This window comes from Arthrobacter sp. TJ-263 (genome assembly GCF_058269155.1).
In genome coordinates, this window is sequence record NZ_JBZCNE010000002.1 from 554713 (window position 1) to 666570 (window position 111858).

The 111858-nt window shown below is 67.1% G+C and carries 108 protein-coding genes, 3 pseudogenes and 1 riboswitch (2 of these 112 cut by a window edge); of the genes and pseudogenes, 67 read left to right on the plus strand and 44 right to left on the minus strand.

Annotated features, from left to right (window positions below; all coding sequences use genetic code 11):
* Window positions 1-1073, plus strand: the 3' portion of a protein-coding gene (locus AC4D2F_RS13070; RefSeq protein WP_490910921.1) for an IlvD/Edd family dehydratase. The gene continues 694 nt to the left of window position 1, outside the view; the window shows 1073 of its 1767 coding nt (coding positions 695-1767); its start codon lies off the left edge, out of view; it ends in the stop codon at window positions 1071-1073.
* A gap of 10 nt (window positions 1074-1083) precedes the next feature.
* On the opposite strand, the gene AC4D2F_RS13075 is transcribed toward AC4D2F_RS13070, so the two are convergent.
* Entirely contained in the window at window positions 1084-3939 is a 2856-nt protein-coding gene (locus AC4D2F_RS13075; protein WP_490910922.1) for an FAD-binding and (Fe-S)-binding domain-containing protein, read from the minus strand.
* 58 nt (window positions 3940-3997) lie between these two features.
* Between AC4D2F_RS13075 and AC4D2F_RS13080 the strand changes: the two genes are divergently transcribed.
* On the plus strand, window positions 3998-4711 hold the full coding sequence (locus AC4D2F_RS13080) for a fumarylacetoacetate hydrolase family protein (RefSeq protein WP_490910923.1): 714 nt from the start codon (window positions 3998-4000) through the stop codon (window positions 4709-4711).
* Complete coding sequence (locus tag AC4D2F_RS13085) at window positions 4708-5400, plus strand: GntR family transcriptional regulator (RefSeq protein WP_490910924.1); 693 nt, start codon at window positions 4708-4710, stop codon at window positions 5398-5400. Before AC4D2F_RS13080 ends, AC4D2F_RS13085 begins: the two co-directional genes overlap by 4 nt.
* A 40-nt stretch (window positions 5401-5440) precedes the next feature.
* On the opposite strand, the gene AC4D2F_RS13090 is transcribed toward AC4D2F_RS13085, so the two are convergent.
* Both AC4D2F_RS13090 and lhgO read right to left on the minus strand, forming a co-directional pair.
* The gene (locus tag AC4D2F_RS13090) at window positions 5441-6517 is read right to left on the minus strand and encodes an Ldh family oxidoreductase (protein WP_490910925.1); all 1077 of its coding nucleotides are present in this window, start codon (window positions 6515-6517) and stop codon (window positions 5441-5443) included.
* Window positions 6514-7704, minus strand: coding sequence for an L-2-hydroxyglutarate oxidase (gene lhgO / locus AC4D2F_RS13095; protein ID WP_490910926.1), 1191 nt, complete (start codon window positions 7702-7704; stop codon window positions 6514-6516). The genes AC4D2F_RS13090 and lhgO overlap by 4 nt, the downstream gene beginning before the upstream one ends.
* 147 nt (window positions 7705-7851) lie before the next feature.
* Here lhgO and AC4D2F_RS13100 point away from each other — a divergent pair, with 147 nt between their 5' ends.
* The 4 genes from AC4D2F_RS13100 (at window position 7852) to AC4D2F_RS13115 (ending at window position 11503) form a co-directional block, all read left to right on the plus strand.
* Window positions 7852-8553 (plus strand): substrate-binding domain-containing protein, encoded by a 702-nt coding sequence (locus AC4D2F_RS13100; protein ID WP_490910927.1) that lies wholly within the window; start codon window positions 7852-7854, stop codon window positions 8551-8553.
* 541 nt (window positions 8554-9094) lie between these two features.
* Complete coding sequence (locus tag AC4D2F_RS13105; protein ID WP_490910928.1) at window positions 9095-9820, plus strand: hemerythrin domain-containing protein; 726 nt, start codon at window positions 9095-9097, stop codon at window positions 9818-9820.
* A gap of 184 nt (window positions 9821-10004) precedes the next feature.
* A complete protein-coding gene (locus AC4D2F_RS13110) occupies window positions 10005-10781 on the plus strand; it encodes a phosphoribosyltransferase (protein ID WP_490910929.1) in 777 nt (258 codons plus the stop codon).
* Entirely contained in the window at window positions 10757-11503 is a 747-nt protein-coding gene (locus AC4D2F_RS13115) for a glucose 1-dehydrogenase (protein ID WP_490910930.1), read from the plus strand. The genes AC4D2F_RS13110 and AC4D2F_RS13115 overlap by 25 nt, the downstream gene beginning before the upstream one ends.
* Before the next feature lie 35 nt (window positions 11504-11538).
* Here the strand turns inward: AC4D2F_RS13115 and AC4D2F_RS13120 are convergent, their stop codons facing one another.
* Window positions 11539-12138: a hypothetical protein gene (locus AC4D2F_RS13120; RefSeq protein WP_490910931.1), complete on the minus strand. Its 600-nt coding sequence runs from the start codon at window positions 12136-12138 to the stop codon at window positions 11539-11541.
* 784 nt (window positions 12139-12922) lie between these two features.
* Here AC4D2F_RS13120 and AC4D2F_RS13125 point away from each other — a divergent pair.
* The gene (locus AC4D2F_RS13125) at window positions 12923-14755 is read left to right on the plus strand and encodes an Rv1352/Rv1906c domain-containing protein (protein WP_490910932.1); all 1833 of its coding nucleotides are present in this window, start codon (window positions 12923-12925) and stop codon (window positions 14753-14755) included.
* Window positions 14756-14931: 176 nt separating this feature from the next.
* On the opposite strand, the gene dhaK is transcribed toward AC4D2F_RS13125, so the two are convergent.
* From dhaK to AC4D2F_RS13145, 4 genes are read right to left on the minus strand one after another with little or no spacing between them, the layout of a single operon-like run.
* Entirely contained in the window at window positions 14932-15927 is a 996-nt protein-coding gene (gene dhaK, locus AC4D2F_RS13130; protein WP_490910933.1) for a dihydroxyacetone kinase subunit DhaK, read from the minus strand.
* A gap of 46 nt (window positions 15928-15973) precedes the next feature.
* Entirely contained in the window at window positions 15974-16606 is a 633-nt protein-coding gene (gene dhaL / locus AC4D2F_RS13135; protein ID WP_490910934.1) for a dihydroxyacetone kinase subunit DhaL, read from the minus strand.
* The gene (locus AC4D2F_RS13140; protein ID WP_490910935.1) at window positions 16603-17418 is read right to left on the minus strand and encodes an HAD-IA family hydrolase; all 816 of its coding nucleotides are present in this window, start codon (window positions 17416-17418) and stop codon (window positions 16603-16605) included. Before AC4D2F_RS13140 ends, dhaL begins: the two co-directional genes overlap by 4 nt.
* A gap of 2 nt (window positions 17419-17420) precedes the next feature.
* A complete protein-coding gene (locus AC4D2F_RS13145) occupies window positions 17421-18284 on the minus strand; it encodes a class II fructose-bisphosphate aldolase (RefSeq protein WP_490910936.1) in 864 nt (287 codons plus the stop codon).
* A gap of 190 nt (window positions 18285-18474) precedes the next feature.
* On the opposite strand from AC4D2F_RS13145, the gene AC4D2F_RS13150 reads away from it, so the two are divergent.
* A complete protein-coding gene (locus tag AC4D2F_RS13150) occupies window positions 18475-18912 on the plus strand; it encodes a GlcG/HbpS family heme-binding protein (RefSeq protein WP_490910937.1) in 438 nt (145 codons plus the stop codon).
* A gap of 21 nt (window positions 18913-18933) precedes the next feature.
* On the opposite strand, the gene AC4D2F_RS13155 is transcribed toward AC4D2F_RS13150, so the two are convergent.
* A complete protein-coding gene (locus AC4D2F_RS13155) occupies window positions 18934-19434 on the minus strand; it encodes an SRPBCC family protein (RefSeq protein ID WP_490910938.1) in 501 nt (166 codons plus the stop codon).
* 116 nt (window positions 19435-19550) lie between these two features.
* Between AC4D2F_RS13155 and AC4D2F_RS13160 the strand changes: the two genes are divergently transcribed.
* The gene (locus AC4D2F_RS13160) at window positions 19551-20342 is read left to right on the plus strand and encodes an alpha/beta fold hydrolase (RefSeq protein ID WP_490910939.1); all 792 of its coding nucleotides are present in this window, start codon (window positions 19551-19553) and stop codon (window positions 20340-20342) included.
* Between the two features lie 48 nt (window positions 20343-20390).
* On the opposite strand, the gene AC4D2F_RS13165 is transcribed toward AC4D2F_RS13160, so the two are convergent.
* The 3 genes from AC4D2F_RS13165 to AC4D2F_RS13175 all read right to left on the minus strand — a co-directional run bounded on the left by AC4D2F_RS13165 (window position 20391) and on the right by AC4D2F_RS13175 (window position 23453).
* Complete coding sequence (locus AC4D2F_RS13165; protein WP_490910940.1) at window positions 20391-22223, minus strand: hybrid sensor histidine kinase/response regulator transcription factor; 1833 nt, start codon at window positions 22221-22223, stop codon at window positions 20391-20393.
* A 74-nt stretch (window positions 22224-22297) separates the two neighbouring features.
* On the minus strand, window positions 22298-22945 hold the full coding sequence (locus AC4D2F_RS13170; RefSeq protein ID WP_490910941.1) for a DUF8548 family protein: 648 nt from the start codon (window positions 22943-22945) through the stop codon (window positions 22298-22300).
* A 64-nt stretch (window positions 22946-23009) separates the two neighbouring features.
* The gene (locus AC4D2F_RS13175; protein ID WP_490910942.1) at window positions 23010-23453 is read right to left on the minus strand and encodes an endonuclease NucS domain-containing protein; all 444 of its coding nucleotides are present in this window, start codon (window positions 23451-23453) and stop codon (window positions 23010-23012) included.
* On the opposite strand from AC4D2F_RS13175, the pseudogene AC4D2F_RS13180 reads away from it, so the two are divergent.
* Window positions 23437-24036: pseudogene (locus tag AC4D2F_RS13180) on the plus strand (DDE-type integrase/transposase/recombinase); the annotation flags it as partial. The gene AC4D2F_RS13175 and the pseudogene AC4D2F_RS13180 sit on opposite strands and share 17 nt — an antisense overlap.
* A 282-nt stretch (window positions 24037-24318) precedes the next feature.
* Here AC4D2F_RS13180 and AC4D2F_RS13185 read toward each other — a convergent pair.
* A pseudogene (locus tag AC4D2F_RS13185) lies at window positions 24319-24519 on the minus strand (ParB/RepB/Spo0J family partition protein); the annotation flags it as partial.
* Window positions 24520-24658: 139 nt separating this feature from the next.
* Here AC4D2F_RS13185 and AC4D2F_RS13190 point away from each other — a divergent pair.
* Together AC4D2F_RS13190 and AC4D2F_RS13195 are read left to right on the plus strand one after the other, a co-directional pair.
* Window positions 24659-25735, plus strand: coding sequence for an adenine-specific methyltransferase EcoRI family protein (locus tag AC4D2F_RS13190; protein WP_490910943.1), 1077 nt, complete (start codon window positions 24659-24661; stop codon window positions 25733-25735).
* Window positions 25732-26814 (plus strand): HNH endonuclease family protein, encoded by a 1083-nt coding sequence (locus tag AC4D2F_RS13195; protein ID WP_490910944.1) that lies wholly within the window; start codon window positions 25732-25734, stop codon window positions 26812-26814. The genes AC4D2F_RS13190 and AC4D2F_RS13195 overlap by 4 nt, the downstream gene beginning before the upstream one ends.
* Before the next feature lie 447 nt (window positions 26815-27261).
* Here the strand turns inward: AC4D2F_RS13195 and AC4D2F_RS13200 are convergent, their stop codons facing one another.
* Window positions 27262-28290, minus strand: coding sequence for an adenine-specific methyltransferase EcoRI family protein (locus tag AC4D2F_RS13200; protein WP_490910945.1), 1029 nt, complete (start codon window positions 28288-28290; stop codon window positions 27262-27264).
* Between the two features lie 348 nt (window positions 28291-28638).
* Between AC4D2F_RS13200 and AC4D2F_RS13205 the strand changes: the two genes are divergently transcribed.
* The 6 genes from AC4D2F_RS13205 (at window position 28639) to AC4D2F_RS13230 (ending at window position 34373) form a co-directional block, all read left to right on the plus strand.
* Entirely contained in the window at window positions 28639-29001 is a 363-nt protein-coding gene (locus AC4D2F_RS13205; RefSeq protein WP_490910946.1) for a hypothetical protein, read from the plus strand.
* A gap of 33 nt (window positions 29002-29034) precedes the next feature.
* A complete protein-coding gene (locus tag AC4D2F_RS13210) occupies window positions 29035-29496 on the plus strand; it encodes a hypothetical protein (RefSeq protein WP_490910947.1) in 462 nt (153 codons plus the stop codon).
* A 575-nt stretch (window positions 29497-30071) separates the two neighbouring features.
* Window positions 30072-32846, plus strand: coding sequence for an AAA family ATPase (locus AC4D2F_RS13215; protein ID WP_490910948.1), 2775 nt, complete (start codon window positions 30072-30074; stop codon window positions 32844-32846).
* A 65-nt stretch (window positions 32847-32911) separates the two neighbouring features.
* Window positions 32912-33253 (plus strand): histone-like nucleoid-structuring protein Lsr2, encoded by a 342-nt coding sequence (locus AC4D2F_RS13220; protein ID WP_490910949.1) that lies wholly within the window; start codon window positions 32912-32914, stop codon window positions 33251-33253.
* A gap of 97 nt (window positions 33254-33350) precedes the next feature.
* Window positions 33351-33545, plus strand: a complete 195-nt coding sequence (locus AC4D2F_RS13225; protein ID WP_490910950.1) for a hypothetical protein — start codon at window positions 33351-33353, stop codon at window positions 33543-33545.
* Between the two features lie 174 nt (window positions 33546-33719).
* Window positions 33720-34373 (plus strand): hypothetical protein, encoded by a 654-nt coding sequence (locus AC4D2F_RS13230; protein ID WP_490910951.1) that lies wholly within the window; start codon window positions 33720-33722, stop codon window positions 34371-34373.
* 278 nt (window positions 34374-34651) lie between these two features.
* On the opposite strand, the gene AC4D2F_RS13235 is transcribed toward AC4D2F_RS13230, so the two are convergent.
* Both AC4D2F_RS13235 and AC4D2F_RS13240 read right to left on the minus strand, forming a co-directional pair.
* Window positions 34652-35257, minus strand: coding sequence for a glycosyltransferase (locus AC4D2F_RS13235; protein ID WP_490910952.1), 606 nt, complete (start codon window positions 35255-35257; stop codon window positions 34652-34654).
* A gap of 268 nt (window positions 35258-35525) precedes the next feature.
* A complete protein-coding gene (locus AC4D2F_RS13240; RefSeq protein WP_490910953.1) occupies window positions 35526-36056 on the minus strand; it encodes a D-arabinono-1,4-lactone oxidase in 531 nt (176 codons plus the stop codon).
* An 86-nt stretch (window positions 36057-36142) separates the two neighbouring features.
* On the opposite strand from AC4D2F_RS13240, the gene AC4D2F_RS13245 reads away from it, so the two are divergent.
* From AC4D2F_RS13245 to AC4D2F_RS13265, 5 genes are all read left to right on the plus strand, one after another.
* Window positions 36143-37228: a 2-keto-3-deoxygluconate permease gene (locus tag AC4D2F_RS13245; protein WP_490910954.1), complete on the plus strand. Its 1086-nt coding sequence runs from the start codon at window positions 36143-36145 to the stop codon at window positions 37226-37228.
* Complete coding sequence (locus tag AC4D2F_RS13250; protein ID WP_490910955.1) at window positions 37225-38538, plus strand: four-carbon acid sugar kinase family protein; 1314 nt, start codon at window positions 37225-37227, stop codon at window positions 38536-38538. Before AC4D2F_RS13245 ends, AC4D2F_RS13250 begins: the two co-directional genes overlap by 4 nt.
* Window positions 38535-39560, plus strand: a complete 1026-nt coding sequence (pdxA, locus tag AC4D2F_RS13255) for a 4-hydroxythreonine-4-phosphate dehydrogenase PdxA (RefSeq protein ID WP_490910956.1) — start codon at window positions 38535-38537, stop codon at window positions 39558-39560. Before AC4D2F_RS13250 ends, pdxA begins: the two co-directional genes overlap by 4 nt.
* A gap of 42 nt (window positions 39561-39602) precedes the next feature.
* Window positions 39603-40502 (plus strand): GntR family transcriptional regulator, encoded by a 900-nt coding sequence (locus tag AC4D2F_RS13260; RefSeq protein WP_490910957.1) that lies wholly within the window; start codon window positions 39603-39605, stop codon window positions 40500-40502.
* 69 nt (window positions 40503-40571) lie between these two features.
* Window positions 40572-41510 (plus strand): restriction endonuclease, encoded by a 939-nt coding sequence (locus AC4D2F_RS13265; RefSeq protein WP_490910958.1) that lies wholly within the window; start codon window positions 40572-40574, stop codon window positions 41508-41510.
* Between the two features lie 105 nt (window positions 41511-41615).
* Here AC4D2F_RS13265 and AC4D2F_RS13270 read toward each other — a convergent pair whose 3' ends face one another.
* Window positions 41616-42536 (minus strand): nuclease-related domain-containing protein, encoded by a 921-nt coding sequence (locus AC4D2F_RS13270; RefSeq protein WP_490910959.1) that lies wholly within the window; start codon window positions 42534-42536, stop codon window positions 41616-41618.
* 155 nt (window positions 42537-42691) lie between these two features.
* Window positions 42692-43090, minus strand: a complete 399-nt coding sequence (locus AC4D2F_RS13275) for a hypothetical protein (RefSeq protein ID WP_490910960.1) — start codon at window positions 43088-43090, stop codon at window positions 42692-42694.
* Window positions 43091-43316: 226 nt separating this feature from the next.
* On the opposite strand from AC4D2F_RS13275, the gene AC4D2F_RS13280 reads away from it, so the two are divergent.
* The 4 genes from AC4D2F_RS13280 to AC4D2F_RS13295 all read left to right on the plus strand — a co-directional run bounded on the left by AC4D2F_RS13280 (window position 43317) and on the right by AC4D2F_RS13295 (window position 48317).
* Window positions 43317-44987 (plus strand): alpha/beta fold hydrolase, encoded by a 1671-nt coding sequence (locus AC4D2F_RS13280; RefSeq protein WP_490910961.1) that lies wholly within the window; start codon window positions 43317-43319, stop codon window positions 44985-44987.
* A 10-nt stretch (window positions 44988-44997) separates the two neighbouring features.
* The gene (locus tag AC4D2F_RS13285; RefSeq protein WP_490910962.1) at window positions 44998-45339 is read left to right on the plus strand and encodes a hypothetical protein; all 342 of its coding nucleotides are present in this window, start codon (window positions 44998-45000) and stop codon (window positions 45337-45339) included.
* Between the two features lie 111 nt (window positions 45340-45450).
* Window positions 45451-47079, plus strand: a complete 1629-nt coding sequence (locus AC4D2F_RS13290; RefSeq protein ID WP_490910963.1) for a LuxR C-terminal-related transcriptional regulator — start codon at window positions 45451-45453, stop codon at window positions 47077-47079.
* A 146-nt stretch (window positions 47080-47225) separates the two neighbouring features.
* Entirely contained in the window at window positions 47226-48317 is a 1092-nt protein-coding gene (locus AC4D2F_RS13295) for a class I SAM-dependent methyltransferase (protein WP_490910964.1), read from the plus strand.
* Here AC4D2F_RS13295 and AC4D2F_RS13300 read toward each other — a convergent pair.
* From AC4D2F_RS13300 to AC4D2F_RS13325, 6 genes are all read right to left on the minus strand, one after another.
* Window positions 48298-48549, minus strand: a complete 252-nt coding sequence (locus AC4D2F_RS13300; RefSeq protein ID WP_490910965.1) for a hypothetical protein — start codon at window positions 48547-48549, stop codon at window positions 48298-48300. The two genes, AC4D2F_RS13295 and AC4D2F_RS13300, sit on opposite strands and share 20 nt — an antisense overlap.
* Window positions 48550-48659: 110 nt before the next feature.
* Window positions 48660-49697 (minus strand): transposase, encoded by a 1038-nt coding sequence (locus AC4D2F_RS13305; protein WP_490910966.1) that lies wholly within the window; start codon window positions 49695-49697, stop codon window positions 48660-48662.
* 370 nt (window positions 49698-50067) lie between these two features.
* On the minus strand, window positions 50068-50691 hold the full coding sequence (locus tag AC4D2F_RS13310; RefSeq protein ID WP_490910967.1) for a TetR/AcrR family transcriptional regulator C-terminal domain-containing protein: 624 nt from the start codon (window positions 50689-50691) through the stop codon (window positions 50068-50070).
* Between the two features lie 73 nt (window positions 50692-50764).
* Complete coding sequence (locus AC4D2F_RS13315; protein WP_490910968.1) at window positions 50765-51862, minus strand: alcohol dehydrogenase catalytic domain-containing protein; 1098 nt, start codon at window positions 51860-51862, stop codon at window positions 50765-50767.
* Entirely contained in the window at window positions 51859-53325 is a 1467-nt protein-coding gene (locus tag AC4D2F_RS13320) for a purine-cytosine permease family protein (protein ID WP_490910969.1), read from the minus strand. The genes AC4D2F_RS13315 and AC4D2F_RS13320 overlap by 4 nt, the downstream gene beginning before the upstream one ends.
* The gene (locus tag AC4D2F_RS13325) at window positions 53322-53495 is read right to left on the minus strand and encodes a hypothetical protein (RefSeq protein WP_181033701.1); all 174 of its coding nucleotides are present in this window, start codon (window positions 53493-53495) and stop codon (window positions 53322-53324) included. The genes AC4D2F_RS13320 and AC4D2F_RS13325 overlap by 4 nt, the downstream gene beginning before the upstream one ends.
* A gap of 135 nt (window positions 53496-53630) precedes the next feature.
* On the opposite strand from AC4D2F_RS13325, the gene AC4D2F_RS13330 reads away from it, so the two are divergent.
* The 4 genes from AC4D2F_RS13330 (at window position 53631) to AC4D2F_RS13345 (ending at window position 57601) form a co-directional block, all read left to right on the plus strand.
* A complete protein-coding gene (locus AC4D2F_RS13330) occupies window positions 53631-54428 on the plus strand; it encodes a nitrilase-related carbon-nitrogen hydrolase (RefSeq protein WP_490910970.1) in 798 nt (265 codons plus the stop codon).
* A 31-nt stretch (window positions 54429-54459) separates the two neighbouring features.
* Entirely contained in the window at window positions 54460-54783 is a 324-nt protein-coding gene (locus AC4D2F_RS13335) for an NIPSNAP family protein (RefSeq protein ID WP_490910971.1), read from the plus strand.
* A 99-nt stretch (window positions 54784-54882) separates the two neighbouring features.
* On the plus strand, window positions 54883-56664 hold the full coding sequence (locus tag AC4D2F_RS13340; RefSeq protein WP_490910972.1) for an AfsR/SARP family transcriptional regulator: 1782 nt from the start codon (window positions 54883-54885) through the stop codon (window positions 56662-56664).
* 100 nt (window positions 56665-56764) lie between these two features.
* Window positions 56765-57601 (plus strand): class I SAM-dependent methyltransferase, encoded by an 837-nt coding sequence (locus AC4D2F_RS13345; RefSeq protein WP_490910973.1) that lies wholly within the window; start codon window positions 56765-56767, stop codon window positions 57599-57601.
* 92 nt (window positions 57602-57693) lie between these two features.
* Here the strand turns inward: AC4D2F_RS13345 and AC4D2F_RS13350 are convergent, their stop codons facing one another.
* Both AC4D2F_RS13350 and AC4D2F_RS13355 read right to left on the minus strand, forming a co-directional pair.
* On the minus strand, window positions 57694-58560 hold the full coding sequence (locus AC4D2F_RS13350) for a Rieske (2Fe-2S) protein (protein WP_490910974.1): 867 nt from the start codon (window positions 58558-58560) through the stop codon (window positions 57694-57696).
* A gap of 109 nt (window positions 58561-58669) precedes the next feature.
* A pseudogene (locus tag AC4D2F_RS13355) lies at window positions 58670-59122 on the minus strand (DoxX family protein).
* A 454-nt stretch (window positions 59123-59576) separates the two neighbouring features.
* Here AC4D2F_RS13355 and AC4D2F_RS13360 point away from each other — a divergent pair.
* On the plus strand, window positions 59577-60350 hold the full coding sequence (locus tag AC4D2F_RS13360) for a pullulanase X25 domain-containing protein (RefSeq protein ID WP_104168638.1): 774 nt from the start codon (window positions 59577-59579) through the stop codon (window positions 60348-60350).
* A gap of 114 nt (window positions 60351-60464) precedes the next feature.
* Here AC4D2F_RS13360 and AC4D2F_RS13365 read toward each other — a convergent pair whose 3' ends face one another.
* On the minus strand, window positions 60465-61991 hold the full coding sequence (locus AC4D2F_RS13365; protein WP_490910975.1) for a PucR family transcriptional regulator: 1527 nt from the start codon (window positions 61989-61991) through the stop codon (window positions 60465-60467).
* A 93-nt stretch (window positions 61992-62084) separates the two neighbouring features.
* On the opposite strand from AC4D2F_RS13365, the gene pxpA reads away from it, so the two are divergent.
* Genes pxpA through AC4D2F_RS13390 form a run of 5 tightly spaced genes read left to right on the plus strand, consistent with a single transcriptional unit; the run spans window position 62085 to window position 66309 of the window.
* Entirely contained in the window at window positions 62085-62828 is a 744-nt protein-coding gene (gene pxpA / locus AC4D2F_RS13370; RefSeq protein ID WP_490910976.1) for a 5-oxoprolinase subunit PxpA, read from the plus strand.
* A gap of 31 nt (window positions 62829-62859) precedes the next feature.
* Window positions 62860-63099: an acetyl-CoA carboxylase gene (locus tag AC4D2F_RS13375; protein ID WP_104168640.1), complete on the plus strand. Its 240-nt coding sequence runs from the start codon at window positions 62860-62862 to the stop codon at window positions 63097-63099.
* A 3-nt stretch (window positions 63100-63102) separates the two neighbouring features.
* Window positions 63103-64458 (plus strand): acetyl-CoA carboxylase biotin carboxylase subunit, encoded by a 1356-nt coding sequence (locus AC4D2F_RS13380; RefSeq protein WP_104168641.1) that lies wholly within the window; start codon window positions 63103-63105, stop codon window positions 64456-64458.
* Window positions 64455-65357 carry a 5-oxoprolinase subunit B family protein gene (locus tag AC4D2F_RS13385; protein WP_490910977.1) on the plus strand — a complete coding sequence of 301 codons (903 nt, stop codon included), beginning with the start codon at window positions 64455-64457 and terminating at the stop codon, window positions 65355-65357. Before AC4D2F_RS13380 ends, AC4D2F_RS13385 begins: the two co-directional genes overlap by 4 nt.
* Window positions 65347-66309, plus strand: a complete 963-nt coding sequence (locus AC4D2F_RS13390; protein ID WP_490910978.1) for a 5-oxoprolinase subunit C family protein — start codon at window positions 65347-65349, stop codon at window positions 66307-66309. The genes AC4D2F_RS13385 and AC4D2F_RS13390 overlap by 11 nt, the downstream gene beginning before the upstream one ends.
* 15 nt (window positions 66310-66324) lie before the next feature.
* On the opposite strand, the gene AC4D2F_RS13395 is transcribed toward AC4D2F_RS13390, so the two are convergent.
* Window positions 66325-67389, minus strand: coding sequence for a LacI family DNA-binding transcriptional regulator (locus tag AC4D2F_RS13395; protein WP_490910979.1), 1065 nt, complete (start codon window positions 67387-67389; stop codon window positions 66325-66327).
* 221 nt (window positions 67390-67610) lie between these two features.
* On the opposite strand from AC4D2F_RS13395, the gene AC4D2F_RS13400 reads away from it, so the two are divergent.
* From AC4D2F_RS13400 to AC4D2F_RS13440, 9 genes are all read left to right on the plus strand, one after another.
* Window positions 67611-68633: an asparaginase gene (locus AC4D2F_RS13400; RefSeq protein WP_490910980.1), complete on the plus strand. Its 1023-nt coding sequence runs from the start codon at window positions 67611-67613 to the stop codon at window positions 68631-68633.
* Between the two features lie 43 nt (window positions 68634-68676).
* On the plus strand, window positions 68677-69564 hold the full coding sequence (locus AC4D2F_RS13405; protein WP_490910981.1) for a polysaccharide deacetylase family protein: 888 nt from the start codon (window positions 68677-68679) through the stop codon (window positions 69562-69564).
* Window positions 69564-70952, plus strand: coding sequence for an MFS transporter (locus tag AC4D2F_RS13410; RefSeq protein WP_490910982.1), 1389 nt, complete (start codon window positions 69564-69566; stop codon window positions 70950-70952). The genes AC4D2F_RS13405 and AC4D2F_RS13410 overlap by 1 nt, the downstream gene beginning before the upstream one ends.
* On the plus strand, window positions 70939-71703 hold the full coding sequence (locus AC4D2F_RS13415; protein WP_104168648.1) for an SDR family NAD(P)-dependent oxidoreductase: 765 nt from the start codon (window positions 70939-70941) through the stop codon (window positions 71701-71703). The genes AC4D2F_RS13410 and AC4D2F_RS13415 overlap by 14 nt, the downstream gene beginning before the upstream one ends.
* Window positions 71700-72422 (plus strand): SDR family NAD(P)-dependent oxidoreductase, encoded by a 723-nt coding sequence (locus tag AC4D2F_RS13420; protein WP_490910983.1) that lies wholly within the window; start codon window positions 71700-71702, stop codon window positions 72420-72422. Before AC4D2F_RS13415 ends, AC4D2F_RS13420 begins: the two co-directional genes overlap by 4 nt.
* A gap of 22 nt (window positions 72423-72444) precedes the next feature.
* Window positions 72445-72810 carry a hypothetical protein gene (locus AC4D2F_RS13425; protein ID WP_490910984.1) on the plus strand — a complete coding sequence of 122 codons (366 nt, stop codon included), beginning with the start codon at window positions 72445-72447 and terminating at the stop codon, window positions 72808-72810.
* 146 nt (window positions 72811-72956) lie between these two features.
* Entirely contained in the window at window positions 72957-73994 is a 1038-nt protein-coding gene (locus AC4D2F_RS13430; RefSeq protein ID WP_490910985.1) for a M10 family metallopeptidase domain-containing protein, read from the plus strand.
* A gap of 144 nt (window positions 73995-74138) precedes the next feature.
* The gene (locus AC4D2F_RS13435; protein ID WP_104168652.1) at window positions 74139-74684 is read left to right on the plus strand and encodes a heme-degrading domain-containing protein; all 546 of its coding nucleotides are present in this window, start codon (window positions 74139-74141) and stop codon (window positions 74682-74684) included.
* A 459-nt stretch (window positions 74685-75143) separates the two neighbouring features.
* Window positions 75144-76655: an HNH endonuclease signature motif containing protein gene (locus AC4D2F_RS13440; protein WP_490910986.1), complete on the plus strand. Its 1512-nt coding sequence runs from the start codon at window positions 75144-75146 to the stop codon at window positions 76653-76655.
* Between the two features lie 302 nt (window positions 76656-76957).
* Here AC4D2F_RS13440 and AC4D2F_RS13445 read toward each other — a convergent pair whose 3' ends face one another.
* Window positions 76958-77611, minus strand: a complete 654-nt coding sequence (locus tag AC4D2F_RS13445) for an SDR family oxidoreductase (RefSeq protein WP_490910987.1) — start codon at window positions 77609-77611, stop codon at window positions 76958-76960.
* A gap of 299 nt (window positions 77612-77910) precedes the next feature.
* Window positions 77911-79299 carry an LLM class flavin-dependent oxidoreductase gene (locus tag AC4D2F_RS13450; protein WP_490910988.1) on the minus strand — a complete coding sequence of 463 codons (1389 nt, stop codon included), beginning with the start codon at window positions 79297-79299 and terminating at the stop codon, window positions 77911-77913.
* 36 nt (window positions 79300-79335) lie between these two features.
* A riboswitch (SAM riboswitch) is annotated at window positions 79336-79449 on the minus strand.
* A 221-nt stretch (window positions 79450-79670) separates the two neighbouring features.
* On the opposite strand from AC4D2F_RS13450, the gene AC4D2F_RS13455 reads away from it, so the two are divergent.
* Together AC4D2F_RS13455 and AC4D2F_RS13460 are read left to right on the plus strand one after the other, a co-directional pair.
* Window positions 79671-80291 carry a helix-turn-helix domain-containing protein gene (locus AC4D2F_RS13455; protein ID WP_490910989.1) on the plus strand — a complete coding sequence of 207 codons (621 nt, stop codon included), beginning with the start codon at window positions 79671-79673 and terminating at the stop codon, window positions 80289-80291.
* On the plus strand, window positions 80288-80506 hold the full coding sequence (locus tag AC4D2F_RS13460) for a hypothetical protein (RefSeq protein ID WP_490910990.1): 219 nt from the start codon (window positions 80288-80290) through the stop codon (window positions 80504-80506). Before AC4D2F_RS13455 ends, AC4D2F_RS13460 begins: the two co-directional genes overlap by 4 nt.
* 366 nt (window positions 80507-80872) lie before the next feature.
* Here the strand turns inward: AC4D2F_RS13460 and AC4D2F_RS13465 are convergent, their stop codons facing one another.
* Window positions 80873-81631, minus strand: coding sequence for an SDR family NAD(P)-dependent oxidoreductase (locus tag AC4D2F_RS13465; protein WP_490910991.1), 759 nt, complete (start codon window positions 81629-81631; stop codon window positions 80873-80875).
* A gap of 124 nt (window positions 81632-81755) precedes the next feature.
* Between AC4D2F_RS13465 and AC4D2F_RS13470 the strand changes: the two genes are divergently transcribed.
* Window positions 81756-82049: a GNAT family N-acetyltransferase gene (locus AC4D2F_RS13470; protein WP_490910992.1), complete on the plus strand. Its 294-nt coding sequence runs from the start codon at window positions 81756-81758 to the stop codon at window positions 82047-82049.
* On the opposite strand, the gene AC4D2F_RS13475 is transcribed toward AC4D2F_RS13470, so the two are convergent.
* Window positions 82046-82624, minus strand: a complete 579-nt coding sequence (locus AC4D2F_RS13475) for a TetR/AcrR family transcriptional regulator (protein ID WP_490910993.1) — start codon at window positions 82622-82624, stop codon at window positions 82046-82048. The two genes, AC4D2F_RS13470 and AC4D2F_RS13475, sit on opposite strands and share 4 nt — an antisense overlap.
* Before the next feature lie 94 nt (window positions 82625-82718).
* Here AC4D2F_RS13475 and AC4D2F_RS13480 point away from each other — a divergent pair, with 94 nt between their 5' ends.
* A complete protein-coding gene (locus AC4D2F_RS13480) occupies window positions 82719-83552 on the plus strand; it encodes an alpha/beta fold hydrolase (RefSeq protein WP_490910994.1) in 834 nt (277 codons plus the stop codon).
* Window positions 83553-83630: 78 nt separating this feature from the next.
* Here the strand turns inward: AC4D2F_RS13480 and AC4D2F_RS13485 are convergent, their stop codons facing one another.
* Window positions 83631-84812: an NAD(P)/FAD-dependent oxidoreductase gene (locus AC4D2F_RS13485; RefSeq protein WP_490911104.1), complete on the minus strand. Its 1182-nt coding sequence runs from the start codon at window positions 84810-84812 to the stop codon at window positions 83631-83633.
* A gap of 205 nt (window positions 84813-85017) precedes the next feature.
* On the minus strand, window positions 85018-85752 hold the full coding sequence (locus AC4D2F_RS13490) for a glutamine amidotransferase (protein ID WP_490910995.1): 735 nt from the start codon (window positions 85750-85752) through the stop codon (window positions 85018-85020).
* A 77-nt stretch (window positions 85753-85829) separates the two neighbouring features.
* On the opposite strand from AC4D2F_RS13490, the gene AC4D2F_RS13495 reads away from it, so the two are divergent.
* On the plus strand, window positions 85830-86549 hold the full coding sequence (locus AC4D2F_RS13495; RefSeq protein WP_490910996.1) for a VIT1/CCC1 transporter family protein: 720 nt from the start codon (window positions 85830-85832) through the stop codon (window positions 86547-86549).
* Between the two features lie 221 nt (window positions 86550-86770).
* On the opposite strand, the gene AC4D2F_RS13500 is transcribed toward AC4D2F_RS13495, so the two are convergent.
* Complete coding sequence (locus AC4D2F_RS13500; RefSeq protein WP_490911105.1) at window positions 86771-88747, minus strand: MFS transporter; 1977 nt, start codon at window positions 88745-88747, stop codon at window positions 86771-86773.
* A gap of 89 nt (window positions 88748-88836) precedes the next feature.
* Window positions 88837-89385, minus strand: a complete 549-nt coding sequence (locus AC4D2F_RS13505) for a MarR family winged helix-turn-helix transcriptional regulator (protein WP_490910997.1) — start codon at window positions 89383-89385, stop codon at window positions 88837-88839.
* Between the two features lie 248 nt (window positions 89386-89633).
* Between AC4D2F_RS13505 and AC4D2F_RS13510 the strand changes: the two genes are divergently transcribed.
* The 4 genes from AC4D2F_RS13510 (at window position 89634) to AC4D2F_RS13525 (ending at window position 93575) form a co-directional block, all read left to right on the plus strand.
* Window positions 89634-92048 carry an FdhF/YdeP family oxidoreductase gene (locus tag AC4D2F_RS13510; RefSeq protein WP_490910998.1) on the plus strand — a complete coding sequence of 805 codons (2415 nt, stop codon included), beginning with the start codon at window positions 89634-89636 and terminating at the stop codon, window positions 92046-92048.
* 291 nt (window positions 92049-92339) lie between these two features.
* Entirely contained in the window at window positions 92340-92726 is a 387-nt protein-coding gene (locus tag AC4D2F_RS13515) for an SHOCT domain-containing protein (RefSeq protein WP_104168667.1), read from the plus strand.
* Between the two features lie 57 nt (window positions 92727-92783).
* Window positions 92784-93245: a DUF6325 family protein gene (locus tag AC4D2F_RS13520; protein ID WP_104168668.1), complete on the plus strand. Its 462-nt coding sequence runs from the start codon at window positions 92784-92786 to the stop codon at window positions 93243-93245.
* 12 nt (window positions 93246-93257) lie between these two features.
* Window positions 93258-93575, plus strand: coding sequence for an SHOCT domain-containing protein (locus AC4D2F_RS13525; protein WP_490910999.1), 318 nt, complete (start codon window positions 93258-93260; stop codon window positions 93573-93575).
* 154 nt (window positions 93576-93729) lie between these two features.
* Here AC4D2F_RS13525 and AC4D2F_RS13530 read toward each other — a convergent pair whose 3' ends face one another.
* Complete coding sequence (locus AC4D2F_RS13530) at window positions 93730-94191, minus strand: hypothetical protein (protein ID WP_490911000.1); 462 nt, start codon at window positions 94189-94191, stop codon at window positions 93730-93732.
* 266 nt (window positions 94192-94457) lie between these two features.
* On the opposite strand from AC4D2F_RS13530, the gene AC4D2F_RS13535 reads away from it, so the two are divergent.
* The gene (locus AC4D2F_RS13535; RefSeq protein ID WP_490911001.1) at window positions 94458-95753 is read left to right on the plus strand and encodes an MFS transporter; all 1296 of its coding nucleotides are present in this window, start codon (window positions 94458-94460) and stop codon (window positions 95751-95753) included.
* A gap of 4 nt (window positions 95754-95757) precedes the next feature.
* Here AC4D2F_RS13535 and AC4D2F_RS13540 read toward each other — a convergent pair whose 3' ends face one another.
* Window positions 95758-96072: a DUF6457 domain-containing protein gene (locus AC4D2F_RS13540; protein ID WP_490911002.1), complete on the minus strand. Its 315-nt coding sequence runs from the start codon at window positions 96070-96072 to the stop codon at window positions 95758-95760.
* A gap of 118 nt (window positions 96073-96190) precedes the next feature.
* Window positions 96191-97309 carry an AraC family transcriptional regulator gene (locus tag AC4D2F_RS13545; RefSeq protein WP_490911003.1) on the minus strand — a complete coding sequence of 373 codons (1119 nt, stop codon included), beginning with the start codon at window positions 97307-97309 and terminating at the stop codon, window positions 96191-96193.
* A 69-nt stretch (window positions 97310-97378) separates the two neighbouring features.
* On the opposite strand from AC4D2F_RS13545, the gene AC4D2F_RS13550 reads away from it, so the two are divergent.
* The 4 genes from AC4D2F_RS13550 (at window position 97379) to AC4D2F_RS13565 (ending at window position 101419) form a co-directional block, all read left to right on the plus strand.
* Window positions 97379-98899: a flavin-containing monooxygenase gene (locus AC4D2F_RS13550; RefSeq protein ID WP_490911004.1), complete on the plus strand. Its 1521-nt coding sequence runs from the start codon at window positions 97379-97381 to the stop codon at window positions 98897-98899.
* Complete coding sequence (locus tag AC4D2F_RS13555; protein WP_490911005.1) at window positions 98896-99747, plus strand: SDR family NAD(P)-dependent oxidoreductase; 852 nt, start codon at window positions 98896-98898, stop codon at window positions 99745-99747. Before AC4D2F_RS13550 ends, AC4D2F_RS13555 begins: the two co-directional genes overlap by 4 nt.
* A complete protein-coding gene (locus tag AC4D2F_RS13560) occupies window positions 99744-100679 on the plus strand; it encodes an alpha/beta fold hydrolase (RefSeq protein WP_490911006.1) in 936 nt (311 codons plus the stop codon). Before AC4D2F_RS13555 ends, AC4D2F_RS13560 begins: the two co-directional genes overlap by 4 nt.
* A gap of 176 nt (window positions 100680-100855) precedes the next feature.
* Window positions 100856-101419, plus strand: a complete 564-nt coding sequence (locus AC4D2F_RS13565) for a dihydrofolate reductase family protein (RefSeq protein WP_490911007.1) — start codon at window positions 100856-100858, stop codon at window positions 101417-101419.
* Window positions 101420-101455: 36 nt separating this feature from the next.
* On the opposite strand, the gene AC4D2F_RS13570 is transcribed toward AC4D2F_RS13565, so the two are convergent.
* Window positions 101456-102442 (minus strand): alpha/beta hydrolase, encoded by a 987-nt coding sequence (locus tag AC4D2F_RS13570; RefSeq protein WP_490911008.1) that lies wholly within the window; start codon window positions 102440-102442, stop codon window positions 101456-101458.
* Between the two features lie 183 nt (window positions 102443-102625).
* Here AC4D2F_RS13570 and AC4D2F_RS13575 point away from each other — a divergent pair, with 183 nt between their 5' ends.
* The gene (locus AC4D2F_RS13575) at window positions 102626-103249 is read left to right on the plus strand and encodes a GNAT family N-acetyltransferase (RefSeq protein WP_490911009.1); all 624 of its coding nucleotides are present in this window, start codon (window positions 102626-102628) and stop codon (window positions 103247-103249) included.
* Between the two features lie 85 nt (window positions 103250-103334).
* On the opposite strand, the gene AC4D2F_RS13580 is transcribed toward AC4D2F_RS13575, so the two are convergent.
* Window positions 103335-103655: a putative quinol monooxygenase gene (locus AC4D2F_RS13580; RefSeq protein ID WP_104168678.1), complete on the minus strand. Its 321-nt coding sequence runs from the start codon at window positions 103653-103655 to the stop codon at window positions 103335-103337.
* Window positions 103656-103865: 210 nt separating this feature from the next.
* On the opposite strand from AC4D2F_RS13580, the gene AC4D2F_RS13585 reads away from it, so the two are divergent.
* Both AC4D2F_RS13585 and AC4D2F_RS13590 read left to right on the plus strand, forming a co-directional pair.
* Window positions 103866-104369, plus strand: coding sequence for a YkvA family protein (locus tag AC4D2F_RS13585; RefSeq protein WP_490911010.1), 504 nt, complete (start codon window positions 103866-103868; stop codon window positions 104367-104369).
* Between the two features lie 44 nt (window positions 104370-104413).
* Window positions 104414-105442: an isopenicillin N synthase family dioxygenase gene (locus tag AC4D2F_RS13590; protein WP_490911011.1), complete on the plus strand. Its 1029-nt coding sequence runs from the start codon at window positions 104414-104416 to the stop codon at window positions 105440-105442.
* Between the two features lie 84 nt (window positions 105443-105526).
* On the opposite strand, the gene AC4D2F_RS13595 is transcribed toward AC4D2F_RS13590, so the two are convergent.
* From AC4D2F_RS13595 to AC4D2F_RS13605, 3 genes are read right to left on the minus strand one after another with little or no spacing between them, the layout of a single operon-like run.
* Window positions 105527-106393: a phytanoyl-CoA dioxygenase family protein gene (locus tag AC4D2F_RS13595; protein ID WP_490911012.1), complete on the minus strand. Its 867-nt coding sequence runs from the start codon at window positions 106391-106393 to the stop codon at window positions 105527-105529.
* Window positions 106386-108224, minus strand: a complete 1839-nt coding sequence (locus tag AC4D2F_RS13600) for a glycoside hydrolase family 2 protein (RefSeq protein WP_490911013.1) — start codon at window positions 108222-108224, stop codon at window positions 106386-106388. The genes AC4D2F_RS13595 and AC4D2F_RS13600 overlap by 8 nt, the downstream gene beginning before the upstream one ends.
* 39 nt (window positions 108225-108263) lie before the next feature.
* Window positions 108264-109295, minus strand: a complete 1032-nt coding sequence (locus tag AC4D2F_RS13605) for a LacI family DNA-binding transcriptional regulator (protein ID WP_490911014.1) — start codon at window positions 109293-109295, stop codon at window positions 108264-108266.
* Between the two features lie 184 nt (window positions 109296-109479).
* Between AC4D2F_RS13605 and AC4D2F_RS13610 the strand changes: the two genes are divergently transcribed.
* The 3 genes in view from AC4D2F_RS13610 to AC4D2F_RS13620 are tightly spaced (at most 5 nt apart) and all read left to right on the plus strand, a layout consistent with a single transcriptional unit that may run on beyond the window.
* Window positions 109480-110793, plus strand: a complete 1314-nt coding sequence (locus AC4D2F_RS13610) for an ABC transporter substrate-binding protein (RefSeq protein WP_104168684.1) — start codon at window positions 109480-109482, stop codon at window positions 110791-110793.
* A gap of 5 nt (window positions 110794-110798) precedes the next feature.
* Complete coding sequence (locus AC4D2F_RS13615) at window positions 110799-111770, plus strand: carbohydrate ABC transporter permease (protein ID WP_490911015.1); 972 nt, start codon at window positions 110799-110801, stop codon at window positions 111768-111770.
* Window positions 111767-111858 carry the start of a carbohydrate ABC transporter permease gene (locus tag AC4D2F_RS13620; protein ID WP_104168686.1) on the plus strand. It continues 799 nt past the right edge of the window, so only the first 92 of its 891 coding nucleotides appear in the window; its start codon is at window positions 111767-111769; the stop codon falls past the right edge of the window. Before AC4D2F_RS13615 ends, AC4D2F_RS13620 begins: the two co-directional genes overlap by 4 nt.

A 111858-nucleotide genomic window follows, 5' to 3' on the forward strand; every position in this document is an offset into this window, starting at 1 on the left:
TGACGGCCGACCGCGTGCGGATCGCCGAACGGACCGGGACGCAGGCGGTGGCACTCGCCGAACGGGGCACGGAGATGAGCACCGTCCTCACGCGGCAGGCCTTCGAGAACGGGCTCCGGGTCCTGCTGGCCATCGGCGGCTCGACCAACGCGATCATCCACCTGACCGCCGTCGCCGGCCGGCTCGGGATCCGTCTCGACCTCGAGGACCTCGACCGGATGAGCGCCGAGACACCCGTTCTGGTGGACCTGAAACCGACGGGCGCCTACTACATGGAGGACTTCCATCGAGCCGGCGGGGTGCCCGCTGTCCTGCGGGAGCTCGGGGACCTCATCCACCGCGACGCGCCGACGGTCACGGGCCGTACCCTGGGCGAGGACCTGGACGCCGCGGGGCCCGGCTTCCCCTCCGACATCGTGCGGCCGCTCACCGACCCGGTGTATCCGGAGGGCAGTCTCGCCGTCCTGCGCGGCAACCTCGCTCCGGGGGGCGCCATCATCAAGCAGGCAGCGGTGTCCGCCCATCTGCTGGAGCACACGGGCCGTGCAGTGGTCTTCGAGGACGCGGCAGACCTCGCGGCGCGGATCGACGACGACGCCCTCGACGTCACTGCCGAGGACGTCCTCGTCCTGCGGAACATCGGCCCTGTCGGAGCACCCGGCATGCCCGAGGCCGGCTACCTTCCCATTCCCCGGAAGCTCGCCGCGCAGGGGGTGAAGGACATGGTGCGCATCTCGGACGGCCGGATGTCGGGCACCGCTGCGGGCGCCGTCGTCCTGCATGTCACACCCGAGTCCGCGGTCGGCGGGCCGCTGCGGCTCGTGCGGACCGGCGACACCATCACCTTGAGTGTCAGCCGTCGCGCGATTCACCTCGACGTCTCCCCCGAGGAGCTGATGCGGCGCGAGGACGAGCTGGGCCCACCCTCTCCCCCGGCCGCCGCGCGCGGGTACCGGAAACTGTATGTGTCGGAGGTGACCCAGGCCGACGAAGGGTGCGACTTCCGGTTCCTGCAGAGCACGGAACTCCCGGATCGGGACGCTCCGCGGAGCCTGATCCAGGAGCCGGGCTGAGAGGGCTCGCCTAGGGCACCCCACCGGGCCGGTGCGCCGCCCGATCGAGCAGCTGCGCCAGGTGGATGCCGCGGCGGTCGCTCAGATCCTCGATCTGGGTGCGGCATGAGTACCCGTCCGCGAGCACCACGGCGTCCTCCGTGGTCGATCGGATCGCCGGGAGGAGCTGCTGTTCGGCGATCTGGACGGAGATCTCGTAGTGCCCCCGTTCCACGCCGAAGTTGCCGGCGAGCCCGCAGCATCCGCCCAGCTTCTGGACGGTCGCACCGGCCTGCTCCAGCAGGGCCGCGTCGGGACTCCAGCCCATGACGGCGTGGTGGTGGCAGTGCGGTTGCGCCACCACCACGGTCCCGTCCAGACGGGGTGGCTGGTAGCCGGGCACAGTGCCGAGGAATTCGGCGAGGGTGTGTGTGGACCGCGCCACGGCACCGGCGGCCTCGGTCCCCAGCAGTTCCACGGCATCCGACCTCAGCACGCCCGTGCAGGACGGTTCGAGGCCGACGATCGGGATGCCCTCGGCGACGGACCGGTTCAGCACCTCCACGGTCGAGCGCAGCGTCTTCCGTGCGGAATCGAGCTGCCCCGTGGAGATCCAGGTCAGCCCGCAGCACAGCGGCTTCTCGGGAAGGCGCACCTCGTACCCCGCTGCTTCGAGGACACGCACCGCGGCCTGTCCTACTTCAGGGGAGAAGTTGTCGGTGAACGAATCCGCCCACAGCAGGACGGGCTGGGCTGTGGGTGCCTCGGACGACCGGCGGCTCCTGAACCAGGCGTGGAAGGTCTGGGGGGCGAACGCCGGGATGTTCCGGCGTTCGTCCACTCCCGCCATCCGCAGGCCGACCTGGCGGATGCCGGGCAGTCGCGTGAGGAAGTTCAGCACCCGCGGCGCCCGCGCCGCGAGTCCGGCCCAGCGCGGCAACCAGCCCAGCGAGTAGTGCGACGCCGGACGGAGCCTGCCCTTGTAGCTCTGGTGGAGCACTTCGGCCTTGTACGCGGCCATGTCGGTCCCCGTGGGGCAGTCCGAGGAGCAGCCCTTGCAGGAGAGGCACAGGTCGAGTGCGTCATGTACCTCGGCCGCACGCCAGTCGGGTTTGCTTCCCCTGGTCGCGCCCCCGTTGATCATCTCCTGGAGCGCCCTGGCGCGGCCGCGGGTCGAGTCCTTCTCCTCGCGGGTGGCGATGTAGGACGGGCACATCACGGCGCTGTTGTCCGCGTGCGCCGCACGGCACAGGCCCACTCCCGTGCAGCGGTGCACCGCCTGGCTGAAGTCGCCCGCGTCCTGGTGGTAGCCGAACCCGAGACCGGTCCGCAGCGGTCCTGCCTCGGCCACGCGCACGTTCGCATCCAGTGGTTCGGGGTCCACGAGGATGCCGGGATTCAGGAGATTGTCCGGGTCGAGGATCCCCTTCACTTTCCCGAACAGGCCGATGGCCGCGGGTGAGTACATGTACGGGAGGAGTTCGCTGCGGGCCCGCCCGTCCCCGTGTTCGCCCGAGAGGGACCCTCCGTAGCGGGCGACCAGTGCCGCCGCGTCGGTCAGGAACGCGCGGAACGCTGCCGCGCCGTCGTCGCGCTGGAACGGGAAGTCGAGCCGGATGTGGACGCAGCCGTCCCCGAAGTGCCCGAAGGGGAACCCGGTGAGGGAGTGCGTCAGGAGGAGTTCGTCGAACTCGCGGAGATAGTCCCCGAGGCTTTCGGGCGGCACCGCGGAGTCCTCCCAGCCGGCATGCGCAGGGGCGCCTGCGGGCGACCGCCCGGCAAGCCCTCCCCCGTCCTCGCGGATGCGCCAGAGGGCCGCGGCCTGCCGCGCATCCGTGATGATCCTCGAGTGCCGGGCGGCATCGATCCCGGCGACGAGCCCGGCGCGGTGGGCCACCTCGAGGGGGTCATCGCCGGACACCTCGACGAACAGCCAGGCCGCACCGCCCGGCAGTTCAGGAACGGCCTGCGGGCCCTTGCGGGTCCGCACCACCTGGACGATCCGGGAATCCAGTCCTTCGCAGGCCGTGGGCGCGAACGGCAGCACCGCGGGAACGGCGTCGCCGGCGGCCCCGATGTCGGGGAAACCCAGCACCACCATGGTCTTGTGCGGCGCATCGGCCACGAGGCGCACGCCCGCCTCCAGGACGACGGCGAGGGTCCCCTCGCTGCCGACGAGTGCCCGTCGCAGGTCGAAGCCGCGCTCCGGCAGCAGGTGTTCCAGCGAATAGCCGGATACCTGGCGCCCGAACCGGCCCAGTTCGGTGCGGATCGTGCCCAGCTCCGCTCCCACCAGGGAGCGCAGCGCGTCGGTCTCCGGCGACGACGGCGTGCCGTCCGGACCCAGGTGAAGCCGCGTGCCGGACCCGGTGACGACGTCGAGGTGCGTCACGTTGTCCGCGGTGCGCCCGTAGGCAAGAGCGCGTGAACCGCACGCGTTGTTGCCGATCATCCCGCCCACCGTGCAGCGCGTGTGCGTGGAGGGATCGGGGCCGAACCGCAGGCCCTGGGCCAGAGCCACCTTCTGCAGCGTCGCGTGGACCGCCCCGGGCTCGACGACGGCGGTGCGCGCTTCCGCATCGAACGCGAGGACCCGGTTCAGGTGCCGGCTGAAGTCGACGACGACGCCGCGGCCGATCGCGTTGCCGGCCAGCGAGGTGCCGGCACCCCGGGAGGTGAACGGGACTCCGCGTTCCCGGCACACCTCGAGGGTGGTGAGGACCTCGTCCAGGTGCCGCGGAAACACGACGGCGGCCGGCTGCACCCGGTACAGCGACGCATCGCTCGAGTACACGGCCCGTGAGGTCGCATCATCCCGCGCATCCTTCACACCACGGGCCTGGAGCTCGGAGACGAGGGACCGGGGTGCCGAAAGCATCATTGCCATAAGTAACATGTTATTCACTTGTCGTGCTCCCCCGGCCACCAACCCTGCAAGGAATTCCATGACCTACGTCGTCCCGGTTCCAACGCTCCCGAGCCTCCCGGTCAGCGGTGGCGACACGCTCTTCCCCGTGCGGCGCGTGTTCTGCGTGGGACGCAATTACGGCGATCATGCGCGCGAGATGGGCGCCGATCCGAACCGGGAGCCCCCGTTCTTCTTCCTGAAGCCCGCCGATGCCGTCTTCACGCCGCAGCGGCCTGCGACGTCGGACGATGCCCGACCGGCAGTCCCCTACCCGCCACAGACGGCAGACCTCCACCACGAGGTCGAACTCGTCGTCGCGCTCGGTCAGGGCGGCACGGATCTCGACCCGGCGGACACCCTCGATCTCGTATGGGGCTATGGCGTCGGAGTGGACCTGACCCGACGCGATCTGCAGGCCGAGGCGAAGAACCTTCGACGTCCGTGGGATCTCGCGAAAGGATTCGACTTCTCCGGGCCGTGTTCACCGCTCCGACCGGTCAGCGAGGTGAAGCATCCCGCGCAGGGCCGGATCTGGCTCAGCGTGGACGGCTCGGTCAGGCAGGAGGGAGACCTGGGCGACCAGATCTGGACGGTGCCCGAGATCATCGCGCACCTCTCCCGGTCCGTCACCCTGCGTCCCGGCGATCTCATCTTCACCGGCACTCCGGCGGGTGTGGGGGCACTGACCCGCGGAAGCACGGTGACGGCCGGCATCGACGGCGTCGCCGAGCTCTCCTTCACCGTCGAGTGAGCCGGACACCGCCGCGTCCGACCGCCCGGCAGCCCCTCGCCGACCAGGTCCACAGCGCACTGCTCGCGCAGCTCCTCGACGGCCGGCGGGAGCCGGACGAGGTCCTCAACCTCGTGTACCTCGCCAGGGAGTTCGGGGTCAGTCAGACTCCGCTGCGGGAAGCACTCGCCAGGCTCGAACACACGGGTCTGGTGCTTCGCGAGGCCCACAAGGGGTACCGGGTGGCGCCGCTGTTCAGCATGGACGATCTCCGGAAGGTCATGGACGCCCGCCTGGTCCTCGAGCCGGCCCTTGCCTACGAGGCAGCCCTGCGGGTGACCCCGGAATTCCTCGAGCGCCTGGCCGAGACCATCGGCCACCTCGAGACCGGCGCGCACGTCCCCGACAGCCCTCCGGTCACGAGCTTCCTCCGGGCGGACGAGCAGTTCCACGCGGCGATCGCCCACCAGGCCGGCAATGCGTTCCTCGAGGACGCCTGGAGGTCCTTCGGTGGGCAGGCACAGCGCTTCCGGTTGTATGCCAGAACCAACTCGACGGCACCGGCCACCACCGCGGCCGAGCACCGTGCGATCCTCGACGCGTTCACCCGGCGCGATGCGGAGGGTGCGTCTTCCGCCATCCGGGCGCATATCGAGAACGCGAAGGTTCGCGCCCTGCAGGACCGCCGGGTGGTCGCCTCGGAGGATTGAGGACGGGAGCTGCACGGAACCCTGCTCCCGGGCCGGCTTCTCAGCCGAGCGGCGTGAGGATCATCTCGACTCCGGCCCTGCCGCAGATCGCGCGAAGATGCTCGAGGAGGCTCTCGGGGATCGGGATGCCGTTCTGGCCGCGGCTCGCGCGTGCTGCGGCTTCGGGGTCGCCGGGAAGGATGACATCGGGCTCGTCCCGCACCATGAGGCGCAGGAGGTCGTCGACGTAGCGCGCGGTCTCCCCACCCTCCGCAACACTCGCCGGATCGATCACCAGGACGAAGTGTCCGAGATTGTCGCTGTCCGCGTCATCCAGCGGAAGCGCGGCCCCTGAGAACGCCGCGCTGAGCACAGTGACCATCAGACTGAGACCGAAGCCCTTGTGTCCGCCGGTCTCGGAGCTGGAGCCCCCGAGCGGGCTGAGCGTTCCCTCCCCCGTGGTCAGCAGCGAGTACGCGAGGGCAGCATCGGTCACAGGGTTGCCCAGTGCATCATTGACCCAGCCGGCGGGCAGGTCCCGTCCACTCAGGGCGTAGGCCTTCACCTTGTTCATCGCCACGACGCTCGTGGACATGTCGACCACGAGCTCCCCGCCGCCCGCGCGGGGTGCGGCGAAGGCGATCGGATTGGTCCCGAGGATCGGCGTCGTGCCTCCCAGTGCTGCCACCACGGGTGTCCGCGTCGTCGTCATCATGAGGGCGACCAGGCCGCGCTGCGCGGCGCTCCGGACGTAGTAGCCGAGCGCTCCCAGGTGGTGCGAGTTACCCACCGCCACCGCACCGATCCCGCAGACAGTGGCTTTCCGAATGGCCAGCTCCAACGCGTGGAGACCCGCCGGGTGTCCCAGGCCGGCACCGGCGTCGACGACGGCGAAGGCCGGAGCGTCCCGCACCACGCGGGGGACGGCGTCGAGCCTGACGCGGTTCTCGGACCGGAGCTTCTCGTACAGCATCAGCATCGAGACGCCATGGGAGTCGATGCCTGAGAGATCGGTGTCCACCAACACCGTCGTCGTAGCGGCAGCTGATTCATCCGGCATCCCCCAGGCGCGAAGAATGGCGACGATCTGCTCGTGCACCTGTGCGGCGTCGAAGCGGCACGTCTCTTCCTGGCTCACCGGTTCCGCTCCTCCATCTCGTCGGCGATGCGCCGGCCGATCTCCAGTGCGGCGGTCGCGGCCGGCGATGGCGCGTTGAGCACGTGGATCTGGCGGGGCGCCCGGTCGAAGTAGAAGTCGTCGACCAGGTCGCCGTTCCTGCGCATCGCCTGCGCGCGGACTCCCGCGTGGGTCGGCACGAGGCTGTCGTCGCCGAGGTCCGGGACGAGCTCCCGGAGGCTGGCCAGGAACTTCTTCCGGGACAGGGAGCGGGAGACCTCGGACAGCCCGACCTTCCAGTATTTCGCGCCGAGCTTCCACAGCCCGGACCAGGCAGCACTCTCGAGGACGTCCCGCGGATTGATCGTGAGCCAGGTGTACCCTTCACGCGCCAGGGCGAAGACCGCATTGGGCCCTGCATGGACCCCGCCGCCGATCATCTTCGTCAGGTGGACGCCGAGGAAGGGGAGGCTCGGATCCGGTACCGGGTAGATCAGGCCGTGGACCAGATGGGACTGGTCCGGAGTGAGTTCGAAGTACTCGCCGCGGAACGGGATGATCCGCACCTCCGGGGTGAGGCCGGCCAGCCGCGCGATGCGGTCACTGTGCAGGCCGGCGCAGTTGATGAGCTCATCGGCGGAGATCTCCCCGCTGGAGGTCGAGACGGTCACGGACCGGTCGTCGGCGGAGATTCCGACGACCTCCGTTCCCAGCCGGATCTCACCCCCGGCCTCGATGATCAGCCGTCCGAGCACGTCGCAGATTCCCCGGTAATCGACGATTCCCGTCGAATCGACCCTGAGGGCTGCCACGCAGGCAACATGCGGTTCATGCTCGCGGGCCTCTTCGGGGGAGATCATCCGGCAGGGCACCCCGTTCGCGAGGCCACGGCGGTGGAGCTCCTCGAGCGCCGGAACCTGATCCTGCCGGGAAGCGACCACCAGCTTCCCGCAGATGTCCACTGCCACTCCATGGTCCTCCGCGAACCGCCGCATCGACTGCGCGCCTGCAGTCCCAAGGGTCGCCTTCAGGCTCCCCGGCGCGTAGTACAGCCCGGAGTGGATGACGCCCGAGTTGTTCCCGGTCTGGTGGTCTGCCAGCCGGGGTTCCTTGTCGACGACGGTCACCCGGTAACCGCGCAGCCCCAGCTCATAGGCGGTGGCCAATCCGACGATTCCAGCACCTACAACTACTACGGAGTTCTTCATTCTCGTGTACCTCGTCTGACATCGTTGTCGTAGATCACCGCGAACCTGCCACAACTCTATATGGTGTACATCAACAATATAGAGTTCGAAGCCGGGCGCGCCGGGTCAGGAGGCTTGCTTCGCAGGACCCGACGGAAGGACGTGCCCGTGTCGACTCCCCCGGACCTCCACCTGCTGAGCTCCCTCGTCGTCCGCAAGGCCCTGGACGGCGTCGTCCTTCCGGCCTTCCGGCCTTCCGGTCTCTCGGTCCGGACCGAGTATCTTCCGACCACCCTCCTCCTCGAGAAGCTCGACGCCGGCGCCACACCGGATGTGCTGATCGGGACCCGGAAAGCGCTACAGGACCTCGAGGCCTCGGGCGTTCTCGCCGGCGTGCGTGCGGTGCCCCTCGTGAGGTCCGCGATCGGCCTCGGCGTGGCCCCGGGTGCAGAGCCTCCTTCGATAACGACCGAAAGCGACCTCGTCGACGCGCTGCTCGGCGCCCGGTCCGTCGCGTTCTCTCGCGCCGGGCAGAGCGGCATCTTCTTCCAGGAGCTCCTCGTCCGACTCGGCATCGCGGAGCAGGTGCTCGCACGGGCGACTGCCCTCGAATCGGGATTCACGGGTACCGCCCTGATGGACGGGCGAGCCGATCTCGCCCTGCAGCAGGTCAGCGAACTGCTGTTCGTCGATGGCATCGAGACCGTGGTTCCCCTGCCGGAAGAATGTCAGCAGCACACCGACTTCTCCATTGCCCTGGGCCCCGGCGCACAGGGCCAGGCCGCAGCACAACGCCTCGTCGACCACCTGACGGGCGGCCCGGCACGGGACGCCTACATGGCGACCGGGCTGCAGAACATCAGCGCCTGATTCGACGGCTTTCAGGCGACCTCAGGCAACGCTCTATTCACCGTCTCCGGCTGCACCGCCGGCATCCACTGGTCCCGAGAAAGTGATCTCAGGTGTGGGTCCGGACGTGCCTGTATAGGTCTGCCCTGAGTCGCCGGCACGCAGAACGGCAGGGTCGTTGTAGACCGACCTTTCGCCGTCGTCGGCCGCAAAGCTTGTAGCTACGGCGCCTGGCGTCAGTGCTGCGGCTGCGATCGCACCAGGAATCCGTGAGGCGGGGTCCTCCGCGGAGGAGCCGGCCACCAACTCGATTCGGATCGGTACGCTCCTGCCGCCATCATCAACTGCCATGTCGTCCTCCGTCCTTTCGGCCGATGCTTGAACTCCGATGATCCTCTGCGGGGTGTAGCAGTCAAGGGAGGGATGACCACCATCATCGGGATTCCCCAGGACCTTCGGTGTCGGTGGGCCCTCCGGCCGTTGTGCGGAGTGATGGCGCTACCTATGATTTCCCTGCCGGGGGTGGATTCTGGTCTCGACCTACTGCATCGGGGGCCATCCCATGACCGACTTCTTCACCATGAAACCCGGCGAAGCCGCGCCGCCAGTGCCCGCAGGGCCCATCCTCTGCACCGGGTCGGCGGGCATGCGGCGCATCCACCGCTTCTTCCTGTGGGCGTACGGCGAGGCGCCCGGCCTCGTGCAGTCCGTCGGGCCGGGCGACATCGCCCGCGCCTCCTATGTGGGCGAAGTGCTGGGCAACTTCGACAACGTCCTCCATGTCCATCACGAAGGCGAGGATCTCCTCATGTACCCGCGCCTGGCGGACAGAGCACCCGTGTGCGCGCTGCATGTGGAGCAGATGCTGGAGCAGCATCGGCAGGTCACGCAGCGACTCGACAGCATCGAGCCTGTTCGCCGGAGCTGGATGGAGACGGCGGACGTAGACACAGGAAAGGACCTTGCTGACCGATACGAAGATCTATCGACAGTCCTCCAGGTGCACCTGCGCCGAGAGGTCACGGAGGTGATGCCCGTTGTGGACAGGGTGCTGACCGAGAAGGAGATAGGCGAGGTCGCGGAGCACGGTATCGACACGTTCGACAAGAAGTTCCTGGTCGGCTATCTCGGGATGGTGCTCGCAACGAATCCGCCCGGCGACAGGGAGGAACTCTTCAAGGAGATCCCCCTGCCGGTCCGCATCGCGTACCGGCTCTTCGGGCGCAGGCTGTACCGGAAGCAGTACGCCACCCTCTTTCCGGGACAAGCCATTCCCGACACCCTCTGAACCACATTGGCGAGGATGGCCATACCGGCGAGACGGGGGACGAAAGCCTCTGACCGCGCGGCCTGGACCGGGCTGAAGATCGACTCCTACGCAGGCGCGATGGTGCCGTCGTCACGCAGAGCGATGGCGCCGCTTTCCATCCAGGTCGCTGGATAGCACCGCCAAGCACCCCGAGGAGTGGAGCGTGCCGAGGAACCAGTCCAAGATCTTCCTGGACAGGACCGACGCCGGCCGGCAGTTGGGGCAGCGGCTCGCCGGGTTGCGGGGTCAGGACGTGGTGGTGCTCGGTCTGCCCCGGGGCGGTGTTCCGGTGGCCTTCGAGGTGGCGAAAGCCCTGGATGCGCCGCTGGACGTGATCGTGGTGCGGAAACTGGGCGTTCCGTTCCGGCCGGAAGTTGCCATGGGCGCCATCGGCGAGGGCGGCGCCCGGGTTCTCGAAGCACGCGTCCTCTCGCGGGCCCGTATCACGCAGGAGGACCTGCGAAGGGTCGAGAGGGAGGAACGTCAGCTCCTGGAAAGGCGCCTGACCCGGTACCGGCAGGGAAGGACCCGGGCAGATGTCCACGGGCGCGCCGTCGTCGTGGTGGACGACGGCATCGCCACCGGCTCCACTGCACGGGTGGCGTGCCGGGTCGCCCGGCAGCTCGGCGCCGCATGGGTGATCCTGGCGGTGCCCGTCGCGGCGGCCGGCACGGTGGCCTCGTTCACGGAATCGGACGAGATCGTGTGCCTGGTTTCAGCGCGGGACTTTCAGGCGGTGGGCTGCTACTACGACGACTTCTCGCCCACCGAGGACGACGAGGTGGTGAGGCTGCTCGATCTGGGCTCGCGGCCGAACCGACGGGCTTCCGAGCCGCCCGGAAAGCAGGGGCAGGCTCGTGGCCCCTGGAGCCTGGGACTCCACCGGCGGAACCGACAACACCGAAGGAGCATCACATGGAACGAGTCATCGACAAGGTAGCGCTGGTCACCGGGGGTGCACGCGGCATCGGCGCTGCTGTGGCATTGCGGCTGCATGGCGAAGGAGCGAAGGTCGTCATCGGTGACATCCTGGACGAGGCCGGACAGGAGACTGCGGAACGTATGGGCTCCGGCGCTCTCTACGTGCACCTCGATGTGACCGATCCGCAGGACTGGCAGACTGCGGTGGACGCCGCCGTCGGGACGTTCGGGGGCCTGAACATCCTGGTGAACAATGCCGGCATCGTGAACTTCGCCCCCCTCGAGGATTACACCCTCGAACAGTGGAACGCTGTCATCGCCGTGAATCTGACCGGCACGTTCAACGGGATCAAGGCCGCAATACCGGCACTCAAACAGTCAAGAGGCGGGTCGATCATCAACATCTCCTCGATCGCCGGTATGCGCGGCTATGAGCAGATCTCGGGATACTCGGCCTCGAAGTTCGGCGTGCGGGGACTCACCAAGAGCGCTGCCCTGGACCTGGGACCCCATCGCATCAGGGTCAACTCAGTCCATCCCGGAGTCATCTCAACCCCGATGACGGCCGACATCCAGGCGGACATGAGCCACGTGGCACTCGGCCGCGAAGGCCATCCGGGGGAAGTCGCGAACCTCGTCCTGTACCTGGCGTCCGACGAGTCGTCGTACGTCACGGGAGCCGACTTCGTCATCGACGGCGGTGATACGGCAGGCACGGTGACCCGTCGCGAGGAGACCTAGAACGCCTGCAGGGGACGATGGCACAACCGCCTGGATCAGCTCTCAGGCGTCAGCCGCGGCCCAACACCTGCGACCGCATGTGCCCCGGACGGCGCCGTGGTGGGATACCCGGCCGCGATCTGCCGCTTGACCTGCTCGAGCTCGTCCTTCAGCGAATCGACAGTGGCAAGGTACTTCCTGAACTCAGCCTTCCGGCGTCGAGCATTGTTGAAGCTGACAAATGCGGCGACGATGGCCACCGGGACCGACACCAGCAAAGCCCACCCGGACGTAGCGAGGAAGTCCAGCGTGACGGGGAGGGCCTGCTGGAATGCACGGAAGTCGTTCACCCCGCCCACTACTCCTTCCAGCGCGGTGTCCAAAGGTTCCAGGTAATCCCCCACCAGCGGCGTCTCGGAGAGCGATGGAGCGCTCAGCGACGCCATCCCCTCAGGGGACCACCGCGGATCACTGAAGTGGTTCAGGACGTAGATCCCGGCGGCCGCGTTGAGAGCGGCGAAGAGCAGGACGGCACCCAGCGCAATCCAATGAAGGCTGCGTCGCAGCAGGAAGCCGGCCACCAGCGCGACGACGACGGGTGCAACCCAGGTGAGGATGCGAAGTGCGTCAAGGCTCACGCCGCCCGGTAGATCCAAGGAATGCCCCCATAGAAATGAAATCGATGCTTGCTCCAGCCCTCAGGCTCGGAGACCCGCCGTCAGGCTATAGGTCTTCACCGACTGTAGCGAGCAGCGACACCGGGCGGGGTGGTTCGGAGTGAGCGGGCGCGTCTGCGGGCAATCTCCGCGGCCGAAGACCACCTCGAGGCCGAAGCCTCCCGGGGGAATCTATCAGCGCATCGTCGCCGCGTACTACGACCCCGATAGAAAGAAGCGGCAATTGTGATGAGCCGCTGTCTCTTAGGCACCGAGGCCAAAACTGCGTTCATCTACGGAGCCGAACCTCAATATAAACGCCTGACATTTGACTAGATTTGCTCAGCAAATCGCGAAGCTTTATGGAAAATGTCCAGGACGTACGGCTCAGGCGTCCGCGAACCATAGACTATCTGCGGCCGGATGTGCCGGCCGATTGTTGGGGAGAGGCGCTTACTTGTCGCTTACTATCATTTTCCCAGAGCATCCGCGCGCCCAATCGCGCAGCATACGCTCTGCCATTGTTCTGTGCGGCGTCACTGCCTTGTTAGCAGGGCTCTTTACCGGCCCGGCGGCCATAGCTAACCCCGTCGAACCTGCGCCGCCAACGGAGCAACCCGTTTCACCTCCCCTTCCGGGCCCAGTTGACCCGACCGAGCCTGCGCCACCAACGGACCAAGCCACTTCAACCCCCCTTCCGGGCCCAGTTGAGACGACCGAGCCTGCGCCGCCAACGGACCTACCCGATGTGGCAGTGCCAGAGCCGGTAAACGTTAGCCATCCGATGATCAACGCAGACCTTGGCGTACGAATCGAAGCCGGAGCCACCGTCTTCACGGACGGCGGACAATGGCAGGACGCCGAAAAGCTCGAGTTCACTTGGTCAGGGGCCGATGATCTTTCGCTCAAGACCGAAACCCTGATGGTCGGAAGCAAGTCAACTTTCACCATTCCCGCGTCATTGCGCGGCGGTGTCCTCGTGATCAGCGTGCGCGGCATCAACGCCGACGGTATAGCGAGCGAACCGGTCAAGAACTGGGGCGACGTCGACAACGGCAATTTCACGACCACCTGGGACGGGGCCGTCTTGGGGAAGCCGATCGTGGGTCAAAAGCTCTCCGTTGCCACCCCGGCTCTGAGCCCAGCTGGCACGGTTGCCTATAAGTGGTACCGCGGAGTCACCGAGATCAGAGGAGCCACTTCTTCCGGCTATACCCTTACGCCCGCCGACGCTGCGCAGAAGCTTTCCGTCCGACTTACCGTCACGGGTGAAGGAATGAACACGCTTTCTCGGACCTCGAAAACGGTCACCGTCGCCAACGGCACCTTCTCGTCAGCACCGGCCCCGACTATCACTGGTTCCGCCACCGTCGGGTCTAAGCTGACCGCCAATCCGGGCACTTGGTCCCCTGCCGACGCGACATTGAGCTATCAGTGGTACCGCGGCAGCAGTGCAATCTCTGGTGCCACCCTGCGCACCTACGCCGCGTCATCGGTCGATAACGGCAAGGATCTGAAGGTTCGGGTGCGCGGCTCCAGATCCGGTTACACCACCGCCGACCGTTGGTCAGCTCCACGCAAGGTTGCGGCGGGAACCATCACCGCAATCCGGTTGCCGTCTATTTCCGGTTCGGCCCGCTACGGGCAGACCCTCAAGGTGGCGCAAGAATGGACCGCCGGCTCCACCGTCGCCTACCAGTGGTACAGCAACGGCAAGCCCATCATGGGTGCCGTCAAGAACTCCCTCTACCTGGGGACCTCACAGATCGGCGCTAAGGTTTCTCTCCGCGTCACGGTCAGCAAGGCCGGCTACACGACCCGCCAAGCCACCACTCAGGCAGTCACCATCGGCAAAGCCTCCATGGTGACGAAGGCCAATCCGACGATCAGCGGTACGAAGAAGGCCGGATACAAGCTCACCGCCAGCAACGGAGTCTTCTCCCCCACGCCCTCCGCCTACGGTTACCAGTGGTACCGCAACGGGACCCCGATCCCTCAAGCGAATCGCAGTACCTACCAATTGATCACCGCCGACAGCGGCAAGTCGATCACCGTCAGGGTGACAGCCCTCAAGACCGGCTATCACAACCTGGCCGCAACCAGCGGAGCTGTAGCTATCTACGCACCTCCACGCACCGTCATCGGCAGGGACGGCACGTATCGTGTGGGGACCGAGATCAAGCCGGGACTATACAAAGCCACCGGCACCGGCAACTCGTGCTATTGGGAAACCACGAGCGGATTCTCCGGAAGTTTCAGTGAACTGAACAGCAACTACTTCGGGTCGGCCCGGACCTATGTCCAGATCCGCTCCGTTGACCGCGGGTTCAAGACCACTGGGTGCGGAACATGGACCACAGTTCCGGCAACTGGAACCAACGCAACCAAAATTACCGCCGATGGTACCTACCGGGTAGGTATCGATGTCCGCCCCGGCCTCTATCGGATCTCGGGTACGGGCAACTCCTGCTACTGGGAAACCACGAGCGGATTCAGCGGCGAATTCGACGAACTCATTGACAACTACTTCGGATCGGCACAGAGCTACGTGGAGATCCCGTCCTCGGCGAAAGGTTTCCAGGTGAGCCGATGCGGGACGCTGACCCGCATCTCCTAGCCGTATCTGACCTGAGCTAGGGCCGCAGGAATTCCTCCGGCCCTGTCTCGGTGCGGAAGCTGTCCTACTGTCCGTCTGAAGATGAGGGAGCTTCCGCTGGCGCACAAGACGGCGGGCCGCCCACCGAAAGGTGAGCGGCCCGCCGTCGTTTCCGGTCAAGCTAGTACGCCGTGGATCTAAAACACGCGGATCGGGATCTCCGCCGGGTCCATGAGCAGTCCCTCGATCTCGTCGTCGAGCCGGACCAGCGTGATGGACGCACCCGCCATGTCCAGGGACGTGCAGTACTCCCCCACATAGCTGCGGCCCACACTGATGCCCTGCTCCGCGAGGCGCTTGTGCGCCTGCCCGTACAGCAGGTACAGCTCACTGATCGGGGTGCCGCCGAGGCCGTTGATCATCAGCGCCACGCGGTCGCCCTCCTTGAACGGCAGGTCCTTCACGATCGGGACGAGCATCTCCTCGACGATCTCGTTGGCCGGCATCATCTTCCCCCGACGGCGGCCCGGCTCGCCATGGATGCCCACGCCGATCTCGATCTCGTCCTCGCCGAGCTCGAACAGCGGGCTGCCCTTCGCCGGCGGCGTGCACGCTGTGAGCGCGACGCCCATGGTCCGGGTCACCGAGTTCACCTTCTCACCGATCCGGACGATCTCGCCGAGGTCCGCACCCCGCTCGGACGCGGCGGCCACGGCCTTGATGACGAAGAAGTTCCCCGCCACCCCGCGGCGCCCGATCGTGTAGGTGGAGTCCTCCACGGAGACGTCGTCGTTGATGAACAGCGTCTTCACCTCGATACCGTCCGCGGAGGACATCTCCTCCGCCATCTCGAAGACCATCTTGTCGCCCGTGTAGTTGTTCACCAGCAGCAGCACGCCCTTGGGGGACGCCATGAGCTTGGTCGTCTCGTACACGTAGTCGAACGGCGGGGCCGCGAACACGTCGCCGGGGCATGCGGCGTCGAGCATGCCCTTGCCCACGATCATCACGTGGGCGGGCTCGTGCCCGGAGCCGGAACCCTGCACGATCGACACCTTGCTCTCGTCGGGGCCGTCGGCGCGCATGATCAGGTTGTACTCGGGCACGTACTTCAGGGTGTCCGGGTTGGCGAGCGCCAGGCCCTCGAGCATCTCGGGGACGAACTGCTGCGGATCATTGACGAACTTCTTCATGGGGACTCCACTTCGTTGTGAGGGTTGGACGGGTGGGAAGGAAGAGTCAGGGCCAGTCGGCCACGATGCGCTCGACGATGACGGCGACGGCCACTGCGCCGGCGTCGGGCGAGCCGATGCTGCGGGTGCCGCTGTAGCTGGCACGGCCGCGCTTGGCCTCCATGGTCGACGTCGCATCCGCGCACTCGCGGACCTTCGTGGCGAACGCCGCCCGGCACTCCTCCGGGGAGGCGCCCGCGGCGAGCTGGCGTTCCAGCTCGTCGGTGGCCGGGATGAGGGCGTCGAGCAGGGTCTTGTCGCCGAGGTCCGAGTTGCCGCGCTTCTTGATGCCATCGGTGGCACCGCGAAGCATGGCGACGACGGCGGCCCCGTCGATCGTGTCGGTGGTCTTCGCGGCGGCGGACGCCCTGAGGAACGCCGTCCCCCACAGCGGCCCGGAGGTCCCGCCGATCCTGCTGGAGATGGCGAGCGCGATCTGCTGCAGGAACGTGGCGGCGTCGTCGCGCTTGAGCGAATCCCAGTCGGCCAGGACCTTCTCGAAGCCGCGGGCCAGGGAGTAGCCGAGGTCGCCGTCGCCCACCACAGCGTCGAGGTCGCCGAACTCCTTCTCCTTCTCGACGGCGGTCTGCGCCAGGGAGCGGACGACGTACTCGACGTCGTCGATCTTGGTGGTGCTCATGATGTCTCCGTTCCGGTGGACGGTGCAGGGGAAGGCGCAGTCGACGAGGTGGCAAGCAGCGCCTGCAGGGTGGCGAGGGTGACGGCTCCGCGAACGCCGACGCCGTGCGGGTCCTCGAGGACCTCGACCGGCTCGCCGTCCGGGTCGCCGAGGGAGCTGACGACCAGCGCCGCGCCGGTGAAGTCCTCCTCGCGGGTGAACCCGCTGACGGTCACGACGGTGGCCAGGCCGGCGGCGACGGCGGCACGCAGTCCGTTGCCGCTGTCCTCGACGACGATCGCGTCGCCGGCCGGGACCCCGAGCTCCTTCAGCGCCAGCAGGTAGATATCCGGTGCCGGTTTCTTGGCGGGCACCACGTCGCCGGCGAACACCGCGAAATGCGCGGCGAGGTCCTCCCCGACGGCGTGCGTCAGGACGGCCCGGACCGCGGGTTCCGCGGAGGTGGAGGCGACGGCGAGCGTCCACCCGGCGTCGTGCGCCTCCTGCACGATGCGGGCGATGCCCGGCCGGGCGGGCATGACGCCGCTCTCCACCAGGCCCTTGTAGATCTCGGTCTTCCGCTTGTGCCAGGCAAGGATCGTGGCGTCGGTGGAGGCGTCGTCGTTCAGACTCAGATCGGCGATCAGCGCAGGGGTGAGGATGCTGCGCATGCGCTCCTTGCCGCCGCCGATCTTCACCCGCTCGGCGTACTCGTCGACGCTCCACTGCACGGGTACGCCGAACTCGGCGAACGTCTGGTTGAAGGCGGGCAGGTGGCCGTACTGCTCGGTGTCGGCGAGTACGCCGTCACAGTCGAAGATGAGGGCGGGCATGTTCAGCGGCCGCCCTTCCCGGCGCTGCCGAACTGCGTGCACAGGTCCGTGACGAGGGCGATGACGTCACCCCGCGTGTGCTTGAACAGCGACGGAGGATCCCACTTGTTCTTCTGCTCGGCCTCCTTCAGGAACGCCAGGCTGGACTGCATGTACGTCTCCTTGAGCGCCGTGGAGATGTTGACCTTCGCGCAGCCGCGGGCGATGAGGTCGGCGAACTGCTCGGCGCTCAGGCCGCTGCCGCCGTGCAGGGCAATGGGGACGCTGCGGGCCTCGACGAGCTGGGTGACGCGGTTGGCGTCGAGTACCGGGGCAGCCTTGTAGCTACCGTGGGCGTTGCCGATGGAGGGGGCGAAGACGTCGATCCCGGTGGCGTCGATGAATGCGAGGGCCACCTCGAGGGTCTGCTGGCGGGACACGTCGTCGGATCCGTGGTCGTCCTCGACGCCGGTGATCGCCTCGATCTCTCCCTCCACCTGCGCATTGTGGCGGCGGGCTTCGGCGACGACCTCGATGGTCTGGCGCTGGTTCTCCTCCACCGGGAGCTCGGACGCGTCGAAGAGGACGGAGTTCCAACCCACCCGCAGGCAGTCCGTGATGACCTCGCGGTCCGGGCAGTGGTCCAGGTGCAGGGTGACGGGCACCTCGATGCCCCGCGTCATGGACCGCCACATGTCGAAGAGCACACGGGAGCCGATGGTACGCACGGTCTTCACCGAGGTCTGCAGGATCACCGGGGAGTTGGCCTCCACCGCGCCGGCGAGTACGCCCTCCATGGTGAGGTCGTTGAAGATGTTGATGGCGGGCACGCCGTAGCGTGCCTGGAATGCCGGGTCGACGATGTCCTTCAGTGGTACTACAGCCACAATATGTTTCCTCCTGGTCAGGCTTCCTCCCACGCTAGGTGGGGGTTCGCGCCCTGGGTATGGGGGTTCTCCCGCCCCTGTCCTGGGGGGAATCACCACCCCGGGTAATTCCTACCTCGCCAGCAGCGGGTGCCGGTGGTTGAGTGGGCCGCGGCCGCCCGGCCTCCCACTTCGACGACGAAGGACACCCATGACACCCGGATCAGTACTCGAGACCATCACGTCGGAAGAAGCCCGCATCGTCATCGACGCCGCGGCAGCGAAGGCCACGGAGATCGGCCAGCCCATGGACATCGCCGTGGTCGACGCCGGCGGGAACCTGAAGGCACATATGCGCATGGACGGCGCGAACATCGGCAGCATCACCATCGCGATCAACAAGGCCTATACGGCCATCGCCTTCCAGTGCGAGACCGGAGATCTGCAGGGCGTCACCCGGCCCGACGGTCCCATCTACGGACTGAACGATGCCCACGGCGGACGGCTCGTAGTATTCCCCGGCGGCATCCCGCTGGTGCGCGACGGCAGCATCATCGGCGCGATCGGCGTCTCCACCGGCACGATCGAGCAGGACCAGGAAGTTGCCTCCGCCGGCGCCGCCGCCTACCTGGAGTTCGCGATCGCCTGACCGCGGTGCCGAGTCACGGTCTTATGACCGGTCACCCTCACGGGACGCGCTGGACTCGGCGATCCGCTTGATGGCGGCGAGCGTTGTTGGGATGCCGTCGAGCGCCAGCTGGGTGCGGTCGGCGATCTGCGCGGGCGCATCGTCGCCGAACTTCTCCTCGAACATGGCGATGCCGTCCGGCAGGAAATTCCAGGATTCGGTCAGAGTGGTCCCGGTGCCGGCCGGCGTCAGCGTGTAGGCCCAGCGAACCCGGTTGCCGCCGACCACCCAGGCGAACTCGTGGCCGCGCTCGGCAGCCACGACCTGCGATCGGGTTTCCCAGGTCCGGTGCGGGAGCTCGTTGTGCCCGGTGAACCAGGAACCCACCTGGCCTGCAGCGGCGTCGTCGTCCCACCAGCACCGCGTGCAGACCGGACTCCACTCGCCGGTGCGGGTGATGTCGGAGACGAGCTCATAGACCGTCTCGGCTGACGCCTGGATGGTGATGGACTCCCGATGATGGAGGATGCGTGTCTGGCTCATGAGCCCAGTCTCACAGAGCGATCAAAGCTTCTCCTGCCCGATCCCTCGCCACCGCGGGGATCGGCTGCAGGGCCCGCATAGACTGAGTTCTCGCGTCGGCTACGAAAGGTCTCCACATGTTGAACACCGAACGAACCGGCGTCGGAAGGCCCCTCGTCCTCGTGCATGGGCTCGGCTCGAGCATCCGCACCTGGGACCCCGTCCTCCCCCTGCTGAAGGACCAGCGCGAGGTCATCGCCATCGACCTCCCCGGATTCGGCAGCAGCACGCCGCTCGCGGGTGAAGTCACCATCGCGACCCTCACGGACGCCGTCGCGCAGTTCCTCGAGCAGGAAAACCTGCGCGACGCGGATCTCGTCGGGAGCTCGATGGGTGCGCGGATCGTGGTCGAGCTCGCGCGGCGGGGTCACGCCGGCAACGTCGTCGCCCTCGATCCCGGAGGATTCTGGAGCGACACCCAGGCGCGCATTTTCAACGGCACCATTACCGCGTCCATCGCGCTGGTGCGGCGCCTCCAGTCCGTCCTGCCGTCACTCGTTCAGCAGGCTGCAGGCCGGACGGCGTTGCTCGCCCAGTTCTCCGCTGCCCCCTGGAAGCTCGACCCGGACCTCGTCCTCACCGAGCTCCGCGGATTCGCTACCTCGCCCAGTCTTGACGAAGCGCGGAGGTCGCTCGCACACGGACCGCGCCAGGCAGGCGCGCCACAGGGGACGATCAAGGGCACGCTGGCGTTCGGCTGGGGCCGGGCGGACAGGGTCACCCCGCTCAGCGAGGCCGCCGTCGCCATGTCTCTCTATCCGGACGCCACCCTGCATGTCTTCGAGGACTGCGGGCACTTCCCGCACTGGGACCAGCCGCAGGAGACGGCCCGGTTCATCCTCGACGCCACCGCCGCTGAGTCTTCGTAACCATCCTCTGAGCCGCACACCTGGCAAGAGTGCCGGCGGCGCTGCTGCCTACCTGGAGTTCGCGATCGCCTGACCCTGGCGCTGCAGGCCGACCAGCATGGTGCGGTTGCGGGTCCCGGTCTTCCGGAGCATCGCGCTCACGTGCTTCTCGACGGTCTTGACCGAGATGGCGAGCCGCGTGGCGATCTGCTTGTCCGCCAGGCCTTCGGCCAGGAGGTCCCGGACCTCTAGTTCGCGGGCGGTCAGCTGGATCGCGTCGCCGGCGTCTGGCGTGAGGGTCTCCGTGAGTCGGGTGAACATCGCGCCGTCCAGCAGGGCGTCGCCGCGGGCGGCGGCGACGACGACGCGCGCCACCTCCGCCGGTGAGGAGGACAGGGAGAGGAATCCCCGCACGCCCGACGACGCCGCGGTCGCCAGCTGCTCGTCGGCGGGGCGGTCGACGACGGCCACCACCGGCCGCTCCACCGTGTCAGCCTCTTGCGCCCGGGCGTGGGCGTACTCGGCGAGCATGTGTTCGTCGAGTACAAGCATGTCCGGCTGCAGGAGGGACACCGATTCCGTGAGGTCCTCGAGCGTCCCCACCTCACCCAGCACCTGCACGGACGGTTCGGAGGTTTCGAGCAGCCGGACCAGACCGGCCCGGATTAGGGGCTGGGCGCAGGCGACGAGAACCTTCCAGCGTTCGCGGGAGGCATCGCCGTTCGAGGAGTAGGGCACCTCGGCGCGGACGCTTGTACCCCAGCCCGGTGTCGAGTCCACATGGAGCTCGCCGCGCAGGAAGTGGGCGCGGGCGTCCATGCCGTGCAGCCCGAGCCGGCTCCCTCTTAGACTCGTCGTCTCCGAGTCCTCAAAGCCGCGGCCGTTGTCCTCGATGACGGCCGCGATACCGGTGGTGTCGTAGAAGATGCCCACTCGGCACGTCCTCGCGTCCGCGTGCACCACGACGTTGGCGATCGCTTCCTGGATGATCATGAAGAGCTGGTGAGCCACCGCCGGCGCCAGGTCGTGGGGCTCGCCGGTCACGAGGAACGTCACGTCAATCGGGTAGCTTGCGTTGATCCGGTCGACTTCCTGGCGGACCGCTTCCTCTAACGTGCGGCCGGCCAGGCTGGAGGGACCGAAGCCCAGCACCGTGCGGCGCGTCTCGAAGAGCGCCTCGTGGGCGAGGACGCGGGCGGCGTCGATGTGCTGAATGGACGGTGATCCGCCGGGCGTCGCCTTATCGGCACGGTCGAGGTGGAGCAGCAGCGATCCGAGGGACCGGCCAATGGTCTCGTGGACCTCCTGCACTGCGCGTTCGCGTTCACCAGCGACGGCGGCCTCGCGTTCCTTAGCGGCGGCTGCCTGGTGGAGCCGGGAGTTCATGATGGCGATCGCGGCATGGTTGGCGAACAGCTCGACAAGGGACGCGTCGGCGGGGCTGAACACGCGGCCGGGACCGTCACTGAAGATTGCGAACGTGCCAATGATGGTGCCGGCCCAGGTGATGGGGACGCCGATGACGGCGCTCCCCCACCGCGGATCCTCCGGGTCGATGTGGCCCATCGGTACCGCCGCATAGCGGTCGAGGATCACGGTGCCGCGCGTCGTCACGATCTGCCCGGTGAGGCCTTCGGTCAGGGGGAAGGTCTGGCCCTCGCGGCAGCCGACGCCCTGGTCCACTTCCTTGCGGTAGTAGCCCTCAGCTTCGTGGACGATCGAGATGGAGCCGCTCTCACAGCCGAGGAGGGCGGCGGCATGCCCAAGGACGCGTTCGAGCAGCGGGACCAATTCGAACTGTCCGGCGAGGTCGCCGGCCAGTTCGGTGATGCGGTCGAGCTGCGACGGCGGGGTGTGGCTGCTTTGGTTCTGGGTGATGCTGGGCGTGGGAAGCTGCTGCATGTACGGCACCTGTCTCCTGCGACCGGGCGCGACGCTGCGCACGGGCCTTTAGAATAGCTGGCCACGCCCCAGCTTCAACTGGCTTCGGCTGCGTCCTTCACTGCGCGAGACCGTTCATGTGCCCACAATGCGTGGTCGAGCTCAGTCGGGTTCGTTTTAAGAGCCTCTGCAGCGGCGAGCACAATCTCCCGCGCTTCTTGGGGAGGTACTTGCCGCCCAATGGCTCTGCTGACCGCAGTAACGATCCAGGTGTCTGCCTTGACGCCGGGCGTGCCGAGAAGCATGCAGAAGTACTCCCAGGTCACTGCGCCAAGACCATGAACCTTGGTGTAAGCCTTTTTATGCTCTGAATTTGCCCCCTCCAGGTCATCCGCTTGCGCGACGCCGACATCGACCAGATTTCGCGCTGCTTCCTGGATGGCCGACGCCTTCGTGCGCCCACTGACCATCTGGTCATTGAGTAGACCCTGAAGCTCAGCCGCATCGAGAGCAACCAGACGTCGTAGGTCGTTAGCAGACGAGTCAGGTGAGACTGCGGACACGTACCTGTTTACGGAGCCTCGCACCCCGTTTGTCTCTGATCCGTACTTTGCTTGTATCGACAGAACCGCGTCGATGAGCGCGGCCTCGATAGCTCCGGCGCGTCCGCCGGGCCAAACAACCCACTCTTCTCGGGGGAGCTCTTTCTCAATCATTGCTTGCAGTAGCTCTACGTCAGTCATTGTCAGCCTCTTCCTTCTACTGGTCACGGCGGTACTCAAAATCTGCAGGATCGTCTGCCAAACACTACGACTCGAGGTGGAACTCAACCCGGTACTTCATAAACCCGATGTTTCTAGTCATCGTGAGCGCTCGTTTGATCCGAAGGTCGTCCGTTCGTGCGATGATCACGCCCTCGACCGTCTGTCCCGGTTCAAGCAACTCGTCCTGCACGTACCCCATGTAGCGCTGAATCTGACCCACGACGGCGCCGCTCGCTCGATCGCGCTTCAACTCAACTACAAGAAGGCGCGTTCGGTCCTTGCTAATCGCGAGGATGTCCATCGGCCCTGTATCGGAGGGGTACTGCTGGCCAACGGGAAGTCCAGCCTCTGTGTAGATGTCATATTCCTGGCCCAGTTGAATGTTACTCCAGTTATGCACAAGGAATGGTTGCTTTAAGCCGTCTTGGCCCCGGCCGGACGGCTTGAAGTGGCTCCGGCTGATGGCTATCAAGAAACGCGTGCTCACGAGGAAATCGGGACCTCCCGTGCATGATGATCTCGTGCTACGTCACTTCCACGCTGACCGGCCGAACCAGCTGTAGCTCACAGACATCACCGAGCACCGGACCGCCAGCAAGGTCTACCTCTGCGCGATCAAGGACGTGCATTTCAAGAGGATCGTCGGCTACTCGATGGATGACCGAATAACCTCGGCTCTGGCCGTATCCGCAGTAAGGAACGCGCTCCGCCTGCGCGGCTTGGTCAACACGATCCTGCATTCCGACAGAGGGTCGCAATTTCGGTCCAAAGTCTTCGTGCAGACGCTGAAGACCAACGGACTGACCGGGGCAATGGGACCGGTCGGCGCCCGCGGTGACAACACCGCGATGGAGTCGTTCTTCGCGCTGCTGCAAAAGTACGTTCTCGACCGGCAGAGGTGGCGCTCGAAGGAAGACCTGAGGCTCGCGATGGTGACCCGGATCGAGCGGACCTATCACCGCAAGCGCCGCCAACGAGTCCTCGGCAAGCTGACCCCGGTCGAGTTCGAGATACTAGGCCAAGCCACCACTAGAGCGGCCCGAGACCAGCAACACCGAACTGGAAACTAAACCTCCAGCAGTCCCGTCCCCTCTTTCGTTGGCAACGCATCTGCGTAGTCCTTTCTCCTGGTCATGTCGGTGTGCAGCGCGGCCATGCCGCGCGTACCTGGTGCGCGCACCGAAGCTGAGTGAGCCTGAGTGCGAGGACGGCGGTTCGTCGCCGGCGACCACAGCTCGAGGTTCCCGCAACGGCAGCGAGCCGACCGGCTCCCCTCTCCGGGCCGGAGCCTCTGGTGCAGAGCTGTCGCTCCCTGCACCACCGGTGCCCAGTGCTACTCGGCGGCGTACTCTTCCGCTGTCGAGGATGATCTGCTCGACCTCGCTCGGGGTGAATCCCCACGTGACCAACTGGGTCAGGCAGGTCAGGTGGCTTCGGTGGGGTGAGCGCCACGAGTCCTTGGCAATGGTCTTCTCGAACCCTGCGCAGACCAGCGCGATCATGGGCACCTCGGGGCGGGTGGTGGTCTTCGCGACGTGGTCGCGGAGCGGGGACTCAATGCGAAACAGGTACCTCGCCGAGCGCCTCGACCTAGGCTCAACGAGATTGAGCGCCACGCCCTTACTTGTCCGGTTGACATGAACGGTCTAACGATTCAGTTAGTCTGGTCCTCGATACTGGAATGGGAGAAAAATGGCTGTTGGAGCAGGGAACACTGGCCTCGGTGCGGCGAAAGTTGCTCGGAAAGATGAGTTCTACACGCAACTCGGGGACATCGAGCGCGAGTTGAAGCACTACAAAAAGCACTTCAAGGACAAGGTCGTCTACTGCAACTGCGACGATCCCCGAGTCAGCAACTTCTTCCACTACTTTTTATACAACTTCGAGAAATTAGGACTCAAGAAGTTGATCGCCACCTGCTACAAGAGCCAAGATGCCGACCTCTTCAGCCAGAGCGAAAGTGAAGAAGCTGTATGGCTGGAGTATGAGGGCGACCCGGACGGTAACGGCGTTCCCGACCCCGACAAAATCGGCATCAAGCCGCTCATGGGCGACGGTGACTTCCGCAGTGCAGAAAGCATCGACTTGCTCAAGCAAGCAGACATCGTAGTGACAAATCCGCCGTTCAGCCTATTCAAAGAGTACGTCGCCCAATTGATAGAATACGAGAAGAAGTTTCTAATTATTGGGAATATGAATGCCGTCACCTACAAGGAAATCTTTCCCCTTATAAAGGCAAATAAGCTTTGGTATGGGGCGAGCATCAAGAGCGGCGATCGCGAGTTCGGCGTGCCCAAGGACTACCCACTAACCGCAACAGGTAGTCGTATAGATGCCGATGGGAACAAGTTCGTCCGCGTGAAGGGAGTCCGTTGGTTTACGAACCTCGACTACCCAGAGCGCCACGAGGACTTGCTCATGTACCGGACCTACGATCCAGAGTTTTATCCGACCTACGTGAACTACGACGCCATTGACGTAGGCAAGGCGAGCGAGATACCCGTGGATTATTACGGACTCATGGGTGTCCCCATTACTTTTCTCGACAAGTTCAACCCCGATCAGTTCGAGATCATCGGAAACAGTGATGACATGGACATGTTGCGGGAGCTCGGAGCAAGGCAGCTAGGCCGTGAGTGGATTGACAATTACCGGCAACAGGGTGGGACGGGCCATTACAGCCCTGGCATGAGAATGTTCGGACTTACGCAGCCGAAGCACCGGGTTGTGTACAAAAGGATCATCGTAAAGCGCAAGGACCAAGCATGAAGATTCAACTGCTGGAGCTGACTGTCCGCGACCTTGTCGAGGGATATGAGGATAACGATGAAGGGGGCGTCGTTGGCTACCACGGCACGCTGGACATTCGGCCTGCTTACCAGCGCGAGTTCGTATACAAGGACAAGCAGCGGGATGCAGTCATCGACACGCTAACTAGGGAATTTCCGCTAAACGTCATGTACTGGGCGGTACGAGAGGATGATGGTTACGAGGTCATTGATGGCCAACAGCGCACTATCTCGATTTGCCAGTACGTTGAGGGCGATTTCGCCTTCAATAGCTTGTACTTTCACAATCTTCCGTTAGATAAGAAAAACCAGGTTCTGGACTACAAGCTAATGGTCTACCTGTGCAGTGGCACCGACAGCGAGAAACTCGAGTGGTTCAAGACCATCAACATAGCCGGAGAAGAGCTCACTCCCCAAGAGTTGCGGAACGCGGTTTATTCCGGCTCGTGGGTAACCGACGCAAAAAAGTACTTCTCGAAAAATAACTGCCCTGCCTACGGCAAGGGAAGCAAATACATGACCGGTACACCGAATCGGCAGGACTACCTCGAGACTGTGATCAAATGGATCAACAACGGGGACGTCGAGGAATACATGGCGAAAAAGCAACAGAAGCCTGACGCTACCGAGTTGTGGCTATACTTTCAATCGGTAATCAACTGGGTTGAGGCCACTTTCCCGAATCACCGCAAGGAGATGAAGAACGTTCAATGGGGGGAGCTTTACAACAAGTTCAAGGCTGTGGAATTAGACTCCGCCAAGCTGGAGTCACAAGTGGTAGAACTCATGTCGGATGAAGACGTATCAAGAAAGTCAGGGATCTACCCCTACGTGCTCGACGGGCAAGAGCGACACTTGAGCATCCGCCAATTCAAAGACACCCAAATACGCGAAGCTTACGAACGCCAAAAGGGAATTTGTCCGGTGTGCATGAAACATTTCGAACTTGCAGAGATGCACGCTGATCACATCACCCCCTGGCATCTAGGCGGCAAGACCATTGCTTCCAACTGCAAGATGCTATGTGCTGCCGACAACCGTCGAAAAGGTGGCGTCTAACGGTCTGCGCAGCTGTATCGAGAAGGGCGAACTGTCCTTACCTATAGTAGGAAACCCGCGAGCGATCTTAGGGGTTTTCCGTGGGTTTAGTAGCTATACCTGAGGCCGCTACCGAGCTCGGTTACAACGTATCGGCGCAGTACACCGGCCAGGTCAACTTGGATCGAGAAATCGCCCTCCGCGTACTGGCAGATAGAAATTGTGCGCTGCTGGCTGTAAATTACCGCGGAGGTGCCGTCATCTGGACTGCGTATTACATAACATTCAGCGGAAAATCATGACGCAGCTTCTCGATGACTGCGTCACGCTGCCTGTCCCTATAGACAAACTCGCGCTGGTAAGGTGGACGCACATCAAATTTGCCGCTGTAAGCACGGACTCCCAGCTCATCGTTGTCTTCGTAGTCCTCACCAAGATCGCGGACACAAATTGTTTTCAGTTCGATCTTTACAGCTGTTTGTTTCTCACTACAATTCGGTCGAACATGCGGCGGTACGTGCCGTCAGCCTTCGGGAGGTAAAAACGCGGCCCACCCTGCTGATAGGTTCCCTTCTTAGCGATCTCGGACATGGGTGTACTCAGGGTCTGACTACTTCCGAGAATCTCGAACTGGGAGGGGTTGTACCGGTTGAGGAATGTAATCGGCACCCCCATCGCACCTTCATAGTCCATCGGGATATTGTCTGTACGACCGACCTCAATGGCCTCGAAGTTAGCGTAAGTCGGGTACTCGTCAGGGTCATACGTCCGGTGGAGAAGCAGTTCCTCGTGCCGTTTTTTGGTGTCGAGGTTTGTGAACCAGCACGTATTTCCCATGCTGCGCCACTTATTGCCGTGCTCGTCCTCCCAGTAGCGAGTGGCGCGCGGCTCGTAGTGGTCAGGTACGCGGAACGCCATGTCTCCACTATTTACCCCGAGCCAGATTTTGTCATCCTGAATAAGTTGGAACACCTCTTTGTAGGTGATGTTGTTCTGACTGCCAATGATCAGGAACTTTTTGTCGTGCTCGACGAGTTGTTCCACATACTCCCTGAACAGGGAGAACGGCGGATTTGTGACAACGATGTCAGCCTGTTCGAGCAGCTTCAGACTCTCTGCGCTGCGAAAGTCACCGTCTCCCGATAGGAGGCGAGATTCAATCTCGTCCGGGTTCGGAACTCGGTTGCCGCTCGTATCACCCTCGTACTCGAGCCAGACGGCCTGCTCGGCATCCTGCCGACTGAAGAGATTGAGGTCCTGATTCTTGTAGCAGGTGGCGATCAGTTTTTTCAGTCCGAGCTTTTCGAAGTTGTGGCTGAAGTAGTGGAAAAAATTTGACACGCGCGGGTCGTCGCAGTTGCAGTAGACGATTTTGTCCTGAAAGTGCTTCCGATAGTGCCGAAGCTCCTTTTCGATGTCGGAGAGTTGCGTATAGAACTCGTCCTCCCTTGCGGCCTTCGCGGCCTGGAAGCTGCGGTTGGCTGCCTGTGTTGTCATGCTCCCCTACTGACTTGGAACGTACCTTTGGAAGTACGGCACTTGGTACAGATACATCCTATCGGCGCCGTACGAGAACGGTTGACAGGCGAGGCGGCACGAATCACCAACACCGCCCAGGCTGGACCAACGACCGGATCAACGTTGGGGGTGGGCTCAAATCAAGCTGCGGAAGTCGTCTCCAGCCAAGCACCCGTAATCACCTGATTGTGACGGTCTGGTTCAAGAACACGAACACGACCTGATTTAGGATCACCCTGCGACTAGCCGCACCGCAGACACCCAGTCAGAGGGCCAGTTACTTCAGTCGGCCGAGACTGGGTAGAGCCTTCACCTATAGTCTTAGAGGTGACTACATTCGATTCAGTTGAGCTCAGCACCTTGGCTGAACATATCCCCGTTGCAGCGGCGGACGAAGGCTTGCTGTTTGTAGCCGATGCCACGTTCAACAGGGAAGCTGATGTGGAACTGAGCGCTGCTTCGGTAACTCTCGATATGGCCCTAGCAATCGCCGCCGCTGCCCGCGCGCCGTTCGTGTCGCTTAGCGAAACTAGGTTTGATGGAGATTTGCTTCGCGCCCTGATGCTTCAGGAGGAGGGCGGTGAGTTGCCCCGCAAGGTCGACCGGATCATCACTGGAGCTAGTTCCCATGAAGGTGAGCTTGAGGAGCTGACGCTCCGGTGGCCAGCACACGGAATCATTTTTGAGTGAACCGCTGAAGCAGATTGGCAGGATCACCTATGGATGATGCTCTCCGACGCGAAAACTGAAGAATTCAGAGAATCCGACGAAGAGTTGGCTGAGCAGCAGGCAATTCACAGTGCTCACCTTAGGAAGTTTGAAGCCAAGCTAGCCGCCTCCCGTGAGTTCAAAGGTGCGTCCGTTCAGAAGCGCCGTGCGATCGCTGAATCTATCGCTGGCACAATTTCGGACGACCTCGTGGACAGCTGGGGCGGCCGGATGGCCATAACCGAAGCTGGCCGTGCCGCTAAGAAGGCCGCTTACGAGCATGAGCTGATTTTCTCCTCACAGCTTCCTGAGCTCATTGCCGAACTAGTCGAGCGAGAAGACTGGCGGAGCGCCACCACCATGAGGGCGATCCGCGAACTGACTGGGAAATTCCTGGCTGAAAAAGCGGATGGGTATCGTCTTGGCACTGAATTTATCAATGAAGTTGCACAGCTTGCATCCCGCTCGAACCGCTAGGCGAACACCTGCGGTGTATACACGTGGTGGATATATGACGGTGAGCACAAGCTGACTGAAAACGCCGTTGTAGATGCTGTGCGAACGACGCTCGAAGCAGAGGGATGGGAAATTGTCAGCTTCTCTACCACTCACCAACGCGGGCCGGACATCGAGGCACGTCGAGACGACAAACGCCTCGTTGTTGAGGCGAAGGGAGAGACGAGCTCGAAGTCAAAATCGCAGCGGTTCGGCTCACCATTCGACGATCGGCGGGTACTCGTTCACGTGTCTCGAGCTGTCTACACGGCGCTAGTCGCGCAGGAGGATGGCTCGACTCTTGGTGCCATTGCGTTGCCGGCGACGCAGACCCACCTCGACCAGGTCAAACGCGTCGAGGGAACTCTTCGGCGACTGAACATCCGAGTTTTTTGGGTCGACCTGGACCTCACAGTCAGCGGCTGACAGCACTCCGCCACAATTGTCTGAACTACCCATCATAATGAGAAGAGGTGCCACCTCACTAGATGGCGTCCTACCTTGTCGTCATATAGTCCCTGGGGGAAATCATCGCTGGTTCCATCTATTCTGAAGTGTTGTCTTACTCTGACGGTCTGTTGCCCTGGCAGCAGGATGCGCTTCGACGGCATACCTCGAGCCCTACGCTGCCGGACGGCGACATTCGTGAACTCACTGACATGGCATATGCCTCAGCCCTCTCAACGCTGAGCCCCAGCATCGAAGACCCGGATGAGACGGCGGCCCTGGAACCTCTTAAACCGGAACCGCTGACAAAGCACCACATCCCCAGTAGCTCCGCGGGCAGCCCACCGGTCACCATCAAGAAGATCACGCACCACCAAGGCGTGAACAGGATGCGAGAAGACACCGACCTCACCCTCGCACCTAAGGGCATCGTCATCATTTATGGGCTCAACGGTGTGGGCAAGTCCGGGTACACCAGGATTTTGAAATCCTCCTGCCACTCACGGCATCCTGAAACCATTTTGGGCAATGTTTTCAAGCGAGAAGATGTAGAACCGCTCGCTACCGTGGAATATCTACTGGGCGAAAATGAAACCAGTCATAAGTGGAATCTTCGTCACGCTAGCGAAGACTCTAACCTCTCCCGTGTGGCTGTATACGATTCTAAATCTGCCGCATCACATGTGAATGCCAGAGGCACCACGCTCACCGTCACTCCGGACGGGTTGGAACTCCTGCAAAGCCTTATCAATACCTACGATGCCGTGGTCACCGAAGCAAAACGCCGACAGGCTGCACTCAAAGCAGCGGCATCACCGAGCATCTACCAGGAAGCCACGGATGAAGAAGTGCGCAAAGTCATGAAGGTTGTGGGTAAGTTTGGTGGTTTGGAGTTCGTCAAAGCCCTCGGAAAGCTGACCGAACCGGAACTTGCTCAACTCGAAACCCTGCCGGCGACCATCAGCCACCACAAAAACAACAGCAAGGGCACTCGGTTGGCTCAGGCGCAGAGCCGAACGAACCAAACCAAGAATCTAGCAGCCAGGCTCCAGATCTTATCTGACAAAGTCAGCCGTAAGCAGTTTGAAGTCCTGTGGGTCATTTGGAAACGACTACGGGCCATCATGGTGGAGGAAGCGGCGCAGGATCAGCATGATTTCTCAACAGAAGCGGTTCCGGGTGTCTTGAGCAGCCACTGGCATGTGATGTGGAATGCCGTCAGGGACTACGCCGAGAAGGTTGTCCATCCCGAGGAGCAATTTCCCTTGGACACCATGGAGAACTGCTTGCTATGCCATCAGCCCCTGACGGAGGAAGCCCACGAACGGTTCCGGCAGTTCGATACGGCGATGAGGTTGGACCTTGCTGCTGAGCGGCGAAGACTGACTTCAGCTGCCACTGAAGTCATCGCCGGAATCAGGAGGGCTGGAGCACCAGAGCAGATTGATGATGCCCTGCTGGCCGTGCTGGCGGAGGAAGACAAAGCAATCATCCTGCAACTGCGACTAGATCTTCACACCATCACGGACCTCCTAGATAACCTCCCGACCGACATCGACCCTCATGAATCGATTGATGAGAAAGTAGAGCCTTTCATTAAGGGTTCAGTAGTTGCTGACGGTAACACCGGCCCTGTGGACGGGTTCACAATCCACGACAGTCTGAATGAAGCGATTACCTTTATCAAGAAGGTGGCGCAAGCCCATGAAGCGGATGTTCAGAAGATCAAGAACGAGTCCGCTGATGGTTTCGAGCTCGTCGGGCTTCAGGCGAGACTGACGAGTCTGCAGGAACGATCCCGTGTTGCCGCGGCGCTACCTGCACTACGAAAACTACACAATCGATTGATCCATATCGACGCGTTACAGGAGATTGTCGGGCAGTGCGCGACCAGGGGCCTCTCTGAGTTCTCAGGACGGGTGTGCCAGGAGTACGTGGAACAGGTTGCCAATGACTTCAAAAGCAACCTTCGCATCCTCGAAGACCGCCCGCATGGTGCGAGCAATGAGCCTCAACTCAAGGTTGACCTCGTCGCCACAAGCGTCAGCAAAGGTGTCAGCAAGATCGCATTTAACATCCTTGGCACCACACGCACTCCAGCTGACGGGGTACTCAGTGAAGGAGAACTCCGTGCTGTATCCATCTCTGCGTTCCTCAGCGACGTTTCATCCAGCGGTGACGGATCGGCGATCATCCTTGATGACCCAATCACCTCCCTGGATCAAGCATTTCAGATCAAGGTCGCTCAACGCCTGGTGAAGGAAGCACGCAACCGGCAAGTCATCATCTTCACGCACTCCATGCCGTTCGCCAGCGTCCTATGGCATGAAGGCATTAAGAAAGACAGAGAAGATCAGATCCGCGAAGGCATCGCGGAACCAGTAAAGGTGGACTATAACTTCATTGAGATTACCCAACGTGATGAAAGCGGCACCGGGCAGCAAATTGCTGGTACAGGTTCACCCAAGGGAGGTTACAAGCCCTTGATGCTTCTACTGGAGAAGGAACAGCTGCCTCAAGCAAAGATCCTGTATGAGGCGCACGACCACGCAGGATACGCACGTGCCTGTGAGAACTTCGCCAACAACCTTCGCAAAGTTTGGGAATACGCGGTTGAGGAGCTAGTAGTAAACGGCATTATTGCACGAAACAAACCAGGGGTCTCCACTCAGCACTTGAGGACGCTCCTGGTGTTGAAGGGAAAGGACATTGTTGCTGTCAACGACGGCATGAACGTTAACAACTTTTACGTTCACTCCACTGCCGAGGGCAATGAACAGTCTCTTCCCACACCAGCCGATATGGCACGGCGACTGAGCGACCTGCGGAACTTCGCCAAGGAGCTGAGGGACCGAAGGAGCGCCCAGGACGCTGAGTGGGACTAGGTAAGTCCGCGATAGAGTGACTACCCGGGATATATCAGTTCATATCAAGTGACTCGGGAGTAAAAATGGCACAGCGCGTACAGGTGGAATTGATTGATGACCTCAATGGTGAAGTAGCACAGGAAGCTGTACAGTTTGGCGTGGACGGTACCGAATACGAGATCGACCTGACGACGGAGAACTCCGAGAAGCTGCACTCCACGCTCTCGGAGTACGCGGATAAGGCACGCAAGGCTCGCAACGGCCGGAAGAACCAGGGCGGACAGCAGTCGTCGTCGACCAGTCGGTCTAAGTATGAGAACACTCAGCAGATTCGCCGGTGGGCGCATGAGAATGGCTACAACCCCAGCTCGAGGGGCTGCATCACGCCGTCGATCGTTGATGCCTATAACGAAGCTAGGCAGTAGGGCAGGCGAAAGCAGGGCGCAACTGGGCGACACTGAGACAGTCCCAGGAACCTAACAAAAGGTCTCAGTGTCGCCGTGCGACGCAACGGGAATCCGCATGAATGCCTTCGTATCCGTCCTCGAACACGCCGCCGCAATCGAGACAGTCGAAGCGGAAGCCGTTCGCCTGCGAACGGTAGCGGGGGTTGTCCCGAACCGCCTGAAGCTGCGCAGCTCGTGCGTCTTTCGCTGCTTGGCGTTCGGCTATCTCTTCTGCACTGCGTGCTTCGGCATCCAGAACGGTGTCACTTGAGGGCCGACGACGTTTGAGTGCTGCGCTACTGGTGGCGACTCGGTCATCTGTCGTTTCGGCTTTTTCTCTCGATGCTCCTGCTGCTTCGGTTGAGGCCGTGCGGGAAGTGATTCCCATCCTTGAAGCGCCTGCTCGGAAGGGACGTAGCGTACTGCTAGTCCTTCCGCTCCTGTGATGAGTGACCACTTGTTAGGCGGAATCGTTGTTAAGGTCCAACCCTTAGAAACCGGCCTCAAGCTCTTCTACAAGGACGTCGCCCAGCTGATAGAGCGCGGCTCCCCTGGACCTTTGACCGCAGTAGGGGGAGTTCGACAGAAGTTTTTGTCCCGTCTAGGCGACGCAGATGGCACAAGTCTTCTGCAGCACCTCGGCTTGGAGTACGTGGACGGAGGGTTCTTCGGCCGGCCCCTGACTGAATGGTTGGGTGATGACACTGACGGGCTTTCCATCTCCACCATCCGCAATGAACAATCGGCGCTGCGGCGTCATCTGCTGAAGGGCCGTGCCGTCGCGCCGTGTTCCTTGTGCCAGGCAGAGCTGCCTGCCCGCCTACTCGTCGCAGGTCACATCAAGCCTCGCGCGTCTTGCAGTGAAGAGGAGCGGAAGGATTACCGGGCCGCTATGTTGATATGCAGCTTGGGCTGTGACGTTCTCTTCGAGTGGGGTTACATCGTCGTGAGCGCGCACGGCCGGATGGAGCCTGAGATACCGGCCGAGACCCTGCAGCTGGAAGCTGCCGTGGCAGAACTGAGCGGCCAACGGTGCGCCGCACACGACGAGGTCACAGCCCCGAGGTTCGAATTCCACCGACAGTTGAGGGTCGGTTAGCTTCATTAGCGACATCACGACCGCGCCGGGCACCTGATCGGTGATTAGGTGCCCGCCGGACCAACGCCGGGACGCGTGGACGGATGCCTCTACAACCGGGAGTGGCCCGACACCTACACTTCCGCCGACCGATCGTGTCCTATGCGCTGTTATTGGCGACAACACGAAGTGGGCGGAAGGCCCCATGCGGACTCAGATCTTAGCGGCACGGAATGCCGTGCTGCTCTCGACCCCGAACCTCACAGCGGGGTCGGGAACGAGCACCCTCGCCTGCTGGGTCAGGAGCCGACGGGTGCGCCCAAAGTATCGGCCATCTCCCACCAGAGCCGGTTCACCTCGACGTACCGATCGGTGGGGTCGAGCGGCTTCGCCCACGGCTTGTCGATGATGTAGTGGATGTTCTTCACCGACGCCGGATCCCAGACCGACGGGTGCTGGTGCGGCAGGGTCTTCAGCGCGTTGCACGCGTAGGGCAGCGGACGCCAGCGGCCGCGGTAGAACTCGTTGAGGAAGTCCTGTTCGGCGAACGGGTAGTGCGACAGATCGTCCACGCCTGCCAGTCGCCCCACCATGTCGGCGAGCACGGCCTCGTCGGGCGACAGCACGAGGAAGCCGCCGTCCAGGTAGTTATCCGTCGCGTCGGGTTCGGTGACGTGGTCCCCGCCCCGGCAGTGCGTATAGAAGCATGTCTGGGGTGTCCAGCTCGGCGGATAACTCGCGATCCGGTTGGGGTTGCACCGGCAGGCGTGGCAGGCGGCGATGGCGCCGTCGGCCAGGTCCAGCGAGAACAGCTCGTCCATGTTCCGGGTCACCAGCATGTCGGCATCCAGGAAGACGACACGCTCGAACTCGGTCAGGCCCCAGACGGCCAACTTGGTCCACACCTCCGCGAACCGGGAGTTGGCGTAGCTGTCCGCCCCCCCCGGCTGGATGCAACGGTGCCACGTCGCGCAGGAGGCACTCGTCGTCCTGCAGGAGGCGCCGGGCCTGCTCGTCGATCCCCTCGGTCACCATGACGACGAGGAATGTGGTGCTGCCGGAGACCGCCAGCGAGGCCCGCAGCGTCCGGACCCCGATCAGGTAGTCGGGTTGAGTCAGCAAGGTCACCCAGGCGTTCATCGGTGGTGCTCCTGTCCTAGTGGGCGGGTCGGGTCAATCGAGTAGCGCAACGGTGAATGCATTCGCGAACCTGTGCTCCGGGTCCAGCGTCTCGCGCACCCGACGGAAGGCTTTCCACTGGGGGTAGAGCGCCGGCCAGTCGTAGAGCGACTCGTCGAAGTACTTGCCCCAGTGGGGCCTGCCACCCTCCTCGGCCAGGGCTCGCTCCACTGCTCGAAGGAAGCTGTTTCCCTCCTCGGACAGCGAACCGTCAGCCGCGTAGTAGACCACGAAGCCGAAGTAGCAGGTGTCCTGGCCGTGGGACGGGCTCAGCCATCCGTCGGACGGGCCGGTGCAGCGGAGGATCACCGGGTAGTGCATCCGTTGGCGCGTCTCTGCGTGCCAGTCCTTGATCTTCCTTATCACCGCTCCGGCCTGCGCCAGTGGGATGCCGATCTCGACGTTGATCTTGGGGGGGTCGCGATCCCCCGGCAGAACACCTGGTAGATGGCACCCGTCAGGTCTTCCGGCATGGTCCGCGCCATGAGGTCTCCTCGCAACAGGTTCTTGTGTGATGTGACACACGCGGCTTACAGTAGATACATCGTGTCCGTACTACTTGTACGCACCCCTCCGCACACAGGCCTCCCGTACAGAGAGAAGATTCGCCAATGGCAGCCGAATCGCTTCCCAAGTCCCGCATCCCCCTGTTCGACGGCATGAATCGCATCCCCGGCGGACTCATGCTCATCCCCCTGATCCTCGGCTCGATCGTCGGGACATTCACCCCCGGCTTCCTCGAACTCGGCAGCTTCACCACCGCCCTGTTCGCCGAGTCGGCCCTTCCCCTCATCGCTGTCCTGATCTTCGCCACCGGCATGCAGATCACCGCGAAGGCCTCGGGCCCGGTGCTCGCGACCACCGGCGTCGTCCTGCTGTTCAAGACGATCATCCCCGCCGCCCTCGTCGCAGGCCTCGGCCTCGTCGTCGGTATCGACGGCATCCTCGGGATCTCGATCCTCGCCCTGCTGGCCAGCTTCGACAACAGCAACGGCGGCCTCTGGCTCGCCTTCACCGGCCGCTACGGCGACTACCGCGACCGCGGCGCCTACATGGCCTCCGCCATCAACGACGGCCCCTTCTTCACGCTCCTCTTCCTCGGCATCTCGGGCCTCGGCAACATCCCGTTCCTCACCCTCCTCGCCGCCGTCATTCCGCTGATCCTCGGCTTCATCGTCGGCAACCTGGACGCGAAGTGGACCGAGGTCATGCGACCCGTGCCGAACATCGTCATCCCGTTCTTCGCCTTCGCCCTCGGCACCGGCATCGACCTCCGCAACGTCATCACCGGAGGCCTCAGCGGCATCTTCGTCGGCATCGCCGCCACGCTGATCACCGGCGCCCTCGTCTACTTCGGCTACCGGTTCATCCTCCGGCGCGGGATCAAGTCGGGTATCGGCATCGCCTCCGCGACGACGGCGGGCAACTCCATCGCGACGCCGGCCGTCGTCGCCGCCGCCGACCCGACCTTCGCTCCGTTCGTCGAGGTCGCAACGGCGCAGGTCGCCTCCGCCGTCCTGGTCACCGCGATCTTCGCGCCGCTCCTCGCCACGTGGGTGCTCAAGCGCCAGGGCGGCCTGGACACCGACGACGCCGTCGGGGTGGTGCCCACGTCCGCCTCCGAGCTTCCGCCCGCCGGTGATCCCTCCGCACCCGTCACCCGGCCGCGCCGAACCGACCAGGACGGCGACGCGTGACCGCACCACGGCATGCACCGATCGTCGGCATAGCGGCCGACGACGTCACCGGTGCCACCGACTCCGTTGTCCAGTTCTCCCGTGCCGGCTGGTCTTCCCGCCTGCTGCTTGGTGAGCTGCGCCCGACCTCCGCCGTCCCGGGCAGCGCTCTGGCCATGAACTCGGACGCCCGCGCCCTGGACACGGCGAGCGCCCGAACGGCGACGGCGGGGGCGGTCGCCGACCTCGTCACCGCCGGGGCCGACCGTTTGTACCTGAAGATCGACTCCACCATGCGCGGCAGCGTCTCGGCCCAGCTCGCAGGGGCTCTGGACGCGTGGCGGGAGCGGCACCCCGGCTGCTTCGCCGTCGTCTGCCCGGCGTATCCCGCGATGGGACGCACCATCGAGGACGGGCTGCTCCGGGTGCACGGCGGGCCGGTCGAGGACTCCCCCGCGGGCCGCGATCCCGTCACCCCGGTGCCCACGAGCGAGTTCTCCCAGCTCCTGCCGGGAACAGCCACGGTCAGTCTCAGCGGCTCGCCGGAGGAGGACGTGCGCACACTGCGGGAGGCCGCGCGCGGCGGCGCCGTGGTGGTGAACGCGGCGACCGACGGCGACCTCCGCACCCTCGCGGCCGCGCTTGTCGCCGCCGGCCCGACGGCGATTCCCGCCGGGTCCGCCGGACTCGCCACGGCGTTGGCCGCCTGGGCGGACGCCGGCGCCAGGCGGGCTAGTTCGGAACCCGCCCCGGCACCGCAGGGGCAGCGGATCGTCGTCGTCGTCAGTTCCCTGCACGACGTCGCCCGCGCCCAGACCGACCACTTGCGCACGCACCTGGATCCCGCCGACGTCCGCGTCCTCCAGCCGGAGGCCGCCCTCCTGGACGATCCGGACCGGCTCGTGCACTGGGCCGCCGGGGAACTGGCGGCACCGGGATCGCTGCCGCGCGTCGTCGTCATCCTCTCCCCTGAGCCGAACCCCGGTGCCGGCAGCACAGGTCAGCGGTTGAGCGGGGCGGAGGTCGCCCGAAGCCTCGCGTCCGTGGTCCAGCAGACCCTCAATGCCACCGACGTCGGCGCCCTCGTGCTGGTCGGCGGCGACGGGGCCCGCGCCGTCCTCGACGCATCCCGAGCGCAGGCATTGCGCATCACCGGCGCCATCCAGGAAGGCATCCCGGTCGGCGTCGTCGAAGGCGGCACGGCCGACGGGACGATCGTCGTCACCAAGGCCGGCGGCTTCGGGCCGGTCGATGCCCTGCTCGAAACCATTACCGCACTCACCCGAACCCTGACACCTACCCTCGCCCAGACACTGGAGGCAACCCCATGAGCATCCCCACCCTCGCCGTCACCCTCGGCGACGTCGCCGGCATCGGACCGGAGATCACCGCGAAGTCCCTCCTCGGGCACGACGACGTCCGGCAGGAGTGCGTGCCCGTCGTCATCGGCGACGAGGCCGCCATGCGCCAGGGCGTCAAGAACGTGGGCGGCGACCCTGACAAGGTGCGCGTCCTGGACTCGATCGAGGACGCCACGAACACGCCCGGCATCATCGAACTCCTGCAGACCGGCCCGTCGCTGGCGGACGTGAAGCTCGGCGAGCTGAACCCCGCCGCGGGCGACGGCTCCTACCGCTTCGTCGTCGAGGCCTGCCGCCTCGCCCGCGAGGGCAGGGTGCAGGGCATCGTCACCGCGCCTCTGAACAAGGCCGCGATGCACGCCGGCGGGCACAAGTGGCCCGGCCACACGGAGCTCCTCGCGCACGAGTTCGGCGTGGAGAACTTCAGCCTCGTCCTCTCCGCGGGCGACCTCTACTTCTTCCACCTCACCACCCACGTCTCCTTGCGCCAGGCCATCGAGGACGTGACCCTGCAGCGCACCACCAACGTGATCGAGCTCGTCAGCGCGTTCACGAAGGCGCTCGGGAACCCGGACGAGCCCATCGGTCTCGCCGGCCTGAACCCGCACGCCGGCGAGAACCGTCTGTTCGGCGATGAGGACGCGGACATCCTCGCCCCCGCCGTCGCCGCCGCGCGGGAGAAGGGCATCAACGTGCACGGGCCCATCCCGGCGGACGCGCTCATCCCCGCCGCGGTCAAGGGCAAATGGAGCATGGTCATCGCCTGCTACCACGACCAGGGCCACGCACCCTTCAAGGCGGTCTATGGCGACGACGGCGTGAACATCACCGTCGGCCTGCCCGTCGTCCGCGTCTCGGTGGACCACGGGACGGCGTTCGACATCGCCGGCCAGGGCATCGCCCGCGAGACGAGCCTCGTGCTGTCCATGCGCCGCGCCGCTGCGCTGGCGCCGGGCTGGGATCACGTTTGGCAGACCGCGCAGCAGAAGTAGGAACGGACGGGACCCGGGGCGGAACAGACCATAATGACTGGAATGAAGACGCCTGACGCCCCGGGACGCCCGCTCGACGCCGACAGCGGCGAACCACTGCATCTCCAGGTCCGCGGGCACCTGCGAGCGCAGATCATGAACCACTCCCTGCCGCCGGGCACCTCGCTCCCCAGTGAGGCGCAGCTGCAGGTGCGGTACGGCGTCTCCCGGTCCGTGGTTCGGCAGGCCCTCGGCGCGTTGGCCGATGAAGGGCTGATCGAGCGTGGACGCGGGCGCGGGAGCACGGTGGCTCCGCGGCGCGAGCACCACCGGCTGGTGCACCGGACCTCCGGGCTGTCGGCGCAGCTGGGGAGCACCGGGGCGAGCGTCGGCACCGAGGTGCTCTCGCTGACGGTTCAAGACGCCGATGCGTCGACCGCTGTCCTCGGGACCGAGCAGGTGCTCGCGCTCGAACGGCTGCGTACGGCCGACGGCGTCCCGATCGCCGTCATCCACACGTGGCTCCCGGTACCGGCGTTCGCCACGCTGACCGCGGAGGACCTCCATGACGCGTCCCTCCATGCCGTGCTCGGCGAGAAGTTCGGCGTGCAGATCGCCTCCGGGAAGCGGCAGATCCGGGCGGTTCCCGGTGATACGGACCTGCTGCGGCTGCTGGAGCTGGAGGCGTCGTCGCCCGTGCTCCTGCTGGAGGGCACGAGCTTCGACCAAGACGGGCGGCCCGTGGAGGTTTTCTCCACCTGGCACCACCCGGACCATGTCGTGTTCGACATCGACATCCAACGGGAGCCTTCGGCAGCCCTAGCCGTGGCAAGCAACCTGTCACCGTCGAGGAGCCGTATCGATGTCTCTGATGAGATTGCTGATCGTGCCCGCCGCTTGAGTACCGATCTGCTGCAGTTCGCTGACGAGCTATCGTCTTCGGATCTTCGGGGAACCTACTAGGGTCGATTCAGAAATGATTCGCTGGCATCCTGCCAGTTACGGCTTCCACAACGAGCAAGGCGACCGACTATGTCTGACCTAGAACCCATGGTGATCGAATCGATGCCAAAGTGGCACGAATTCATGCGGCCGGTATTGAGCGTTCTGTCGGATGGTAGAACGAGGACCAGGCGTGAACTCATTGCCGATGTGCTCGATGAAGGAGCCATCCCCGAGGACCAGCGCGCGATCCTCCTCGCCTCCGGACAGCCAAGCGCTGAGAACCGGATTGGCTGGGCCATGTCCGATCTGACCCGAGCGACAGCGGTCGCGAAACCAGAACGTGGACGCTTCATCATTACTGATGTTGGCCGCGAGCTACTCGCCGCCAATACTGGAAGCATTACGAAAGACACCCTCCGAGCCATACCTGCTTACAACGAGTACGAGCCGCGGCGTCAAAACGCTGCAGTAAGCAACACTGTTCAAAGGCAGGTGGATGAGGACTCAGAGCTCGATCCTACCGAGCAAATCGAGAGCGGCCTCGAGCTACTGCGGGCCGACGTTGCCACAGATCTGCTGAAGCGACTCCAGGAACGTCACCCTGATTTTTTCGAGGAAGCGGTTGTAAAGCTGCTTCTCGCGATGGGTTACGGTGGCGCCGAAAATCGGGGCCGCCGCATTGGTGGTACTGGCGACGGTGGTGTCGACGGAGTCATCGATCAAGACGCACTCGGTCTGGATCAGATCTACATCCAAGCGAAACGGTACGCTGCCGAATCAACAGTTGGACGAGAAGCAATCCAGTCCTTCGTGGGGGCACTCGCCGGGCGTGGCGCGACTCGAGGAGTTTTCATAACGACTAGCCGATTCACGGCTCAGGCCCTCGACTACGCCCGCGCTATTCCCACACGCATCATTTTGATCGACGGAAAACAGCTCACCGATCTGATGATCCGTCATTCGGTCGGCGTACAAGTGGCCAAGACATACACCGTCGTGGAAGTTGATGAGGACTTCTTTGAGTAGTGGTTTCCTGTTAATCGCGCGCCTACCGCCTCGGCATGAAGCGAAGGACTGCCGTAGCCTGCGGTCGTTAGGACGGAGGCAATGTCCCTCATAAGATCCGGTGAGCTATCCGGGCACCTCGGGCTGCACGACACCTGGTGACGGCTGCGAGGGCGGCGTCGACAGGGATTCAGCGAACTGCTGGAGCGCTCCTGCCCCGATCCAGAGCACGAGGGCCAACAGCACCAGGCGCCACATGGCACCGAGACAGCCGGCTTCTCTCTTGCGGCGGCGTCGACTCGTCGGCCTCACAGCGCGAATTCGAGGGGTCTTCACAGGGCGACCTGCGGATACAGGACGCGTATCTGCAGCTCGCCGAGCAGCGAGCAGCGGTGACTCAACTGTGGATCGATCAAGCGAAGCAGTTGTCACCACCGCTGGACTCGTCGGCCCGGCCAACAACCCTTTCAGGTACTCGTGAATGGCGTTGACGAACGGCTGCTCGAGGACCGGCGGGAGCGCCAGCACCGCATCAACCAGGCGGTCGATGCCGACGACGGTCGCGCCGGAGCTGGTCGATCCGACCAGCTCGGGTTGTCCCACCAGACAAATCCAGCCCTGGGACATGCTTCGATGCTGCGGCTCGAGTAAGGCTGCCACTGCAGCACTCTGATCGAGCGCCGACGCCGTCTCATGCTTGCGCGTGTAGCTGTTCTGGTACAGCTCGCCGTCGCGCAAGCGCACGTCGCCCGACCAGTTCTTGGCATCGATGACCAAAACGCCTCCCGGTCCGACGGCGATGTGGTCGAGGTTCGCTCTCGATCGGCCAGGCCAGTGCACATCGTGCAGCATCTTCCAGCCGTGAAGCTCCAGCCGGCGCAGTTGCCGGCCGACCCGCGCTTCACCCTCGGCTCCGGCGAGCCATGCCTGCTGGGCCTTCCGCGCCTGCGCGAGGTCGGCCTCCAGCCGCCCGAGCTCAGCCTCCAGCCGGGAAACCCGGTTACCTATTCGCTGCGCCTGCTCGGCCGCGCCCTGCCCTGCTTCCACGATCTCTCCCCCATATGTCCGCCGAATCAGCCTAGGAGAGCTTCGGCACCTCACGCCGAAGGAACAGCTCAGGACTGCAGCAGGATTTCACGGCTCGAGCGAAGCCGGCAGCTCGCCCGTCACGACCCCAAGGACCGCCAGTCCGCCCGGGCTGCCTAGATCAGGAAGGCGAGCGCCGGGACGCTCCACAGCCAGAATCCCCAGCCGAACAGCATGAGCCCCAGATGGAAGGCGATGACGCCTGCCCAGCCGAGCTTGGCCGACTGACCGCCGCACAGCAGCAGGACGCCCAGAGTCGCCTCGCCCGCCGAAAGTGCGAGGCCCCAGCGCGCCGGAGCGGCCATGAAGATGCTGTCCCAGGCCTCCTCGACGAGTGGGATGAACGGCTCCTGCGCGAAGGTCGCATACAACTGCGGATCGGCCACGACAATCCCGAGGTGCACTCCTCCCGTGAACAGGAAGAAGCCGCCCACGATCTTCCGGGCAAGGCCCGTTCGCTTCCGGCCTTCACGCTGATCGGGAGCGGGTGACTTGTCCTTCGTGATCGTCAGCATGGTCGCCTTGGCTTCCGGTCCACCCGCACCGCGGGCGACGAATCGGCTCCTTCTCCATTGTTGTGTCCGCGACCACGAGACACAGGGCCATTAGTCCCGGACGGAGACCCACCAGATAGCTCTCCCGCGCCACCCCGCGGACCTTCGGCCCTATCAGGGCGGGAACCGACCCGTGATGCTGGACGATGATCCCGGCCCGCCACGTCCGGAAGGCAGACGACACCAGATGGCCACCCACCTCGACGCGGACCCCACCCTCTCTATGCGCGTGCGCAAACTGATGGAACCCATCTGGGCCGACCGGCGGGTAGGCGCTGCCGTTGCGTTGGCGGTCACCGCCGGCTGCGGTCTCCTACAGGGCCGGCGGACTCCCCGCGGTCCCCTCACCACTACGGAGTCGCTCGACACGATGCTCCTCTGCCTGCTGGTCGGCATGGCCACAGGATTCATCCTCCGATCGCGGTGGGCCATGCTGGCCACGCCCGTGGTGGTCGTCGTCGTCTTCGAAGTCACGCGCGTCGGCACGGACGGGCCCACCGTGGACGAGATCTCCACCAGCGCCTACGGCATCCTCGCGTTCCTCGTCGGGCGCGGCTTCCATGCCCTGCTCGCCCTGCCCGCGATGATCCTGGGCGCGGCGATCGGCGCCGGAGCGGCGCGACGACTCACGCGCTCCCCCGACACCCACCGGGCGGGTGCCGGCGTCGTCGTTCGCCGTGCTGTTGCGGCCCTCACGGCAGTCGCGCTCATCGCGCTCGCGGTGCTCATCGCCCGCCCGGCCGGCACAGCCCCCATCCGGGCCGCCGACGGCGAACCCGTGACCGGCAGCATCGCCGAACTCACCACGGTGGAGACCGGAGGCAAGGACCTCGGCCTCATGCTGCGGGGCGTCGACATCGGGAAGCCCGTCCTGCTCTTCCTCGCGGGTGGCCCGGGCGGATCCGAGCTGGGTGCAATGCGCAACCATCTGCAGGAGTTGGAGGAATACTTCGTCGTCGCCACCCTCGACCAGCGGGGAACCGGCACCTCGTACCCTGAACTGGATCCGGCGGCCACCCTCACGCTGGACAGCTATATCGAGGACACGATCACCGTGACGAATGTCCTGCGGGAGCGCTTCGGCCAGGAGCGGATCTACCTGATGGGCCAGTCCGCCGGCACCATCCACGGCATCCTCTCCGTCCAGCAGGAGCCGGAGCTCTACCACGCGTTCATCGGCACCGGGCAGATGGTCAGTCCGCTGGAAACGGACACCATCTTCTACAGGGACACGCTCGCCTGGGCCGCACAGAACGGCGATACGGAGCTGGTGGAGGAGCTGGAACGGATCGGTCCGCCGCCCTATGCGAGCATGCGGGACCACGAGACCGCGTTGTCCCACGAGCACCAGGTGTATCCCTACGACCACACCGGCGGTTCGGAGGGCGAAGGAGAATCGCTGGAGGACTTCCTCGTCCCCGAGTACACGCTCACCGACCAGGTCCACCTGCTCGCGGCGTTCATGGACACCTTCTCGGTCCTCTACCCCGACTTCCAGGACACCGACCTCCGAACCTCGGCCACTACACTCGACGTCCCCGCCTACTTCGTGCAGGGCGCCCACGAGACCCGCAGCCGTGCCGAGCCGTTCGCCGAATGGTTCGAGCTGCTCGAAGCCCCGCTCAAGGACTCCACCGAACTCCCGAATTCCGGCCACCTCGCGCTGTTCGAACAGCCCGACGAGTTCGTGGCCTATCTGCGCGACACCGTGCTGGCCCGAGACGCCGCCCCACCGAGCGGACACCCCGTGGGCGGGAGGATCCATCATGACAGCCGCCGATGGTGCAGCAGTGTGCAGGACCAGCCCCGCCGTAGATACAGGATTCGCCCGACGCGAAGAGGGCACCCGGCTCCATAGCCTCGTCCGCATGAACCTTCCCGTGATCGCCGGAACCATCTCGACCGTGCTGTTCGCCCTGTCGACGCTGCCGATGCTGCTCAAGGCCGTGCGCACCCGCAACATGGAGTCCTACAGCCTGGGGCACATGGCGCTCAGCAACGTCGCCAACCTCGTCCACTCGGTGTACGTGTTCAGCCTGCCGCCGGGGCCCATCTGGATGCTCCACGCGTTCTACGGCGTGGCATCGGCGCTCATGCTCGTCTGGTATCTACGGTTCTCGAAGAATCCCCAGGAGGCCGGCGTCGACGTCGTCAGCCCACGCGCCACCGTCGACGACGCCGTGACGGCCGCTGGGCGGCGCGGCGCCTGACGCGCGAGGCACGCGGCGGACGGCTGATGCGCGAGCCGGACGGCCGGGGCGAAAGCCCCGGCCGTCCGGCCGTGGTGCAGCGGGGCCGGCAGGACTACCGTTGATTTCCTGATGGACACCGAGGAGCTGACCGAACTCCTGAGCACCGGGCGGGCGGAACACGCCCGGGGCGAATGGCGTGCCGCGTTCGACGCCCTGAGCGCGGCCGACGCCTCCACTCCCCTGGACGTCGACGACCTCGAACTGCTCGGCAGCGCTGCGTGGTGGAGCGGCAACGTGAGGGAGAACTGCGAGGTCTCGGAGCGGGTCTTCCAGCAGCACTGCGAGAGCCAGTCCATGGAGCGGGCCGCGATGAAGGCGCTCGAGCTCGGACTCCTCTGGGTGAACCGGGGAGACCTCGCCGTCGGCTCCGGGTGGATCAGCCGTGCCCGGCGCATCCTCCGGGATCTGCCCGAAAGCCCCGCCCACGGGTATCTCCTGTATCTGGAGGCCGTCCTGGAGCTGGACTTCTCCGGCACCTCCCCGCCGTCGTCGTACGCCTCGCGGCTCCGCAAGATGAGCGAGCACTTCGCCGACCCCGCCCTGATGTCCCTCGGGCTCGTCCTCTCCGGACTCGCCGACGTGCGCAGCGGCGAGACGGCGCGGGGTTTCGCCGAACTCGATGAGGCGATGCTGCCGGTGCTCGCCAACCGGATAGCCCTGGAGTGGGTGGGCGACATCTACTGCACGGTGATCCACGTGTGCCACGAACTCGCCGACTACCGCCGCATGCGGTCCTGGACCGCGGCCACCGAGCGGTGGTGCGCCCGCTTCGGCAGCGAGGTCATGTACACCGGGGTCTGCCGGGTGCACCGCCTGGAACTGCTGAGCATCGAGGGCGGCTGGCACGACGTCGAACCGCAGATCGAGCGCGCCAGCGCCGACCTCGTGGACAAGAACACCTGGGCCGCCGGCGAGGGCTACTACCAGCTCGGGGAGATCCGGCGGATGCGCGGCGACCCGGAGGGCGCGCGGGCCGCGTTCGCGCTGGCGAGGACCTGCGGCATCGAACCCCAGCCGGGGCTCGGGCTGCTGGACGGGGCAGCCGGCGACGACGAGGCCGCCTACGCCGGGCTCCTCGCCGCGCTGCAGGGGCGGGACCGGCTCGCCCGGGCGCGACTGCTGGGCACGGCCGTCGAGGCGGCGCTGCGGCTCGGGCTCGGACAGGAGGCGGAGGAGCTGTGCAGCGAGCTCGAGCACACGGCCGAGCACTACGGCAGCGCCGGCTTCCGGGCGTGGGCGCAGAAGGCACGGGGCGTCCTGCTGCTCGCAAACTCCCACCCCGCCGAGGCGCTCGCGTCGCTGCAGGGCGCCCGCCGCTTCTTCGAGGACGCCCGGGCCCGCTACCCGAGCGCCGTCATCCACTGCTGGGAAGCCCTGGCGTACGAGGCGCTGGGCCAGCCGCAGGCCGCGGCCTGGAACAGCGCGGCCGCGCGGACCATCTTCGAAGAGCTCGGCGCTGCCGTCGAGCTGCGGCCCGTGGTTGCGCGCAGCGCACCGGGCGGGCTGACAGCACGGGAACTCGAGGTGCTCGCCGCGATCACCTCCGGCGCGTCGAACCGGGAGGCGGCGCGGCAGCTGTTCATCAGCGAGAAGACGGTGGGACGGCACCTCGCGAACATCTTCGGGAAGATCGACGTCACCTCCCGCACCGCCGCGGCGGCCTGGGCACGCGAGAACGGCGTCGCCCCTGGCGGCTGATCCCCGGCGACCCGTGCGACGCCGTCGTGCATGATTCGCACCAGCCCGGCCAGCCGAAATGCAGGGTTTCCCCGAAGCAGCGCAGGGGCCCTGATTCCTAGGCTCGATGCAGCGGGACAAGCCCGCACGAACCCAGGGAGCACACCATGACAGTCAGTACGGAACTCGGAACGGCCGACGCCGACCTCGCGGCCGTCGAGGCGTTCGGTGAGCGGTGCATCGGCCTGCTCAACGGCGGCAGCATCGCCGTCCTTATGAGCATCGGACACCAGACGGGCCTGTTCGACGCCCTCGCCGCGCTGCCCGCCGCCACGAGCGCAGAGATCGCACGGACGGCCGGCCTCAACGAACGCTACGTCCGGGAGTGGCTCGGCGGCATGGCATCGGCCGGAGTCCTCACCTACGAGCCGGCCGACAGGACCTTCGCCCTGCCCCCGACGCACTCCGCCCTGCTCACCACGGCCGCCGGGCCGGACAATCTCGCGCGCATCATGCAGTACGTCAGCATGATGGGCGAGATGGAGCAGCGGATCGTGGACTGCTTCCGGAACGGCGGTGGCCTCTCCTACACCGACTACCCGCGCTTCCACGCGATCATGGCCGAGGAGAGCGCCGGGGTGAACGACGCCGCGCTCATCGACACCATCCTTCCGCTGATCCCCGATCTTCCCGGGCGACTGCAGGCGGGCATCCGGGTGGCGGACATCGGCTGCGGCAGCGGCCACGCCGTCAACCTGATGGCCAAGGCGTTCCCCGCGAGCACGTTCACCGGCTACGACTTCTCCGAGGAGGCCATCACCGCGGCCCGGGCGGAAGCCGCGAGCCTGGGCCTGGACAACGCCCGCTTCGTCCTCCAGGACGTCGCCCGGCTGGACGAGACCGATGCCTTCGATGCGATCACGGTCTTCGATGCGATCCACGACCAGGCCGACCCCGCGGGTGTGCTGCGCGCCATGTTCACCGCGCTGCGCAGCGGCGGCAGCCTGCTCATGGCGGACATCAAGGCCTCGAGCAATGTGGAGGACAACATCGAACTGCCGTGGGCGTCGTTCCTGTACGCCCTCTCGACCGTCCACTGCATGAGCGTCTCGCTCGGGCTCGACGGCGCCGGCCTCGGCACCGTGTGGGGGACGCAGCTCGCGCAGACGATGCTCGGCGAGGCGGGTTTCTCGGACATCGAGGCGAAGGCGATCGCCTCCGACCCGTTCAACGCCTACTTCACGGCGTCGAAGGGGTGAGCCGTCCCTCCGGGGACCCTGCTCCGCGATCGGCGGGCGGCCTGTCGGGGTCGCCCGCCGGTTGCTTGTCCGGATCCGGGAGCAGCGTCTCGAGGTACGCGATGATCGCGGCCACGCCCGCCTCGAAGCCGAGGTCCGAGCGCTTCCCGTCCAGTGACGCCCCGGCGAAGGCACCGTGCAGGGCAGGCTGGCCCTCGGCGTCGGCGAGCCACGACAGTTCCGGTGACGCCATGTCCAGCGCGACCCGAGCATGAAGCTGTCGAGCACCGTCACGGCCACCACGACGTCATTCGCCGCGAAGCCCTGCTCCACGAATACCGCGGCGAGATGCTCGTAGATTTGCTACCCGAGCAAATTTCGACTCTCCAAGAACTCTCGAATGAAGTAACCGGGAGTCTGATACTCCGGACCGAAGACTTGCCAAGCCAACGGCGCGATGGCCACACTCAGAGGCAGAATACCTTTCAAGAAGGGCGCGAATCGCCGTTGCCATAAAGAGCTTGGCGGACCAGCCTCAACGCCTTTGAATTTCTCTAAAGACCACTTCCGCAAGACTGTTTCATAAGCAGCAACCTCCAGAATTTCTATGGCTTGAAGCCGACCAGAACGACCTCCATCCCAGAGCAGTTCCTCCGCTTTAGCGAGATACTCCGCCACTTTTCTTCGCGCGTCCCGCTCGTTCCTGCGGCTGAGCCGTGAGCCAGTTGTCCGCCCACGCCTGCGAGTCACATCCAGAATATGAGCCGCCCGGCCAATGTGCTTAGTAATCCGCCTCCGAGAAACCCATTCATCGCGGCTCTGCGGATTTTTGAACAGATCCACGCCACTTTCGAGCAACTGCCTCATAGCGAATTGAATCTGGGTGACCGCATAAGCAAAAGGTGCTAGTGATTTGAAAAACAGATTCGCAAAGTACTGAGTCAGCGCCCATGTAACAAGCGCGAAAATGCTACAAAGCGCAATAACCACCATGAGAAGTAAGAAGTTTTCAGGGGATACAGACATCCAAAATTGTTCAAAGACAATATAGAATACGAAGATCAAGAATATGAAAACGAGACCGGCAAGCAGCCAAATCGGCAAGCACAAGAAGTAGTAGAAAAATTTGCGCGTCCACTCTGCCGCTCTAAGACCGGTTTGTATTTGCTCTGGGTACAGTTCGGCTTCCCCCCACTCGCGGGCTAGGCGATGGAGCCGCTCTTCGGGCGATTCTTGAGTCCGATCCGGCACACTTGCCAACGTTGAGCGGCGATACCGCTCTTCCCGAACCCACATTCCCAAGTGGTGCTTGCTGACCCGATGTTGTTTACACACTGCAACTTGAGTCATGCCCCCATCAAGCACTGCTGAGACAGCCCGCTGGCGCAAATCCTCGTCCATCGAAACCACACCACCCCTGACTCCTCGAGTCTTTGGTAGCACTACTATGCACCTTCAGGCCGCGGCGCCGGAACATGTGTCAGCATGAAAATGTCCATCTGGACGATTCGCTCAAAGTGGCTTGTCAGACACTGGAACGATGCGAACCAGTGGAGGAGCGGGTGGGGAAGCTGGGACAGATCGGTCCGCCACCCTATGCCAGCATGCTGGACCACGAGACCGCGCTGTCCGACGACACCAGGTGCACCCCTGGTATCACACCGGCAACTCGAAGGGCGAGGGCTGGTTCTCGGCGGGCTTCTTCGCTCCCGAGTACGGAATCACCGACCGGGTCCACCTGCTCGGCGCGTTCATGGACACCCTCGGCATGTCAGGAGCGCATCGGCAGCAACGTCTCGAGGTATGCGATGATCGCTGCCACACCCGCCTCGAAGCCAAGCTCCGAGCGCTTCCCGTCCAGGGACGCGCCAGCGAAGGCACCGTGCAGCGCGGGCTGGCCCTCGGCGTCGGCGAGCCACGACAGCTCCGGCGACGCCATGTCCAACGCTGACCCGAGCATGAAGCTGTCGAGGACGGTCACGGCCACCACGACGTCGTTCGGCGCGAAGCCCTGCTGCACGAACACCGTGGCAAGGTGCTCGTAGATGCCGAGCGTGGCGGTGTCCGTCACGGCCTCGCCCACGAGCAACGGGATGGCCTTCGCGTGCTGACCGAGGGCGCTGCGGTAGCTCCTCGCCCACGCCGCCGCCCGGTCCCGCCAGTCCGGGCCGGCCGTGAAGAAGTCCCCGGCCGCCAGGGCGTCGGAGCCGATGGCCGAGCGGATCCCGTTGATGATCTCCGGGCGTCCCTGGACGTGGTGGTAGATGGAGGACGGACTGACGGACAGCTTCTTCGCCAGCCCCGGCAGCGTGAAGTCACCGAACTCGTCCACCAGCTCCAGTGCTGCCCGATAGATCTTCTCCGGCGACAGAATCGCCTGGCGTGGCCGCCCCATGCTCCCCCTTGTACCGGCGGCTGAGCCGCCCTCCACTGTCCCGGTCCCGGCGAGGTTCCCGCCGTCGTCGTTCTCAGAACACGATCACGCTGCGTGCCCGCTCGCCCCGGCGCATCGCGTCGAAGGCCTCGTTGACCTCGTCCAGACTAATCCGGTGCGAGATGAGCCGGTCCACGGGCAACCGCCCCGCGAGGTACAGCGCGGCGAGGCGCGGGAAGTCCCGCCCCGGCACGGTCGAACCGTAGTTGGAGCCGATCAGCGACTTCCCGCTCTCCGCGAGCATCAGCGCGTCGATGGACACCGGGCTGTCCTCCGGCGGGAGGCCCACGATGACGGCCTTGCCCCCGGGGGCGATGAGCGAGGGAAGGGACTCGATGGTCTGGACCCGCCCGATCGCCTCGAACGCGTACGCGGCGCCTCCCCCGGTGATCGCCGCGATCTCCTCGGCGAGCCCGTCCGACGGCACGAGCGTGTGGGTGGCGCCGAACTCCCGCGCGGCCGCGAGCTTGTCCTCGCTGAGATCGACGGCGATGATCGGGTTCGCGCCGACGAGCCGCAGCGCCATGATGATCGAGAGCCCCACACCACCGGTCCCGATGACGACGGCGGACGTGCCCGCCTCTACGCCGGCGTCGTTCACCACGGCCCCGAAGCCTGTCGCGACGGAGCAGCCGATGAGGCTGGCGACGTCGAACGGGACCTCGTCGGGGATGCGGATGGCGCCGGCCTCGGGGACGACGGCGTACTCGCTCATGGACCCGACGGTCAGGTACGGGAACACGCGCTCGCCGTCGAGGGTGAGCGGGCTGCTGCCGTCGGGCAGGAGGCACTCCTCGGACCGGCTACCCGTGCACACGTAGGACTTGCCGGACAGGCAAGCGGTGCAGCGCCGGCAGGGGTAGAACCAGGAGAGGATCACGTGGTCGCCCACCGCGACGTCGGTGACGCCGTCACCGATCGCCTCGACGGTACCGGCGCCCTCGTGGCCCATCACCGTGGGCGAGGGCAGCGTCCAGTCGCCGTCGAGCACGTGGCGGTCCGATCCGCACACCCCCGACGCGCCCATGCGGACGAGGACGGTGCCCGGCGCGGGATCGGCGACGGTGACGGTGGTCAGGTCGAGGTCCTGTGAACCGCGGCGGTGGACGGCGGCGCGGGAGGTGCGGCTCACGCGCGACCCTCGACGTTCTCGGGAGCGGTCGCGTAGCCGCCGACGCCGCGGCGGACGTAGAGGATGCGGGCGAGCACGTAGTAGACGACGCCGCCGACGATCGCCGCGGGGAAGGACGCCGTGATGTAGCCGAAGACGGGCAGGGCGGTGAGGGTGACCGGGTTGTAGATCACGAGGTAGAAGGCGGCTCCGACGACGACGGCGGCCATGCCGGCCCAGTTGACGCCTCCGTGGAAGTGGTAGGCGCTCTCCTTCCGGTGGCGGTAGAGGTCCTCGAGGACGACGCGCTGGCGGCGGAGCAGGAAGTAGTCGGCGATGATCGCCCCGCACATCGGCGCCAGGAAGGCACCGCTGAGGGTCACGAACACGATGAAGCGCTCGTACATGAACCCCGGGAAGAACGCGAGGACGGCCGGCAGGACGAAGAACGCCGCGCACAGCCACGCCCACCGGACCCCGGAGAGCAGATTGCCGCTGGCCTGCCGGATCGCGAGCACCGTGGAGTAGACGATCGAGGACGTGCTGGTGATGTTCGCGAAGGCGATGAACAGCAGGATGAACGCACCGAGGACCGGGCCGCCGAACGGCAGCATCCAGACGGTCGGATCGGAATCGCCGAGGGTCAGGGCGGCGGCCATGCCGACGACCTGCGCGATCAGGGTGGCGCCGAACAGCCCGAGGTAGGACGGCCAGAGGGCGGCCTTCGGGGTCTTGGTCAGCCGGGCGAGGGAGCCCATGACCGGGTACCAGGACACGCCGACGCCCACGTTGAACTCGACGGCGAGGGCGAAGTTGAGCCGCTCGTCCTCGAACGGGGCGAGCGGTGCGGCGCTGAACAGCGTGTCCCACGAGGTGTTGAGGACGAGGAAGACCATGAGGAAGACGGTCACGACGATCAGGCCCGGCGCGATGAACTTGTTGAAGCGGCCGATGGTCACAGGCCCGCGGGAGAGGATCCACCACGACACGGCGATCGCGACGAGGGCGAAGACCGTGACCATGAGGCTCTCGGGCCCGAAGTCGGTGCTGAACGTGGAGTTGGAGACCTGGGTGACGGCCCGGCCCACCATGATGGCCAGCAGCGAGGACCAGCCCATCTCCGTGATCAGGATGACGGTGAAGACGAGGATCCCCACGCCCACGAGCCCGAAGACCGGCCGGAGGATGGTGTACTGCTCCACGCCGTAGCGCTGGCTGGCGACGACGCTGGCCAGGATCATGAAGCCGAGGCCGATCGCGTTGCCGATGATCATGGCGGCGACGCCCTGCTGGAAGCCGACGAGCAGCGCCGTCGAGCCGCCGACGAGGAACGCCCACGTGGCGATGGCGAGGCTGATGTTGACGCCGGTGAAGTCGGCGCCGTTCCAGATGCGCTCACTGCGGAGCAGTGGCAGCGAGCCGAGGGAGCCGCCGTTCCCGGCGTCGTTCTTGGTGCTCGTGCGCTTGGTGCTTCCCGTGCTCACAGCGCCAGCACCAGGAATCCGGCGAGGGTGATCCCGAGGGTCACAAGGGTGTACAGGACGAGGTCCCGGCCCGAGAGGGCGGCGCGTGAGGCGTCGCCGTGCTCGTGGGCGGCGATCTCGCCGAGCCTTGCCTGCAGATCGCTCGCCGTCGTGGGGTCAGCTGAATCCATGGTGCGTCTCTCCAATAATCGAATCTCATTCGGTTCGGATACATCGTTGTGCCTATCATGAGGGCTGTCAATGGATCGGCCGTCGTGATCTGCGCGGGAATCGCCCGCACGGCCGACCTCGCGGAAGGAGTAGCGGTGCCCGCTCTCGCTGTGCTCCAGGCCGCTGGGACGGTCGACGCCGTGGAGGAGAACCTGCGCCGCCTCGACGGGTATGCCGCCCGCGCGGCAGCCCAGGGCGCGGAGGTCCTCGTGACCCCTGAACTCTTCGCCACCGGGTACGCTCCCGCGCTCGTCGCGGAGTCCGACGGGCAGTCCGTCCGGGACGCGCTCGCCTGCATGGCGCGGCGGTACAGGATCGCGCTGGTCGGATCCTCCGTCGAGGCCACCCCTGATGCGCGGCATATCACCGCTTCCCTCTTCGACCGCCAGGGCGCGGAACTGACCCGTTACCGGAAGGCGCACCTGTTCGGGGCCGAGGAGCAGGCCGTCTTCGCCCCCGGCGACGAGCTTCCCGAGGTGGTCCCGCTGCTCGGCATGGGCGTGGCACTCGGCATCTGCTACGACGTCGAGTTCCCGGAATTCGTGCGCAGTGCGACCCAGCGCGGCGCCGACCTGCTGCTCGTCCCCACCGCGGTGCCGACAACAGGAGATGTCGGGAACCGACCGCCGGTGCACACCTACAACGCCGAGCGCATCTCGACGCTGCTGGTGCCCGCGCGGGCCCTCGAGAACGGCGTGTACATCGCGTACGCGAACCACACGGCGCCCGGCTTCACGGGGTTGAGTTGCATCGCGAGCCCCTACGGGACGTTCCTCGGGCTCGCAGGGGGCAGCGAGGAACTGCTCTTCGCGGGCGTGGACCACGCGGAGGTGCGCCGGGCCCGGGAGCTCAACACCTACCTGACGTGCCGGCGTCCCGAGCTCTTCGGCTGACGAACTGGCGGTCGGGCCTAAGCTGGGCCTCATGACCTACGAACTGCGCACGTACACCGCGAACCCCGGCAAGATGGACGCCCTCGTGGAGCGCTTCCGCTCCTCGACCATCGACCTCCTCATCGAGCACAACATGAAGAGCCTCGGCTACTGGACGCCGGTCGGGACCGACGACGTCCTCGTCTATCTCCTCGAACACGACGGCGATCCGAAGGCCAACTGGGCTGCGTTCGGTTCCGACCCGAGGTGGACCGAGGCGAAGGCGGCGTCGGAGACGGACGGTGCACTGGCGGCCAGGATCGACTCGGTCATGCTCGAGGCGACGGACTTGTACCCGGTGGCGCAGGCGCGGTAGTCCGCGGCTCGTCCTGCGGCTCCGGCTGCTCCCGCTGTTCCTGCCGGTTCGGCACCTTTGGCCGTTCCGTCGGTCGGCCTCCGGATTTACAGTGGGCCCATGGCCGGGATCGACATCCAGCTCCTCGGGCCGCCCTCCATGACCCGATCCGACGGCGAGGGTCCACAGCCCCGTGGCCGGAAGGCGTGGGGACTGCTCGCCTACCTCCTGCTGCACGACACGCCCACCCCGCGGAGCCAGCTGGCCGCGCTGCTGTTCCCTGACGCGGACGATCCCCTCGGAGCCCTCCGCTGGCAGCTGTCCGACCTGCGGAGGGTCATGGGCCCGAGGGCTTCAGTCGGCGGCGACCCGATCGTGTTGCGGATCCCGTCCTCGCGGGTCGACGTCCTGGGGAGGCTGGCGCCCACCCCCGGATCCGTCCTCAGCGCAGAACTGCTCGAGGGTTACGACTTCAGGGACTGTCCCGCCTTCGACGGCTGGCTGACCATGGAGCGGCACCGTTTCCGGCACGCGGTCGAGACCGCGGTCTACGACGGCGGTCTGTCGGCGCTGGCGAACGGCGACACCGAGGGCGCCATCGTCCTTGCCACACGCGCCGTCCAGCTCGATCCCCTCAACGCCGACTTCCACGCCCTGCTCGTCCGCTCGCTCATGGAGTCGGGCGATGAGCCCGAGGCCCGCCGGTGCGCCGACCGCTGCCGGGACGTCTTCGCCGAGGAACTGGGCGAGGGCCTGCCCGCGGAGGTGCAGCGCGCCCTCGCCGCCCCGGTCGTGCCCGCGAGCACCCTGCCCGCGACCGCCCTCACCGTCGCCTCCTACCTGGAGGCGGCGAAGGCGTGCCTGTCCGCGGGAGCCCCCGGGACGGCGCTCTCGCACCTGCGCGTCGCCACCGGCCTGGCACAACGCATGGGCGACCGCGCCCTCCAGGCGGAGTCCCTCCTCGCCCTCGCGGAAGCGCTCACGCACGGCGCGGGCGGGCGCGGTACGGAGGTCGCGGACCTGCTGCACCGCGTGCTGTCCCTCTCCCGGAACGGCGACCCCGCGGTCCGGTCCGCCGCGTACCGGGAGCTGGGCTTCCTCGCCGTGCAGCGCGGGTTCCCTGCCAGCGGAGCGCGGTGGCTGGCGAAGGCGGTCGCGGCCGCGCGGGCCCTTCCCGATCAGCGGGCCAAGGCGCTCGGCGTGATGGGGATGCTCGCGACCGACACGGCCGACTACCGCGGCGCCGTCGTCGTCCTCACCGAATCGGTCCGCCTCAGCGTCGGCCTGGCCGCTGTCCGGCAGGAAGCCTTCGCGACGACGATGCTCGGGCGGGTTCATCTCCTGACCGGCCGGGCCCGCCGGGCCGCCGTCGAACTGGACACCGCCCTGGCCCTCGTCACACGGGACCACTGGACCGCCTTCTCCCCCTTCGTCGAGGCACTGCGCAGCGAGGCGTACCTCGCGCGGGGCGAGGACCGCGCGGCGGAGGACCTGGCCGACCACGCGACGGCGCTCGCCGGATCCTTCGGTGACCGCTGCTTCATGGATGCTGCCGCGCATGCCAAGGCCTCCGTGCTGCTGGCCCGCGGCGACGTCGCGGGGGCGAGCACGTGGATCGACCGCGGGGTGCAGCCCCACCCCTGGTACCGGTGGTTCCGGGGCCGGAACCTCGACCTCGCGACGACGGCCGCGATGTCCGACAACCCGCCCCGGGCACTGCGGTTCGCGCAGGAACTCGGTGAGCGCTCCAGCCGCTACGGGCACCGGGAACTGACGGTCCGCTCCTATTCCAGCCGGGCGCTCCTCGGCGACGACGGCGCTGCCGCCACAATCCGCGTCCTGGCGCAAGGCATCGACAACCCGGCGCTGACCGAGCATCTGGTCCGCCGTCACCAGCTCTGAGACCCGTCACACGGTCCATCACACGCCGCGCCGTGACACTGATGCGGTCAGGAACGGCACGCGGCGGAAACGCCGCCATCACACAGGGAAGGGCATCATCATGACCGAAGTACGAACCAACCCCGACGCCGACAAGGAGCTGAAGGCGCGCCACCGCGCCCTGTGGGCGCAGGGCAACTACGCCGCCGTTGCGGCCCAGATCATCCCGGCCCTCGGGCCCGTGCTGGTCGAGGCCACGGGCATCACCGCCGGGCACAGGGTCCTCGACATCGCCGCCGGTACCGGCAATGCCGCTATCCCGGCAGCGGAGCGGGGTGCGACCGTCACGGCGTCGGACCTCACGCCCGAGCTCCTCGACATCGGTCAGCAGCTCGCCCGGGACCGCGGCGTTACCCTCGACTGGGACGTCGCCGACGCCGAGCACCTCCCCTACGACACTGGCGCGTTCGATGTCGTCGTGTCCTGTGTCGGGGTGATGTTCGCGCCCCACCACCGGGAGACCGCCGACGAGCTGCTCCGGGTGTGCGCGCCGGGCGGAACCATCGGACTGATCAACTGGACGCCCGAGGGCTTCATCGGCCAGATGTTCGCGACCATGAAGCCGTACGCCCCACCGCCGCCTCCCGGGGCGCAGCCTCCTCCGCTGTGGGGGCGGGAGGAGCACGTGGCGTCCCTGTTCGGTGACCGGGTGACGGATCTGCAGGCCGAACGGCGCAAGCTCCGGGTGGATCACTTCGAGTCGTCGCGAGATCTCCTGGACTACTTCAAGACGAACTACGGGCCGACGATCGGCGTGTACAAGTCACTGGCCGGGTCGCCCGACCGCACTGCCGCCCTCGACGCAGAGCTGATTGCGCTCGCGGACCGGTTCGGTTCCGGGGCAGGCGGTCTGTCGATGGACTGGGAGTACCTGCTGGTCACGGCCAGGCGGAGCTGAACGCCCGGCCTGGAGCGCTCGCGCTGACGGGGATGCCCAGCACCTCGGTGCCGGGCATCCCCGTGGTCGGACTGTATCGTCCTCGAACTGCGTCAGCCGGCGTGCGGGAGCGAGACCTCGACCAGGCCTGCCACCACGCGGGTCCTGAACGACGGCTGAGGTGATGTCGCAGGGCCCTGCCTGACCTCGCCGTTCTTCAGCGAGAACGTGCTGTTGTGCCAGGGGCAGACGACGCAGGCGCCGTCGTCGTACGTCACTGTGCCTTCGTTGAGCGGCCCGGCGAGGTGGCTGCACGTGGCGGAGAGGACGGAGACGTCGTTGCCCTGGCGGAAGACGACGAGCGGAACCTCGCCGAGCATCTTCCGCTCGAGCTTGCCCTCGGGGAGGTCGGTGAGCGCGCCGATCGCATGCCAGCCGGGCTCCACGCGGTGCGGAACGTCCTCGGTGTGGTTGGCGCCGAGCGACTGCCGGTAGGACATATGCCCACCGAGGAATCCACCGGCGGAGACGACGGCGAGGCCTGTGTAGGAGAGCACCTTGCCGGACTTCCCGCGCAGGCGCTGGACGAGGGACAGCGTGTACAGTCCGACGGCGGCGAGGTTCGCCGCGGCGTGCACGATGCCCACGCGCTGCTGCTGTTCGTGGCCTTCGGACCAGTCGGTCCAGCCGGCCAGGGCCGTGGGGCCGGCTGTGACCACTCCGGTGCCGATCAGGATCGCCGATGCCTTGTTCGAGCCGGGGATCGCATCGAGGATGGCCGCGGAGAACCAGGTGCCCGTCGGCACGAGGATCATCAGCGGGTGCAGCGGGTGGCCGATCGGCACACCGTGGAGGATGTCACGGAGCGCGCCGGGCTTGATCACGGCCTGCACGACGTCGCGCATCGTGGTGACGAGGGGATCGAGCGCGGTGGCGTTCTCGAGTTTCTCGACGGATTGCAGGGGGCGGAGGGTCTTCATGGTGTCTCCTCGAGGTGCGGGTGGGCAGCAGCGGAGCTATCGCCTGATTTTCGAAGCATACTGAGGAACACCGATGTGTGTCGTGCGAATCCGAATGGACGCCCGGGCTTCAATTCTCCATGCGGTGCCCAGCACCGAACAGGGTCCGCCTGTCGCGCCACGCGCCGGTGGACCACAGCGCCCACACCACGAGCACGGGCTGGAAGAACAGGCGGGTGAGGCGGGCGCCGTCGGTATCGAGCCCGAAAGCGCTGACGCCGTCGACGTACTAGGCGATGTTGCCGGGGAAGATTGCGACGAAGAAGGCGGCAACCACCCAGCCGACGATCACCCGGTACCGGCCGGCGGCCACCAGGGCGGCGCCGAGCACGAGTTCGACGACGCCCGATGCGACGACCACGAAGTCCGTGTCGAGCGGCAGCCAGGCCGGGACCTGCGCGGCGAACTCGGTCCGGGCCACCGTCAGGTGGGCCGTGCCGGCGACCAGGAGGACCGCGCCGAGCACGAGGCGCGCCGTCGTCCTCGCAGTGGACGTGCGCTTCGAAGCTGCGAGGGACGCCATTCTGCGCACGATAGCACCTGCGCTTCCGCTCGCCGTCGGCCTTCAATAGGTAGTCAGGGAAGAGAAACGGGTAGTTGCACGGTCCGTCGCCGCCGACTGCTTCTCCTACTCTGGGGACCGGACCGGGTCGAATGTCTCGAGCGCACCGGTCGGTCGGATGGGGGAAGATGACGGCGCCTGCCTGCACAGAGAAGCGCCGTCCTGACGATAAAATCAGGGTGCTGTCGTCATCGGACCCCGAACCACGTACCCTGCCTCTTGTAAGAATCCCGCCCGGATCCCACCCGCCATGAGCGCGGGCGACCGGTCACGATGACCGGCAGTCAGCTGCAGGAACACCACGAAGGAGATCGTCATCGCCCCCCGCAACCGCACCAATGCCCGTCTGCGCACCACCCTCGCCCTGCTAGCCGACCACCAGGCGTCCGGCTCCGTCGTCGCGCCCAGCGAGCTGATGGCCAAGGCCGTCGCGGAAGTACCGTTCGATGACAAGGAAGCGGAGCTCCTCGCCGGCGGTGTCCCCCGCGGGTTCAAGGCGCTGACGACGGCGACGTCGAAGCTCGTGAAGGCCGGCTGGCTCGTCAAGGGCCGCAGCGGCTGGACCGCCACCGACGAGGGCGTCCGCGCCGTCGCGGCCTTCGCCGATCCGGAGCAGTTCGTCAACGCGATGATCAGTGGCGCTCCCGTGCCGGAGCAGGTCGAGGCCGTCGTCCACGCTCCCCAGGCGCCCGAGCAGCTGGGTGAGCAGGCGCAGGCGTCCCCGATCGAGGATCCGACGCCGCCCGACGTCCCCCCGACCCTCGAGGTCTCGCCCGACGCCGTGGCCGAGGAGGCCCCGCCCGAGCTCGTGGCTGCCGCCGCCGAGGCGCTCGCAGCGTCGCCCACCGACGAGACCGCCGGTTCGACCGCCGACCTCGCATGGCAGGACCAGCCGCAGTCCGTGGCCCTGTCCGGCGACTTCGCCCCGCTGTTCGGCGACGCCGGCCACTGGAGCACGGACCTCCGCGAGCTGCAGTTCGCCTGGGAGCCGACGGAGAACCTCTGGCTGCACACGCTCCAGCTGCCCGCCGGGACCTACCAGTTCAAGATCCTCGTCAACGGATCATGGGAGGAGAACTACGGCCGGTTCGGCACGCGCGACGGTGCCAACCACGAGCTGCACCTGATCTCCGACACCACGGTGACGTTCCGGTTCGACTACGGCACGAAGGACATCCGGACCTCCTAGGTCCGGATCGACCCGCGGCCCCGTCCGCTGCCTCCGGGTGGCGGGCGGGGCCGTCGTCGTCCCGGGTCGTGACGGCCGCCGTCGTCCCGGGGTGTCGGCGGTGATCGGCCGCTGCTAGCGGCGGTCGATCACGTACGCCGCTGCACTGGACGCCGGCAGGGTCCCCGAGCGCAGGATCTGCAGTGCCAGGAGGCAGGTGGCCTGGCCCTCGAGCGATGTCAGCGACAGGTGGAGCAGACCCTCGAGCTTCCCGAGGCGCTGGGCCAGCGTGTTGCGGTGGATGAACAGCTTGCCCGCGGTGCGTCCCGGTTGCGCGTCGTGCTCGAGGAACGCCTCCAGCGTGCCGAGCAGGTCCACCGAGTGCGCGGCGTCGTACTCGATGACCGGCGCCAGGAGCTTGTGGGCACCGGCGCGGGCACCGGACGACGCCGCGGAGGCGATCAGCGAGCGGATGCCGAGATCCGGAGCGCGGACGGGCGCGCGGACCTCCCCGACCATCGTCCCCGCCTGATGGATCCCCAGGCGTAGCTCGTCGATCGTATGGCAGGCCCCCTTGAGCACGAGGGGCTGGCCGGGCAGCTCCCGCACACATGCCGCGAGCAGTCCGGTGGCGGCATCCTCCGCGTCCGCACCGTCCAGCGGCCTCTGGGCGAAGGCGTAGAGGATGCCCGACCTGACCTGCACCCGCACGTCGTCGAACCGGGACTGCAGCAGGAGGCGGATACGCCAGGCGTTGGAGAGGTTGCGGCGCCCCGCGGTCGAAGCCAGCACGAGCGTGGGCTCGTGGACGTCCAGGCCGGTGGACCGGAACGTCCCGGTGAACTCCTCCAGGGCGACCCCGGCCCAGTCGGGCACCTGGTCCAGCAGCGTCTCGAGTTCGCGTTCCTTGTGCGTGGTGGTGTGGAGCGCGGTCTGCAGCTGCACGGCGATGATCGACGCCGCCGGTGCGAGCAGCGTCGCCACGGGGTGCTCCGACGTCGCCTCCCGCACGACCAGCTGGAACGAGTCGCCGCTGCCCATGGGCAGCGGGATGCTGCCCTGCCCGGTGCCCGGCCGGTCCGTGAGATCCGCCGGGGTCCAGACCGAGGCCGACGGCGAGCGCGCGATGACCACGCCTGCTGCGTCGACGATGGCGAGCTGACCCACGGCCGCCAGCGCCGCGGCGTCGAGCACGGCCTGCAGGTGGGAGCCGGACGCGGCGAGCTGCGCGCATTCCTGCGCCAGCTCCCAGGACCGGTTGACGGCTGTGAAGCGTTCCACCTCGAGGACGTTCGTCACGTGGCGGTGGACCTGCAGGAAAGGAACGGACTGCGGGATCTCCAGCAGCGGCACGTCGAGCGCCGTGGCCGCCCGCACGAGCCCCGGCGGGATGAGCCGGTGCGCCGTCCCCGTCCCGAAGGCGATGGCCGCCACCCGCACCCGGACGAGCCGCTCCACGTAGGCGGTCCAGGTGCGCTGGTCCTCGATGTTCAGCCCGATCCCGTTGGTCAGCAGGACGACGTTGTCGCTGAGGAACGGCGTCGGATCGATGGTCTCCGCCGGGGCACACCAGCTGATGTCCCAGCCCAGCCGCTCGACGGACGACGGCGTGTGGAGGCGCAGCTGAAGCGCATCCGCCGCCAGCAGATCGGCGACGATCATGGGGACCTCCTGTGTGCATCGGCCCTCCGACAGGGGAGAACGAAGGGCAAACGCCCACTATATCGGCACCCGATCCGTCTCTATGGTTGTCGCATGACGGACGTTGCAGACCGGCGTGGGACGCCGATGATCAATTCGGACATGGGCGAGTCCCTCGGCCTCCACTCCTTCGGTAACGATCCCGCCCTCCTGGAGACCGTCGACGCCATCAACGTGGCCTGCGGATTCCATGCGGGAGATCCGGACACGATGGCGGAGACCGTCGCTGCGGCCCTCGAGAAGGGCGTGCTGATCGGCGCGCACCCCGGGCTGCCGGACCTCGTGGGCTTCGGGCGGCGGGAGATGAAGCTCTCCCCGCAGGAGGTAGAGCACATGATGCTCTACCAGGTGGGTGCGCTCAGCGCCTTCCTGCGGCGGGAAGGCGCGAGCCTCAACCACATCAAGCCCCACGGGTCCCTCTACGGCATGCTGGCCCGGGACGCCGACCTCATGAGGGGGGCCGCGCGGGTGGCCCGGCTCTTCGACGTCCCCGTCTACGGCATCGCGGGCACCGCCCACCAGGCCGTCTGCGAGGAACTCGGGGTGCCCTTCGTGGCCGAGCTCTACGTGGACCTCAACTACGGGCCGGCCGGCGAGCTCCTCATCCAGCGCCGCCCCGAGCCGACCGACCCCGACGCCGCCGCACGCCGCGTCACGCGCGCCCTGACGGACGGCGTCGTCGAAGCCTCCGACGGCACGCTGCTCACCATCCCGTTCGACAGCATCTGCGTCCACTCGGACGCCCCCAACTCCCCCGCGGTGGCAACAGCAGTCCGCTCCGCCCTCGACGCCCTCTGACCTCCCCGACACCCCACCCGAAAGGACCCCCGTGGCCGACATCGTCTCCCCACTGCCAGGCATCTTCTACCGCAAGCCCGGTCCGGACAAGGACCCCTACGCGAACGAGGGCGATGCCATCGAAGCGGGCCAGACCATCGGGGTGGTGGAGATCATGAAGCAGTTCTCCGAGATCCGCAGTGATGCGTCCGGCACGCTGGAGAGCTTCGCCGTCGACGACGGCGGGACCGTCAACCCCGGCGACGTCATCGCCACCGTGTCCGAGGGCTAGCGGATGGAACGCGTCCTGATCGCGAACCGCGGGGAGATCGCCGTCCGCATCATCCGCGCCGCCCGGGAACTGGGACTGGAGACCGTCCTCGCCGCGAGCGAGCCGGACGCCGATTCCTACGCGGCGTCGCTCGCCGACTCCGTCCAAGTGATCGGCCCGGCGCCGGCCGCGAAGAGCTACCTCGACGGCGCCGCGGTGCTCGCGGCCGCCGAAGCCTCGGGGTGCGACGCGCTCCATCCCGGGTACGGCTTCCTGTCGGAGAACGCGCGCTTCGCCCGCTCCGTCCTCGACGCCGGCATCACCTGGGTGGGCCCCTCCCCCGACGCCATCGAACTCATGGGCAACAAGTCCCGTGCACGGCAGGCCGCCCAGGACGCCGGCGTCCCGACGCTGCCCGGGAGCGACGGCGCGCTGGACCCCGACGTCGACCCCCTCCCCATCGCACGGGAGATCGGCTACCCGCTGGTGGTCAAGGCGTCGTCCGGCGGCGGAGGGCGCGGCATCCGGCTGGTGACCCAGGAGGAGGACCTCGTCCAGACCCTCGACGTCGCCCGCGCCGAGGCCCAGGCGGCGTTCGGCGATCCGACGGTGTACCTCGAGCAGTTCGTCTCCCGCGCACGCCACGTCGAGGTGCAGATCCTCGGCGACGGCGAACGCGTGATCCACCTCGGCGACCGGGACTGCTCGCTGCAGCGCCGCCAGCAGAAGATCATCGAGGAGGCCCCCGCCCCCCTGCTGCCCGACGCCGTCCGCGACACCATCCGCGCCTCCTCCATCGAACTCGGCCGCCAGTGCGGCTATGCCGGCCTGGGAACCGTCGAGTTCCTCTACGACCCGGACCGGGAGCAGGCAGCGTTCATCGAGATGAACACCCGGCTCCAGGTGGAGCATCCGGTCACGGAGATGGTGACCGGCATCGACCTCATCCGGGAGCAGCTGCTGGTCGCAGCCACGGGCCGTCTCCGCCTCGACCAGGAGGACATCACCTTCCGGGGCCACGCCTTCGAGTTCCGCATCAACGCCGAGGACCCGTCGCAGGGCTTCATGCCCAGCCCCGGCACCCTGTCCCGTCTCGACTGGCCGGGCGGCCCCGGGGTGAGGATCGACTCCGGCGTCGTCGCAGGATCCGCCGTCGCACCGTTCTACGACTCCCTGCTCGCCAAGCTCGTGGTGTGGGACGAGACCCGCACCGAGGCCATCCAGCGGTCGGCGCGGGCACTGGCGGAGGTGAGGATCGACGGCGTCAAGACCACGATCCCGCTCCTGTCGACGGTCCTCCACCGGCCCGAGGTCCGGGACGTGACCCACCACTCGAAGTTCATCGAATCGACCCCCGACCTCCTCGGAGCTGACGCATGAGCCACGCACCCCAGCACCTCGACGCTGCCCGCTACACGTGGGGCGGCGACGAGTTCCTCTTCGTCGAGATCTCCGAGAGCATGAGCCTCGCCGCCAACTTCAAGGCGAACGCGATGGCGGCCCGGCTCGCCGCGCGTGCCATCGACGGCGTCGTGGACATCTGCCCCGCCAACGCCTCTCTGCTGGTGCGTTTCGATCCCGACACGGTGCCGCCGGACGACCTGGAGTCACTCGTGAGGGAGGTCGAGGAGGAGGTTGCGCACCTGAGCGAACAGACACTCGAGACCCGGATCATCGAGATCCCGGTCTGGTACGACGACCCCTACACCCGGGAGACCGGCGCACGCTTCCGCAAGGGCCACCAGCGGCCCGAGGGCACGGACCTCGATTTCGCGGCGGAGGAGAACGGCCTGTCCTCGCCGCAGGAGTTCATCCGGAAGCACCACGAGTCGCCGTGGCTGGTGTCGATGGTGGGGTTCGTGGCCGGCCTGCCGTTCATGTTCCAGATCGTCCCGCAGGAGGATCAGCTCGAGGTCCCCAAGTACCTCAGTCCCCGCACCGACACCCCGCCACTGACGGTGGGGCACGGAGGATGCTTCGCCTGCATCTACTCGGTGAGGGGCGCCGGCGGTTATCAGATGTTCGGTATCGCCGCGGCGCCGATCTTCGATCCTGCCCAGAAGCTCGCCGACTTCTCGGACTTCATGATCTTCTTCCGACCGGGTGACATCGTGAAGTTCAAGCCGATCGACGAGGACGAATACACGGCGATCCAGGCGGAGGTGGAAGCGGGAACCTTCACCTATCGCCAGACGCCCGTGACCTTCGACCTGCAGAAGGCCCTGACCGACCCCTCCGCGCACAACCGGGACATTCTGGAGAAGCTCAATGGCATTTGACATCCTCGAACCCGGCCTCGCGACCTCGGTCCAGGACCGGGGCCGGTTCGGCTACTACAACGTGGGCATCCCGCAGGGCGGGGCCATGGACCAGTTGTCCGCATCCATGGCGAATGCGCTGGTGGGCAACACCGCCGACGATGCCGTCCTCGAATGCGCCTACCTCGGGCCGCGCTTCACCACGGACACCGACGCCGTCATCGCCGTCACGGGTGCGCCCGTCGAGGTGCGGGTGAACGGGACGCCGGTGGACGAGTGGAGCCGCCTGTCGCTGGCCGCGGGCGACGAGGTGTCCTTCGGGATGCTCTCCGGCGGGACGCGCTACTACATCGCCGTGCAGGGCGGGATCGACGTGCCCGTGGTCCTCGGGAGTCGCAGCACCTACACGCTGGGCGCCCTCGGCGGCTTCCAGGGCCGCGCCCTCAGGGCCGGCGACACCGTCCCGGTCGGCGCCCCCTCCGGCTCCGGGCCCGCCATGGACGTGATTCCCGAGAACCTGCGCCCCGTCCATGCGAAGGAAGTGACGGTCCGCATCCTGCCCGGCCTCTACGACCACCGCCTGACCGCGGAGGGCATGGAGACGCTCGTCAGCGCGGCGTGGAAACTGACTCCCGTGGCGGACCGCATGGGCCTGCGGTACTCGGGGCCGGACCTGGAATGGAAGCCGCGCATCCAGCCGTTCGGCGCGGGGTCCGACCCCTCGAACATCGTGGACGCGGGCTACGCCATCGGATCGATCCAGGTGCCGGGCGGCAAGGAGCCGATCGTGCTGCACCGCGACGCCGTCTCGGGCGGCGGGTACGCGATGGTCGCGACGGTCATCAGCGCCGACATGGACGTCGTCGCCCGGAGCGCGCCGGGGACGCTGACCCATTTCGAGCCCGTGACGATGGAGCAGGCCCTCGCGGCGCGAGCGGACGCAGCGGAGGTGCGGCGCGCCGTCTGGGCGTGAGGTCGAGGGCCCGGGTCAGCCGACCCGCACGCCCCGCCTGGCCCCGACGGCGCCCGATGCGCTGCTCTCCCGCACGAAGAGTTCCGGCCGGTGGCGTACCGACGCGACGTCCTCCCCTGCCATGACTCGCCGGAGCATCCCGACGGCTTCCCGGCCGATCTCGAGCATCGGCGAGCGCACCGACGAGAGCGGGATGGGCAGCTGCGCGGCCAGGGAGGTGTCGTTGAACCCGACGACGGCGATGTCCTGGCCGACGACGAGCCCCGCGGCGCGGAACGCGCCCATGGCGCCGATGGCGGCGAAGTCGTTGACGGCGAAGACGGCGGTCGGAGGCTCCCCGGGCCGGCTCAGCAGTTCATCGCCCGCCTGGCGGCCGCCCTCGGTGTCGAAGCGCGAGGGCAGGATCCGGCCCCCGGGCACGTCCCCTCCCAGTTCGTTCCAGCGTTCCACGAAACCGTCGGTGCGGTCCACGCCCGTGCTCGCGTAGGGCTCGCCCGCGATGATCGCGACGGAGCGGTGTCCCGTGGTCCACAGGTGGTCCGCGACGAGCCTGCCTCCGCCCGTGTCGTCACACGTGGAGGAGGGGAACCCCGGGTAACGGCGGTTCATGAGGACGAAGGGCACGTGTCGCTTCACGAGGTCGTCCACCAAGCTGCTGCCTGCATGGACGTCGCCGAGGATCAGGCCGTCCACCCGCCGCGCCAGCATGATCTCGGCCTTGCGGCGCTGCTCGTCGAGGTCGTCGTGCGAGTTCATCACGAAGGTCGAGTGGTTGCTCTCGGCTGCGGCCTCCTCGACGCCCTCGTACATGGTCGCCAGGACGATGTCCGAGAGTCGGGGCACGATGACGCCGATGGCCCGCGTGCGCCGGGTGCGCAGGCCGGTTGCCTGCGGGTCGGGTGAGTAGCCCCTCAACTGTGCCAGGTCACGCACTTTCCGTGCGGTCTCCTTCGACGCCGCCCCGCGCGCCACCGCTGAATCGGAGTGCAGCACGCGGGAGACCGTCGAGACATGGATGCCGAGCTCCGCGGCGAGGTCCTTCAGGGTGACTGCTGCGCGCCCCCTGCCTGATGAATCCACGTTCTCCCCCTTCGCCCTGCGGATTTGTTTCGGCGACATGAAATCTCAGCCGATCCATTGACGAGACCAAGGTCACATCCTATGGTTTTCCTCATTCAACCCAAACGTTTGGGTTTCGTCCAGTTCCACTGAGGTCGCACACCTGCAGAACCCTCGTCACCGCCGGGGCGCTCTGCTTTCCGCAACTCTCACCCAAACGATTGGGTAAGGAGGCAGCACCGATGGAATCAGTCACCGGGCACGTCGTGCTCCTGGCAACGGGTGGCACGATCGCCTCCCGGGTCGACGCCACGGACGGCGCGACCGTGGCCGCCGATGCAGGCGGCACGGTCCTCGCCGCGGCGGGCACGAGCGCCGCCGTCCAGGTCGTGGACCTCATGCAGAAGGGCTCGTACCTCCTCACCTTCGACGACATGCTCGCAGTGTGCGAGGCGGTCCACGCCGCACTCGAAGCACCGGAGACGCTCGGGGTCGTCGTCACCCATGGCACCGACACGATGGAGGAGACCGCGTACCTCGCCGACCTCCTCCACGACGACCCGCGACCGGTGGTCTTCACGGGATCGCAGCGCGCGGCCGACAGCCCGGCGCCGGACGGCCCGGAGAACCTGCGCACCGCGATCACCCTCGCGGCGTCCTCCGAGGCCCGGGGCCGGGGCGCACTGATCGTGTTCGACGGCGAGGTCTTCGCCCTTCCCGGGACGCGGAAGACCGAGACGACGAAGCTCCGTGCGTTCGGCAATCCCGACCTGGGGTCGGCGGGGTCGGTCGCGACCACCGGCGAGGTGATGTTGGGTACCGCTCCCCGGCGGCCGGCCGCGCTCGACATCCCCCCGACCGGCGCGGGCAGCCGCGTGGACATCGTCGCCTGCTACCCGGGAGCCGACGCGACCCTGTTCACCGCGGCGCTCGCCGCCGGCGCCCGCGGGATCGTCCTCGAGGCCACCGGGCTGGGGAACGCCAATGCGGAGCTCAGCGACGCCGTACGCCATGCCGTGCAGGACGGCGTCGTCGTCGTCACCAGCACCCGCGTCCACGCCGGACCGGTGCTGGGCGTGTACGGAGCAGGTGGCGGCAGGACGCTCGAGGACGCAGGAGCCGTCCCGTCCGGGTTGCTCCGACCGTCCCAGGCCCGCACCCTCCTGCAGGCGCTGCTCGCGCTCGGCCTGCCCGCCGAGCAGGTGGTCCACCAGATCCGCCGGCGCGGCGACCCGGCACTCCTGGCTCCCGTTCCGCCCCACTGACCGTTTCCCGATTCGACCCACCCGCACCAGGAAAGGCCCACCCATGACGAAAGACATCCAGATCGCCTTCGGCGTCGACGTCGATGCAGTTGCCGGAATGCTCGGCTCCTACGGCGGCGAGGACTCCCCCTGCGACATCTCCCGCGGACTCTTCAGCGGAGACGTCGGAGGCCCGCGGATCCTCCGCCTCTTCGAGAAGTACTCCCTCCCCTCCACCTGGTTCGTCCCGGGCCACTCGCTCGAGACCTTCCCCGATCTCACCCGGATGATCGTCGACGCAGGGCACGAGATCGGCGTCCACGGCTACTCCCACGAGAACCCGATCGCCATGACCCGCGAACAGGAGACGGCGATCCTCGACAGGTCCATCGAGCTCATCGAGAAGGTCTCGGGACGTCGCCCCACGGGCTACGTCGCACCGTGGTGGGAGTTCTCCCCCATCACCAACGAGATCCTGCTCGAGCGCGGCATCAAGTACGACCACTCCCTCATGCACAACGACTTCGAGCCCTACTACGTGAGGGTCGGGGACAGCTGGACGAAGATCGACTACAGCCAGCCCGCCGAGGCCTGGATGAAGCCGCTCGTCCGGGGGCAGGAGACCGACCTCGTCGAGATCCCCGCGAACTGGTACCTCGACGACCTCCCTCCGATGATGTTCATCAAGGCGGCGCCCAACTCGCACGGGTTCGTCAACCCGCGGGACATCGAGCAGATGTGGCGGGACCAGTTCGACTGGGTCTACGCCGAGATGGACACCGCCGTCTTCACCATGACGATCCACCCGGACGTCTCGGGCCGTCCGCAGGTCCTCCTCATGCTCGAGCGCCTCATCCAGCACTTCAACTCCCACGAGGGCGTCACCTGGCACACCTTCGACCAGATCGCCGACTCGTTCCTGGCACGCAACCCCCGAAAGGAAGGCAACTGATGTCCACCAAAGAGGCGGGCGTCGATCTCTCGACGCCGACCGGGAACGAGCAACGGCAGTTCCCCGTCTTCTCCAAGAAGAAGACCAGCACGGCGACCGTCCTCGCCCTGTGCGCCTGGACCGTCGCCGTCTTCGACTACGGGCTGTTCGGCACCCTGCTGCCGGCCATGCAGGAGGAATTCGGCTGGACGGCACCGGAGGCCTATGCGGTCAACACCTGGATCGCCGTCGGAACGGCGATCGTGTGCTTCGGTGTCGGCCCCGTGATCGACCGGCTCGGCCGCAAGAAGGGCATGATGCTCACCGTCGGCGGTACCGCCGTCGTCTCGGGCGTCACGGCCTTCATCCCCGCCGGCCTCGGCGTCATCAGCAACTCGCTCCTCGTCTTCGTGCGGTCCTTCGGCGGACTGGGCTTCTCCGAGCAGGCCGTCAACGCGACCTACATGAACGAGGTCTACCAGGTCACGGAGGACGAGCGGAAGCGCAAGCGTCCGGGCTTCCACTACTCCTTCATCCAGGGCGGCTGGCCGCTGGGCTTCCTGCTCGCGAGCGCCCTCGCCCTGGTGTTCCTGCCCATCTTCGGCTGGCGCGCGCTGTACCTCATGGCGACCATCCCCGCGATCATCATCGTGCTGCTCATCAGCAAGAAGCTGAAGGAGACGCCGCAGTTCGAGCTGCACCAGCGCCTCACCGAACTGGAGAAGGGGGGCAAGAGCGACGAAGCCCACGCGCTGGCCGGCGCCTACGGCGTCGAGCACTCCTCGACGTCGCCGCTCAAGCGCATCTGGGAGGGCGAGTTCCGCCGCAACACGATCGTCTTCTCGCTCGCCTGGATCCTCAACTTCTTCGGCATCGCGATCTTCAGCGTCCTCGGCACCTCGGTGCTCGCCAACGCCAAGGGCGTGGAACTGTCGGACGCCTTCTGGATGCTCATCGTCATCAACCTGCTCGCCTACTTCGGCTACGTGTTCCACGGCTGGATCGGTGACAAGGTGGGCCGGAAGAGGACCATCATCGTGGGCTGGATCATCTCCGGCCTGTCCTTCGCCGTGATGCTGAGCCCGCTCGTGTCCAGCCCGTTCCTGATCATCCTCACGTACGGGACCGGCCTGTTCTTCCTGGTGGGGCCCTACGCCGCGATCCAGTACTTCATGGCCGAGTGCTACCCCGTGAGCTGCCGTGCCACGGGCCTCGCGTTCATCGGCGCCATGAGCCAGCCCGGGACGATCATCGGCGGCGCGCTCTTCACGATCGTCGCCGCGCAGGCGGGCACCGGCGCAGCCGCCCTCTGGGTGGGAGCCGTCGGCACCCTGCTCTCCGGCGTCCTGATGGTCGCCGCGCGACCCGTCGCCGCCGTCGCCCTCGAGGAACCGCATGCAGCAGTCTGAGGTAGCCATCGTCACAGGCGCCGCCAGCGGGATCGGCCGCGCACTGGCCGTCCACTACGCGGGCCGGAACGTCCGGACCGTCATCGGCACCTTCCCCGGCGACCCGCACGATCCGGAGGAGACCCTCTCCGGCGTGCGGGCCGCGGGCGGCGACGCCGTCATCCACGAGGTCGACGTGCGTTCCACCGAATCGGTGGACGCCTTCGCCCAGCGCGCCCTGGACGAGTACGGGCGCCTCGACTACGCCGTCGCGAATGCGGGCATCCTGCGGAACGCCCCGCTCGACGACCTGACGGACGACCTCTGGAACGCGATGCTCGACGTCGACCTGACCGGCGTGCTCCGGACCCTCCGGTCGGCGTCCCAGCGGATGACGGGACCCGGTGCGCTCGTCGCCGTGTCCTCGATCGCCGGGGGCATCTACGGATGGGAGGAACACGCCCACTACGCCGCGGCGAAGTCGGGCGTGCTCGGGCTCATCCGGAGCGTCGCCTCGGAGCTGGGTCCGCGGGAGATCCGTGCCAATGCGGTGATCCCGGGCCTGATCGAGACACCGCAGTCCCTCGACCCCGTCAACTCCCTCGGCCCCGAGGGCCTCGAACGGGCGGGCAAGGACATCCCGTGGGGTCGCGTCGGCAGGCCGGAGGAAGTCGCGGACGTGATCGGCTTCCTGACCTCCGACGCCTCCCGCTATGTCACCGGACAGTCGCTGGTCGTCGACGGCGGCCTCACCATCAAGATGCGCGCATGACGGCGGGCCCTGACGGTCGCCGCACGGGCACCCGGGCCGTCGTCGTGACCGGCGGTGGCAGCGGCATCGGGGCGGCGATCGCCGAGGCGTTCGCCGCCCAGGGGGACAGGGTGGTGGTGATGGACCGTGTCCCAGGTCCGGGGATCATCGAGGTCGACGTCGCACGGGAAGAGAGCGTGAGGGAGGCCTTCGCGGAGGCACGCGACGGGATCGGGACCATCGACGTCCTGGTCAACAGCGCCGGACTGCTCACCGAGTCCCCCCTCGAGGACATGACGCTCGCGCTGTGGACGGAGACCATCTCGGTGGACCTCACCGGCGTGTTCCTGTGCTGCCGGGAGGTCGTCGGCCCCATGCGGCACCAGCGGTGGGGAAGGATCATCAACATCTCCTCCCAGCTCGGCATCAAGGGCGGCATGGGGCTGGGTCACTACAGCGCAGCGAAGGCAGGCGTGATCGGCATGACCAAGGCGCTCGCCCTCGAGGTCTCGGCGGACAACGTGCTCGCCAACTGCATCGCCCCGGGTCCGATCGAGACGCCGCTCGTCGACGCGATCTCCGAGGACTGGAAGGCCGCGAAGCGCAAGGAGCTGCCGCTGCGGAGGTTCGGCCTGCCGGCCGAGGTCGCACCGACAGCCCTGCTCCTCGCGAGCGATCCGGGCGGGAACCTCTTCGTCGGCCAGACGCTCGGCCCCAACTCGGGTGACGTGATGCCGTGACGGCTCGCGTCCTGGACCTCTGATGTGCGGCGCGTGCGGGCGCGCCGTCATCGCGGATCCGGTCCTCGGCCCGGTCCGGCGGATGCGGGACCTGCTGCTCGTGGCCCAGATGGTCAATGTACTCGTCGACGGACTGCCGGGCAGGCCGGTCGTCCGGGTGATCGGAGAAGGGTGGATCGTCGCAGGGCGCACGGGACGGACGAGCACCTGTGACACCGTGCGGGAACTCTGGCTCGCGATGCTGGACCACGGGCGAGGAGCGGACGCGACCTCCTGCATCGCGGAACGGGTGGCGCGGAGTCTGCCCGGCGCGTCGCCACTCGCGGACCGGGTGCTGCGCGAGGGAATGGCGGCAGCGAACGACTTCCTCGGCGGCGCTGCGGGGTAGGCCGGTCCACGGTACCGCCCGCTACCCGTTCGCGGAGCGGCAGCCTTCGCTCAGGTTTCCCCAAGGACTCGCCACTCGCCCTGATCCGGCGTCGGCCGTACAGCAGGATGGTGCGGAGATCAGTCGGCTGGGGAGGTGCGGGGCGCATGGGTGCAATGGATCGCGAGTGGTACCACGAGGGCCGCGACGCTCGGATGAAGGCCGTCCAGCGGTCGCCGTCGGGCAGGATCCCGCGGTGGGCGCTCGACGACGCCCTCGGCACGCCGTCCACTCCCCCGTCCTGGCGGGGCGCACCGACCTACGAGCGGGCGCCGGCCTACGAGCGGGCGCCGGCCTTCGAGGGGGCGCCGGCCTTCGAGGGGGCGCCGGCCGGGAGGCGCAACGCATCGGGCCGCAAGCGGAAACGACGATTCGGCACGGTAGCGGGCCTGATCCTGATCGCCGCCCTGTATGCGACGCCGTCGTTGTTCGACCGCTTCGTCCTGCCGGTCGCGCTGCCCTACCTGCCCGGTGCCGACGTGCCGCCCCGTGGAGTCGAAGCCCAGGGCGTGCCGCTCGGGACGCCGCCGCCGGCGCCGTCGTCGACGGCGTTCACGCTGATGGACTCGCCCGTCGAGGAGCAGGAGTGGGTGGCCTACGACCCCTGCCGTCCCGTGCACTACGTCGTCCGGCCCGACAACGCCCCGGCCGGGTCGGAGGGACTCATCCAGGAGGCCGTCGCCGCGGTGTCCGCCGCCACGGGCCTGCAGTTCGTCGACGACGGCACCACCACCGAGGCACCCAGCGAAGAGCGCGACCTCTACCAGCCGGAGCTGTACGGGAAGACCTGGGTGCCGGTGCTGATCACGTGGACCAGCCCTGAGGAGATCCCGGGACTCGCCGGGGACATCGCGGGGCTCGGCGGCAGCGACTACGCCCAGGCGCCGGGGCAGCCGCTGGTCTACGTGGGCGGGCAGGTGCAGCTCGATGCGCCCGACGCCGCCATATCCCTCGGATACCCGGACGGACGCGCGTATCTGAGGGCGACGATCATGCACGAGCTCGCGCACGTCGTCGGACTCGACCACGTGCACGACCCCGACGAGCTGATGTACACGGAGAATGTCGGGCAGGCCTCGTTCGGCGAGGGCGACCTCGCAGGGCTCGCTCTCCTCGGCGCAGGGCCTTGCGCGCCGGGACTCTGACGCGGCCCGGGCGCCTACATCGTCGCCGCGGTGTGTTCGACGGCGGCAGGAGGCACATTCGGGCCCCGCACCGCACCGCGAAGAAAATTCCTAAACAACAGAGGAAAAGTCCGCCATATCCCGCCGACGACGTAAATTAAGGAGATGAGCAATGACGCCCTCCCGACAGCCGTCCTACCGTTCGATCCCGACGGCGGCAGCGAACAGTCTGCCGAGGCGCTCGAGGCGCTGATCGCCACGGTCGAGAGGGAAGTCGACGAACTCCAATTCACCCGCTTCACGAACGACGACGCCGTTGCTCTGGGGCAGCTGATCGTCCAGTTGGGTGCGGGTCGCAACCTGCCGATCGCGGTCTGCATCCGACGGCCGGACCACATCCTGTTCCGGGCCGCACTCGACGGGACCACGCCCGACAACGACTACTGGCTCGACGCGAAGAGCCGCACCGCCGAACGATACCGCGTTCCCTCCCTGCTGGTCGGCCTCCGGGGGCGCCGCAATGGTGGGCGGGTGGAGGACGATCCCCTGTTCGACACGACGACGTTCGCCGCGCACGGCGGCTCCTTCCCGCTGTACATCCAGGGTGTCGGCCCGGTCGCCACGGTGACGGTCTCCGGCCTGCCACAGCTGGAGGACCACCGGCTCGTCGTCGAGGCGCTCCGGACCTTCCACGCCGCCGCCGGCCTGTAGGCACCGGACCGACGCCGCTGCGGGTTTCGCATCACGCGGGCGGAATGATCCGCTGGGGCTCCTTCAAGGGCACTGTCAGGATTTCGGAGAAGCGGACGACGGCGGGGCGCCTCCGAGTGCGCCCGCAGGCTTGACGGCGACTCGAGGGCGCCGATGTGCGGAGTTGCGGTTCTGTGGAACAGGTGGCCGCTGGGATTCCACACCGGCCACCTATGTGGATAAGTGCAGGTGACTCTTCCTCCACACTCGCGCCCCCACCGCGCTATTAGTACGCACGTTCTATAAAATTGGGGTATGACCACCGCACCTGTCGAGGACCTCACCGCACCTCCGGATCTCCTGGACGTGGCATGCACAGCGCTTGCCGAATGCGCCCGCGGTATCGGCCAGGTAGGTGGCACCCGGTCGCGGCAGGACGCCATGGACATCCTTCTGAGGATCGAGCACGCCTCGAGGATCGTGGACCACCTGCAGATCCTCGCCGCCCGTCTCGCCGAGGATCATCATCTTGCTGACGGTGACGACGAGCGACAGGGCGGCGGTTCACTCCTTGCGCGGGCCGAGCAATCGGTCAGCGGGAACGTCCTCACTGGTCCTGCCACCGAAACCTCGCCTGCATCGCCCGGCAACGGATTCAGGAACTGCACGGACTTCCTCCGTGCCACGCTGGGCATCAGCCGGGCAGAAGCGAAGCGCCGGCTGTGCCTCGCAGACGTCCTACTCCCCCGTACCTCGCCGACCGGGGCACCTGTTCCTGCCCGGCTCGCAACGCTGGGCGCCGCGGTGACCTCGGGCCGCATCAGCGGGCGGGCAGCGACGGTCGTCGCTCAAGCATTACAGCGGGTGGAGTCCTTCGCCACACCTCAGCACCTCGAGTCGATGGAGCACCACCTGACACGGCAGGCGATGGAGGCCGACGAAGACATCCTGCGGGTACTGGCACGTCGGTGGGAAGGCGTCCTCGATCAGGACGGGCAGGAGCCGACGGATAAGGTGCTGCGTGCGCGGCAAGGCGTCTTCGTCCGAGGGCGGCGCCATGGACTGCATTTCGTCGAGATCGGGGCGACGGATGAGCAGTTCGAGCTACTCGCGACTGTCATGAATTCAGCAGCGAATCCGCGTGGCCCATCGGGACGGACGGATGCGGCTGCGCCGGGCGGCGGACCGGGGTCTTCGGGGCCCTCGAGGACTTCGGACGTCCGAGGAGTACCGTGCACTCGACACACGGGGGCACACGCCTCTCATGATCGGCATTCACAGGATGACCGGGACGCGGACGAGAGCCGAGCGGGTGTCGTTGATCCACCGATGGCAACGAGGGCTCAGGCCCTCCTGGATGGACTCGTAGCCGCCTGTAGGGTCGCACTGAGCACTGCAGCGCTTCCTTCGACCGGCGGCCACCGACCGCAGATCATGGTGACCATCGATCACAGGGACCTCATCGGCGCCTCGCACCGGGCGGGGTATGCGGTTTTCTCCGGGCAGATGAGTGCAGGCAGCATCAGGAAACTGGCGTGCGATGCCGACATCATCCCGCTGGTGCTGGGCGGCAAGGGCCAGGTACTCGACATCGGACGGGCGCAACGGCTGTTTCCCCCGCATCTTCGGCGAGCGCTCGTTGCGAGGGACAAGGGCTGCGCCTTCCCTGACTGCTCCATCCCGGCCAGCTGGTGCGAAGCACACCACCTGAAGCCTTGGTCCAGGGGCGGCACGACGAGCATCGACAACGGCGTCCTGTTGTGTTCACGCCATCACCACGTCATCCATCAGGGTGCATGGACTGTTCAGTCCCGACAGGGCATTCCGTGGTTCACTGCCCCGCGGACGCTCGGCCCTCCGCGAAGCACCCGACGGAACAGGTACTGGCAGGCCGGGCAATCCGTCGACGAGGCACTGGTCGAGGATGCCTCCGAGCTGACCCCGCACGTCTCGGAGCACACCACGGACTCCTTGGAGCACAGCACCGGATGACCGGTAAGCCCGGGAGCGGTGCACCTCATGCGCTCAGCGCTTCCGGTGCGTCCGATGCGCCCGGTCCGTTCGGAGTGATGCACCCGATGCGTCAGGTCCGTCAGGTCCGTTCGGAGCGGTGCACCCCGATGCGCCCGGTCCGCCGGATGCATGTCGCGCGTGCGGTGCCCCGTCTACCACGTGCCAGGTGCCGGCCTTCGTGAATCAGGACCGTCCCCCGCGACACACCGAGGGCGACGGTCGCCTGGCACGCAGAAGGCGACGCCCACAATAGGACGTCGCCTTCACCTCGCGGACCTGGACTACAGTGCTGCTTCGATGGCCTCCGCCACCGGCGTCTCACCGCTGTTGAACTGGATGGTCTTGTCCACTGTGCCGAGGTTGCCAAGCACGACTGCGGCCACGAGCGCGACGTCCTCGCGGGCCACCGAGTCCTGCTGCGGCTCGGCAGACACCTCGATCATGCCGGTTCCCGGATCGGTCGTGAGAACTCCGGGCTGGAGAATGGTCCAGGCCAGTTCCGAGTTGCGCAGGTGCTCATCAGCCGCAGCCTTCGATTCGGCATAGTGGAAGAAGCCGTTGTCCTCGGGGACTCCGTGGTCCTTGCGTGCCCCGAGGTAGGACACCATGACATAGCGGCCCACCGACGCTTCCTGGGCAGCGTCCATCGAACGAATCGCCGCGTCACGATCCACGGCATACGTTGCCTCAGGGCTCGCGCCACCTGCACCGGCAGACCAGACGACGGCGTCGTGGCCACGGAAGACTTCAGTCATCTGCGCCACCGACAACTCGGAGACGTCAGCGACCACGGGGGTCGCGCCCGCCTGCTCGACATCGCCGGCATGGTCCTGGTTGCGGAAGATCGAACTGACCTGGTGACCCTGGCTCGTGAGGATCTTCGTGAGGTGCAGGGCTACTTTTCCGTGCCCACCGATGATGGCTACGCGTGACATGGGAACTCCTTCTGTCGAATGACTGGTCGTCGGATACCTTGTCTTCGACGCTAGTCCCCGCACCTCGGGCTGGCCACCTTCCTGCGGGTGTTCCGCCGCCAGCGCAGGCCTATTCCCCAGGACCGCCGCCAATGCTCAGGACATCTCGGGGCCCTGCTGACACGTCCGACCGGACGGGCCGGACTGCCGGTGCTGGACCCAGCGAGGCGTCAATAGCCGACGCGTGAGCGTGCAGACCCGACTGACACGTCAGCACCGCACCGCCGAGGGGTCGATGCCCGACAGACCCGGCTGACATGTCAGGGGCGGATCGTCTGGAGTCGGTACCGCGCACCGCGATGCTCCTCGGGCAGACGATCGCCCTTCCCGAACAGCTTCTGCCGCAATGTTCCTTCCGTGTACTCCGTCGGGTACGCACCACGCTTCTGCAGCTCCGGCACGACGAACTCGATGATGTCCTCGAAAGTCCCCGGGGTGATTGCATAGGCGAGGTTGAAGCCGTCGACGTCGGTCTCCTCCACCCACGCCTGGAGTTCATCGGCGACCTGCACACCCGAGCCGACGATGCGCGGACCGAGCCCACCGATCCCCGCCGACTCGGCGATGTCCCGCACGGTCCACGGCGAGCCGTCGTCGTTCACCTTCTGGAAGTTGGCCACGGCGGACTGGATGGCGTTGGACTTGACGTTGCCGAGCGGCTCGTCCGGGTCGTAGACGGAGAGATCCACGCCCAGCCACCCCGAGACGAGCACGAGGGCTCCCTCGTAGCTGACGTACTGCTGGTAGTCGGCGTGCTTGGCCTGGGCCTTCTCCTCCGTCTTGTCCGTGATGATGGTGAGCAGCGTGTAGATCCGCACCGAGTAGCGGTCACGCCCCTCGGCTTCGACGGCATCCCGGATCTTCCTGACCACGTCCTTCAGCCTCTCCTTCGTGGGTGCAGCGACGAACACCGCTTCCGCGTTGCCGGCCGCGAAGGCGATGCCACGGGAGGACGCGCCGGCCTGGAAGATGACCGGCGTCCGCTGCGGCGACGGCTCGCTGAGATGGATCCCCGGCACCTTGAAGTACTTGCCGTCGTGGTTGATGTCGTGGACCTTGGCCGGATCCGTGAAGACGCCCGCCTCGCGGTCGCGGACCACGGCGTCGTCCTCCCAGGACCCCTCGAGCAGCTTGTAGAGGACCTCGAGGTACTCATCCGCGTGGTCGTAGCGCGCATCGTGCTCGAGTTGGTCCTCCTGGCCCATGTTGCGTGCGGCAGAAGGAAGATACCCGGTCACCACGTTCCAGCCGACCCGCCCCTTGGTGAGATGGTCCAGCGTGGAGAGCCGGCGCGCGAAGGGATAGGGGTGCTCGTAGGCGGTGCCTGCCGTGACGCCGAACCCGAGGTGCTCGGTGACGAGCGCCATCGCGGAGACGAGCAGGAACGGGTCGTTGACCGGCGTCTGCGTCCCCTGCCGCAGGGTGGCCTCGTTGGACCCGCCGTAGACGTCGTACGTGCCGAGGACATCGGCGATGAAGACGCCGTCGAACAAGCCCTTCTCGAGGGTCTTCGCCAGGTCGGCCCAGTAGCTCAGGTCCTTGTAGCGCCACGACTGGTCGTCGGGGTGGCGCCACAGCCCCGGCGACTGATGACCCACGCAGTTCATGTCGAAAGCGTTGAAGCGGATACGGCGCGGTGATGTGGGCATGAAGATTCCTCATGTCGGGGCACTGCCGTGGCGGAAGCGCCATACTTGCCCGCACTGCCTGTGCCGGGCCGAATCCTCACCTGGGGCACCCCACTACAGCGAGAGGGTTGCCGTCCAACGAACCAGGGTTTTGCGTTGGAGCTCTTGATTCTGCTCACGAGCGTAAGTGGGCCGAGACGCCGCCGTCCACCCGCCGTCGTCACCGGGCGTCACGCGTCCAGCCTCCCCGATGCCCGGCCAGCACCTGCCGCACGTCGAATATCCCCTGTCCGGCGAATGCCCGACGGCGGTAGTGCGCACTGGGCGAAGAGAACAGCAGGAAGTGCAAAGAAACCATTGCAAATAGTTCTTTGCAATGGCGCACTGATGTCATGGATGAAGCCACCGGCAGTGGAAGACAGCCCGCAAACGACGGCGACCGCGTCATCGACGGGGCAGCACTCAAGGCCCTCGCTCACCCCCTCAGGATCCAGCTGCTCGAGGTCCTGTCCAGCTACGGGCCGCAGACCGCGAGCAGCATCGGCAAACGCATCGGCGAGTCGAGTGGGGCTACGAGCTACCACCTGAGGCAGCTGGCGCGTTACGGGCTCGTCCGGGAGGTGGCGGATCGCGGGTCCGCCCGTGAGCGGTGGTGGGAACGGCCCCGGGGGTCCCTGACCCTCAGCACTCCCGAACTCGAGCAGGACCCCACCACACGGGAAGCCGCGCGGCAGGTGAACCGCCAGTTCGAACGCGGCCGATCCGAGGCACTCGCCACCTTCATGGCCAGTGGCTCCGAGTCCGTCCCACCCGAATGGGCGGACGCAGCCGTGATCGCAACGATGAACGCCCACCTGACGGCGGACCAACTCGCCGCCCTCGCCCTCGACATGAGCGAGGTCCTTCGCGAGAAGCTCGACGCCTACCGCTCCGAGCCGGGCACCCCGGCAACCCGCCCGGTCCAGATCCACTTCAACGCCTTCCCCCTCATCGACCTGCAGGAGTCGTCATGACCAGCACAGCCCTTCACGCCGGCTACCCGCCGCTCGCCGGCCCACCCCGGGGAGGTCTCGCGTCCCGGACGCTCATTCGCCTGGGCACTGCCTTCATCGCAGCAGGATCGTCACTGGCCTCCGCGGACGGTACCAACGGGGAGCTCTTCCACCGCCACCTCGAGCGCAGGTCCGACCTGCAAGCCCTCGCCCACAGCAGCATCCATCTCCTCTAGCCGCGCTGCGGGTATCGTCCTCCGGGCAGGCGGCAGCCACCTCCTCCAAACACACCCGGCGACCACCGAAGAGGACGCACCGTGCAACGACCACAGGCCGGACGCACCGCGCCAACCACCGCAGGTAGGACCCGCCCCGGCGCCTCCCGCAGGCCGGACACACCGCGACAACCACCGCAGGTAGGACCCGCCCCGGCGCCTCCCGCGGGTCAGACCCATAGCGACAACCACCGCAGGTAGGACGCACCCCGACAACTCCCGCAGTAGGACGCACCCCGGCGCCTCCCGCAGGCCGGACACACCGCGCCGACCACCGCAGGTAGGACGCACCCCGGCAGCTCCCGCCGGCCGGACACACCGCGCCGACTACCTCAGGTAGGACGCCCCGTTGACGTCCACCACGGTGCCGCTGACCCAGAGCGGAGCATCGATTGCCAGCCAGGCGACCGTCTGCGCCACCTCTTCCGGCGTCGCGACACGGTTGAACGGACTCTGTGCGCGCACCGCGTCGCCGCCCGGACCGTCGAGCACGGTTCTGCCCATGTCGGTCTCGACGAACCCCGGTGCGACGGCGGCCGCGAGGATTCCGCGGGGAGCGAGCGCTACGGCGAGAGACTGGGTCATGGAGTGCAGCGCCGCCTTGCTCGCGCCGTAGGCAGACGTGACGGGTTCACCCCGGTAGGCTCCGCGTGACCCGACACTCACAAGCCGTCCACCTTCAGGCCCCGCCGGTCGGTCCAGGAGGTGCCGCGCGACGAGCCAGGCCAGGTTCGCGGGCCCCAGGAGGTTCACATCCAGCGTGCGACGCCATGCTCCCTGCCAGTCCTCGAAGGACACGGCATCGATGGGGTGCGCCACGAACATGCCGGCGTTGTTCACCAGGACGTCGAGACCACCCAGTCCGCCCACGGCCCCGTCGACGATGCGCCGGCAGGCCTCGGGGTCGCCGACATCCCCGACGACCACCACGTGACCGTCCCCTGGAAGCGCTTCGCACACAGCGGTAGCGGCGTGCTCATCACGACCGGCGTGGACTGCGACGCGGTGTCCACGCCCTGCGAGATCATGGGCGATGGCCGCGCCGATGCCCCTGCTTGCACCGGTCACCAGAATGTTCGAGGTCATGGTTCAGACCGTACATCGTGGGCGGCGGCACAGCGGGGAGGCCTGCTCCTCCGCAGGAAAGCGAACGGCGTACCACCTGATCGCGTTCGTTGACCCCTGCCATCACGGATGCAAGGGTGACTGGATGAGCACCGATTCCACGGACGTCCAGGTCAGCCACAACGAGGCCGAGAGCCGCTATGAAGCCACCCTCCACGGCAGCCCCGTCGGCACTGCCGCCTACGAACTGTCCGACGACACGATCACCTTCACGCACACGGTCGTGGATCAGGGCGTCGAGGGTCGGGGAATCGGAAGCACCCTCATCCGGTACGCGCTCGACGACGCCCGCGGGCAACACCTCACGGTCGTTCCGCAGTGCGAATTCGTGGCGGCCTTCATCGAGGACAACCCCGACTACCAGGACCTGACGGCCTAGGCCGCTCCCCTGATCCCTTCACGCAGGGCCGCGTCGATGAGTACCTCCGCCGCCCGGCGCGCCTGACCCGCAGCCTCCGAGGAACCGGCGATCGCCGCCGTCGTCTGCGCGCCTTCAGCCAGGATCGACAGCTGCGGCGCCAGGTACGGCGGAGCGCCCGCCGCCTCCGCAAGGTCTCCGACGTACTCCTGGAACGACTCCTTGTGCTTTCTCGCGTACTCGGCGACCTCAGGGCTCATGGCACCGAGTTCGGCGAAACTGTTGATGAAGCCGCAGCCGCGGAAGGAGTCCTCGCCGAACCACTGCGCGAGGTAGTCGAAGATCGCGAGGAGCCGGGCCCTCGGACTTCCCGCCGCGCGGACCTGCGCATCGAGCCCCGCGGCCCAGGACCGGTGCCGGCGTTCGAGGACGGCCATCACGATGCTGCTCTTGGACGGGAACTCCTGGTAGAGCCTCTTGAGCGAGACGTGCGCGGCGGCGCGCAGCTCGTCCATGCCGACAGCCTGGATGCCCTTCGCGTTGTAGAGCCCGTCGGCGGTCTCCACGATGCGGCTGCGGATCTCGGGGCTCGTCATCTATCCATTCTACTTGAATTGAGAACGAACGTTCTCTATATTGGCCACCGAGGGAGAACGGACGTTCTCCCCGCTCGAGATAAGGACCACACACATGGGCTTCATCAAGGTCGGCACCGAGAACAGCACGGACATCGAGCTCTACTACGAGGACCACGGCGCGGGCCAGCCCGTCGTCCTCATCCACGGATATCCCCTCGACGGCGGCTCGTGGGAGAAGCAGACCGCTGCGCTCCTGACCGCCGGGTACCGCGTCATCACCTACGATCGCCGCGGCTTCGGCCGGTCCAGCAAGCCGACGACGGGCTACGACTACGACACCTTCGCCGCGGACCTGAACATGGTCCTGGAGACGCTCGACCTCAACGACGCCGTCCTCGTCGGCTTCTCGATGGGTACGGGCGAAGTGGGCCGCTACATCGGCACCTACGGCGAGTCCCGCGTGGCGAAGGCCGTCTTCCTCGCGTCGCTCGAGCCGTTCCTGCTCCAGACGGACGACAACCCCTCCGGCGTGCCCAGCTCGGTGTTCGACGGCATCCGGAGTGCGGCAGTCGAGGACCGCTACGCCTGGTTCACGAACTTCTACAACGACTTCTTCAACACGGACAACTTCCTCGGCAACCGCCTCAGCGAGGAAGCACTTCGCAACGCCTGGAACGTCGCCTCGGGGGCGTCCTGGTACGCGTCGTTCGCCGTCGTCGATTCCTGGCTGACCGACTTCCGCAGCGACGTCGGGAAGGTCACCGTCCCCGCCCTCATCATGCACGGCACCGACGACCGGATCCTCCCGATCGATTCCACCGGCCGCGAGTTCACCAAGCGCCTCCCCTCCGCCGAATACGTGGAGATCAAGGACGCCCCGCACGGCATGCTTTGGACACACGGCACCGAGATCAACGAGATCCTGCTCCGCTTCCTGTCGAAGTAGGCCACGGACCGACGACGGGGCGCCGGCACACCCGGCGCCCCGCCGTCGTCCGCGGAGCCGTCCGCGCCGGAGTGACGGTCAGGCGCGGCCCTTCAGGATGAGGTTCCAGTAGACCTTCGGCAGCACGAACCGCTCCAGCACATACGTGAGGCGTCGTTCGCGGGCGAGATCGTCCCACCCCGGCACCGTCGGCATCGGAGCGTACTTGTCATCGAACTCCGAGAAGACCACGGTGTTGTGGCTGACCACGAACGGGCAGGCCGAGTAGTGGTTGTACTGCGCGGTGGGCTTCTTCCCCTTGCGCACGGCCCGGAGGTTCTTCGCGAGGACCGTCGTCTGCATACGCAGCGCAGCCCCGGACTTCGAATTGAGCGTCGACGCGGCATCGCCCAGGGACCAGACGTTGGGGAAGCGCGGATGACGGAGGATCACGGGGTCCACCTCGACGAAGCCCGTCCGGTTCCCGTGCGCCGGCAGCTCCGTGGACTTCAGCCACTCGGGAGCGGACTGGGGCGGCACCGCGTGGAGGATGTCGTAGCCGAGGGTCTCCGAGATGCCGCTGGCGGTGTTCGTCAGCTCGACGGTACGGCCCTCCGGGTCCACGGAGGCGAGTTCGGTGTTGTACCGGACGTCGACGCCGTACTCCTCGATCTTCCTGTTGAGTTCCTCGTCGATGATGTCCATGCCGAAGATGGTGGGCGTGGACACGGCGAGGACCACGTGGATGTCCTTGAGAACACCCTGGCGCTGCCAGTAGTTGCAGGCGAGGTACATGGGCTTCTGCGCCGCGCCGTCGCACGACGCCGGTCCGGGCGGCTGGGTGAAGACGACGGTGCCGCGGGTGAGGTCCCGGAACAGCTTCCAGGCCTTGGGCGCGAGCTCGTATTCGTAGTTCGACGCGCCGTGCGGCCCTTCCATCGCCTCCTTGAGGCCGGGAATGGCGGTCCAGTCGTTCTGGATCCCGGGACAGACGACCAGGTGGTCGTAGGTGACGGCGCTGCCGGAGGCGAGCAGCACCGTGTTGGAGCCGCTACTGACGTCCGTCGCCTTGTCCTGGATCCAGGTGATCCCCCGCGGCATGACCTCCGACTGCAGGCGCACGGCCTCGAAGGCGTCCGCCGTGCCGCCGGCGATGTGAGAGAAGAGCGGCTGGTAGAAATGCCGGCTCCGCGGTTCGATCACGGCGACATCCTTGAACCGGTACCTGCGCAGCCGCCCGGCCAGGGAGACGCCGGCGTTGCCACCGCCGACGATCAGCACCTGGTGGTGGCGCTTCTCGCCGGGTTCCGGCGTGACGGGGACGGTGCGGCCGGCCCGTGCGGTACTCGTGCTCGATCTCGTGCGGAAACGGATGACGGCTACCTCTTCTGTGTCGCCCTGCGCGGCGTGTCTTCCGACAGTACCTCCCAGCACCGCCCCTCGTCAGGACGCGTTTCCGTGGTGGCGCGACCTGCTGAAGCGCTCCTCAGTCCCGCGCGTACCGCCGCACGAACGCGCCGAGGATGGCTGCCGGGTGGTCCACGGCGGAGGCACGTGCCCGCTGGATGTAGTCGTCGGCCTCCTCGGGCGGGAAGTACCCTGCGTACCGGTAGGTCCTGATCCGGCCGATGAGCGCCTCGACGTCGAGCTCGGGGTGGAACTGGGTGGCATACACGTTCTCGCGCACCCGGAACATCTGCACGGGGCAGGTCGCCGAGGATGCCAGCAGGACCGCCGACGACGGCAGCGTGGCGCACGCCTCCTTGTGTCCCACATAGGCGGAGAACGACGACGGCAGCCCGGCGAGCAGCGGGTCCGTCCGGCCAGCGTCGGTGAGGGTGATCTCGATGGCGCCGATCGGCTCCCCATACGTCGAGTCGATGACGGCGCCCTGGTGCCGACCGAGGGTGCCGACCCCGTAACAGGCGCCGAAGAACGGGAAGTCCTCGGCGACCACCGTGTCCAGCAGCCGGCCGAGTTCGCTCTCCACGCGCAGCTGCACGTCGCCCTTCGACTCCTCCGGGTCCGAGGAGTTGAAAGGGCTGCCGCCGAGGAAGATCCCGGAGTAGTCCGCGAGATCGAGCTCGGGCAGGGGCCCGGACTCGAGCCGGACGCGCCGCAATTGGCCCTCGGTAAGGCCGCCGAAGCTCAGGAAGCTCTGGAATTCGGCGTCGGCAGCGTAGTCGTCGACGCGGGTGGCCAGGAGCAGGAACGGTTTCACTCCTCGATGCTACTGGGGGTGGCAAGGCAAGCCGATCCTCCGTAGCCGGGCGAGGAGTGCGATGCTTTACTGCTTCCATGACGGATATGCCGGTCCAGCGCAGCGAGCCTCATGACAGCGGCGTGGCGGGGCGCCTGAACTGGTTGCGCGCTGCGGTCCTCGGAGCGAACGACGGCATCGTGTCCACTGCCGCGACCGTCGTCGGCGTCGCCGGCGTGACGAACACGGTCGCACCCATCCTGGTCGCGGGGACAGCCGCGGTGGTCGGCGGATCCGTGTCCATGGCGCTGGGAGAGTACGTCTCCGTCAGTAGCCAGAAGGACAGTCAGGAAGCCCTGATCGCGAAGGAGCGCCAGGAGCTCGCGGAGGATCCCGACGGCGAACTCGCCGAGCTCGCGGGTCTGTACGAGCAGAAGGGGTTGACTCCCGGGACGGCCCGGCAGGTCGCTGCCGAGCTGACGGAGCACGATGCCCTCGCCGCCCACCTGTCCGCTGAACTGAACATCGACGAGCTCGAGGTCGTCAATCCATGGCACGCGGCATTCGCGTCTGCGGCGGCGTTCGCGGCCGGTGCGGTCCTCCCCCTGCTGGCCATCCTCCTCCCGCCCGCCGAGTTCCGGGTCCCGGTCACCTTCGTGGCGGTCCTCGTCGCCCTGGCGATCACCGGGGCGATCAGCGCCCACGTGGGCGGGAGTTCACGACGCCGCGCGACGATCCGCCTCGTGATCGGCGGAGCCCTGGCCATGGCTTTCACCTATCTCGTCGGATCGCTGCTCGGCACCACCGGTATCGCGTAGGCGCACGGCGGTGCGGACCTGCCAGGCAGGTTCCGGCCGGTCGCCGGGCAGGCCCGGCAGAACTGGCAACCGGCCGGTCCGGCATTCGAAGTACTCGACGCCGCAGGCGCCCGGCCCGATGGACGAGGACCAGCCCTCGTGACGCCAGGCCACCGGGATCACCCGGCGGCCTGGCATACTGCTCGTCCCACTGCTGGTACTGCTGCTCCTGCGGATCAGGACTAGCGGTCTGCCCCGGCGCGGTCCTCGACATGCACATCCACCGCGGAGAGCCCGGATGATGCGGACAGTTCGTCCAGCACGGACAATTCGGTCAGTTCGTCCAGCTCTGACAATTCGGTCAGCTCCCTGGCCGACAGTTCGGACAGTTCCCTGGCTGCACGGTCCACATCGGCCCGGTGGATCTCCACCGGACCGGCACTGTGCCGGCCGTGGGACGGCTGGACGGCCACGACGTCGGACTCGCCCACCGTCCGACGCCCATCGGCGTCGTTCCGGTCCGAAGCGGCCGCACCCTGGTGCGCGACGCCGGCGGCCGGCCGCATAGCAGCACTGATCGACAGCACATCGACCCGGGCGTCCGACGACGCGCCAGGAACCGAAACGCCGGGCCGGGCGTCCGACGGCGCACCGGCGACCGACGGCGTCGCACCCGTCGCCGCGGGTGACATGGACGCCGCCGGACCGGCCGGCGCGGCCTGGGCGAAATCCACCGTCCGGCGTAGCGGGGTCTCCTTGATGAACAGGACACAGCCGAGTCCGACGACAGCGATGACCGCGGTGATCAGGAAGATCAGCGCAGTGCTGTCGCCGTAGGCGGCCCGCACGATGTCGGCGATGGGCGCCGGCAGGTCCACGAGGTCGAGCGACCCGCCCGCCGCACCTCCACTGACGGGGATGCCGGCAGCAGCAAGCCCCTCGGTGGTCCTGGTCTCCACCTGCGTACCGAGGATGGCACCCAGGACGGCGACGCCGGCCGCCCCGCCCATGGAGCGGAAGAAGGCGACGGACGCACTGGCGGTGCCGATGTCCTTGACCGCCACGGTGTTCTGGACCGCGAGGACGAGGTTCTGCAGCAGGAGTCCGAGGCCGAGGCCGAAGACGAAGGTATAGATGCCCACGACCCACAGTTCGGTCAGGTGGTCGATGGTCCCGGCGAGACCGAGCCCTGCGATGAGGAAGAGGGAGCCGGCGACCAGGAACCGCTTCCACTTGCCGAACCGGGTCACGAGCAGTCCGGCGCCGATGGAACCGATGAGGTTGCCGGCGATCATCGGCATGGTGAGCAGCCCGGCCTCGGTGGGTGTCGCGCCGCGTGCCACCTGGTAGTACTGGCCGAGGTAGCTCGAGCTCGCGAACATGGCGACGCCGACGGTGATCGAGGCGATGATGGCGAGGGCCGTGGTGCGCTGGGAGATGATCTTCAGCGGGATGATCGGCTCGGTCACCTTCGACTCCACCACGAGGAGGAGGGCGAGGAGGATGACGCTGCCGCCGACCATGAGGGCGCTCTCACGGGAGAACCACTCGTAGTAGCCCTCCTTGCCGGCGAAGGAGACCCAGATGAGGAGCAGGCTGACGCCCGCCGTGAGCAGGATGGATCCGAGCCAGTCGATGCTGGCCTTGCGGCGCGTATCCGGGAGCTTCAGGGTGACCTGCAGCAGCACCAGGGCGATGATCGCGAGCGGCACACAGACGAAGAACGTCCAGCGCCAGCCGAGGGGCGAGTCCACGATGAAGCCGCCGAGGAGCGGGCCTCCGGCCGTCGCCACGGCCATGACGCCCCCCATGTAGCCGGAGTACCGCCCGCGCTCACGCGGGGCGATGATGGTGCCGATGATCGCCTGCGCCAGGGCGGTCAGGCCACCCATGGCGACACCCTGGATGACACGGGCCGTGAGGAGCAGCGGGATGGTCTGGGCGAACCCCGCCAGGACCGACCCTGCCACGAAGATCACGATGCTGAGCTGCACCAGGACCTTCTTGTCGAACAGGTCGGCGAACTTCCCCCAGATGGGGGTGGTCGCCGCATTGGCGAGCAGTGCGGCCGTGATCACCCAGGCGAAGTCGGTCTGCGACCCGTTGAGGTCGCTCATGATGGTCGGCAGGGCGTTCGCCACGATCGTGCTGCTGAGGATCGCCGTGAACAGGCCGGCGAGCAGCCCGGTGAGGGCCTGCAGGATCTGCTTGTGGCTCATGGGGTCGCCGGCCCCGTGGTGGTGCGACGTCGGGGCCGATTGCCGCTCGGAGACCCCGCCTGCCTTCGTTCGGGTGGGATGGATGGCCATCAGCGTTCTTCCTTCATGATCTCGGACGCGGGGTCCAGGTGGGAACGGCCGTCGTTGCCCGTGCTGTCGAGTGCTGTGCGTGGTGCTTCAGGAGGTGGTGCGTCGGGCGGTCCGGCCGCCCGCAACGCGAGTGTGAGGTGCCGGACGGAGAGCGACGCCGCTTCGGCCTCGCTCTCCGTCCACCCGGACAGGACCTCCCGCAGGGTCCCTGCCCTGCGCTCGTACGTCTCGGCAAGACACGCGCGACCCTGCGATGAGAGCGAGAGCAGGCACGCCCGACCGTCCAACGGATCCGGGGTGCGGACCACGAAGCCGTACTGCTCGAGGTCGGCGAGCTGCCGGCTGAGGGCGGACGGACCGATGCCGAGCCGGGCAGCCAACGCCGATGCCCGCAACGGCTCACCCTCATCGATGAAGAAGAGGACCCCCGTGTGAGCCGGACCCAGCTCCGAGTACTTCATGCCCGCCGCTGTGACCGCTCGCAGCGCACGCTGCAGGTCGAAGATGTTGTGCACCAGTTCTCCGGCGGTGGACTGTCCTACGGACATCGAGACTCCCGACTCATATACTTCGTTGCTCTAAGTAACGTTACTCCCGTCATTTCGTTAGGTCAACTAACTAAACCGGGCGCCGGCGTCGTTCATCGCACGAATGCGGTCTCCCGAGTCAAACCGCGCCGGCCAGGCGTGGAAGGCTTGCGGCCCCACCCGGTAGCCTGTTAGGCCTGAGGTATCAGGGCGGGTGGACCACCTGTCGAGGAGTGCCCATCCCTGGGCCACGAAGGAGGACGTCCGCGATGACGCGCAGTGAACCCCGTGTGAACGAAGTCGACGAGAAGGACATCGAGGTCTCGAAGGGGCCCAAGGACTGGGCAGCGGGCCTCCCCGGTGTCTACTACTCCATGAAGCCTGCGATCGAGCACATGGGCGTGAAGCGCACCCTCCAGACCGTCCTCAAGATGAACCACAAGGACGGCTTCGACTGCCCGAGCTGCGCCTGGCCCGACCCCGCCAAGCGCAAGACCTTCGAGTTCTGCGAGAACGGCGCCAAGGCGGTGACCTGGGAGGCAGCGCCCGTGGTGATCTCCTCGGACTTCTGGGCCGAGAACTCGATCACCGATCTCCGTGAGCGCTCCGAGTACTGGCTGGGCATGCAGGGACGCCTCGTGGAGCCCGTGTACAAGCCCGCCGGCGAGGACCACTACCGGCCCGTGAGCTGGGACGAGGCCTTCGAGATCGTCGGCAACAAGCTCAAGAGCCTCGACGCCCCGGACGATGCCGCGTTCTACACGAGCGGCCGCACCTCCAACGAGGCCGCGTTCCTGTACCAGCTCTTCGTCCGCGGCTTCGGCACCAACAACCTGCCGGACTGCTCCAACATGTGCCACGAGTCCTCCGGCTGGGCCATGGGCCAGACCATCGGCATCGGCAAGGCGACCGTCACGTTCGACGACTACGCCGACGCGGACCTCATCATCGTGATGGGTCAGAACCCGGGAACGAACCACCCTCGTATGCTCACCGAGCTGGAGGCCTGCAAGGAGACCGGCGGCCAGATCGTCGCCGTGAACCCGTTGCCCGAAGCCGGCCTCAAGCGCTACAAGAACCCCCAGAAGGCCAAGGGTGTCGCGGGCAAGGGCACCGAGATCGCCGACCAGTTCCTCCAGATCCGGCTCGGCGGCGACATGGCCCTCCTGCAGGCCGTCTCCAAGCGCGTGTTCGAGGCCGAGGCGAAGAACCCGGGGACGGTGCTGGACCACGCCTTCCTCGAGGAGCACTGCGAGGGCCTGGACGAGCTGCGCGACTATCTGCTGAAGCTCGACGACGCCACGGTCATCGAGGCCACCGGCCTGCGGATCGAGGAGATCGACGAACTCGCTGCCCGCTACCTCGCTGCCGACAAGGTGATCATCACCTGGGCGATGGGCATCACCCAGCAGAAGAAGGGCGTCGCCACCATCAAGGAGATGATCAACCTCCTGCTGCTCCGCGGCAACATCGGCAAGCCCGGCGCCGGCGCCTCACCCATCCGCGGCCACAGCAACGTCCAGGGCGACCGCACCATGGGGATCTGGGAGCAGATGCCCCAGACCTTCATGGACGCCCTCGGCAAGGAGTTCAACTTCGACCCGCCCCGGGAACACGGCGTCGATGCCGTGGAGTCCATCCGCCGCATGCGGGACGGACAGGTCAAGGTCCTCGTGGCGCTCGGCGGGAACCTCGTCTCGGCGATCTCCGACACGCAGGTGGCGGAGAAGGCCTTCGAGAACACCGACATGACGGTGCAGATCTCCATCAAGCTCAACCGCTCCCACCTCATCACCGGCGAGGAGGCGCTCATCCTCCCCTGCAAGGGACGCACGGAGATCGACCGCCAGGCCACCGGCGAGCAATTCGTCTCCGTCGAGGACACCGTGTGCGCCGTCCACCCCTCCTGGGGCAGCGTCGAACCCGTCTCCGACAACCTGCTCTCCGAACCGGCGATCATCAGCCGACTCGCCCGCGCAACGATCGACGGCAAAATCGACGCGGACTGGGAAGGCTTCGAGAAGGACTACGACCTCATCCGCGAGCACATCGCCAACGTGGTCGAGGGCTGTGAGGACTACAACCAGAAGATCCGCCGGGAGGGCGGCTTCATCATGGCGAACGGGCCGCGCGACTCGCGGACGTTCAACACCCCCACGGGCAAGGCCGTCCTCACCGTCAACGACCTCGAGTACCTCGAGCGCCCCGAGGGCACGCTGATCCTGCAGTCGCTGCGGTCCCACGACCAGTGGAACACCACCATCTACGGTCACAACGATCGCTACCGCGGCATCAAGAAGGGCCGCCACGTGGTGTTCATCAACCCCGAGGACATCGCCGAGCTGGGCCTGGAGGACGGCCAGAACGTGGACGTCCACGGCGTGTACGACGACGGCGTGCAGCGCGTGCTCCGCGCCTTCCGCGTGGTCTCGTACCCGACTGCGCGCGGCTGTGCCGCCGCGTACTACCCGGAGGCGAACGTGCTGGTCCCGCTCGACGAGGTCGCCGAGGGCAGCAACACCCCGAGGTCGAAGCAGATCATCGTCCGCTTCGAGAAGAGCACCCACACGGCGCCGTCGTCGCACGACCACGTCGCGACCGTGCAGGCACACGACGTCGAACCGGACGGCTTCCCGACCAACGGCACGACGCCGGCGAAGAAGGCAGAGGCAGCGAACGCCTGACAGCACCTTCCAGGAGCAGTCAGCGGCCGACAGGAGGGCGCGGCGGATGTCCCGCCGCGCCCTCCTGTCTGTCCGGATCCCGACTGCCATGTCCGGATCCCGACTGCCTGGTCAGCGCTCGGCGAGACCACATGCGCTGTCCACACGACGCCTCCCGGCGAGGCGTCGTGATCGCTCGCGCGGCGGGACCATCGACCCTGTTTGATCCCTCCCGGGCCCCCTAGCCTGATGCCTAGGTGTGGTGTGCACTCCCGCACTCGGCACCCATCGGGCTATACGAGGAGATCTGTCATGGACGTTCTGGAAGGCATCTGGGATTTCGTCTGGTTCTTCTTCTGGACCTTCGCCTTCATCGCGTATCTGATGGTCCTGTTCTCGATCATCGGCGATCTGTTCCGTGACCACGAGCTGGGCGGATTCGCGAAAGCAGTCTGGCTGATCTTCCTCCTGTTCCTCCCGTTCGTCACGGCACTCGTCTACGTGATCGCACGCGGGCAGGGCATGAGTGAGCGGCAGATGAAGGTGATCCAGCAGCAGCAGGAGTACGAGACCGAGCGCATCCGCTCGATCGCCGGTGTCAGCTCCGCCGACGAGATCAGCAAGGCCGCGTCCCTGTACCAGAGCGGAGCGATCACGGCGGAGGAATACGAGTCGCTGAAGGAGAAGGCCCTCCACTAGCGGCATCCCGCACGACCGGCACCCCCTGTTACATACCGATCCCCAGGAGGAACTGCAGTGACCACGACACCCACGTCAGCAGTCGACGACGAGACTCTCGTCGCCCCGATCGATTTCGTCCTGCTCGAGTTCTCACCCGAGCGACTGACCGGCGAGGCCGCCCCCGCGCTCATGGACCTCGTGGAGCGAGGGGTGATCCGCCTCTTCGACCTCCAGATCGTCCGCAAGGCGGAGGACGGGAGCGTCGACGTCATCGAGCTCACCGACCCTATCTCCGAGAGCGGCGGGTTCTCCTCCTTCACCGGGGCATCCTCCGGGATCCTCGGAGTCGAGGACATCGTCCAGGCGACCGCTGCCATGAGTCCCGGCACGGTGGCGGCGCTCATCGTCTACGAGAACACGTGGGCCGCGCGGTTCGTGGCCGCGGTCCGCGCGAGTGGTGGCGAACTGATCGCCAGCGCACGCATTCCCGCCACAGACATCATCGAGGCGCTCGACGCGCTCGACGAGACCAACTGAGGAGATCACGCCATGCCAGGTCTACTGCGCGGGGTAGCCCGCACCGCCGTCGTCGCCGGCACCGCCACCGCCGTGAGCGGGCGGGTGCAGCGCCGACAGGCCGCCAAGTTCGCCGACCGCGACGCGCACACCGCCGCCGACCGCAGCCGGGCCTACGAACAGGACATGGCCGCGCAGGAACCGGAGTACGCGGACGCCGCCGAACCACCCGCCGCGCCGGAGCCCGCCAAGGACATGATCACCCAGCTCCGGGAACTCGCCGCCCTGAAGGAGGACGGGATCCTCACCGAGGAGGAGTTCGCGGCACAGAAGGCCAGGCTCCTCGCGTGATCGCCCGGCGGGCTTGATGACCCGGCGGCGGCTGACGGTCGCCCTTCTGTCCACTCAACGGCTGTGGCCTGCCTTCGCCGCCGTCCGCCCTCGTTCGGCAGACTCGTGTGCGCTGCTCCTCGGGTGATACATGTCGGCGCTCTGTCCGCGACTCTCAGTGGATGATCACTTTGAGCCCGATCATCGCCAGACCGAACAGGGCTGTCGTCACAGCGCCGAGGATGCGTACCGGCACCGGAGCCCGGCGCTTCGCGAAAGCGAGATAACCGAGCACCGCAAGGGCGGCAACCTCTGCCCACAGCGCGAACCACATGGCATTCTGGTCGTCGATGACGCGGGTCGCCCCCAGCAGAAGGATGGCAGCCGGGATCGCCGCTCCGATGACCAGACCCGAGGACCGCCGCACCGATGCCCGGAATGCCGTGTTCAGTTCCACGCGGTCGTGGCGACCGACGTTCAGGTGTGCGAGCGTCCCGGCATAGATATGGGCAGCGAAGAACACCACCACCGTTCCCGCCACGGTCCAGAAGACCGCCCAGCTGCTCTCGCCGTGCCTGCCGGCGGTGACGATGATCCCGGCAACCAGGATCAGGGCGTAGATGGCCTCCTCGGACACGAATCCCGCGTCCATCGCTCGGACTCGTCCAGTCGGTTCTGCCTCAGTCATGGCCACAGGATACGCTGCGACGATTTCCACAGGGATCCGGACCTGTCGACGGCGCGACCCGATGCACCGGCGATATCTGCGGCCGACATCGACCCGAACGGATCGGGACGCGACCTCCGGATGGGTGGCCGGCATCGCGTCTGGTGATCGAGCTCGCGCACGGCGACTGCGCGGATAGACTGCTGCGGTCGTGACCACAGGGAGGAGTGGACGTCGTGGAGAAGCAGCCGGATACACAGCGGACCCAGCAGACCCAGCAGCCGATCGGGCAGCAGGATCAGCAGCGCCGCGTCCTCCGTGTCCTCGTGTCCGCCCAGGTGCTGGGCGGACTCGGCGCCGGGGCCACGCTGTCCCTCGGTGCGCTGCTCGCGGCGGAGACCTCCGGGTCGAGCGCGTGGTCCGGGATGGCTGCCACCATGGCCACCCTGGGTGCTGCTGCTGCGGCCGTCCCGCTCGCCTCGCTCGCCCAGCGCCGTGGCCGCCGGGTATCCCTGGCCACAGGCGCCGTCGTGTCCGGTGTCGGCGCGGTGCTGGCGATCCTCGCGGCGTCGCTCTCCGCGTTCCCCCTGCTGCTCCTCGCGCTGGTGCTCCTGGGCGTGGGATCCGCGACGGGACTGCAGGCCCGCTTCGCCGCCACCGACCTCGCCACCGAGGCGACGCGCGGTCGGAGCCTCGCCATCGTCGTCTGGTCGACCACCATCGGGGCGGTGCTGGGGCCGAATCTCTTCGAACCCGGTGCGGCCGTCGCACTGGTGCTCGGCATCCCGCCGCTCAGCGGTGGCTTCGTCTTCTCGGCTGCAGCGCAGATCGGCGCCGCCGCCGTCTATGGGTTGGGACTCCGGCCCGATCCGCTCCTGACAGCACTCGCCCGGCAGGCGGAGGCCCGCCCCGCCGACAGCGCGCCCCCGGAGCGCCGCCGGGGCCTGCGCATCCTGGCCGACAATCCCACGGCCCGCTTCGCCGTGGTGACGATCGCGGTGAGTCACGGCGCCATGGTCTCGCTCATGTCCATGACCCCGGTGCACCTGCACGACCACGGTGCGGGGCTGTCCATCGTGGGGCTGACCATCAGCCTGCACGTAGCGGGCATGTACGCGCTGTCGCCCGTGTTCGGCTGGATCGCGGACCGCTTCGGGAAGACGGAGGGCATCCTGTGCGGGCAGGCGCTCCTGCTCATGGCCCTCGTCACGGCATGGCGGGGGTCGGAATCCGAGGCGTGGGTGACCACGAGCCTGGTGCTGCTCGGCCTCGGATGGTCGGCGTGCGTGGTCTCGGCGTCAGCGCTCCTCACCGGTGCGGTGGGAGCGGCGGAACGGGCACCCGTCCAGGGCTCGTCGGACCTCGTGATGAATCTTGCGGGTGCCCTCGGCGGAGCCCTCGCGGGCCCCGCCCTCGTACTGCTCGGTTACGCGGGCCTCGGCCTCGCGGCCGCGGTGGTCGTCGCCGTCGTCGTGGCCTGGACGCTTACCCGTCTCCCGTCGACACGACGCGGCCTCCCCGCGGACGCGTGAGGCGTCACTGGGCCGAGCCGGTCCAGCCCTTCTGCTCGTTCGTCTGCTCGTCCTTCTCGATGACGGTCAGCACGGTCTTCACGGCCTTCTCGATGGCAGCGTCCGTCTCCGCCCGTCCGTCGGTGGTGACGGTGCCTGCAGCGTAGCCGACCATGAAGGCGCTGATCGCGCCGGCGTCCGCCGTGAGCAGGTGGGAGGTCCGGTTGGCGAGCTCCACGATCCGTGCGTGGTCCAGTTCGAGGTCGAGGACCTGCAGGGCCTGGCCGAGCGTCCGGCTCCAGTCGTTCAGGGTGCGCTCTGCGTCGTCGGGCGTTGCCATGGTGTCTCCTCGGGTCGGGGCGGTCGTGGCTGCCTGAGATGGGCTGCGCCTATCAAGCTGTACCACCGGTACCGCCGTCGTTCAACGACGACACCTCGATCGTCGACTTTCCTTGACTTCACCCGCCTCCGGGGATGCGCCCCACGGACCGAGCGGACGGGGTCGGCTCTCCTCGGAGATCATGACGCCCGGTCCCCGACTCCTCCCTGCCGATGGAGGTACGCTCCGGCTCCACCCCACTGCCGGAGCGCACCGCCCGCGGCGTCGTCCCGTACCACCGGCGGACGCACCGCGTGAGGGCGGACTGTTCGGACAGCCCCACGAGGGCCGCGACCTGCTGCAGCGGCAGGTCCGTCCGGGTGAGCAGCCGCAGGGCCGCATCACGGCGGGCGTCGTCGAGCAGGGACTCGAAGGACGTGCCCTCCGCGGCGAGCCTCCGCTGGAGGGTCCGGGCATGCAGGCCGAGGAGCCTCGCGGCGGAGTCGATGCGCGGTGGCGACGTGCCCAGCATGCGGTCGATGGTGTTCCGGACCTGCGGGGCGACCACACGCCCCGGCTCGGAGAAGTGGCTGTGCAGGTAGTCGAGGGCGATCTCCCGCAGCGTGCCGTCCACCCCGGCGAGCGGGCGGTCGAGCAGGCTCCGGGGCACGCGCAGGAGGGAGGCGGGCTGGCCGAACCTCACCTCGGCCCCGAAGAAGTCCGCGTACCGGGCGGCGGGCGCCTTCGGCAGGTGCGAGAGGTGGACCGAGTGCAGGCCGTACGGCCCGTCCACCAGGAACCGGATCATGCGGTGCGAGAAGGCGAGGATCGCGTCGATGGCCTGCCGCGGTGGATCACCCTCGGAGGATCCGTAGCAGAGGCCCACGTCGCCGGGACGACCCTCGGGGTCAGCGACGATGGTGAACCGGAGCACCGGGCTGTGGAGGAACAGGAACTGGGAGGCGCACTCCAGGGCCGCGCCCACCGTCGGCGAGTTCTGGATCGCGACCGCGAGGGGGCCGAGGATACCGATGTCCTGGTACTCCGAGATGCGCAGGCCGAGGTCCGGACAGGGCAGAGTGCGGGCAGCCCCCTCGAGGAGCTTCGCCATGGCGATGTCGGAGACGAGGACGTCGTCGCTGTCGATCGCCTCCAGCGGCACGCGGTACTGGGCGGCGAGCGCCGCGGGATCGCCCCCGAACTGCTCGACGACGTCGCGGAAGCCGCGCATGCCGGCGGAGCGGATGACGGAACCCATGTCGTCCAAGGGTAAATAGCTGTCGCACGAAGTCAAGCCCCGCCTTGACGGTCACGGAATAATGATCGGATGGACACTTCCCCCGAACACCTCGATGTCGTGATCGTCGGAGCTGGCCTCTCCGGCATCGGCGCTGCCTACCGCATCTCCACAGAACTGCCGCGCAAGAGCTTCACCGTCCTCGAGGCGCGCGATGCGATCGGCGGTACGTGGGACCTCTTCCGCTACCCGGGCGTCCGGTCCGACAGCGACATGTTCACCCTCAGCTACCCGTTCCGTCCGTGGACCGAGGCCGAGGCGATCGCCGACGGCTCGTCCATCCTGAAGTACATCCGCGACACCGCGGAGGACCCCCGCATCCGCGAACGCATCCGCTTCTCCACCAGGCTGATCAGCGCCGCCTGGTCCTCGGCGGACGCCCGGTGGACCCTCGATCTGGACGTCACGGACGATGACGGCGGCGGGTCCGTCACCGTGGAGCGCAGGCAGCTCACCTGCGGATTCCTCTACCTGTGCAGCGGCTACTACGACTACGACCGCGGGTACGAGCCGACCTTCCCCGGCCTCGAGTCCTTCAAGGGCGAGGTCGTCCGGCCCCAGTTCTGGCCGGAGGACCTCGACTACACCGGAAAGCGCGTCGTCGTGATCGGCAGCGGCGCCACCGCCGTCACCCTGCTGCCGGCCATGGCGAAGGACGCCGCGCACGTGACGATGCTGCAGCGCTCCCCCACCTACATCGCCGCCCTGCCGACCCGCGACAAGTTCTCCGACGCCGTACGCCGCCACCTGCCCGCCGGCCTCGCGCACCGAGTGGCACGCGCCAAGAACGTGGTGTACATGCAGGCGTTCTACCAGCTGTGCCGCCGCCGGCCGGAGATCGCCAAGAAGTTCCTCCGTAAGCAGACCGCACGGATCCTCGGCAATGAGCGGATGGTGGAGGAGCATTTCACTCCGGCCTACGACCCGTGGGACCAGCGCCTGTGCGTGGCGCCCAGCGCGGACCTGTTCAAGGCGATGAAGCAGGGCTCTGCGTCCGTGGTCACGGACACCATCGACACGTTCACGCCGCACGGCATCCGCCTGGCGTCCGGACAGGAACTCGAGGCCGACGTCGTCGTCACCGCCACCGGGCTCTCGATGCTGCCACTGGGAGGCGCGACCTTCACCGTCGACGACGCCCCGGTGAACCTCGGCGACTCCTGGGTGTACCGGGGACTGATGGTCAGCGGCATCCCGAACCTCGCGGTGTGTTTCGGCTACACGAATGCCTCGTGGACGCTGCGGGCGGACCTCAGCTCCCGTTATGTCTGCCGTCTCATCCGGTACATGGACCGCAACGGCCACCGCTCGGCAGCGCCCGCCGTCGACGGACCGATGAAGCCGCGGCCCGTCCTGGACCTGACCTCCGGGTACGTGCAGCGCGCCGTCTCGGTGTTCCCCAAGCAGGGCGACCGGCAGCCGTGGACCGTGCGGCAGAACTACCTGCTCGACGCCCCCACCGCACTGCACGGCAACCTCGCGAAGAACATGGTCTTCGACGCGCCCGCACCGCCCGCACCTGTCCCCGACCTCCAGGAGATCCACGCGTGAGCATCCAACCCTTCCAGTTCGCCGGGTCCACCGCCGTCGTCACCGGCGCGGCCGCGGGCATGGGTGAGCACCTCGCCCGCGGCCTCGCCGAGCGCGGCAGCGCCCTGCTGCTCGTGGACCGCGACACGGCCCGGCTCGACGCCGTCGCCGCGTCGATCCGCGCCACCCATCCGGGCAGCAGCGTCACGACCTTCACCGCCGACCTCGCGGACCGCGACGCCGTCGAGCGCCTCGCGACAGATCTGCTCGCCGCGACCGACCGCGTGGACCTGCTCGTCAACAACGCCGGCGTGGCCCTGGCGGGCCGCTTCGACCAGATCAGCATGGACGACTTCGACTGGGTCATGGCCATCAACTTCACCGCCCCGGTGCTGCTCACGCACCGGCTGCTCCCGCGGATCGCGCCCGGCGGGCACATCCTGAACGTCTCGAGCCTGTTCGGCCTCGTGGGACCGAAGGGCCAGACCGCCTACTCCGCCAGCAAGTTCGCGCTCCGCGGCTTCACGGAAGCGCTCCGCAACGAGCTGCTCCCCCGCGGGATCGGCACCACCACCGTGCACCCCGGCGGCATCCGGACGAACATCGCCCTCAACGCGCGCATCGGCGGGGACCTCAGCGACCGCGACGTGAAGCACGCGAAGGAGGACTTCGACAAGCTCCTCACCTTCCCCGCGGACCGCGCCGCCGAGCTCATGCTCGAGGCGGTCACGGCCCGCAAGGCACGCCTGTTGATCGGGCTCAGCGCGAAACTGCCCGACGTCGTCGCCCGGGTGGCACCCATGTCCTTCGGCACCCTCGAGCGCCGCGCCACGAGCCTCGCCCGCCTCGCGGCCAAGGTGCGCCGATGAGCACCGTCCGGCCCGGCGTCGGACCGGCGACCGGGACCTCCACAGCAGAGACCTCCACAGCAGAGACTCCCACAGCAGCGGGCGACGGCGGCTATCTGCGGGTGGACCGCGTCCGAGTCCGCTATCGCGACGCGGGCGCACTGGACAGGCCTCCCGTCCTGCTGCTCCACGGGATCGGCCGCAGCCTCGAGGACTGGGAGGGGCTCTACGGGCGCCTCGCCCCGGACCACCGGGTGATCAGCGTGGACCTGCCCGGCTTCGGCCTGTCCGAGCGAACGGCGGGCCGGTACTCGATGGAGTCGATCGCCCGCTTCGTGATCGCGGCGCTCGACGTCCTCGGGGAACACCGGCCGCTGCACGTGGTGGGCAATTCGCTGGGCGGTGCGATCGCCATGAAGATCAGCGCCCTCGAGCCGCAGCGGGTGCGGAGCCTGGTGCTCGTGAACAGTGCCGGGTTCGGCCAGGAGGTGACGATCGCGCTGCGCCTGCTCGCCGTCCGCCCCCTCGGCCGGCGCCTCATGAAGGACAAGTCCCGCAAGGCCGCCTACCGGACGGAGCGCGCCCTGTTCTACGACAAGCGGTTCGTCACGGAGGAGCGGCTCGACCATGCGCAGGAGGTGGGCCGGAACCCCGTGTACGACGACGTGCTGCTCGCCGTCGCCCGGCACCTCGGCACCGTCCGCGGCGTCCGCCGTCGCTGGCGGACGGAGCTCCTCCGCACGGTCGCCGCACAGCACAAGCCCACCCTCGTGGTGTGGGGCGACGAGGACCGCATCCTGCCGGCGTCGCATCTCGAGCACGCCCGGACCGTGTTCCCGCACGCCGAGGTCCACCTGTTCGAGAAGTGCGGGCACATGCCCCAGATCGAGCGGGAGGACGAGTTCGACGCCCTCGTCCGGCAGTTCGTGAACGGGGTCGAGGCGCAGGGCTAGCTGGCCCGACGAACCGCCGGAGGACTGCACGCTCCGTCGGATCTGCCCACCCGGCGCCCTCGCTCGGTGAACATGGTCGAACACCCCCACTCTGCGGACCCGGCCGTCGGGACGAACGGCCCGGCGCCCGGCATGGGCGCCCTTCCCGCGACGTGGACCGCGTGGTGGAATGGCGCATGACGCGCGTCATCTTCTACACCGCCACCACCCTCAACGGCTTCATCGCGGACGAGCACAACTCGCTGGAGTGGCTCTTCGCCGTCGAACCCCCGCCCCCGGAGGAGTACGAGCGCTTCTTCGACAACGTGGGCGTGCTGGTGGAAGGCTCGACGACGTACGAATGGGTGCTGGCCTTCGAGCGGCTGCTGGAGGAGCCTGCCAAGTGGGGTCCGCTCTACGGCGACCGGCCCACCTTCGTCTTCACCACCAGGGAACTGCCTGTCCCGGAGGGCGCGGACGTACGCCTGGTGTCAGGAGACGTCCGGCCGGTGTTCGGGCAGTTGAGCGACGCGGCAGGACCGCGGGACATCTGGGTGGTCGGCGGGGGCGACCTCGCGGGCCAGTTCCTCGCGGCGGGCCTGCTCGACGAGATCCGGATCGCCGTCGCCCCCGTCGCGCTGGCAGGAGGAGCGCCGCTCCTGCCCCTCCGCGTCGAATCGGACCGGCTGACGCTGCGGTCCGTCGAGCAGCAGGGGCAGTTCGCCGTCCTGACCTACGACGTCGCGGCCGGGGACCGCTAGGCCGCCGTCGCTCAGCGGCGATTGCGCCACGCTGCGTCAGCCCTGGTCGGCACCCGGGACGTAGGTCTGCTGCCAGCGCCCGAGTTCCTCGAAGAACTGCGCACGGGCCGGCTCCGGCGAGAGCGCGAGGTCGTGGATGCCGCCCGCGATGCGCACGAGGGTGACGAGACGGCCGAGCTTCGGGGCCCGACCGGCGATGTGCGCGACGTCGAGCACGACGTCGGTCGACGAGATGCGCGCGGGCTCCTTCACGGGATTCGAGGTGGCGTCCGAGCACGCGACGAACACCGGGCAGTCGATCGCGAGCCCACGGTTCAGTTCCGCGTGCCCGCGGCGGATAGCGCGCAGCCAGCCGGCGACGACGGGGAAGCCGCCGTGAGGCTTCCACGCGAGGTCGTACTCCCACTCCCCTCCCGACTCCCGGTGCAGGTACCGGCCGTAGGCGGAGCCGAGCTTCCCGACGACGGCACGCGGCCTGAGCGTCCCGAGGCGGTGCACGGCCGCGGTGCCGAGGGTCCGCTGGAACAGGCTCGCGTTGAGGTCGAACCAGGGGCTGTTGAGGACGAGGCCGTCCACGATCCCCTGTCCGTGACGGCGGTGCGTCCACAGGGACGTGACCAGGCCGCCCGTCGAATGGCCCATGACCACGAGGACGTCGTGCCCCTCCTCCTCGCGGATGATGCGTGAGGCCTCATCGAGTTCCTCGTCGTACGCGTCCAGCGACGTGATGTAGTTCGGCGTCTGGTGCTCCCGGAGGGACCGCCCGTACTTCCGGAGGTCCAGCGCGTAGAAGTCGAAGCCGGCGGCCAGCCAGGCGTCGGCGAGGTGGGTCTGGAAGAAGTAGTCCACGAAGCCGTGCACATAGAGGACCGCCCGGCGCGAGCCGGCGGGGAGCGTCCGGCGCACGAGCGTCGCGACGACGTCGCCCTCCTCGTCGGGGCGCAGGGACAGCGTCCGTACTTCGTAGCCCGCCCCCAGGATGTCCTCGCGGTAGGCGTCCTGCTGTTCTGTCTCGGTTCTCATCATGATCCTCGTCGATCTGTTCCTGCCGGACGGGCTCCGGTGCGGCACGGGCGACCTGCCGGGCACCGTTCACCGGGCGGGACCGCCGTCACCAGTGTGTCACCCGTCACCTCTACACCGCCGCCACCGCACCACCGCGGCCTCCGGTCCACGCCCCGTTGCCGTTCGGAATACATTGGCATCATGAGCATCGACAGGACCGTGGACAGGACCGTGGACAGGACCGTGGACGGGGCGCGCGACGCCGGCACGGGCACGACCATCGAGATCACGACGGCGACAGCGGCCGACGCAGCACAGCTCGCCGCCGTCGCAGCCGTCACCTTCCCCCTGGCCTGCCCGGCCGACTCCCTCCCCGAGGACATCGAGCGGCACATCGCGACCCAGCTCTCCGCGGAGCGCTTCGCCGCGTACATCGACTCCCCCCGGCACACCATCCTCTGCCTCCGCGAGGGTCATCGCATCGGCGGCTGGAGCATGGTGGTGCTGGACCAGCCCACGGATCGGGACGTCCTCGCGGCGCTCTCGATCTCGCCCACCGTGGAACTCAGCAAGTTCTACGTCCACCCCGACCACCACGGTGCCGGTGCGGCCGCGGCCCTGATGCAGCGGACGCTGGAGCTCGCCGCCGGGTCGGGACTGCCGGGAGTGTGGCTCGGCGTGAACCAGGAGAACGCCCGGGCCCTCCGCTTCTACACCAAGCACGGGTTCCGGCGCGTGGGGACCAAGCGCTTCCGGCTCGGCGAGCGCTTCGAGGACGACTTCATCATGGAACAGGCGCTCCCCGACGGGGCGGGGAACGCCTGACGGGCGACCGGTCCGCGCCGGATGGCCGCCCGGACCGTGCGGGGCGTCCATCGGGCGTTCGCCCGATGGATGCCCCGGCGAAGCGCTAGCCGACGGTGAGTTCACCCATCTGGCCCCAGCCCTCGGCGCCGATCCGCTCGCTGATGATCTCCGGCGTCTTCACGAGGGCCTGCGGCATGTCCTGCATCGCCCGGGAGAAGTGGTCGCTGTTCACGTGCGCCTCCGCGGCGTCGTCCTGGAACGCCTCGACGAGCACGAACTGGTGGGGGTCCTCGACGCTGCGGGACCAGTCGAACCAGAGGTTGCCCGGCTCCTGGCGCGTCGCCTCCGTGAAGTCCCGCGTCAGGTCGATCCAACGGTCACTCCACTCGGGCTTCACGGTGAATTTGACGACGATGAAGATCATGGGATGGTGCCTTCCTGGTGGATGCTCGGTACCTCTCCAACCTATAAGGTCCTCCCGCGGGCCGCATGCGGGCCTGCCCCCTGTGCAGGGGGAGTTGTCGGACCGCGGAACTCGGGTGCAGCTCCCGCCCCCTGACGAGGGGCCGCTCCGACCTCAGGGGCGTTACCGTCGGACCCTGTCCACCGGGGCAGGACGAGCGGGAGGAGAGCCGTGAACTGGGAGCCGGTCCTGGAGCTCGCCGTCGCGATCCTGGCAGCCTATGCGTTCCTCCTCGCCTGCCTCGCCGTCTACGCGCAGCGGCATCCGGAGGTCATCTCGCTGCGGGACGCGCTGCGCCTGGGCCCGGACCTCCTGGGGCTGATCCGACGCCTCGCAGCGGACCGTTCGGTCCCGGTGCGGGCGCGCGTCCTGCTCGGCCTCCTCGCGGCCTACCTCGTGGTGCCGATCGACCTCGTGCCGGACTTCCTGCCCGTGATCGGTTATGCGGACGACGTCGTCGTGATCGCCATCACCCTGCGGGCGGTGGTGCGGGCCGCAGGTCCGGAGGCGTTGACCCGCCACTGGACGGGGTCCGACGCCGGTCTGCGCGTCGTCCGCGCACTGGCGGGAGTGAAGGGTCCGGGAGCCGGTGGTGCAACCGGCCGGGCGGACGGGACCGACGACGACGGGGCGGACGACGACGGGGCCGGCGGGGCCGGCCGCAACACGGCGTAACGCAAAGGCAGGGACGTTTTTTGAACGGGCGTAGTCTCCTGCGCATGCAGCAGTCCACGGGATCGATCCCCACCCTTGACCTCAGCACCGCCCGTTCCGCCGATGGATCCTTCACCCCCGGCTTCATCGAGGAACTGCGCGACGCCGCCCACACCGTCGGCTTCTTCCACATCATCAACTACGGCGCCACTCCCACGCAGGCGGACGATCTCTTCGACGTCACCCGCCGCTTCTTCGAGCTTCCGCTGGAGGAGCGCCTCCGGATCCACAACCGGTCGTCGCCCCACTTCCGCGGCTACGCCGGCCTCGGCACCGAGATCACGCGCGGCCGCCCCGACGCCCGCGAGCAGATCGACTTCTCCCCCGAGCGGGAGCCCCTGGCCGACTACCCCGCCGACGAGCCGTACTGGCTCCTGCAGGGCCCGAACCTCTGGCCCAGCACCGCACTGCCCGAACTCGAGGAACAGGCGATGGCCTGGGCGGCATTGATGTCGCGCGTCGGCGCCGAACTCCTCTCGGCGATCGCCGTCGCCCTCCACCTCCCGGAGGACTACTTCGCCGAACCCTTCGAGGGCACCCCGGCCTGGATGGCCAAGCTCGTGCACTACGTGGGCGGCGTCGTCGAGGGAGCCGGCTCGCAGGGCGTGGGCGCCCACGCCGACTACGGGTTCGTGACCCTCCTGCTGCAGGACCAGGTGGGCGGCCTCGAGGTCCTCCCCCACGGCGCCGACGAGTGGGTCCCGGTCACGCCGATCCCGGGGGCGCTCGTGGTGAACCTCGGCGAGATGCTCGAGGTGGCCACCGAGGGCTACCTCGCGGCGACCATCCACCGCGTCACCGCACCCGCGCCGGGTGTGGACCGCTACGCCGTCCCGTTCTTCTGGTCCCCGCGCCTCGACGCCGTGATCGACCCGGTCCCCCTGACCGAGGACCTGCGGTCCGCCGCCCGCGGCATCTCGGACGACCCCGAGAACCCTATGCTGTCCTCCTACGGCTCCAACGTGCTGAAGGGCCGGGTGCGGGCGCATCCCGATGTCACCGAACTCCACCACCCGGAGCTCGCACGGAAGTAGCCCTCCGACCCGGCACGAACGACGGCGACGGCACCCACCCGGGTGCCGCCGCCGTCGTCGTCCATGGAACGTGAGGGAGAGCGCTCAGGCCTCGCCCATCATGAGGCCCTCGATGGAGTGCTTCTGCGTGATCGGCACCAGGGTGTCCACCACCGGGCAGACCACATGGCGGCGGACCCGCTCGGGCAGGGCCTCGTAGAAGGGCTTCGTCACCGCCATGGCGTGGTGTTCGGCGTTGCCCGCGCCGGGGGCGTCCACCCCGAGCACGAGGACCGGCCGGGACTTCTGCGACTCGTTCTTCGTGCCGCGGTGGATCGTCAATGCGGAGCGGGCGGAGATGTCACCCATCTTCGGGAACTTGCGCTCGGCGAGACCCTCGTACCGCGCATATGCCGACTTCGGCGGGAACATCTCGTGGTCGAAGCCCTCGGGCAGGTCCCACTGCGTGCCGGGAGCGACCTCGAAGGGACCCATGTCCTCCTCGGTGTCGACGGCGGTCAGGTTGAACGCCAGCGACGTCAGCCGCCCGGTCTCCCGCGTCTCGGCCGGCATCGGGAAGTCGCGGTGCCAGGGCTGGTTCACGGCGCCGGGTCCGGGGACGTCGAAGCCGAGTTCCACGATCTCGTAGTCCGGACCGAGGACGGACTCGCACACCATGCGCACCCAAGGGTGGTCCACGAGATCGACCCAGCCCCGCATCTGCTCGGGGTGGATCTCGACGTAGTGCCGCTTCGGCCCCCGCCCCACGGCGCCGTCCGGCCGCGCGAGTGCCTCGGCGAGGGCTGCGTCGATGTCCTCGCGCATCTCCGCCGCCCACTCGCGGGTGAACGCGCCCGACTGGGCGATCACGCCCCGCGTGTACAGGCCTTCGACCGCGGCCGCCGCCTCGGGCGACGCTCCGTCGGGGATCCGGGACTCGACCGGTCCGGGGTTGACAGTGGAATCAAGCATGCTCAGGCCTCCAGGCGTTGCCCATCACGATCTTGCGGATCTCTGCCACGGGAAGCTTCGGCTTCCGGTTCTCGTCCGTGAGGCCGTTCGCCTCCTGCAGGGTGTCGGTCAGCTGGGTGTAGCAGAACCCGGACAGGAACGGGCTGTCCTCGAGGGCCGAGATCAGCGCCTGAAGACGCCGCGCGAAGTCCTCGCCGGACTCGGCGGTGGAGTAGCCCCACGTGTCGATCGGGCTGTTCGGCGCGTAGAGGATTCCCCCGAACTCGGACACCATGACAGGCTCGGTCCGCGGCAGGCCCGGCAGGACGCTCAACCGGCGTCCGGCCGGCCCCACGCCGTCGACGAGCGACTGGAAGGTCGGCAGGTCCCGGTAGCTTGCGTGGAGGTCGTCGTACGTCGTCGCGTAGTCGTGGACGGTGAAGATGTCCGACTCCACGTGCTCCCAGCCGTCGTTGGAGATGACCGGCCGGGACGCGTCGAGGGCCTTCGTCAGGTGGTACATGGCCTGGGCGAAGTGCTTCTGCCGCGGGTCATGGGAGATCTGCTGCACGCCCCAGCTCTCGTTGAGAGGCACCCAGGTCACGATGCACGGGTGGGACCGGTCCCGCTGCACCACGCTCACCCATTCCCGGGCCACGCGCTCCATCGCCGTCGGCGAGAATTCGAACGTGCTGCCCATCTCCCCCCACACCAGCAGGCCGAGGCGGTCAGCCCAGTAGAGGAACCGGGGGTCCTCCACCTTCTCGTGCAGGCGGGCGGCATTGAAGCCGAGGTCTTTGATGAGCTGGACCTCCTCGCGCAGCGCACCGGCGTCCGGCGCGGCGAGGAGCGACTCCGGCCAGTAGCCCTGCTCGAGCACCGACCGCACGTAGAAGGGGCGGTCGTTGAGGAGGAAGTGGCGTCCGGCGGTCCCGACGCTGCGGAGACCGAAGTAGGACCACACCTCGTCCACCGGTGAGCCGTCGGCGTCGAGCAGGGTGACGGTCGCGTCGATGAGGCGGGGATGGTCCGGGGACCACAGCAGCGACTCGTAGGCCTGGCCATTGGCCTGGTGCGGGATCACGCAGTCCATCACGACACGGGACTGGGTGGCCGACGTCGAGTAGGTGCCCAGCGGCCGGCCCTCGAAGCTGAGGTCGACACGCACCGTGAGGGCGCCGATGCGCTGCGGCGAGATGTCGAGCTCGAGCCGGGCGGAGCCGTTCGGGACGTCAGGCTCCCAGGTCGCCGCCTCGATGAACGACGCCGGGACGGACTCCAACCAGACCGGCTGCCAGATGCCCGTGGTGCGGTGGTACCAGATGACGTGCGGATCCTCGAGCCAGTCCTGCTTGCCGCGGGGCTGCGCGACGTCGTGCGGGTCGTCCTCGGCCCGGACGACGAGGACGAGGTCCTCGCCCGTCCTGGCATGGCTCGTCACCTCGAAGGAGAAGGGGCTCTGGCCGCCCTCGTGGGAGCCGACGACCTGCCCGTTGATCCAGACCGTCGCCCGGTAGTCGACGGCGCCGAAGTGGAGGAGCAGGCGGTCACCCTCGCCCGCGCGGCCGCTCTCGTCGATGTCCGCCTGCGTGATCGTGCGGCGGTACCAGACCACCGGGTGGAACCCGGTCTCGTGCACGCCCGACATCGCGGACTCCGGGGGGTACGGGACGGTGATGGTGAGGGGGAACGGCGTGCCGGCGGAGAACCAGGAGTCCGCCTCGCCCGCGTCCTCGTCGTCGTGGCTGAAGTCCCACTGGCCACCGAGATCCGTCCATCGGCGGCGGAGGAGCTGGGGCCGCGGGTAGGTGCCGTCCTGGGTACTGGCTGTCAACGCTTCTGGAGTCCGCATGCGGATATCTTGTCCCATATTTGCAGCGCTGTAAAGATCCTAGTGGGGCTGGAGGGCCGGGGCTCCGAGGGGTGCGCTCTCCCGGATCGTCAGCGCATGGGAGACGATGCGGTGCCGTCCCACACCGTGGTACCCGTCGATCCGCTCGCGGAGCAGTGCGAGAGCGGTGGACGCGAGCTCCCGCTTGTCCGGCGCGACCGAGGTCAGCGACGGACTCGCCCACCGGCCGAGCTCGGTGTCGTCCCACCCGACGACGGCGACGTCGCGCGGCACCTGCACGCCCGCCTGCCGCAGCGCGAACAGCGCGCCCGTCGCGAACCTGTCGTCGCGGCAGATGAGGCCGTCGAAGGCGAGGCCGGAGGCGACGGCGTCGCGTACCGCCCGGGCACTCTCCTCCGGCGTGAAGTCGGACACCGACAGCACCAGCCCGGGATCCAGGGGAATCTTCGCGTCGACGAGGCCCTGCTGGTACCCGAGGAGCCGCTGGTCCGTGGATCCCGTGGCGTCGCCCGCGACGACGCCGAGGAACGCGATGCGGCGCCGGCCCTCGCCCACGAGGTGCTGCACGCCCTCCTGCGCCGCCACGACGTTGTCGATCATCACGTGATCGGCCGTGACGGCCATGACCGATTCCCCGAGGAGCACCACGGGGACATCGCGCTGCAACCGGGCGACCTCCATGGACTGCATCCGCACGGGATGGAAGATGACGCCGTCCACGAGCCCCGTCTCCCGGTCGTTCAGCACGGCCCGTTCCGCCGCGGGGTTGCTCAGCGTCTGCTCCACGATGACCCGGTAGCCGACGCGGCTCGCCTCCTCGGCGATGTACCGCGAGAGTTCCGAGAAGTACGGGTGGTCGATCTCCGGGATCGCGAGGGCGATCATGCCGGTCTTGCCCGTGGCCAGACGCCGGGCCGTCAGGTTCGGCTTGTAGCCCAGCTCGTCGATCGCCTGCTGCACCTTCCGGCGCATGTCCGGCGTGACGTGCGGATAGTCGTGGACGACGTTCGACACCGTCTTCATCGACACACCGGCCGCTTCGGCCACATCCGCAAGTCGGACTCTCTTCATCTACGTCTCCTCGGGTCGACCCCAGTCTAGATCGGCGCGCCGAGGGCGCCACGCCGGGACGGCATTCTCCGGGACAAACTGCCGGACAAATTGCTGGACACCAATTTTACAGCGCTGTAAGCTCGGTCACACGCCGAGCCACTCACCTGGAAGTGCGCAACGTTTTCAACGAGGAGGACACATCATGACCCATCCGAAGCGATCCCTGCGCGGACGACTTCAGGCTGCAACAGCCCTCAGCGCCGTCGCGCTGCTCGGCCTGACCGCGTGCGGCGGCTCGGGCAGCGAGCAGGCCGCCAGCGAATTCACCGGCGAGTACGACGGCCCCGCCGTCGAGCTCTCCTACTGGAACGGCTTCACCGGCGGTGACGGCCCGTTCATGGAGAAGATGGTCGAGGAGTTCAACGCCGAGCACGAGAACATCAAGGTCGTCTCGAACACCATGCAGTGGGCGGACTTCTACCAGCGCCTCCCGGCGGCCGTCACGGCCGGCGAGGGCCCGGACGTCGGGGTCATGCACCTGGACCAGCTGTCCACGATGGCCGCGCGCAACGTCATCGTGCCGGTCGACGATCTCGCGGACACCCTGGAACTGACGGGCGACGACTTCACCCAGGAGGTCTGGGACGCCGGCGTCTACCAGGACGAGCGGTTCGGTATCCCCCTGGATGTCCACTCCCTGGCCATGTACTACAACACGGAGCACTTCGAGAAGGCCGGCATCACCGAGGCACCCACCGACGCGGCGTCCTTCGAGGACGCCCTGAAGAAGCTCCAGGCGGCCGGTTACGACACGCCGTTCTGGATGCCGGCGCTCTGGCCCAGCCACCTGATGAACCTCTCCCTCCAGTGGCAGAACGGCAACGAGCCGTACGACGGCGAGGCGTCCCAGGCCAATTTCGCGTCGTCCGAGGGCCTCGAGGCCATCGAGTGGCAGCGGGGCATCGTCGACGACGGGTACAGCCCCTCCAACGTCGCGATCGACTCGCAGTACGTCGCGTTCAAGAACGGCGAGAACTCGATCACCTGGGACGGCATCTGGCAGTTCAACGACCTCGAGGCCTCGGGCATGTCCTACGCCGCGGCGCCCATCCCCACGATCTTCGACGAGAAGGCGGTATGGGCCAGCTCGCACAACTTCTTCCTGCCCCGCCAGGCGCAGCCCGATCCTGACAAGGCGGACGCCGCCAAGGTGTTCATCGCCTGGATGAGCGAGAACTCGGCCGAGTGGGCCGGCTCCGGCATGATCCCCGCCCGTGAATCGGTCCGCGCCGAGGGTGCCCTCGACGGCATGCCGCAGGAGGCCATCGCCGAGGACGTCGACTCCATGCGGTTCCTCCCGGCGGTCCCCGGTATCGGTCAGGTCCAGACGGAGACCCTCGAGGTCGGCGTCAACAAGGCCGTCCTCGGTGAGGAATCACCCGAGGACGCCATGACCGAGGCGGCGGACAACGCTTCGACGCTCATGGAAGAGAACAAAGCGTCGTTCGGAGAGTAAGAACCATGACCACGCTGAAGCAAGAAGGGGGTGCCCCTTCGCGGAAGGGGGCACCCCGCCCGTCGGGGACCTCGTCGTCCCGCGAGATCCGCAAGCAGGCCGCAGCCACGCCGTGGCTGTTCCTGGCCCCGTATCTCGTCCTGTTCATCGCGTTCGTCCTGGTGCCCATCATCTTCGGTGCCTGGATCAGTCTGCACACCTGGGACTACACGCGGCCGCTCAAGCCGTTCGTGGGTCTCGGGAACTACGCCGAGCTGTTCAGGCCCGGTACCGGACCGTTCAACAACTTCTGGGGGGCGATGCAGGCCACAGGCATCTTCACCCTGTTCAGCGTGCCGCTCCTGCTCGTCATCCCGCTCGCCGTGGCCATCCTCATGGCGAAGAAGTTCCCCGGCCGCAACTTCTTCCGCGCGGTCTATTTCGCGCCGTACGTCCTGGGTGTCGCAGTCATCGGCGTCATGTGGCGCTACCTGCTCGACAACAACATCGGACTGGTCAACTACTACATGGGCCTGCTCGGCCTGCCGAGCGACGTCGCCTGGACCACCTCGACCCCGGCCGCATGGGTGGCCCTCGTCGGCGTGACCGTGTGGTGGACCCTCGGGTTCAACGCCGTCATCTACCTCGCCGGCCTGCAGGACATCCCCGCGGAGCTGTATGAGGCGGCCCGGATGGACGGCGCCACTCCCTGGCAGCAGTTCATCAATGTCACCCTCCCCGGCCTCCGCCCGGTGCTGTCGTTCGTGACCCTCGTGACGCTGATCGCGTCCGTGAACATGTTCGGCCAGTCCTACCTCATGACGCAGGGCGGACCGGGCAGGGAGACCCGCACGGCGATCTACCAGATCGCCGACACAGGCCTCCGCAACTTCCAGATGGGCAGCGCGGCCGCCATGAGCTACGTGCTGACCCTCTTCCTCATGGCCCTGAGCCTCGTGGTCTTCTGGCTGTTCCGCGAACGGAAGGATGTCCGATGAGCTCGACCGTCGAGACCCGCACCCCTCGTACCGACGAGCAGTCGGTGAAGCAGGCGCGAAAGCTCCAGCCCCGCACCCTCGCCAAGAT

Bases quoted from the DNA above. Each gene is read 5' to 3' on its own strand.
- AC4D2F_RS13075 (WP_490910922.1), bottom strand. From the start codon at position 3,939: ATGGCAATGATGCTTTCGGCACCCCGGTCCCTCGTCTCCGAGCTCCAG.
- AC4D2F_RS13080 (WP_490910923.1), top strand. From the start codon at position 3,998: ATGACCTACGTCGTCCCGGTTCCAACGCTCCCGAGCCTCCCGGTCAGC.
- lhgO (WP_490910926.1), bottom strand. From the start codon at position 7,704: ATGAAGAACTCCGTAGTAGTTGTAGGTGCTGGAATCGTCGGATTGGCC.
- AC4D2F_RS13105 (WP_490910928.1), top strand. From the start codon at position 9,095: ATGACCGACTTCTTCACCATGAAACCCGGCGAAGCCGCGCCGCCAGTG.
- AC4D2F_RS13115 (WP_490910930.1), top strand. From the start codon at position 10,757: ATGGAACGAGTCATCGACAAGGTAGCGCTGGTCACCGGGGGTGCACGC.
- AC4D2F_RS13125 (WP_490910932.1), top strand. From the start codon at position 12,923: ATGATCAACGCAGACCTTGGCGTACGAATCGAAGCCGGAGCCACCGTC.
- dhaK (WP_490910933.1), bottom strand. From the start codon at position 15,927: ATGAAGAAGTTCGTCAATGATCCGCAGCAGTTCGTCCCCGAGATGCTC.
- dhaL (WP_490910934.1), bottom strand. From the start codon at position 16,606: ATGAGCACCACCAAGATCGACGACGTCGAGTACGTCGTCCGCTCCCTG.
- AC4D2F_RS13140 (WP_490910935.1), bottom strand. From the start codon at position 17,418: ATGCCCGCCCTCATCTTCGACTGTGACGGCGTACTCGCCGACACCGAG.
- AC4D2F_RS13150 (WP_490910937.1), top strand. From the start codon at position 18,475: ATGACACCCGGATCAGTACTCGAGACCATCACGTCGGAAGAAGCCCGC.
- AC4D2F_RS13155 (WP_490910938.1), bottom strand. From the start codon at position 19,434: ATGAGCCAGACACGCATCCTCCATCATCGGGAGTCCATCACCATCCAG.
- AC4D2F_RS13160 (WP_490910939.1), top strand. From the start codon at position 19,551: ATGTTGAACACCGAACGAACCGGCGTCGGAAGGCCCCTCGTCCTCGTG.
- AC4D2F_RS13165 (WP_490910940.1), bottom strand. From the start codon at position 22,223: ATGCAGCAGCTTCCCACGCCCAGCATCACCCAGAACCAAAGCAGCCAC.
- AC4D2F_RS13170 (WP_490910941.1), bottom strand. From the start codon at position 22,945: ATGACTGACGTAGAGCTACTGCAAGCAATGATTGAGAAAGAGCTCCCC.
- AC4D2F_RS13190 (WP_490910943.1), top strand. From the start codon at position 24,659: ATGGCTGTTGGAGCAGGGAACACTGGCCTCGGTGCGGCGAAAGTTGCT.
- AC4D2F_RS13195 (WP_490910944.1), top strand. From the start codon at position 25,732: ATGAAGATTCAACTGCTGGAGCTGACTGTCCGCGACCTTGTCGAGGGA.
- AC4D2F_RS13200 (WP_490910945.1), bottom strand. From the start codon at position 28,290: ATGACAACACAGGCAGCCAACCGCAGCTTCCAGGCCGCGAAGGCCGCA.
- AC4D2F_RS13210 (WP_490910947.1), top strand. From the start codon at position 29,035: ATGATGCTCTCCGACGCGAAAACTGAAGAATTCAGAGAATCCGACGAA.
- AC4D2F_RS13220 (WP_490910949.1), top strand. From the start codon at position 32,912: ATGGCACAGCGCGTACAGGTGGAATTGATTGATGACCTCAATGGTGAA.
- AC4D2F_RS13225 (WP_490910950.1), top strand. From the start codon at position 33,351: ATGAATGCCTTCGTATCCGTCCTCGAACACGCCGCCGCAATCGAGACA.
- AC4D2F_RS13230 (WP_490910951.1), top strand. From the start codon at position 33,720: ATGAGTGACCACTTGTTAGGCGGAATCGTTGTTAAGGTCCAACCCTTA.
- AC4D2F_RS13245 (WP_490910954.1), top strand. From the start codon at position 36,143: ATGGCAGCCGAATCGCTTCCCAAGTCCCGCATCCCCCTGTTCGACGGC.
- pdxA (WP_490910956.1), top strand. From the start codon at position 38,535: ATGAGCATCCCCACCCTCGCCGTCACCCTCGGCGACGTCGCCGGCATC.
- AC4D2F_RS13260 (WP_490910957.1), top strand. From the start codon at position 39,603: ATGAAGACGCCTGACGCCCCGGGACGCCCGCTCGACGCCGACAGCGGC.
- AC4D2F_RS13265 (WP_490910958.1), top strand. From the start codon at position 40,572: ATGTCTGACCTAGAACCCATGGTGATCGAATCGATGCCAAAGTGGCAC.
- AC4D2F_RS13275 (WP_490910960.1), bottom strand. From the start codon at position 43,090: ATGCTGACGATCACGAAGGACAAGTCACCCGCTCCCGATCAGCGTGAA.
- AC4D2F_RS13280 (WP_490910961.1), top strand. From the start codon at position 43,317: ATGGCCACCCACCTCGACGCGGACCCCACCCTCTCTATGCGCGTGCGC.
- AC4D2F_RS13285 (WP_490910962.1), top strand. From the start codon at position 44,998: ATGAACCTTCCCGTGATCGCCGGAACCATCTCGACCGTGCTGTTCGCC.
- AC4D2F_RS13290 (WP_490910963.1), top strand. From the start codon at position 45,451: ATGGACACCGAGGAGCTGACCGAACTCCTGAGCACCGGGCGGGCGGAA.
- AC4D2F_RS13295 (WP_490910964.1), top strand. From the start codon at position 47,226: ATGACAGTCAGTACGGAACTCGGAACGGCCGACGCCGACCTCGCGGCC.
- AC4D2F_RS13300 (WP_490910965.1), bottom strand. From the start codon at position 48,549: ATGGCGTCACCGGAACTGTCGTGGCTCGCCGACGCCGAGGGCCAGCCT.
- AC4D2F_RS13305 (WP_490910966.1), bottom strand. From the start codon at position 49,697: ATGGACGAGGATTTGCGCCAGCGGGCTGTCTCAGCAGTGCTTGATGGG.
- AC4D2F_RS13310 (WP_490910967.1), bottom strand. From the start codon at position 50,691: ATGGGGCGGCCACGCCAGGCGATTCTGTCGCCGGAGAAGATCTATCGG.
- AC4D2F_RS13325 (WP_181033701.1), bottom strand. From the start codon at position 53,495: ATGGATTCAGCTGACCCCACGACGGCGAGCGATCTGCAGGCAAGGCTC.
- AC4D2F_RS13335 (WP_490910971.1), top strand. From the start codon at position 54,460: ATGACCTACGAACTGCGCACGTACACCGCGAACCCCGGCAAGATGGAC.
- AC4D2F_RS13340 (WP_490910972.1), top strand. From the start codon at position 54,883: ATGGCCGGGATCGACATCCAGCTCCTCGGGCCGCCCTCCATGACCCGA.
- AC4D2F_RS13345 (WP_490910973.1), top strand. From the start codon at position 56,765: ATGACCGAAGTACGAACCAACCCCGACGCCGACAAGGAGCTGAAGGCG.
- AC4D2F_RS13350 (WP_490910974.1), bottom strand. From the start codon at position 58,560: ATGAAGACCCTCCGCCCCCTGCAATCCGTCGAGAAACTCGAGAACGCC.
- AC4D2F_RS13360 (WP_104168638.1), top strand. From the start codon at position 59,577: ATGGCCAAGGCCGTCGCGGAAGTACCGTTCGATGACAAGGAAGCGGAG.
- AC4D2F_RS13365 (WP_490910975.1), bottom strand. From the start codon at position 61,991: ATGATCGTCGCCGATCTGCTGGCGGCGGATGCGCTTCAGCTGCGCCTC.
- pxpA (WP_490910976.1), top strand. From the start codon at position 62,085: ATGACGGACGTTGCAGACCGGCGTGGGACGCCGATGATCAATTCGGAC.
- AC4D2F_RS13380 (WP_104168641.1), top strand. From the start codon at position 63,103: ATGGAACGCGTCCTGATCGCGAACCGCGGGGAGATCGCCGTCCGCATC.
- AC4D2F_RS13385 (WP_490910977.1), top strand. From the start codon at position 64,455: ATGAGCCACGCACCCCAGCACCTCGACGCTGCCCGCTACACGTGGGGC.
- AC4D2F_RS13390 (WP_490910978.1), top strand. From the start codon at position 65,347: ATGGCATTTGACATCCTCGAACCCGGCCTCGCGACCTCGGTCCAGGAC.
- AC4D2F_RS13400 (WP_490910980.1), top strand. From the start codon at position 67,611: ATGGAATCAGTCACCGGGCACGTCGTGCTCCTGGCAACGGGTGGCACG.
- AC4D2F_RS13405 (WP_490910981.1), top strand. From the start codon at position 68,677: ATGACGAAAGACATCCAGATCGCCTTCGGCGTCGACGTCGATGCAGTT.
- AC4D2F_RS13410 (WP_490910982.1), top strand. From the start codon at position 69,564: ATGTCCACCAAAGAGGCGGGCGTCGATCTCTCGACGCCGACCGGGAAC.
- AC4D2F_RS13415 (WP_104168648.1), top strand. From the start codon at position 70,939: ATGCAGCAGTCTGAGGTAGCCATCGTCACAGGCGCCGCCAGCGGGATC.
- AC4D2F_RS13420 (WP_490910983.1), top strand. From the start codon at position 71,700: ATGACGGCGGGCCCTGACGGTCGCCGCACGGGCACCCGGGCCGTCGTC.
- AC4D2F_RS13425 (WP_490910984.1), top strand. From the start codon at position 72,445: ATGTGCGGCGCGTGCGGGCGCGCCGTCATCGCGGATCCGGTCCTCGGC.
- AC4D2F_RS13430 (WP_490910985.1), top strand. From the start codon at position 72,957: ATGGGTGCAATGGATCGCGAGTGGTACCACGAGGGCCGCGACGCTCGG.
- AC4D2F_RS13435 (WP_104168652.1), top strand. From the start codon at position 74,139: ATGAGCAATGACGCCCTCCCGACAGCCGTCCTACCGTTCGATCCCGAC.
- AC4D2F_RS13445 (WP_490910987.1), bottom strand. From the start codon at position 77,611: ATGTCACGCGTAGCCATCATCGGTGGGCACGGAAAAGTAGCCCTGCAC.
- AC4D2F_RS13450 (WP_490910988.1), bottom strand. From the start codon at position 79,299: ATGCCCACATCACCGCGCCGTATCCGCTTCAACGCTTTCGACATGAAC.
- AC4D2F_RS13455 (WP_490910989.1), top strand. From the start codon at position 79,671: ATGGATGAAGCCACCGGCAGTGGAAGACAGCCCGCAAACGACGGCGAC.
- AC4D2F_RS13460 (WP_490910990.1), top strand. From the start codon at position 80,288: ATGACCAGCACAGCCCTTCACGCCGGCTACCCGCCGCTCGCCGGCCCA.
- AC4D2F_RS13465 (WP_490910991.1), bottom strand. From the start codon at position 81,631: ATGACCTCGAACATTCTGGTGACCGGTGCAAGCAGGGGCATCGGCGCG.
- AC4D2F_RS13470 (WP_490910992.1), top strand. From the start codon at position 81,756: ATGAGCACCGATTCCACGGACGTCCAGGTCAGCCACAACGAGGCCGAG.
- AC4D2F_RS13475 (WP_490910993.1), bottom strand. From the start codon at position 82,624: ATGACGAGCCCCGAGATCCGCAGCCGCATCGTGGAGACCGCCGACGGG.
- AC4D2F_RS13480 (WP_490910994.1), top strand. From the start codon at position 82,719: ATGGGCTTCATCAAGGTCGGCACCGAGAACAGCACGGACATCGAGCTC.
- AC4D2F_RS13495 (WP_490910996.1), top strand. From the start codon at position 85,830: ATGACGGATATGCCGGTCCAGCGCAGCGAGCCTCATGACAGCGGCGTG.
- AC4D2F_RS13500 (WP_490911105.1), bottom strand. From the start codon at position 88,747: ATGAGCCACAAGCAGATCCTGCAGGCCCTCACCGGGCTGCTCGCCGGC.
- AC4D2F_RS13505 (WP_490910997.1), bottom strand. From the start codon at position 89,385: ATGTCCGTAGGACAGTCCACCGCCGGAGAACTGGTGCACAACATCTTC.
- AC4D2F_RS13510 (WP_490910998.1), top strand. From the start codon at position 89,634: ATGACGCGCAGTGAACCCCGTGTGAACGAAGTCGACGAGAAGGACATC.
- AC4D2F_RS13515 (WP_104168667.1), top strand. From the start codon at position 92,340: ATGGACGTTCTGGAAGGCATCTGGGATTTCGTCTGGTTCTTCTTCTGG.
- AC4D2F_RS13525 (WP_490910999.1), top strand. From the start codon at position 93,258: ATGCCAGGTCTACTGCGCGGGGTAGCCCGCACCGCCGTCGTCGCCGGC.
- AC4D2F_RS13540 (WP_490911002.1), bottom strand. From the start codon at position 96,072: ATGGCAACGCCCGACGACGCAGAGCGCACCCTGAACGACTGGAGCCGG.
- AC4D2F_RS13545 (WP_490911003.1), bottom strand. From the start codon at position 97,309: ATGGGTTCCGTCATCCGCTCCGCCGGCATGCGCGGCTTCCGCGACGTC.
- AC4D2F_RS13550 (WP_490911004.1), top strand. From the start codon at position 97,379: ATGGACACTTCCCCCGAACACCTCGATGTCGTGATCGTCGGAGCTGGC.
- AC4D2F_RS13560 (WP_490911006.1), top strand. From the start codon at position 99,744: ATGAGCACCGTCCGGCCCGGCGTCGGACCGGCGACCGGGACCTCCACA.
- AC4D2F_RS13565 (WP_490911007.1), top strand. From the start codon at position 100,856: ATGACGCGCGTCATCTTCTACACCGCCACCACCCTCAACGGCTTCATC.
- AC4D2F_RS13570 (WP_490911008.1), bottom strand. From the start codon at position 102,442: ATGAGAACCGAGACAGAACAGCAGGACGCCTACCGCGAGGACATCCTG.
- AC4D2F_RS13575 (WP_490911009.1), top strand. From the start codon at position 102,626: ATGAGCATCGACAGGACCGTGGACAGGACCGTGGACAGGACCGTGGAC.
- AC4D2F_RS13580 (WP_104168678.1), bottom strand. From the start codon at position 103,655: ATGATCTTCATCGTCGTCAAATTCACCGTGAAGCCCGAGTGGAGTGAC.
- AC4D2F_RS13590 (WP_490911011.1), top strand. From the start codon at position 104,414: ATGCAGCAGTCCACGGGATCGATCCCCACCCTTGACCTCAGCACCGCC.
- AC4D2F_RS13595 (WP_490911012.1), bottom strand. From the start codon at position 106,393: ATGCTTGATTCCACTGTCAACCCCGGACCGGTCGAGTCCCGGATCCCC.
- AC4D2F_RS13600 (WP_490911013.1), bottom strand. From the start codon at position 108,224: ATGCGGACTCCAGAAGCGTTGACAGCCAGTACCCAGGACGGCACCTAC.
- AC4D2F_RS13605 (WP_490911014.1), bottom strand. From the start codon at position 109,295: ATGAAGAGAGTCCGACTTGCGGATGTGGCCGAAGCGGCCGGTGTGTCG.
- AC4D2F_RS13610 (WP_104168684.1), top strand. From the start codon at position 109,480: ATGACCCATCCGAAGCGATCCCTGCGCGGACGACTTCAGGCTGCAACA.
- AC4D2F_RS13615 (WP_490911015.1), top strand. From the start codon at position 110,799: ATGACCACGCTGAAGCAAGAAGGGGGTGCCCCTTCGCGGAAGGGGGCA.